General features: G+C 69.6%; 113 protein-coding genes, 1 tRNA gene and 1 pseudogene (2 of these 115 cut by a window edge). 64 read left to right on the top strand and 51 right to left on the bottom strand.

Features of this window, described 5'->3' with window-relative positions; translation table 11 throughout:
* The 4 genes from GH747_RS05505 to GH747_RS05520 form a co-directional block, all read left to right on the top strand.
* Positions 1–992, top strand: partial view of a DUF2252 domain-containing protein gene (locus GH747_RS05505; protein ID WP_149768491.1) — the 3' portion only. Its footprint begins 424 nt before the window's first position; 992 of the gene's 1,416 nt are visible here — the last part of the coding sequence; its start codon lies off the left edge, out of view; it ends in the stop codon at positions 990–992.
* 211 nt (positions 993–1,203) lie between these two features.
* Positions 1,204–1,371 carry a hypothetical protein gene (locus GH747_RS05510; RefSeq protein WP_153816615.1) on the top strand — a complete coding sequence of 56 codons (168 nt, stop codon included), beginning with the start codon at positions 1,204–1,206 and terminating at the stop codon, positions 1,369–1,371.
* Positions 1,372–1,498: 127 nt separating this feature from the next.
* Positions 1,499–2,116 carry a DUF47 domain-containing protein gene (locus tag GH747_RS05515; RefSeq protein WP_149768492.1) on the top strand — a complete coding sequence of 206 codons (618 nt, stop codon included), beginning with the start codon at positions 1,499–1,501 and terminating at the stop codon, positions 2,114–2,116.
* A gap of 20 nt (positions 2,117–2,136) precedes the next feature.
* Positions 2,137–3,129, top strand: a complete 993-nt coding sequence (locus GH747_RS05520) for an inorganic phosphate transporter (protein ID WP_149768717.1) — start codon at positions 2,137–2,139, stop codon at positions 3,127–3,129.
* Positions 3,130–3,237: 108 nt separating this feature from the next.
* On the opposite strand, the gene pstB is transcribed toward GH747_RS05520, so the two are convergent.
* The 5 genes from pstB to GH747_RS05545 all read right to left on the bottom strand — a co-directional run bounded on the left by pstB (position 3,238) and on the right by GH747_RS05545 (position 7,966).
* The gene (gene pstB / locus GH747_RS05525; RefSeq protein WP_240466104.1) at positions 3,238–4,110 is read right to left on the bottom strand and encodes a phosphate ABC transporter ATP-binding protein PstB; all 873 of its coding nucleotides are present in this window, start codon (positions 4,108–4,110) and stop codon (positions 3,238–3,240) included.
* A complete protein-coding gene (gene pstA / locus GH747_RS05530; protein WP_149768493.1) occupies positions 4,107–5,192 on the bottom strand; it encodes a phosphate ABC transporter permease PstA in 1,086 nt (361 codons plus the stop codon). The genes pstB and pstA overlap by 4 nt, the downstream gene beginning before the upstream one ends.
* Before the next feature lie 85 nt (positions 5,193–5,277).
* Positions 5,278–6,243, bottom strand: a complete 966-nt coding sequence (gene pstC, locus GH747_RS05535; protein WP_228552784.1) for a phosphate ABC transporter permease subunit PstC — start codon at positions 6,241–6,243, stop codon at positions 5,278–5,280.
* 88 nt (positions 6,244–6,331) lie between these two features.
* Complete coding sequence (gene pstS / locus GH747_RS05540) at positions 6,332–7,429, bottom strand: phosphate ABC transporter substrate-binding protein PstS (protein ID WP_149768495.1); 1,098 nt, start codon at positions 7,427–7,429, stop codon at positions 6,332–6,334.
* 150 nt (positions 7,430–7,579) lie between these two features.
* A complete protein-coding gene (locus GH747_RS05545) occupies positions 7,580–7,966 on the bottom strand; it encodes a MerR family transcriptional regulator (RefSeq protein ID WP_149768496.1) in 387 nt (128 codons plus the stop codon).
* A gap of 63 nt (positions 7,967–8,029) precedes the next feature.
* Between GH747_RS05545 and GH747_RS05550 the strand changes: the two genes are divergently transcribed.
* Positions 8,030–9,268 carry an MFS transporter gene (locus GH747_RS05550; RefSeq protein WP_149768497.1) on the top strand — a complete coding sequence of 413 codons (1,239 nt, stop codon included), beginning with the start codon at positions 8,030–8,032 and terminating at the stop codon, positions 9,266–9,268.
* On the opposite strand, the gene GH747_RS05555 is transcribed toward GH747_RS05550, so the two are convergent.
* The 6 genes from GH747_RS05555 to GH747_RS05580 all read right to left on the bottom strand — a co-directional run bounded on the left by GH747_RS05555 (position 9,177) and on the right by GH747_RS05580 (position 16,164).
* Positions 9,177–10,094 carry an NUDIX hydrolase gene (locus tag GH747_RS05555; protein WP_149768498.1) on the bottom strand — a complete coding sequence of 306 codons (918 nt, stop codon included), beginning with the start codon at positions 10,092–10,094 and terminating at the stop codon, positions 9,177–9,179. The genes GH747_RS05550 and GH747_RS05555 overlap by 92 nt on opposite strands.
* Positions 10,091–12,295 carry an RNA degradosome polyphosphate kinase gene (locus GH747_RS05560; protein WP_149768499.1) on the bottom strand — a complete coding sequence of 735 codons (2,205 nt, stop codon included), beginning with the start codon at positions 12,293–12,295 and terminating at the stop codon, positions 10,091–10,093. The genes GH747_RS05555 and GH747_RS05560 overlap by 4 nt, the downstream gene beginning before the upstream one ends.
* Before the next feature lie 45 nt (positions 12,296–12,340).
* Positions 12,341–12,988: a hypothetical protein gene (locus tag GH747_RS05565; RefSeq protein WP_149768500.1), complete on the bottom strand. Its 648-nt coding sequence runs from the start codon at positions 12,986–12,988 to the stop codon at positions 12,341–12,343.
* Positions 12,989–13,045: 57 nt separating this feature from the next.
* Positions 13,046–13,876 (bottom strand): mycothiol synthase, encoded by an 831-nt coding sequence (gene mshD / locus GH747_RS05570; protein ID WP_149768501.1) that lies wholly within the window; start codon positions 13,874–13,876, stop codon positions 13,046–13,048.
* Positions 13,873–15,327, bottom strand: a complete 1,455-nt coding sequence (locus tag GH747_RS05575; protein ID WP_149768502.1) for a carboxyl transferase domain-containing protein — start codon at positions 15,325–15,327, stop codon at positions 13,873–13,875. The genes mshD and GH747_RS05575 overlap by 4 nt, the downstream gene beginning before the upstream one ends.
* Positions 15,328–15,399: 72 nt before the next feature.
* Positions 15,400–16,164, bottom strand: a complete 765-nt coding sequence (locus GH747_RS05580; protein ID WP_149768503.1) for a winged helix-turn-helix transcriptional regulator — start codon at positions 16,162–16,164, stop codon at positions 15,400–15,402.
* 77 nt (positions 16,165–16,241) lie between these two features.
* On the opposite strand from GH747_RS05580, the gene GH747_RS05585 reads away from it, so the two are divergent.
* Both GH747_RS05585 and GH747_RS05590 read left to right on the top strand, forming a co-directional pair.
* Entirely contained in the window at positions 16,242–16,673 is a 432-nt protein-coding gene (locus GH747_RS05585) for a MoaD/ThiS family protein (RefSeq protein WP_205602771.1), read from the top strand.
* Complete coding sequence (locus tag GH747_RS05590; RefSeq protein WP_149768504.1) at positions 16,670–17,494, top strand: hypothetical protein; 825 nt, start codon at positions 16,670–16,672, stop codon at positions 17,492–17,494. The genes GH747_RS05585 and GH747_RS05590 overlap by 4 nt, the downstream gene beginning before the upstream one ends.
* A gap of 10 nt (positions 17,495–17,504) precedes the next feature.
* On the opposite strand, the gene GH747_RS05595 is transcribed toward GH747_RS05590, so the two are convergent.
* The gene (locus GH747_RS05595) at positions 17,505–18,248 is read right to left on the bottom strand and encodes a DNA alkylation repair protein (protein ID WP_149768505.1); all 744 of its coding nucleotides are present in this window, start codon (positions 18,246–18,248) and stop codon (positions 17,505–17,507) included.
* Between the two features lie 22 nt (positions 18,249–18,270).
* Here GH747_RS05595 and GH747_RS05600 point away from each other — a divergent pair, with 22 nt between their 5' ends.
* From GH747_RS05600 to GH747_RS05615, 4 genes are all read left to right on the top strand, one after another.
* Positions 18,271–18,756 (top strand): thioredoxin family protein, encoded by a 486-nt coding sequence (locus GH747_RS05600; RefSeq protein ID WP_228552785.1) that lies wholly within the window; start codon positions 18,271–18,273, stop codon positions 18,754–18,756.
* Positions 18,757–18,952: 196 nt separating this feature from the next.
* A complete protein-coding gene (locus GH747_RS05605; protein ID WP_149768506.1) occupies positions 18,953–19,438 on the top strand; it encodes a DUF4395 domain-containing protein in 486 nt (161 codons plus the stop codon).
* 65 nt (positions 19,439–19,503) lie between these two features.
* Positions 19,504–20,352: a sulfurtransferase gene (locus GH747_RS05610; protein WP_149768507.1), complete on the top strand. Its 849-nt coding sequence runs from the start codon at positions 19,504–19,506 to the stop codon at positions 20,350–20,352.
* 2 nt (positions 20,353–20,354) lie between these two features.
* A complete protein-coding gene (locus tag GH747_RS05615) occupies positions 20,355–20,660 on the top strand; it encodes a DUF1416 domain-containing protein (RefSeq protein WP_149768508.1) in 306 nt (101 codons plus the stop codon).
* A 138-nt stretch (positions 20,661–20,798) separates the two neighbouring features.
* Here the strand turns inward: GH747_RS05615 and GH747_RS05620 are convergent, their stop codons facing one another.
* Together GH747_RS05620 and dtd are read right to left on the bottom strand one after the other, a co-directional pair.
* Complete coding sequence (locus tag GH747_RS05620) at positions 20,799–21,911, bottom strand: LCP family protein (protein ID WP_149768509.1); 1,113 nt, start codon at positions 21,909–21,911, stop codon at positions 20,799–20,801.
* Positions 21,912–21,988: 77 nt separating this feature from the next.
* On the bottom strand, positions 21,989–22,453 hold the full coding sequence (gene dtd / locus GH747_RS05625) for a D-aminoacyl-tRNA deacylase (RefSeq protein ID WP_149768510.1): 465 nt from the start codon (positions 22,451–22,453) through the stop codon (positions 21,989–21,991).
* Between the two features lie 55 nt (positions 22,454–22,508).
* Here dtd and GH747_RS05630 point away from each other — a divergent pair, with 55 nt between their 5' ends.
* From GH747_RS05630 to GH747_RS05640, 3 genes are read left to right on the top strand one after another with little or no spacing between them, the layout of a single operon-like run.
* Positions 22,509–23,018 (top strand): heme-binding beta-barrel domain-containing protein, encoded by a 510-nt coding sequence (locus GH747_RS05630; protein WP_149768511.1) that lies wholly within the window; start codon positions 22,509–22,511, stop codon positions 23,016–23,018.
* Complete coding sequence (gene ygfZ, locus GH747_RS05635) at positions 23,011–24,006, top strand: CAF17-like 4Fe-4S cluster assembly/insertion protein YgfZ (protein ID WP_149768512.1); 996 nt, start codon at positions 23,011–23,013, stop codon at positions 24,004–24,006. The genes GH747_RS05630 and ygfZ overlap by 8 nt, the downstream gene beginning before the upstream one ends.
* 24 nt (positions 24,007–24,030) lie before the next feature.
* On the top strand, positions 24,031–25,344 hold the full coding sequence (locus tag GH747_RS05640) for a UDP-glucose dehydrogenase family protein (protein WP_149768513.1): 1,314 nt from the start codon (positions 24,031–24,033) through the stop codon (positions 25,342–25,344).
* Here GH747_RS05640 and GH747_RS05645 read toward each other — a convergent pair whose 3' ends face one another.
* Positions 25,345–26,757 carry a tyrosine-protein kinase domain-containing protein gene (locus GH747_RS05645; protein WP_149768514.1) on the bottom strand — a complete coding sequence of 471 codons (1,413 nt, stop codon included), beginning with the start codon at positions 26,755–26,757 and terminating at the stop codon, positions 25,345–25,347.
* Between the two features lie 173 nt (positions 26,758–26,930).
* On the opposite strand from GH747_RS05645, the gene GH747_RS05650 reads away from it, so the two are divergent.
* The 10 genes from GH747_RS05650 to GH747_RS05695 all read left to right on the top strand — a co-directional run bounded on the left by GH747_RS05650 (position 26,931) and on the right by GH747_RS05695 (position 37,786).
* Positions 26,931–28,718: a nucleoside-diphosphate sugar epimerase/dehydratase gene (locus GH747_RS05650; RefSeq protein ID WP_149768515.1), complete on the top strand. Its 1,788-nt coding sequence runs from the start codon at positions 26,931–26,933 to the stop codon at positions 28,716–28,718.
* Positions 28,715–29,893 (top strand): DegT/DnrJ/EryC1/StrS family aminotransferase, encoded by a 1,179-nt coding sequence (locus GH747_RS05655; protein ID WP_149768516.1) that lies wholly within the window; start codon positions 28,715–28,717, stop codon positions 29,891–29,893. The genes GH747_RS05650 and GH747_RS05655 overlap by 4 nt, the downstream gene beginning before the upstream one ends.
* Positions 29,890–30,483, top strand: a complete 594-nt coding sequence (locus tag GH747_RS05660; RefSeq protein WP_149768517.1) for a sugar transferase — start codon at positions 29,890–29,892, stop codon at positions 30,481–30,483. The genes GH747_RS05655 and GH747_RS05660 overlap by 4 nt, the downstream gene beginning before the upstream one ends.
* Positions 30,483–31,739, top strand: coding sequence for a glycosyltransferase family 4 protein (locus GH747_RS05665; RefSeq protein WP_149768518.1), 1,257 nt, complete (start codon positions 30,483–30,485; stop codon positions 31,737–31,739). The genes GH747_RS05660 and GH747_RS05665 overlap by 1 nt, the downstream gene beginning before the upstream one ends.
* Positions 31,736–32,356 carry a GNAT family N-acetyltransferase gene (locus tag GH747_RS05670; protein WP_149768519.1) on the top strand — a complete coding sequence of 207 codons (621 nt, stop codon included), beginning with the start codon at positions 31,736–31,738 and terminating at the stop codon, positions 32,354–32,356. The genes GH747_RS05665 and GH747_RS05670 overlap by 4 nt, the downstream gene beginning before the upstream one ends.
* Positions 32,353–33,372, top strand: coding sequence for a polysaccharide biosynthesis protein (locus tag GH747_RS05675; RefSeq protein ID WP_149768520.1), 1,020 nt, complete (start codon positions 32,353–32,355; stop codon positions 33,370–33,372). The genes GH747_RS05670 and GH747_RS05675 overlap by 4 nt, the downstream gene beginning before the upstream one ends.
* Positions 33,369–34,496, top strand: a complete 1,128-nt coding sequence (locus GH747_RS05680; RefSeq protein ID WP_149768521.1) for a polysaccharide biosynthesis C-terminal domain-containing protein — start codon at positions 33,369–33,371, stop codon at positions 34,494–34,496. Before GH747_RS05675 ends, GH747_RS05680 begins: the two co-directional genes overlap by 4 nt.
* Positions 34,493–35,584: a non-hydrolyzing UDP-N-acetylglucosamine 2-epimerase gene (wecB, locus tag GH747_RS05685; protein WP_149768522.1), complete on the top strand. Its 1,092-nt coding sequence runs from the start codon at positions 34,493–34,495 to the stop codon at positions 35,582–35,584. Before GH747_RS05680 ends, wecB begins: the two co-directional genes overlap by 4 nt.
* A gap of 206 nt (positions 35,585–35,790) precedes the next feature.
* Positions 35,791–36,528, top strand: a complete 738-nt coding sequence (locus GH747_RS05690) for a glycosyltransferase family protein (protein ID WP_149768523.1) — start codon at positions 35,791–35,793, stop codon at positions 36,526–36,528.
* Positions 36,518–37,786, top strand: a complete 1,269-nt coding sequence (locus tag GH747_RS05695; protein ID WP_149768524.1) for a hypothetical protein — start codon at positions 36,518–36,520, stop codon at positions 37,784–37,786. The genes GH747_RS05690 and GH747_RS05695 overlap by 11 nt, the downstream gene beginning before the upstream one ends.
* On the opposite strand, the gene GH747_RS05700 is transcribed toward GH747_RS05695, so the two are convergent.
* A complete protein-coding gene (locus GH747_RS05700; protein WP_149768525.1) occupies positions 37,672–38,685 on the bottom strand; it encodes a protein kinase family protein in 1,014 nt (337 codons plus the stop codon). The two genes, GH747_RS05695 and GH747_RS05700, sit on opposite strands and share 115 nt — an antisense overlap.
* 357 nt (positions 38,686–39,042) lie before the next feature.
* Between GH747_RS05700 and GH747_RS05705 the strand changes: the two genes are divergently transcribed.
* Positions 39,043–39,981: an MATE family efflux transporter gene (locus GH747_RS05705; protein WP_149768526.1), complete on the top strand. Its 939-nt coding sequence runs from the start codon at positions 39,043–39,045 to the stop codon at positions 39,979–39,981.
* A 1-nt stretch (position 39,982) separates the two neighbouring features.
* On the opposite strand, the gene GH747_RS05710 is transcribed toward GH747_RS05705, so the two are convergent.
* Positions 39,983–40,708, bottom strand: coding sequence for a methyltransferase domain-containing protein (locus GH747_RS05710; RefSeq protein ID WP_149768527.1), 726 nt, complete (start codon positions 40,706–40,708; stop codon positions 39,983–39,985).
* A 152-nt stretch (positions 40,709–40,860) separates the two neighbouring features.
* Between GH747_RS05710 and GH747_RS05715 the strand changes: the two genes are divergently transcribed.
* Genes GH747_RS05715 through GH747_RS05725 form a run of 3 tightly spaced genes read left to right on the top strand, consistent with a single transcriptional unit; the run spans position 40,861 to position 44,659 of the window.
* Positions 40,861–42,651 carry a DEAD/DEAH box helicase gene (locus GH747_RS05715; RefSeq protein WP_149768528.1) on the top strand — a complete coding sequence of 597 codons (1,791 nt, stop codon included), beginning with the start codon at positions 40,861–40,863 and terminating at the stop codon, positions 42,649–42,651.
* 2 nt (positions 42,652–42,653) lie between these two features.
* On the top strand, positions 42,654–43,805 hold the full coding sequence (gene manA / locus GH747_RS05720; protein WP_149768529.1) for a mannose-6-phosphate isomerase, class I: 1,152 nt from the start codon (positions 42,654–42,656) through the stop codon (positions 43,803–43,805).
* 50 nt (positions 43,806–43,855) lie between these two features.
* Positions 43,856–44,659, top strand: a complete 804-nt coding sequence (locus GH747_RS05725; protein ID WP_149768530.1) for a class I SAM-dependent methyltransferase — start codon at positions 43,856–43,858, stop codon at positions 44,657–44,659.
* Positions 44,660–44,729: 70 nt separating this feature from the next.
* Here GH747_RS05725 and GH747_RS05730 read toward each other — a convergent pair whose 3' ends face one another.
* From GH747_RS05730 to cysC, 5 genes are read right to left on the bottom strand one after another with little or no spacing between them, the layout of a single operon-like run.
* Positions 44,730–46,019, bottom strand: a complete 1,290-nt coding sequence (locus tag GH747_RS05730) for a sulfate adenylyltransferase subunit 1 (protein WP_228552786.1) — start codon at positions 46,017–46,019, stop codon at positions 44,730–44,732.
* Entirely contained in the window at positions 46,019–46,930 is a 912-nt protein-coding gene (gene cysD / locus GH747_RS05735; RefSeq protein ID WP_228552787.1) for a sulfate adenylyltransferase subunit CysD, read from the bottom strand. The genes GH747_RS05730 and cysD overlap by 1 nt, the downstream gene beginning before the upstream one ends.
* A 55-nt stretch (positions 46,931–46,985) precedes the next feature.
* Positions 46,986–47,645: a lysoplasmalogenase gene (locus GH747_RS05740; RefSeq protein WP_149768531.1), complete on the bottom strand. Its 660-nt coding sequence runs from the start codon at positions 47,643–47,645 to the stop codon at positions 46,986–46,988.
* Positions 47,642–48,598: a sulfite exporter TauE/SafE family protein gene (locus tag GH747_RS05745; protein WP_149768532.1), complete on the bottom strand. Its 957-nt coding sequence runs from the start codon at positions 48,596–48,598 to the stop codon at positions 47,642–47,644. Before GH747_RS05745 ends, GH747_RS05740 begins: the two co-directional genes overlap by 4 nt.
* Entirely contained in the window at positions 48,595–49,752 is a 1,158-nt protein-coding gene (gene cysC / locus GH747_RS05750) for an adenylyl-sulfate kinase (RefSeq protein ID WP_228552788.1), read from the bottom strand. Before cysC ends, GH747_RS05745 begins: the two co-directional genes overlap by 4 nt.
* A gap of 115 nt (positions 49,753–49,867) precedes the next feature.
* On the opposite strand from cysC, the gene GH747_RS05755 reads away from it, so the two are divergent.
* The 7 genes from GH747_RS05755 (at position 49,868) to GH747_RS05785 (ending at position 53,891) form a co-directional block, all read left to right on the top strand.
* Positions 49,868–50,257 (top strand): helix-turn-helix domain-containing protein, encoded by a 390-nt coding sequence (locus GH747_RS05755; protein WP_149768534.1) that lies wholly within the window; start codon positions 49,868–49,870, stop codon positions 50,255–50,257.
* Positions 50,254–50,949: a hypothetical protein gene (locus tag GH747_RS22000; RefSeq protein ID WP_194842882.1), complete on the top strand. Its 696-nt coding sequence runs from the start codon at positions 50,254–50,256 to the stop codon at positions 50,947–50,949. The genes GH747_RS05755 and GH747_RS22000 overlap by 4 nt, the downstream gene beginning before the upstream one ends.
* 74 nt (positions 50,950–51,023) lie before the next feature.
* Entirely contained in the window at positions 51,024–51,311 is a 288-nt protein-coding gene (locus GH747_RS05765; protein WP_205602772.1) for a DUF2516 family protein, read from the top strand.
* Positions 51,308–51,667 carry a YrdB family protein gene (locus GH747_RS05770; RefSeq protein WP_163695302.1) on the top strand — a complete coding sequence of 120 codons (360 nt, stop codon included), beginning with the start codon at positions 51,308–51,310 and terminating at the stop codon, positions 51,665–51,667. Before GH747_RS05765 ends, GH747_RS05770 begins: the two co-directional genes overlap by 4 nt.
* A gap of 65 nt (positions 51,668–51,732) precedes the next feature.
* Positions 51,733–52,362 (top strand): alpha-ketoglutarate-dependent dioxygenase AlkB, encoded by a 630-nt coding sequence (locus GH747_RS05775; protein WP_149768536.1) that lies wholly within the window; start codon positions 51,733–51,735, stop codon positions 52,360–52,362.
* Positions 52,363–52,617: 255 nt separating this feature from the next.
* Entirely contained in the window at positions 52,618–53,466 is an 849-nt protein-coding gene (locus GH747_RS05780; RefSeq protein ID WP_149768537.1) for a hypothetical protein, read from the top strand.
* 83 nt (positions 53,467–53,549) lie between these two features.
* Positions 53,550–53,891: a DUF2200 domain-containing protein gene (locus GH747_RS05785; RefSeq protein WP_149768538.1), complete on the top strand. Its 342-nt coding sequence runs from the start codon at positions 53,550–53,552 to the stop codon at positions 53,889–53,891.
* Between the two features lie 84 nt (positions 53,892–53,975).
* Here GH747_RS05785 and typA read toward each other — a convergent pair whose 3' ends face one another.
* Positions 53,976–55,850 carry a translational GTPase TypA gene (typA, locus tag GH747_RS05790; protein WP_149768539.1) on the bottom strand — a complete coding sequence of 625 codons (1,875 nt, stop codon included), beginning with the start codon at positions 55,848–55,850 and terminating at the stop codon, positions 53,976–53,978.
* 222 nt (positions 55,851–56,072) lie between these two features.
* On the opposite strand from typA, the gene GH747_RS05795 reads away from it, so the two are divergent.
* Positions 56,073–57,626 (top strand): DHA2 family efflux MFS transporter permease subunit, encoded by a 1,554-nt coding sequence (locus tag GH747_RS05795; protein WP_149768540.1) that lies wholly within the window; start codon positions 56,073–56,075, stop codon positions 57,624–57,626.
* A 36-nt stretch (positions 57,627–57,662) separates the two neighbouring features.
* On the opposite strand, the gene GH747_RS05800 is transcribed toward GH747_RS05795, so the two are convergent.
* Positions 57,663–58,400, bottom strand: a complete 738-nt coding sequence (locus GH747_RS05800; RefSeq protein ID WP_149768724.1) for an SDR family NAD(P)-dependent oxidoreductase — start codon at positions 58,398–58,400, stop codon at positions 57,663–57,665.
* A gap of 104 nt (positions 58,401–58,504) precedes the next feature.
* On the opposite strand from GH747_RS05800, the gene mshA reads away from it, so the two are divergent.
* Genes mshA through GH747_RS05815 form a run of 3 tightly spaced genes read left to right on the top strand, consistent with a single transcriptional unit; the run spans position 58,505 to position 61,116 of the window.
* Positions 58,505–59,791 carry a D-inositol-3-phosphate glycosyltransferase gene (mshA, locus tag GH747_RS05805; RefSeq protein WP_456085351.1) on the top strand — a complete coding sequence of 429 codons (1,287 nt, stop codon included), beginning with the start codon at positions 58,505–58,507 and terminating at the stop codon, positions 59,789–59,791.
* A 46-nt stretch (positions 59,792–59,837) separates the two neighbouring features.
* Positions 59,838–60,368 (top strand): type III secretion system chaperone family protein, encoded by a 531-nt coding sequence (locus GH747_RS05810; RefSeq protein WP_149768542.1) that lies wholly within the window; start codon positions 59,838–59,840, stop codon positions 60,366–60,368.
* Between the two features lie 31 nt (positions 60,369–60,399).
* The gene (locus GH747_RS05815; protein WP_149768543.1) at positions 60,400–61,116 is read left to right on the top strand and encodes a Clp protease N-terminal domain-containing protein; all 717 of its coding nucleotides are present in this window, start codon (positions 60,400–60,402) and stop codon (positions 61,114–61,116) included.
* A 1-nt stretch (position 61,117) separates the two neighbouring features.
* On the opposite strand, the gene GH747_RS05820 is transcribed toward GH747_RS05815, so the two are convergent.
* Positions 61,118–62,134, bottom strand: a complete 1,017-nt coding sequence (locus GH747_RS05820; protein WP_149768544.1) for an NAD-dependent epimerase/dehydratase family protein — start codon at positions 62,132–62,134, stop codon at positions 61,118–61,120.
* 79 nt (positions 62,135–62,213) lie between these two features.
* Between GH747_RS05820 and GH747_RS05825 the strand changes: the two genes are divergently transcribed.
* A complete protein-coding gene (locus GH747_RS05825) occupies positions 62,214–62,963 on the top strand; it encodes a phosphoglyceromutase (protein WP_149768545.1) in 750 nt (249 codons plus the stop codon).
* Between the two features lie 18 nt (positions 62,964–62,981).
* Positions 62,982–63,776, top strand: a complete 795-nt coding sequence (locus tag GH747_RS05830) for a sulfite exporter TauE/SafE family protein (RefSeq protein WP_205602773.1) — start codon at positions 62,982–62,984, stop codon at positions 63,774–63,776.
* A 26-nt stretch (positions 63,777–63,802) separates the two neighbouring features.
* Here the strand turns inward: GH747_RS05830 and phoU are convergent, their stop codons facing one another.
* A complete protein-coding gene (gene phoU, locus GH747_RS05835; protein WP_149768547.1) occupies positions 63,803–64,450 on the bottom strand; it encodes a phosphate signaling complex protein PhoU in 648 nt (215 codons plus the stop codon).
* Between the two features lie 132 nt (positions 64,451–64,582).
* On the opposite strand from phoU, the gene GH747_RS05840 reads away from it, so the two are divergent.
* From GH747_RS05840 to GH747_RS05850, 3 genes are all read left to right on the top strand, one after another.
* Entirely contained in the window at positions 64,583–65,782 is a 1,200-nt protein-coding gene (locus GH747_RS05840; RefSeq protein ID WP_228552789.1) for a sensor histidine kinase, read from the top strand.
* Positions 65,779–66,459, top strand: coding sequence for a response regulator transcription factor (locus tag GH747_RS05845; protein ID WP_149768549.1), 681 nt, complete (start codon positions 65,779–65,781; stop codon positions 66,457–66,459). The genes GH747_RS05840 and GH747_RS05845 overlap by 4 nt, the downstream gene beginning before the upstream one ends.
* Before the next feature lie 131 nt (positions 66,460–66,590).
* Positions 66,591–67,388, top strand: coding sequence for a deoxyribonuclease IV (locus GH747_RS05850; protein ID WP_149768550.1), 798 nt, complete (start codon positions 66,591–66,593; stop codon positions 67,386–67,388).
* Positions 67,389–67,424: 36 nt separating this feature from the next.
* Here the strand turns inward: GH747_RS05850 and GH747_RS05855 are convergent, their stop codons facing one another.
* On the bottom strand, positions 67,425–68,021 hold the full coding sequence (locus GH747_RS05855) for a hypothetical protein (protein WP_149768551.1): 597 nt from the start codon (positions 68,019–68,021) through the stop codon (positions 67,425–67,427).
* Positions 68,022–68,273: 252 nt separating this feature from the next.
* Between GH747_RS05855 and GH747_RS05860 the strand changes: the two genes are divergently transcribed.
* Both GH747_RS05860 and nirD read left to right on the top strand, forming a co-directional pair.
* Positions 68,274–68,759: a CarD family transcriptional regulator gene (locus GH747_RS05860; protein WP_149768552.1), complete on the top strand. Its 486-nt coding sequence runs from the start codon at positions 68,274–68,276 to the stop codon at positions 68,757–68,759.
* Positions 68,760–68,892: 133 nt separating this feature from the next.
* Positions 68,893–69,246: a nitrite reductase small subunit NirD gene (nirD, locus tag GH747_RS05865; RefSeq protein WP_149768553.1), complete on the top strand. Its 354-nt coding sequence runs from the start codon at positions 68,893–68,895 to the stop codon at positions 69,244–69,246.
* Here nirD and ispF read toward each other — a convergent pair.
* Genes ispF through GH747_RS05880 form a run of 3 tightly spaced genes read right to left on the bottom strand, consistent with a single transcriptional unit; the run spans position 69,230 to position 71,262 of the window.
* Positions 69,230–69,733, bottom strand: a complete 504-nt coding sequence (gene ispF, locus GH747_RS05870; RefSeq protein ID WP_149768554.1) for a 2-C-methyl-D-erythritol 2,4-cyclodiphosphate synthase — start codon at positions 69,731–69,733, stop codon at positions 69,230–69,232. The genes nirD and ispF overlap by 17 nt on opposite strands.
* Before the next feature lie 19 nt (positions 69,734–69,752).
* The gene (locus GH747_RS05875; RefSeq protein WP_149768555.1) at positions 69,753–69,971 is read right to left on the bottom strand and encodes a hypothetical protein; all 219 of its coding nucleotides are present in this window, start codon (positions 69,969–69,971) and stop codon (positions 69,753–69,755) included.
* A 49-nt stretch (positions 69,972–70,020) separates the two neighbouring features.
* Positions 70,021–71,262: a peptidase C39 family protein gene (locus GH747_RS05880; protein ID WP_149768556.1), complete on the bottom strand. Its 1,242-nt coding sequence runs from the start codon at positions 71,260–71,262 to the stop codon at positions 70,021–70,023.
* Between the two features lie 46 nt (positions 71,263–71,308).
* Here GH747_RS05880 and cysS point away from each other — a divergent pair, with 46 nt between their 5' ends.
* From cysS to GH747_RS05895, 3 genes are read left to right on the top strand one after another with little or no spacing between them, the layout of a single operon-like run.
* On the top strand, positions 71,309–72,766 hold the full coding sequence (gene cysS, locus GH747_RS05885) for a cysteine--tRNA ligase (RefSeq protein ID WP_149768557.1): 1,458 nt from the start codon (positions 71,309–71,311) through the stop codon (positions 72,764–72,766).
* A complete protein-coding gene (gene rlmB, locus GH747_RS05890) occupies positions 72,766–73,707 on the top strand; it encodes a 23S rRNA (guanosine(2251)-2'-O)-methyltransferase RlmB (protein ID WP_149768558.1) in 942 nt (313 codons plus the stop codon). Before cysS ends, rlmB begins: the two co-directional genes overlap by 1 nt.
* A 56-nt stretch (positions 73,708–73,763) precedes the next feature.
* Entirely contained in the window at positions 73,764–76,292 is a 2,529-nt protein-coding gene (locus GH747_RS05895; protein ID WP_149768559.1) for a carboxylate--amine ligase/circularly permuted type 2 ATP-grasp protein, read from the top strand.
* Between the two features lie 66 nt (positions 76,293–76,358).
* On the opposite strand, the gene GH747_RS05900 is transcribed toward GH747_RS05895, so the two are convergent.
* From GH747_RS05900 to GH747_RS05910, 3 genes are read right to left on the bottom strand one after another with little or no spacing between them, the layout of a single operon-like run.
* The gene (locus tag GH747_RS05900; protein ID WP_149768560.1) at positions 76,359–77,219 is read right to left on the bottom strand and encodes a hypothetical protein; all 861 of its coding nucleotides are present in this window, start codon (positions 77,217–77,219) and stop codon (positions 76,359–76,361) included.
* Positions 77,220–77,242: 23 nt separating this feature from the next.
* Complete coding sequence (locus GH747_RS05905) at positions 77,243–77,782, bottom strand: hypothetical protein (RefSeq protein ID WP_149768561.1); 540 nt, start codon at positions 77,780–77,782, stop codon at positions 77,243–77,245.
* A gap of 10 nt (positions 77,783–77,792) precedes the next feature.
* Positions 77,793–78,398 (bottom strand): hypothetical protein, encoded by a 606-nt coding sequence (locus GH747_RS05910; RefSeq protein WP_149768562.1) that lies wholly within the window; start codon positions 78,396–78,398, stop codon positions 77,793–77,795.
* Positions 78,399–78,466: 68 nt separating this feature from the next.
* Between GH747_RS05910 and GH747_RS05915 the strand changes: the two genes are divergently transcribed.
* The 3 genes from GH747_RS05915 (at position 78,467) to GH747_RS05925 (ending at position 80,709) form a co-directional block, all read left to right on the top strand.
* Positions 78,467–79,390, top strand: coding sequence for an ABC transporter ATP-binding protein (locus GH747_RS05915; RefSeq protein ID WP_149768563.1), 924 nt, complete (start codon positions 78,467–78,469; stop codon positions 79,388–79,390).
* A complete protein-coding gene (locus tag GH747_RS05920) occupies positions 79,387–80,187 on the top strand; it encodes an ABC transporter permease (RefSeq protein WP_149768564.1) in 801 nt (266 codons plus the stop codon). Before GH747_RS05915 ends, GH747_RS05920 begins: the two co-directional genes overlap by 4 nt.
* Positions 80,188–80,292: 105 nt before the next feature.
* Positions 80,293–80,709: a tetratricopeptide repeat protein gene (locus GH747_RS05925; RefSeq protein WP_149768565.1), complete on the top strand. Its 417-nt coding sequence runs from the start codon at positions 80,293–80,295 to the stop codon at positions 80,707–80,709.
* Positions 80,710–80,732: 23 nt separating this feature from the next.
* On the opposite strand, the gene GH747_RS05930 is transcribed toward GH747_RS05925, so the two are convergent.
* Positions 80,733–81,749 carry a 2-dehydropantoate 2-reductase gene (locus tag GH747_RS05930; protein WP_149768566.1) on the bottom strand — a complete coding sequence of 339 codons (1,017 nt, stop codon included), beginning with the start codon at positions 81,747–81,749 and terminating at the stop codon, positions 80,733–80,735.
* A 112-nt stretch (positions 81,750–81,861) separates the two neighbouring features.
* Between GH747_RS05930 and GH747_RS05935 the strand changes: the two genes are divergently transcribed.
* Together GH747_RS05935 and GH747_RS05940 are read left to right on the top strand one after the other, a co-directional pair.
* Positions 81,862–84,609: an MMPL family transporter gene (locus GH747_RS05935; RefSeq protein WP_149768567.1), complete on the top strand. Its 2,748-nt coding sequence runs from the start codon at positions 81,862–81,864 to the stop codon at positions 84,607–84,609.
* Positions 84,602–86,704 (top strand): YhgE/Pip domain-containing protein, encoded by a 2,103-nt coding sequence (locus GH747_RS05940; protein ID WP_163695303.1) that lies wholly within the window; start codon positions 84,602–84,604, stop codon positions 86,702–86,704. Before GH747_RS05935 ends, GH747_RS05940 begins: the two co-directional genes overlap by 8 nt.
* Here the strand turns inward: GH747_RS05940 and GH747_RS05945 are convergent.
* Positions 86,698–87,837, bottom strand: coding sequence for a helix-turn-helix domain-containing protein (locus GH747_RS05945; RefSeq protein ID WP_163695304.1), 1,140 nt, complete (start codon positions 87,835–87,837; stop codon positions 86,698–86,700). The two genes, GH747_RS05940 and GH747_RS05945, sit on opposite strands and share 7 nt — an antisense overlap.
* 88 nt (positions 87,838–87,925) lie before the next feature.
* Here GH747_RS05945 and GH747_RS05950 point away from each other — a divergent pair, with 88 nt between their 5' ends.
* The gene (locus GH747_RS05950) at positions 87,926–89,578 is read left to right on the top strand and encodes an FAD-binding dehydrogenase (RefSeq protein WP_149768570.1); all 1,653 of its coding nucleotides are present in this window, start codon (positions 87,926–87,928) and stop codon (positions 89,576–89,578) included.
* A gap of 40 nt (positions 89,579–89,618) precedes the next feature.
* Here the strand turns inward: GH747_RS05950 and GH747_RS05955 are convergent, their stop codons facing one another.
* From GH747_RS05955 to GH747_RS05975, 5 genes are all read right to left on the bottom strand, one after another.
* Positions 89,619–90,833, bottom strand: a complete 1,215-nt coding sequence (locus tag GH747_RS05955; protein WP_149768571.1) for a DUF4032 domain-containing protein — start codon at positions 90,831–90,833, stop codon at positions 89,619–89,621.
* A 44-nt stretch (positions 90,834–90,877) separates the two neighbouring features.
* Complete coding sequence (locus tag GH747_RS05960; RefSeq protein WP_149768572.1) at positions 90,878–92,203, bottom strand: D-arabinono-1,4-lactone oxidase; 1,326 nt, start codon at positions 92,201–92,203, stop codon at positions 90,878–90,880.
* A complete protein-coding gene (locus GH747_RS05965) occupies positions 92,200–93,396 on the bottom strand; it encodes an alanine racemase (RefSeq protein ID WP_228552790.1) in 1,197 nt (398 codons plus the stop codon). Before GH747_RS05965 ends, GH747_RS05960 begins: the two co-directional genes overlap by 4 nt.
* Before the next feature lie 158 nt (positions 93,397–93,554).
* Entirely contained in the window at positions 93,555–93,815 is a 261-nt protein-coding gene (locus GH747_RS05970; RefSeq protein WP_149768573.1) for a DUF3618 domain-containing protein, read from the bottom strand.
* Positions 93,805–94,215 carry a phage holin family protein gene (locus GH747_RS05975; protein ID WP_149768574.1) on the bottom strand — a complete coding sequence of 137 codons (411 nt, stop codon included), beginning with the start codon at positions 94,213–94,215 and terminating at the stop codon, positions 93,805–93,807. The genes GH747_RS05970 and GH747_RS05975 overlap by 11 nt, the downstream gene beginning before the upstream one ends.
* An 81-nt stretch (positions 94,216–94,296) precedes the next feature.
* Between GH747_RS05975 and GH747_RS05980 the strand changes: the two genes are divergently transcribed.
* On the top strand, positions 94,297–94,923 hold the full coding sequence (locus GH747_RS05980; protein WP_149768575.1) for a TM7S3/TM198-like domain-containing protein: 627 nt from the start codon (positions 94,297–94,299) through the stop codon (positions 94,921–94,923).
* 33 nt (positions 94,924–94,956) lie between these two features.
* Positions 94,957–95,032 (top strand) — tRNA-Thr (locus GH747_RS05985).
* A gap of 98 nt (positions 95,033–95,130) precedes the next feature.
* On the opposite strand, the gene GH747_RS05990 is transcribed toward GH747_RS05985, so the two are convergent.
* The 4 genes from GH747_RS05990 to GH747_RS06005 form a co-directional block, all read right to left on the bottom strand.
* Positions 95,131–96,273: a site-specific integrase gene (locus tag GH747_RS05990; protein WP_267236158.1), complete on the bottom strand. Its 1,143-nt coding sequence runs from the start codon at positions 96,271–96,273 to the stop codon at positions 95,131–95,133.
* A 212-nt stretch (positions 96,274–96,485) separates the two neighbouring features.
* Positions 96,486–96,704, bottom strand: a complete 219-nt coding sequence (locus GH747_RS05995; RefSeq protein ID WP_149768577.1) for a helix-turn-helix domain-containing protein — start codon at positions 96,702–96,704, stop codon at positions 96,486–96,488.
* Between the two features lie 198 nt (positions 96,705–96,902).
* Positions 96,903–97,235 (bottom strand): DUF6966 domain-containing protein, encoded by a 333-nt coding sequence (locus GH747_RS06000; protein ID WP_149768578.1) that lies wholly within the window; start codon positions 97,233–97,235, stop codon positions 96,903–96,905.
* Positions 97,236–97,304: 69 nt separating this feature from the next.
* Positions 97,305–97,637: a hypothetical protein gene (locus GH747_RS06005; protein ID WP_149768579.1), complete on the bottom strand. Its 333-nt coding sequence runs from the start codon at positions 97,635–97,637 to the stop codon at positions 97,305–97,307.
* Positions 97,638–97,817: 180 nt separating this feature from the next.
* On the opposite strand from GH747_RS06005, the gene GH747_RS06010 reads away from it, so the two are divergent.
* The 4 genes from GH747_RS06010 to GH747_RS06025 all read left to right on the top strand — a co-directional run bounded on the left by GH747_RS06010 (position 97,818) and on the right by GH747_RS06025 (position 102,886).
* On the top strand, positions 97,818–98,051 hold the full coding sequence (locus tag GH747_RS06010) for a hypothetical protein (protein ID WP_149768580.1): 234 nt from the start codon (positions 97,818–97,820) through the stop codon (positions 98,049–98,051).
* 248 nt (positions 98,052–98,299) lie between these two features.
* Positions 98,300–101,320: a hypothetical protein gene (locus GH747_RS06015; RefSeq protein ID WP_149768581.1), complete on the top strand. Its 3,021-nt coding sequence runs from the start codon at positions 98,300–98,302 to the stop codon at positions 101,318–101,320.
* Positions 101,321–101,761: 441 nt separating this feature from the next.
* Positions 101,762–101,971 (top strand): hypothetical protein, encoded by a 210-nt coding sequence (locus GH747_RS06020; protein WP_149768582.1) that lies wholly within the window; start codon positions 101,762–101,764, stop codon positions 101,969–101,971.
* A 120-nt stretch (positions 101,972–102,091) separates the two neighbouring features.
* A complete protein-coding gene (locus GH747_RS06025; protein WP_149768583.1) occupies positions 102,092–102,886 on the top strand; it encodes a hypothetical protein in 795 nt (264 codons plus the stop codon).
* A 112-nt stretch (positions 102,887–102,998) separates the two neighbouring features.
* Here GH747_RS06025 and GH747_RS22175 read toward each other — a convergent pair whose 3' ends face one another.
* From GH747_RS22175 to GH747_RS22185, 4 genes and pseudogenes are all read right to left on the bottom strand, one after another.
* Positions 102,999–103,280 (bottom strand): winged helix-turn-helix transcriptional regulator, encoded by a 282-nt coding sequence (locus GH747_RS22175; RefSeq protein ID WP_149768584.1) that lies wholly within the window; start codon positions 103,278–103,280, stop codon positions 102,999–103,001.
* On the bottom strand, positions 103,277–103,681 hold the full coding sequence (locus tag GH747_RS22180) for a VOC family protein (RefSeq protein WP_149768585.1): 405 nt from the start codon (positions 103,679–103,681) through the stop codon (positions 103,277–103,279). Before GH747_RS22180 ends, GH747_RS22175 begins: the two co-directional genes overlap by 4 nt.
* Positions 103,682–103,932: 251 nt before the next feature.
* Positions 103,933–104,499, bottom strand: coding sequence for a hypothetical protein (locus GH747_RS06040; protein WP_149768586.1), 567 nt, complete (start codon positions 104,497–104,499; stop codon positions 103,933–103,935).
* A gap of 249 nt (positions 104,500–104,748) precedes the next feature.
* Positions 104,749–105,602 (bottom strand): annotated as a pseudogene (locus GH747_RS22185) (IS3 family transposase); the annotation flags it as partial.
* Between the two features lie 157 nt (positions 105,603–105,759).
* On the opposite strand from GH747_RS22185, the gene GH747_RS06055 reads away from it, so the two are divergent.
* Positions 105,760–105,924, top strand: coding sequence for an IS3 family transposase (locus GH747_RS06055; protein WP_149768588.1), 165 nt, complete (start codon positions 105,760–105,762; stop codon positions 105,922–105,924).
* A 51-nt stretch (positions 105,925–105,975) separates the two neighbouring features.
* Here the strand turns inward: GH747_RS06055 and GH747_RS06060 are convergent, their stop codons facing one another.
* The 3 genes from GH747_RS06060 to GH747_RS06070 form a co-directional block, all read right to left on the bottom strand.
* Positions 105,976–106,503, bottom strand: coding sequence for a hypothetical protein (locus GH747_RS06060; RefSeq protein ID WP_149768589.1), 528 nt, complete (start codon positions 106,501–106,503; stop codon positions 105,976–105,978).
* Between the two features lie 215 nt (positions 106,504–106,718).
* Positions 106,719–108,242: a hypothetical protein gene (locus tag GH747_RS06065; RefSeq protein ID WP_149768590.1), complete on the bottom strand. Its 1,524-nt coding sequence runs from the start codon at positions 108,240–108,242 to the stop codon at positions 106,719–106,721.
* 453 nt (positions 108,243–108,695) lie between these two features.
* Positions 108,696–109,994: an ATP-dependent DNA helicase gene (locus GH747_RS06070; RefSeq protein WP_149768591.1), complete on the bottom strand. Its 1,299-nt coding sequence runs from the start codon at positions 109,992–109,994 to the stop codon at positions 108,696–108,698.
* On the opposite strand from GH747_RS06070, the gene GH747_RS06075 reads away from it, so the two are divergent.
* Together GH747_RS06075 and GH747_RS06080 are read left to right on the top strand one after the other, a co-directional pair.
* Positions 109,980–111,149 carry a serine hydrolase domain-containing protein gene (locus GH747_RS06075; RefSeq protein ID WP_228552791.1) on the top strand — a complete coding sequence of 390 codons (1,170 nt, stop codon included), beginning with the start codon at positions 109,980–109,982 and terminating at the stop codon, positions 111,147–111,149. The two genes, GH747_RS06070 and GH747_RS06075, sit on opposite strands and share 15 nt — an antisense overlap.
* A 187-nt stretch (positions 111,150–111,336) precedes the next feature.
* On the top strand, positions 111,337–111,550 hold the start of the coding sequence (locus tag GH747_RS06080; RefSeq protein WP_149768592.1) for an alpha/beta fold hydrolase. Its footprint extends 611 nt past the window's final position; 214 of the gene's 825 nt are visible here — the first part of the coding sequence; the start codon lies at positions 111,337–111,339; the stop codon falls past the right edge of the window.

Consider the following 111,550-nt stretch of genomic DNA (forward strand, 5'->3'; position numbering starts at 1 on the left):
CGAGCCTGGAGATCGCCGGAAGGAACAACGGGTTCGGGCGGAAGGATCGGCGCCGCATCGTGCGCGCAGCGGCGGCCGGCTATCGGACGACGATGCGAGACTTCGCGGAGAAGCCGAACCTCGAGGTCTGGTACTCCCGTTCGACGGTGCAGAAGCACATGCCCGTCATGAAGCAGATGCTGACGCCGAAGGACTTCGCGCAGGCGGAGAAGGTCGTGACGAAGGCGATGGCGCAGGACAGCTCGCGGGCGGCGTCCCGCCTCACCCGGGTCGTGGACGGGCAGCGACGGATCGTCCACGACCCGCCGCTGATCGAGCCGATGGAGATGCTGGGGTCGGCCGACGAGGCGGCTCGTGTCAGCGGCGCGATGCACGAGATGATCAACGACTACCGCCAGACCCTCAGCCTCGAGTCCCGGTACGTCCTCGAGTCCTTCCGCTACGTCCACCTGGCTCGGAAGGTGGTCGGAGTCGGCAGCGTCGGCACCCGCGCATGGATCATCCTCATGACGGGTCGCGACGACGAGGACGTGCTGCTGCTCCAGGCCAAGGAGGCGCAGGCCTCGGTCCTCGCGCCGTACGCGGAGGCCAGCCAGTTCGACAACCAGGGGCAACGGGTGGTCGAGGGACAGCGCTTGATGCAGGCCAGCGGCGACATCTTCCTGGGCTGGCACCGGGCCGAAGGCATCGACGGCCAGCTGCGCGACTACTACATCCGCCAGCTGCGCGACTGGAAGGGGTCCTGGGATCCCGCGGCGATGAGCCCGCACGCGATGGTGGTCTACGGGAGCCTCTGCGGTGCGGTCCTCGCTCGCGCCCACGCCCGGTCCGGCGACCGGATCGCGATCGCGTCCTACCTCGGGTCCAGCGACCGCGCCGACCGTGCGCTCGTCGACTTCGCCGAGGCGTACGCCGACCAGAACGAGCGGGACTGCGCTGCACTCCGCCGAGCGGTCGAGGACGGGCGTTGCGCTGCCACGACCGGTGTCTGAGCAGGAGGTACGTTTTCGATCGACCGGTCGAGATATGCAACGGATGTCGTCGTCTCAAGGTCGAATGACGGGGGATCGGCGGCATGGCTGGAGGTTTTGAGACCTGCATCCGTCGTCTTTCCGCCGATTCGTCGATCCGAGGTACGCAACCACCGCCGAACCCGTAACCTGAATATGAACTGCTGTTCGACGACGCGCGAAGGAGACCGTGGTGGCATCGCCCGAACCACTGGACGTCCGTCTCCGTGATCAGGACGTGCTCGACGAGATCGAGATGACGAGCAACCTGATGATCGCGGCGTCGGCAGCCTCGGGGCGCCTGAGCCAGCACGTTGTCGACGAGATTCTCGGAGTGCGCCCGCGCCGCAGCGTCGCGTGACCACCTCCAGATGAACGTGAGGTGGCTCACGCGCGCGCACGCGCACGCGTAGGGTGAGATGCGCGTGGTGGGGACCCAGGACCTACCATTGACCCGGCCTTACCCCACCCCTGACGGGAGTCTTGTCGTGCGGTTGAAATTCCGACCGGCTGATACATCGTTCTACGATCTCTTCACCGAACTTGCCGGCCACCTCGTGGACGGCGCGAACCTGCTTGCGAAGATGCTCGACGAGTCGTCCGACCGTGACGCGATCGCCAAGCAGCTCAGTGAGGTCGAGCACGCCGCCGACGACACGACCCACGCGATCATCAACCGCGTCAACCAGACCTTCGTGACGCCGTTCGACCGTGAGGACATCTACAAGCTCGCCAGCAGCCTCGATGACGTCATGGACTTCATCGACGAGGCCGGCGACCTGGTCGTGCTCTACGAGCTCGACGCGCTTCCGTCGCGCATGGCGTCGATGGTCGAGGTCATCCAGCGCGGCTGTGAGCTGACCGCCGAGGCCATGCCGCGGCTGCGGACCATGACCGACCTCGCCGAGTACTGGATCGAGATCAACCGTCTCGAGAACCAGGCCGACCGCGACTACCGTCGCATCCTCGCCAAGCTCTTCTCCGGCGAGTACAAGGCGCTCGAGGTCCTCAAGCTCAAGGACGTCGTCGAGTCCCTCGAGGATGCCGTCGACGCCCTCGAGTCCGTGGCCAACACGGTCGAGCAGATCGCAGTCAAGGAGTCCTGAGGGTGGATCTCACCCTGCTCATGGTGATCGGCGTCGTCGCCCTCGCCCTCGCGTTCGACTACACCAACGGCTTCCACGACGCGGCCAACGCGATCGCGACGTCGGTGTCCACCCGTGCGCTCACCCCACGGATCGCACTCGTCATGGCCGCGATCATGAACTTCATCGGCGCGTTCCTCGGGACGGAGGTCGCCGACACCGTCGGCAGCATCATCTCCGAAGGCGTCGAGGGGGAGGGCAACCACGGACTCACCGTGGTCCTGGCCGCACTCGTCGGCGCGATCGTCTGGAACCTCATCACCTGGTACTTCGGGCTCCCGTCCTCCTCGTCGCACGCCCTGATCGGCGGCCTCGTCGGGGCCGGTGTCGCCTCGGCGAGCACGGTCAACTGGACAACCGTGGTCGACAAGGTCGCGATCCCGATGGTCGTCTCACCGCTGATCGGCTTCAGCGGCGCGTTCCTGCTCATGCTGTCGATCATGTGGATCTTCAAGAACCGCAACCCGCAGCGGACGATGCGCGGCTTCCGGCTCGCGCAGACCGTGTCCGCGGCGGCGATGGCCCTCGGCCACGGCCTCCAGGACGCCCAGAAGACGATGGGTGTCATGTTCCTCGCGCTCCTCGCGGGCGGCTACGTCACCGAAGGCGACGACATCCCGGTCTGGGTCATGGTCAGCGCTGCGGCCGCGATCTCGCTCGGCACGTACTCCGGTGGTTGGCGCATCATGAGGACGCTCGGCCGACGGATCATCCACCTCGACCCGGCTCGCGGTTTCGCCTCGGAGGCGGTTGCTGCATCCGTCCTCTACGTGATGGCGATCGGGCTCCACGCTCCCGTCTCGACGACCCACACCATCACGTCGTCGATCATGGGCGCGGGCGCGACCAAGCGGTTCAGCGCGGTCCGCTGGGGTGTCGCTCGCGGCATCGTGACCGCCTGGATCGTGACGATCCCGGCCGCGGCCACCGTCGCCGCGATCACCTACTGGATCTGCGCGCTGTTCCTGCCGTAACCGCCTCGCGCCTTGCTTCCCAGCAGGCGAGATCGTACGAAGGGCGCCCACCGACCCCCGCGTCGGATGGGCGCCCTTCGTGTTTGGGGATCACCAGTGCTTCAGGGATCAGCCGAAGCGGCCGGTGATGTAGGCCTCGGTCGACGGGTTGTCCGGGTTGGAGAAGATCTTCGTGGTCGGCCCTGACTCGATGAGCTGACCCGGCTCGCCGACGCCGGCGAGGTTGAAGAACGCCGTCTCGTCGGACACGCGGGCGGCCTGCTGCATGTTGTGGGTGACGATCACGATCGTGTACTCGTCCTTGAGCTGGCCGATCAGGTCCTCGATCGCGCTCGTCGAGATCGGGTCGAGCGCCGAGCACGGCTCGTCCATGAGGAGGACCTGCGGCTCGACGGCGATCGCGCGGGCGATGCACAGGCGCTGCTGCTGACCGCCCGAGAGGCCGGCGCCGGGCCGGTTGAGCCGGTCCTTGACCTCGTCCCACAGGTTGGCGCCGCGCAGCGACCGCTCGGCGATCGTGTCGGCCTCGTCCTTCTTGAGGCGGGTGCCGTTCAGGCGTACGCCCGCGAGGACGTTGTCCTTGATCGACATCGTCGGGAACGGGTTGGGGCGCTGGAAGACCATCCCGATCTCCCGGCGCACGAGCACCGGGTCGACGCCGGGGGCGTACAGGTCACGTCCGTCGACCCGGACCGTGCCCTCGACGCGGGCGCCCGGGGCGACCTCGTGCATGCGGTTCAGCGACCGGAGGAAGGTCGACTTGCCGCAGCCCGACGGGCCGATGATCGAGGTGACCGACTGCGCCTGGATGGCGAGCGTGATGCCGCGGACGGCGTGGACGTCGCCGTAGTAGATGTCGAGGTCCTCGACATCGATGCCGATGGCCGGCCGGCGCGAGGCCGGACCGTCGGCCGCGGTCGCGGACGTGGTGCGGGCAGCCGTCGTCGGGACGGAGTCGCGGAGTACGGATCGCATGCTCATCGCTTGTCCTTGGGAGAGAAGAAGTAGGTCACGAGGCGCGCCACGAGATTGAGAACCATGACGATCAGCATCAGCACGAGTGCGGCACCCCAGGCCCGTGCGATGGAGGGCTCCGGCGGGACGCCGGGGCTCATGATGGAGCTGTAGGTGAACACCGGCAGCGTCGCCATGCGTCCGTCGAACAGGTTGAAGTTCGTCGAGTCGGTGATCCCGACGGTGATGAGGAGCGGCGCGGTCTCACCGATGACGCGGGCGACCGCCAGCGTGATGCCGGTGACCAGGCCTGCCATCGCGGTCGGCAGCACCACCTTGACGATGGTCCGCCAGCGGGGGACACCGAGCGCGTACGCCGCCTCGCGCAGCTCGTTCGGCACGAGCTGGAGCATCTCCTCCGACGAGCGGACGACGACCGGCGTCATCAGCACCGTCAACGCGACCGCACCGGCGATCCCCATCCGGACGCCGGGTCCGAAGAACACCACGAAGAGGGCGTACGCGAAGAGGCCGGCGACGATCGACGGGATGCCCGTCATGACGTCGACGAGGAAGCGGATGGTCTTCGCGAGGCGACCGTCGCCGCCGTACTCGACGAGGTAGATCGCGGTGAGCAGGCCGAGCGGCACCGACATCACGGCCGTGGCCGCGGTGATGAGGACCGTGCCCCAGATCGCGTGGTAGATGCCACCGCCCTCGCCCACGACGTTGCGCATCGAGTAGGAGAAGAACTCCGGAGTGAGGACCGGCAGACCGTTCTTGAGGACGGTCCACAGGATCGACACGAGCGGGATCATCGCCAGCGCGAAGGCGCTCGAGACGATGACGGTGATCAACCGGTCGAACGCCTTGCGTCGGCCTTCGACGGCGTACGAGAGGACCGGGAGCCCGATGACGACGACTGCCCATCCGGCCAGGATCGCCGGGACGAGGGCCAGGCCGATGCCCGCGTGAAGCGCGGACGTGAGGACGACGGCGATGACGAGGGCGGCCAGGCCCGAGCGCCGAGGCAGCTGCGGGTGGTGCCAGCTGCGCAGCTGCGCAGGAGCGTCGTCGCGCTTCGGTGCCGGGGGTGCGGTCGTGCTCATGCGATGCCTTCCTTGCCTGAGCGCTGCGGTACCTCGCTGCGGCACGCCTCGTACCTCGGCGTACCTCCGCTGCGGTTCCTCGCGCTCATGCGTTGGCTCCCGAGAACTCCTTGCGCCGGTTCACGATGGCGCGTGCGGCGAAGTTGACCGCGAACGTGATGACGAAGAGCACCAGGCCGGACGCGATGAGCGCGTTCACGGTGAGCCCGGAGGCCTCGTTAAACTGCAGCGCGATGTTGGCGGGGATGGTGCTCGGGTTCGTCGAGCTGATCAGGTTGAACGTCACGACACCGGACGCGGAGAGAACCATCGCGACGGCCATCGTCTCGCCGAGCGCGCGACCGAGGCCGAGCATCGCGCCGCCGATCATGCCCGAGCGGCCGTGGGGCAGGACGACCGTCCGGATCATCTCCCAGCGGGTCGCGCCGAGCGCGAGGGCTGCCTCTTCGAGCAGGACCGGCGTCTGGCGGAAGACCTCGCGAGCGATCGCGGTGATGATCGGCATGATCATCACGGCGAGCACGATCCCCGCCGTGAGGATCGTGCGGCCGGTCGCGGAAGCGGGGCCCGCGAAGAACGGGAGGAAGCCGAGGTGCGCCTCGAGCCACTCGTACGGACCGACGAGCTTCCCGGCGAGCACGCGCATGCCCCAGAGCCCGAAGACGACCGAGGGCACGGCGGCGAGAAGGTCGATCACGTAGCCGAGGGTGTGGCCGAGCCGGCGCGGGACGTAGTAGGTCACGAAGAGCGCGACCGCCACCGCGAGCGGCAGAGCGATCACGAGCGCCAGCGTCGCGCTCCACAGCGTGCCGAAGACGAGCGGCAGCACGAAGGCCAGGAACGTCTCGCCGCTCTTGACCTCGTCAGGCGAGGCGGTGATGCCGGGGATTCCTTCGGCGGTCAGGAAGATCGCGACCCCGGCGAGGATCGCGACGATCGCCAGAGCGGCGCCCTTCGACAGTCCCAGGAACACGCGGTCGGCGAGCCGGCGCTTCGCAGGGCCTTGCTCGGCAGCACCCCGTGGTGGGGACGGTGTGGAGGTGTCGGTCACTGAGTGGTCCTCTGGTGGTGAAGTCGGACGGGGCATACCTGCGGGCGGCACACCGATCCCCCGATTCGGGGTGCCACCCGCAGGAGCATCACTTCGCCGAGATGCCCTCGACGATGCCCGAGATGCGCTCCTCGAGAGCGCTCGTGAGCGGCGCGGAGCCAGCGCCCGAGGCGGCTGCCTGCTGGCCGTCAGAGCTGGCGACGTAGGTCATCCAGCCCTTGACGAGGTCAGCCTTGGCCTCGTCGTCGTACTGCAGGCACGCGATCTGGTACGACACCAGGACGGCCGGGTAGACGCCGGCCTCGGTCGTCTTGTGGTCGATGTCCATGACGATGTGCGTGTCGCCGCGGCCCTCGAGCGGCGCGGACGCCTCGAGGATCTTGGCGGCCGCCTCCGGGCTCGGGCCGACGAACTCGTCACCGACCTTGAGCGAGGCGACACCGAGCTCGCCGGCCTGGCTGGCGTCGGCGTAGCCGATCGTGCCCTCGCCACCCTGGACGGCTGCGACGACGCCGGACGTGCCCTGCGCGCCCTCGCCGCCCTTGATCGGCCAGGTCTCGACCTCGCCCTCGGTCCAGGACTCCGGAGCCGCTGCCGCCATGTAGGCGGTGAAGTTCTCCGTGGTGCCCGAGTCGTCCGAGCGGTGGACGGGCGTGATCTTCGAGGACGGGAGGTCGGCGTCCGGGTTGTCGGCCTTGATCGCGGCGTCGTCCCAGGTGGTGATCGTGCCGGCGAAGATCTTGCCGAGCGTGTCGGGCGAGAGGTTCAGCGCGTCCACGCCGGGGAGGTTGAAGATGACGGCGATCGGGCTGACGTAGGTGGGGACCTCGATGACGTCGCTGGCGCAACGCTCCTCGGCCTTGGCCAGCTCCTCGTCGTCGAGGTAGGCGTCGGAGCCTGCGAAGTCGGTGCCGCCGGCGATGAACTGCTCACGGCCCGCGCCGGAGCCGGCCGGGTCGTAGTTCACGGTCACGTCGGGGTTCGCGGTCTGGAAGCCCTGCTGCCACGAACCGACGGCTGCCTCCTGCGAGCTGGCGCCGGCTCCGTTGAGCGTGCCGCTCAGCGAGCTGGAAGTGGCGTTGTCGTCCGCGCCGGCCTCGTTGTCTGCGCCGCAGGCGGACAGGCCCAGGGCCACGGTCGCTGCGAGCGCCAGGGGGGCGGCAGCGCGGAGCTTGTTGCGGTTCACTGTGTTCTTCCCTCTCTGGGAAACGTCGTGTCAGATCTGTGCTTTCGACGGCGACGTTAGGCAGCAGAGGTGAAGCGGTAGGCGGACGCAGGTGAACCCGAGGTGAACGCTGCCTGACGAGTTCGGGCAGCCGCGGCGAGTCTTCCGTGGTCAGACGGGCTCTGCGGCGCCCACGAGGGCGCTGTGCTCGGTGTGTTCGAGGTAGTGGCGCACGGTGTCCCGGCTCTTCGTCAGGCAGGCGATCTTGTCGTTGAGGGTGGTCAGCTCGCCGTACAGCATCTCGGCGAACGCCGTGCTGCACGAAGGTGAACGCTCGTCGTCAGCGAGCGCCTCGATGTCGAGGACGACCCGCACGAGGCGGGTCGGGAGGCCTGAGGCGATCAGGCTGCGGACGGTGCGCACGCGCTCCACGTCTGCCTCCTCGAAGGCCCGATACCCGTTGTCCTGACGGGTCGATGCGATCAGCCCCTGCTCCTCGTAGTAGCGGAGCATCCGCGGGGCGACCCCGGTGCGGTCCGCCAGCTCTCCGACGCGCATAGAACGAGCTCCTTCTGGATTCGGCTTGACCTTGACACAGATGTCAACGTCTACGGTCCGATCATGACACGAAAGACATGGATAGCGCTGGTGACGCTCGCGGGTGCGGCGTTCGCAACGGTGACGGTCGAGCTGCTCCCCGCAGGGCTGCTCGCGATGATGGCCGACGAGCTCGGCGTCTCTGAAGGACGGATCGGACTGCTGGTGACGGCGTGGGCGCTCACCGTGGCGGCCCTGAGCCTGCCGCTCGAGCGGGCGACCCGACGCCTCCCGCGTCGGACGGTGATGGTCGTCGCGGTGCTGGTCAGCGCCGGGGCAGCGTTGCTGGCGGCCTTCGCGCCGGCGTACGGGGTGCTGGTGGTGGCGCGCGTCGTGGGCGCCGCGGGCCACGGACTGCTGTGGTCGCTCCTGGTCCCGTACGCGGCGTCGCTGGTCGACGAGCGTCACCTCGGTCGCGCGGTGTCGGTCGTCCTCGTCGGACCGACCGCCGCAGGGGTGGTGGGCGTCCCCCTCGGTACGGCGCTGGCGGGCGTCGCCGGCTGGCGCGCGGTGCTCGTGGGGGCGGGCGTCCTGCTCGGCGTCGCGGCATGGGCCCTCGTCCGCGTGCTGCCGTCAGCCGCCGCGAGCACGGCTCCGGCTGTCGCCCCCACGTCCGACGACTCCCGCCCCGTACGCGACGGCACGCTCGTCCCCGTCGTCGTCACCGCGACGCTCGGCGCCCTCGTTCTCGTCGGCCACTTCCAGCTGTTCACCTTCGTCGCGCCGATCGTCACCGACGTCGCCGGCTTCGACGCCGCTGCGCTCGGCGGGATCCTCGCGCTGTTCGGGGCGACCGGGGCGCTCGGCCTGGCGATCGCCGGTCCGCTCTCCGACCGCTACCCGCGTACGGCGCTGCCGGCGACCGCTGTCGTCTTCGCCGCGACCGCGCTGGCGCTGGTGGCGGTCGATCGCAGCGTCGTCGTGGCGCTCATCGTCATCGGCGTCTGGGGCGTGATGATCGGACTCTTCCCGCCGGTCTTCCAGGCGACGATCATGCGGATCGCCTCCGAACGCAGCCGTGGCACGGCGGGCGCCGTCGTCGTGACGGCGCTGAACATCGGGATCGCTGCCGGAGCCGCATCGGGCGCGTGGCTCCTCCAGGAGGTGGGCGTGGGATGGCTCGCGCCGGTCGCGGCCGTGCAGATCGGGCTCGCCGCTCTCGGTCTGACGATCAGTGCGGTGCGTGGTGCTCGACCGCGTGGACCTCGCCCCGCCGATGGTGCACGACCACCAGCCCGGCCGGAGCCAGCGGATCGGCGCTGACCGACTCGGCGTCGACGCCGGCCGCGGCGAGCATCCGCGGGATGACGGTTCGGTGCCCGCACACCGCCACGGGCTGCTTGCGGGCGAGATCCTCCGCCATCGCCTCGGCGATGGGACGGTTCTTCACCGGACCGCCGTCTCGCGGCTCGTCGAGGCGGTGGTCGACGGTGATCGACCGGTTGGCGGCATCGGCATACGGAGCGACGGTCTGGACGCACCGCAGTGCGCCGCTGGAGTGGACGTGGCGCACGGCATAGGCGGCGAGAAGGGACCTCAGCCGGTGCGCGTCCCGCTTCCCCTCGGCCGTCAGAGGTCGTGCCAGGGCGTCCTTGCGCCAGTGGGACCGCGACCGGGCGGACGCGTGCCGGACGACGATCAGGGTCCTCGAGCGGTGGCTCCCGGCCTCCATCCGCTCGAGGAAGGCGTCGAGCACCATCCGGTCGGTGTCGTACGAGACGTGCTTGGCAGCCTTCTGCAACGGGACCCAGGCGACCGCGTCGATCTCGCGGTTCGGGACGTACGCGTCGGCGTTGCCGCCGATCGGCCGCCCTGCCCAGTAGGCGACGTTCTTGAGCCGGCCCTTGGCGAACTCGTACTCCAGCTCGATCAGCGGGACCCCGAGGCGGGCCAGGACACCGGTCTCTTCCTCGACCTCGCGTACGGCGGCGGCGGGCCGTGTCTCTCCACGCTCGACGGTGCCCTTCGGGACCGTCCAGTCGTCGTGGCGAGGGCGGTGCACGAGAAGCACCTCGAGCTCGCGCTTCGTGCCGGGGTGCGCGGGGCGCCACACGAGGGCGCCGGCCGACATCCGGGCGGGGGCGCTCACACGATCCCGCTGAAGGCTGCCCGGTCCTTCGCCTCGGCCCGCGCGCGTGCACGTCTCGCCCTCGTCAGGGCGATGGTCGTGTGCTGGAGGTCCACCAGCGGAGCGTCGTCGGTCGTCTGCCGCGTCCACGTGCCGTCGGCGCCGAGGTTCCAGGCGTCGGTCGTCGGGTCCGTGGCGAGGTCGAGCATTGCCCCGATCTGGACGATGTGCTCGCGCCGGTCGAGCCGGACGAGCACCTCGACGCGGCGATCGAGGTTGCGGTGCATGAGGTCAGCAGAGCCGATCCACACCTGCGGCTCGCCCCCGTCGGCGAACCAGAACACGCGACTGTGCTCGAGGTACCGGCCGAGGACGCTGCGTACGACGATGTTGTCGCTCATCCCCGGCACGCCCGGGCGGAGCGCGCAGATGCCGCGGACGACCAACTGCACCGGCACCCCGGCCTGCGAGGCGCGGTACAGCGCATCGATGACCTCCTCGTCGACGATCGAGTTGACCTTGATGCGGATGCCGGCCGGGCGGCCCGCGCGTTGGTGCTCGATCTCACGCTCGATCTGCTCGACGATCCCTGGACGGAGTCCGGCCGGGGCGACCATGAGCTGCCGGTACGACTCGCGGCGGGAGTAGCCGGACAGGTTGTTGAAGAGGTCCGTGAGGTCGTCGGCGATCTCCGTGTTGGTCGTGAGCAGCCCGTAGTCCTCGTACAGGCGGGCGGTCTTGGGGTTGTAGTTGCCGGTGCCGATGTGCGCGTAGCGCCGCAGCCCGTCGGGCTCGTCGCGGACCACGAGGCACAGCTTGCAGTGGGTCTTGAGGCCGAGCAGGCCGTACACCACGTGGCAGCCCGCCCGCTCCAGCTTGCGGGCCCAGCGGATGTTGGCCTGCTCGTCGAAGCGCGCCTTGATCTCGACGAGGACGAGCACCTGCTTGCCGGCGCGGGCGGCGTCGATGAGCGAGTCGATGATCGGCGAGTCCCCGGACGTCCGGTAGAGCGTCTGCTTGATCGCGAGCACCTGCGGGTCGGCGGCAGCCTGCTCGACGAACCGCTGGACGCTGGTCGCGAAGGAGTCGTACGGGTGGTGCAGCAGGACGTCGCGGTCGCGCAGCGCCGAGAACATGTCGACGGGGCTGGCCGACTCCACCTCGGCGAGATCGGGGTGGGTCGTCGGCACGAACGGCTCGTACTGGAGCTCGGGGCGGTCCAGGTCGGCGATCTGGTGGAGGCTGGCGAGATCGAGCGGAGCCGGGAGCGCGAACACCTCGTGGCGGGTGATGTCGAGCTCGGTGACGAGCAGCTCCAGCACGTGGTCGTCCATCGTGTCCTCGACCTCGAGCCGCACGGGCGGGCCGAACTTGCGTCGCAGCAGCTCCTGCTCGAGCGCCTTGAGGAGGTTCTCGGCGTCGTCCTCCTCGACCTCGAGGTCCTCGTTGCGGGTGACGCGGAACGTGTGGTGGGCCTCGATGTCCATGCCCGGGAACAACGCGTCCAGGTGTGCGGCGATGACCTCCTCCAGCGGGACGAACCGCTGCGGGCCGACCGGGACCCAGCGGTCGAAGATCGGCGGCACCTTGACGCGGGCGAAGTGGGACTTGCCGGTGACCGGGTTCCGCATGACGACCGCGAGGTTGAGCGAGAGGCCGGAGATGTAGGGGAACGGGTGCGCAGGGTCGACCGCGAGCGGCGTGAGGACCGGGAACACGCGCGTACGGAAGACCTCCGAGGCGTCCGCCCGCTCGTCGTCCTCGAGGTCGTCCCAGTGGAGCAGCGCGATGCCGTGCTCGTCGAGGGCGCCCTTGAGGCTGTCGGTGAGCAGCGCGCCCTGTCGGCGCATCAGCTGGTGGCTGGTCTGGAGGCTCTCTCCCCAGACCTCCCGCGGCTGCATGCCGCTCGCGCGCCGTGATGCCAGGCCGGTGGCGATGCGGCGCTTGAGGCCGGCGATGCGGACCATGAAGAACTCGTCGAGGTTGCCGGAGAAGATCGCCGCGAAGCGGACCCGCTCGAGCAGCGGCACCGTCGGGTCCTCGGCCAGCTCGAGCACGCGCTGGTTGAACGCGAGCCACGACAGCTCGCGATCGCTGAACCGGCCCTCTGGCAGGTCGGGCTCGTGATCGACGAAGGGCGGGTCCACGTCGAACGAGTCCGGCGACTGGGGCTGGTCCTCGGTCACGGTGCCCCCGACGCCTGCGGGAAAGTCATCGGCCATTCCCGAATCGTGCCACGCAAAGGTGACCAGCAGGTGACGCGCCGCTCAGCGGCTGAAGCCCACCCACAGGCGGTGGTGCTCGCCGACCGGGATCTCGGCGGCCTGGACGAATCCGGCCTCCTCGAGGATCGCCACCCGCTCGGGTTCGAAGGCGACGGCGGCAGCAGTCCCGTCGCGCTCCTCCAGCGCCCGGACGGCACAGGCGACGAGCAGCCTGTCGCGCACGGGGCGCGGGAGGCGCGGGTCGGCGGCGAGCCCGGTCAGGAGCGCGTCCGGTTGGAGCGCCTCGAGGTGGTCGCCGATCTGCGGGGTCGCGGCGGCGAGCACCGAACGGACCTCCGCTCCCGGGTCGAGCGCGGCCTGGACCGTCGACGGGTCGAGCTCACGGGCGACGACCCCGCTGAGGTCGTCCACCTGCGTGATTGCGGTGGTCGGCACCCAGATCGACGCCGCGCGTACGACGCCGCCGAGGTCGGCGACCCACATCTCACCGTGCTGGAGCACGACGTGACTGAGCGCCAGCCGGGTGACCGAGGCGGCGACCACCGGGTCGGCGGGCCCGTCGATCGTCCCGTCCCCGTCGAGGTCGAGCCGCGGCGCCGAGGACTCGAGGAGTCGCGTGACGTGGGTGACGTCGGCGATCCCGCCCCGACGGACGGCGTACGTGGTGTCGAGCTCGAGCTGGGTGGTCATGACATCAACACTGACAACCCTGTCCAAGTCCGCAGCCGATCCACGTGCGGCGCCGGTTCAGACGGCGTACAGGACGTCGCGCGCGGCCTCGCTGAAGCCGAGCCCTCGGTACGTCGCCAGTGCGGGGGTGTTGTCGCCCTCGACGTAGAGGTCGATCCGGCGGACTCCGGAGGAGGTCAGGTGGTGCAGACCGCGCAGCGTCAGGGCCTTCCCGAGGCCCCGTCCCTGCTCGGACGGGTCCACGCCGACGACGTACACCTCGCCGACCTCGCCGCCGTCAGCCGTGGGCGGGTCGATCTTCGTCCAGTGGAAGCCGACGACCTCGCCTGCCCGCTCGGCCACGAACAGGCCCTGGGGATCGAACCAGGACTGGCCCATCCGGGCGCGGAGGTCGGCGTCGTCCATCGCGCCCTGCTCGGGGTGCGACGCGAAGGCGCGGGCGTTCACGGCGACCAGTCCCGCTGCGTCGGCGTCCTGCCAGGTCCGGATCGTGACGCCCTCGACGTCGCGCTCTGCGGGCAGGGGCGTGGTGGCGTCGCGCTCCAGCACGAGGAGTGTGCGGACGGGTTCGAGTCCGGCGGTGCGGGCGAGCGACCGGGCCGCTGGCAGGTCGCCGTGGGCCCAGAACTGTCGCTCGCCGCGGCGGAGCAGCTCCTCGAGGAGGGCTCGGCCGGTGCCGTTGCGTCGGCGCGCAGGGTCGACGTACAGCTCGACGGGGGAGTCTCCGGCGGCGTACGCGGCTCCGACGACGTCGTCGCCGTCCCGCACGACCTCGTCGACGCGGGCCACCTCGCCCGCAGCGATCGCGATCCGGCTGGCCTCGTTGAGCGGTGAGACACCGTCTGCGGAGGCGACCCGCTCGGCGAGCGCGATGCGTGGATCGGTCATGAGCGTCCTCCGCTGGCGGTGCCGGCGGACCTCAGCCCGCGGACCTGGATCGCGACCTCGGCGGCGACGGCGGCCGCGAGGGCGCCGGGGTCCGCCTCGTCGCCGTCGAGCTCGGGGACGAGGACGTGGACCTTGCCGGCGGCGTACAGGTCGGCCGCGCCGACGCGCTGCGCCCGTGCCATCTCCGCAGCGTGGTCCGCGTTGCCGTGCACGATCGCCGACGCCCCCTCCGGTGGGAGAGGGGACAGCCAGGCGTTCTGCGTCGCGACGACGACGTCCGCCGGGAAGAGCGCGAGCGCCCCGCCCCCGCAACCCTCGCCGAGGAGGACGGAGACGGTCGGCACGGTCATCGTGGCCATCGACGCGATGCAACGCGCGATCTCGCCGGCGATCGCGCCCTCTTCGGCGGACTGCGACAGCTCCGCGCCGGGCGTGTCGATGATCGAGACGAGCGGGAGGCCGAGCTCGTTGGCCAGCCGCATCCCGCGTCGTGCCTCGCGCAGTGCGCCCGGCCCCATCGGTGCGCGGGCCTGTGCTCTGCGGTCCTGGCCGACCACGACGCACGGCTCCCCGTCGAGGCGGGTCAGCGCCACGATCATCGCGCTGTCGCGCTCGCCCTCATCGGTCCCCTGGAGTCGGATCGTGTCCGCGCCCCCGACGCGGAGCACGTCGCGGACGCCCACACGGTGCGGCGCCCGGGTGCGCTCGATCGACGCCCAGGTGTCGAGCTCCGCAGCGGTGACCGGCTCGCGGTGCTGGAGCGACGACGGCTTCGGCGGATCGACGAGGATGCCGAGCGTCCGGTCGACGAGGGCGGGCAGGTCCTCGGCGGAGACGACCGCGTCGAGGATCCCGTGGTGCGCGAGGTTCTCGGCGGTCTGCACACCGTCGGGGAACGGCCGGTGATTGAGCACCTCGTACACCTTGGGGCCGAGGAAACCGACGAGCGCGTCGGGCTCGGCGACGGTCACGTGACCCAGCGAGCCCCACGAGGCGAAGACTCCGCCGGTCGTCGGGTGTCCGAGGTGGACGAGGTAGGGGAGGCCTGCCGCCTTGTGGTCCATGATCGCCCGGGAGATGTCGATCATCCGAAGGAACGCGGGTGTGCCCTCCTGCATCCGGGTGCCACCGGACGCGGTCGTCGCGAGCACCGGGATGCCCTCGGAGGTGGCGCGACGGACGGCGGACACGATGCGCAGTGCGGCGTCCTCGCCGATGGACCCGGCCAGGAAGCGGAACTCGCTGGCGACGACGGCGACCGGCCGGCCGCGCACCGTTGCGCGCCCTGTGATGACCGACTCGTCGCAGCCCGAGCGCTCGGCGGCCCGGACGAGCTCACGCTGGTACGACTCCGGCCACCGCCCGATGTCGATCGGCGAGTCCCACGACGTGAACGAGTCGGCGTCGAGGACGAGCTCGACGAGGTCCGACGCCGTACGGCGTGCACTCATGGGCGGGTCCTCTCGGCCGGTTGCGCTCGGTCTCCCGATCCAAGCACAGCCCGCGGAGCGGTGCGATGACGGTCAGCGGGGGACGCGGACCCCGACGCCCGCGCGAGCGTGCTCCGAGTCGTCGCTCGTGCTGTCGTTCGCGCCTGTGTCGCGGCGGTCACGCGACTGCGCGACGAACCGGTAGCCGACGTTGCGGACGGTCCCGATCAAGGTCTCGTTGTCCGGGCCGAGCTTCGCGCGGAGGCGGCGCACGTGGACGTCGACCGTCCGGGTGCCGCCGAAGTAGTCGTAGCCCCAGACCTCCTGCAGCAGCTGCTGGCGGGTGAAGACGCGGCCCGGGTGCTGCGCGAGGAACTTGAGGAGCTCGAACTCCTTGAATGTGAGGTCGAGCGAGCGGCCGTCGAGACGTGCCGTGTAGGTGACGTCGTCGACGGTGAGACCGCCCGACTTGATCACGTGGGCGTCCGGGTCGTTGCCGGACTCGGCCGACACGCGACCGATCGCGAGACGCAGGCGCGCCTCGACCTCGGCGGGGCCGGCCGCGGTGAGGATGACGTCGTCCATGCCCCAGTCGGCAGCGACCACGGCAAGACCGCCCTCGGTCACGATCAGCACGAGCGGAGAGTCGACACCGGTGGTCCTGAGGAGGCGGGTGAGGCCGCGCGCCTGGGCCAGATCGGTGCGGCCGTCGATCAGGACGGCGTCGCAGGACGGCGCATCGAGGAGCGCACTGGCCTCGGGCGGGAGGATCTTCACGTGGTGCGGGAGGAGGGCGAGCGCAGGTAGTACTTCGATGGACGACTGCGTGCTCGGTGTCAGCAGGAGCAAGGTGGACATCGCGTAACCCTTCTGCAGGTACAAAGAAAGCCCAGGGCTGTGCCCTGGGCTCCGTTGCTTGCTCCACAATAGTCCACGTGACGGAAGCATCAACTTCGGGTAACCGCGACGCGGACGGCAGTGCTGCCGTCACGGTCCGGTACTGGGCGGCCGCACGCGCCGCCGCAGGTCGTGACGTGGATCACGTCGCGCCAGGCACGGTCGCCGACATCCTCGATGCGGTGACCGCGTTGCATGCCGGCAACGACCGGTTCATGCGCGTGCTCGAGATCTGCTCGATCCTGGTCGGCGAGGAGCCTCTCGGGGGCACCGATCCGGCGTCGGTCGCGGTGCCGGCGGGTGGGCAGCTGGAGCTGTTGCCGCCCTTCGCCGGAGGCGATGGTCGGCTGAGCGCCGGAGGCGCCGGCGGCGGCGGTCGGCTGAGCGCCGGAAACAGCATCGCCGTACGCGCTGCCGCACGCGGCGTGGTCCTGTCCGACGGGGGACGCGGGCGACGAGACCGTCGGTGAGCCGCATCCGCGAGGAGGCGCGCTCGCCCCTCGGGCTGACGTCCATCGCGCCCTCCGTGATGACGTGCCTGGTGGCGGGGCTGCTGGTCCTCGCAGCACTCGCCGGACCGTTCGCGGTGGCTGCGGCCGTGCTCGTGGCGCAGCTGACGCTCGCCGCCGTGCCTTCCCCGACGGGGATCAGCCGTACGCCGGTGCGGGCGCCGAAAGCGGCCCCCATCGCGGTCGCAGGGATCGTGGCCTCGCTCGTCACGCTGGCGCCCGCTCTCGTCGTGGGGGCAGACGGCACCCGCGCCACCGCGTCGGCCGACGTCGCCAGCGGGTCGCTGGTCGGTGTCGGCCTGGCACTGCCGGTGCTCGTCCTCACGGCGCTGTTCGGCCAGTTGCGACGACCAGCACCGCGGCCGGACGTGGTGCTGGCGCTCGGCGAGGTCGTGGTCACCGGCACGATCGCGCTCCTGGCCACCGGATGGGTCGCGGCCGCGATCTCGCCGGTCGGCCGTCCCGCGGTGATCGTTGCAGCTGTCGTGACGGCCGTGGTGGTGCTCGCGGACCGCGCCGAGCGCATCCGTCCGCTCGCGCTGGTCTGGGCGCTCGCGCTCGGCGCACTGACCGGCATCGTCCTCGCCGCGCTCGAGGACGCCAACTCGGTAGTCGGTGGGGTCGCGGCGGTCGCGATCGGTGGTGCGGCCGCGCTCGGCGGTGCGGTCGGCCGACGCTGGCGTCCGCTCCCGCCGAACCGGTGGGCCGTCGAGGCGGTCGCGCCGATCGCCTTCGCCGGGCCGGTCGTGTTCATCGCCTCGCTGCTCTGGGCCGGGCTCTGACGAGGGCCGGTCAGCGGGCCCTGTACGCGGCGGCGATCAACGGGTCGCCGCCGGCGGGATCCATCCGGCGTACGGCCTCGCGTACCGCGAGCACGGGCACCCGCCCGGGACGGTCGGCGATCCACGCCGCGACGATCTCCGGCCGCTTCTTCGCGGTCTCGCGGAGCACCCAGCCGATCGCCTTGCGGACGAAGAACTCGCGCTCGTCCAGCATCGCGTCGGCGTAGCGTCCGAAGCGCGCCCAGTCGCCGCGCCCCCTGCGCAAGGGCGGCATCAGTGCGAGCAGCGCGGCGCGCCGTACCCAGAAGTCGTCGTCGACGGCCCAACGATCCAGGGTGTCTCCGCAGCGCACGCCGTCGGCACCGTCGTCGCTGACGACGGCGGCGACCTCGGTGGCGAGCGGGTCGACGAGCGCCCAGGTGCCGGCGGTACGCACCAGCTCCTCGACGAGAGCGAGGTCGTCGCAACCGAGGCCGCCGGCGCCGTCGGCGAGCACCACCACCGCGGCGAGCAGGTGCTCGTGGACCGGCGAGGCCCAGAGCGTCCTGGCCACGGCCAGCCTGGTCGTACGGTCGGTGGCCGCGCTGCCCGCCAGCGCGGCGCGAGTGATGCTGCGCGTCGCCGGAACCCCGACGCCGAGGTGCGTACGGCTGCTCTTGAGATAGCGCGCCTCGGCCGCGGCGCGCTCGGGGCGTGCATGCTCGGCGAGCGCCCGGGTGATCGCAGCCGCCACGGAGACGGCATCGTCCGTCATGGCCGCACCGTACCCTTGAGGTGTGCCCCTCGGTGTCTCCGTCCTCCTCGTCGTGCTCGTGCTGACCGCTGCGTTCGCCGCTGTCCGCAAGCGCAACGACGGGCGCGTACGCACCGTGGCGGCGGCACCGGTCCCGGCGGAGGCTGCCGAGCGAGACACCTCCTCGCGTGGTGCTGGACACGTGCTGACCCCGGAGGACATCGGTGCCGAGCTCGGATCCGGGGCGACGCTCGTGCAGGTGTCGAGCGCGTTCTGCGCCCCGTGCCGGTCGGCGCGCGTGCTCCTCACGCAGGTGGCGCAGCGGCGCGACGACGTCGCGTACGTCGACGTGGACGCGGAGTCGCACCTCGAGCTGGTGCGCAGGCTGGACGTCATGCGGACGCCCACGATCCTCGTGCTCGACCGCGCTGGCGCGGTCGTCGGGCGCGCGTCCGGCGTCCCGCGCATGCCCGAGATCGAGGCAGTTCTCGACAGCGTGACCTCAACGCCTGTCTCAGATGTCGGATAGATGTCTCGCGATACGAGACGCGAACGTGACCGTCCGGGAAACGCCCCCTACTCTGGCGTCATGCCCCGCACGACACACCTGACCAAGCGACGCGCAGTGGACCACTGCCGCGTCCGCTCGGCACTGTGTCGAATGCGCTGAACGAACCCATCTCCCCGCCGCCGTCGCGCGGCACCGTTCTGCGCCTGGAGTCTCGATGTCCGCCCAACACCTGCCTGAAGCGCGCCCTGCCGCCCGTGCCGACCGACCAGCCGGTCAGGTCGATCCGCGCGGCCAGCGCTTCGCCGCCGCCCTGACGTCCGCCGTCCTGGCGGTCGTGCTCGTCACGATCGGCACGCCGTTCGCGACGGTCCTCATCGCGGTCCAGCTGGCGATCTTCGCGGTCGGGGTCACGCTCGGCCCGGCACGCACCCCGTACGCACGGCTGTTCGCCCGTGTCGTGCGACCGCGCATCGGGGCGCCCAGCGAGACCGAGGACGCTCGCCCGCCGCGCTTCGCCCAGGCGGTCGGAGGAGTCTTCGCGCTGGTCGGACTGCTGGCCCTGCTTGCCGGCGCCGTGCCGCTCGCCGCGGTCGCCGTGGGCTTCGCGCTCGCTGCCGCCCTGCTCAACGCAGTCACGGGGTTCTGCCTCGGCTGCGAGATGTACCTGGTCGTCCGACGCGTCGCACCACAGCGCGCCTGACACCGCTCCCTGCACAGATCACCCATCCCTACCCGCAGCCTGACAACAACCGTGGAGGTAAACCCATGAGCCGCGACACTGCGCTCGTCACCGCCGACTGGGTCGAGGAGCACCTGTCCGACGCGGGCGTCGTGCTCGTCGAGGTCGACGAGGACACGACGGCCTACGACAAGGGCCACATCGCCGGAGCCATCAAGCTCGACTGGAAGAACGACCTGCAGGACCCGGTCCGCCGCGACTTCGTCAACAAGGCGCAGTTCGAGGCGCTCCTGTCCGAGCGCGGCGTGAGCAACGACGACACCGTCGTGCTCTACGGCGGCAACAACAACTGGTTCGCCGCCTACGCCTACTGGTACTTCAAGCTCTACGGCCACACTGACGTCAAGCTGCTCGACGGCGGCCGCAAGAAGTGGGAGCTCGACAGCCGCGAGCTCGTCGAGGAGATCCCGACCCGCGCGACGACGTCGTACACGGCGTCGGAGCAGGACACCTCGATCCGCGCCTTCCGCGACGAGGTCGTCGAGGCCATCGGCGTCCAGAACCTCATCGACGTCCGCAGCCCCGACGAGTTCGCCGGCCGCCTCCTGGCACCAGCCCACCTCCCGCAGGAGCAGGCGCAGCGTGGGGGCCACATCCCGACCGCCGGCAACGTCCCGTGGAGCAAGGCGGCCAACGACGACGGCACCTTCCGCAGCAACGAGGAGCTCGAGGCGCTGTACGCCGAGGCCGGCCTCGACCGCAGCAAGGACACCATCGCGTACTGCCGCATCGGCGAGCGCTCCTCGCACACCTGGTTCGTGCTGGCCGAGCTCCTCGAGGTGAGCAACGTCAAGAACTACGACGGCTCCTGGACCGAGTACGGCTCGCTCATCGGCGTGCCGGTCGCGCTCGGTGACGAGCCCGGGGAGGCCTGAGCATGTGCGGCGCGACCCGTGGCGGACCGAGCCTCGACGGTGTCGATCTGGAGAAGGAGACCGTCATCCAGGGCATCGTGACCAAGGAGGGCGAGCCGGTCGGCAACGCGTACGTGCGGCTGCTCGACGCGACCGGTGAGTTCACCGCCGAGGTCCCGACGTCGGCGACGGGCCAGTTCCGGTTCTTCGCGGCCCCCGGTGACTGGACGCTGCGCACGCTCGCGCCGCGTGCCGCGACCGTCGACCGGGTCGTCAGCGCTCAGCGTGGCTCCGCGGTCGACGTCGAGGTGGCCCTCGCAGCCGTCTGACGATGCTCTCCCCGCTGGTTGAGCGAGCGTAGCGAGTCGAAACTCGAAGCCCCCGTCCGGTTATCCGGGCGGGGGCTTCGTCGTACGGGTGGTTTCGACTCGCTTCGCTCGCTCAACCAGCGGGGGGCGGGGGGAGGTTCAGTCGACCTCGGTCTCCGCGCCCAGCTTCTCCGCGTCGGGGTTGAGGCGGAGGTACTTCTTGACCTTGTCGTTGCGGACCATCCGCCACAGGTCTTCGCTCTTCGCCTCATCGATGATGACGATGCTCTGCCCGTTGGGAGCCTTGCCGTAGCGGGGCTCGGCCATGGGGACGGTCATGAAGTCGACGTTGTCGACGCTGACGCCCCGGATGTTCCAGGCGAGGTCGGTGATCGTGCTGGTCGTGAACTTGTCGTCGACGGTGAGGTTCTGGGCGACCGAGGAGACCGTCTTCTGGAGCGAGAGCGGGTTGCTGAGGTTGCTGCCGCTCATCATCTCCTTGAGCAGCAGGCGGATGAAGTTCTGCTGGCGCTGGATGCGCCCGAAGTCACCGTCGGTGAGGCCGTAGCGGGTCCGGACGTACTGGAGGGCGCGCTTGCCCTTGAGGTTGTGCCAGCCCTCCTCCCAGGTGACCTTCTGGGAGGAGTCGTAGAACGTCTCGGGGATGAAGACCTTCACGCCTCCGACCGCAGCGGTCATGTCCTTAAAGCCGTCCCAGTCCATGATCACCATGTGGTCCATGCGGAGGTCGGTGAGGTGCTCGACCGTCGAGATTGCTCCGTTCGGGCCGTAGTTGGCGAACGCAGCGTTGATCTTGTCCTCGCCGCGGACCTCGCCCTGCTCGTCGTAGATCGGGACGTAGGAGTCGCGCGGGATCGAGATCACGGAGACTTGCTTACGGTTGGCCGAGATGTGGGCGACCATGATCGTGTCGCTCCGGTGGATCCTGCCCTCTTTCCAGAGGCCATCCTCGTTGAGGTCGGACTTGATCGACGACGTGTTGTTGTTGCCGTCTGCCTCGGCGTCGGCGCCGAGGACCAGGATGTTGAGGGCCTCGCCCGGTGCGGGGTCGGGACGGTTCTCGTCCTTGAGCACCGCGGTCTGGAACTTGTCGACGTCCTTGAGGCTGTTCATCAGGCCCCAGGCGTAGGCGCCGCCGCCGATGAGGACGATGGAGAGCACGGATGCGATGGACACACTGACCCAGTGGCGGCGCATCCAGCCGCGCGGCTTCTCGGCGCGTCGCTTGCCGGCGCCGTCGTAGTCGCTCATTGCTCTCCCTGTCCAACATGGCGGCAGCCCGGACACCTGGCCGGGGCTGCATCCCGCCTATTCTGCCTCATGGTTGGTCATCGGCCCAGGCGACGTACGTCTCCTCGTCGCAGCTCGGCACTGTCGAGGACCAGCGTCACCGGCCCGTCGTTGACCAGCTCGACCGCCATGTCGGCCCCGAACACTCCACGTTCGACGTGCGCTCCGAGTTCCCGTAGCGCAGCGCAGAACTCCTCGTACAGGGGTTCTGAGACCGGGCCGGGCGCTGCGTCGCCCCACGAGGGGCGACGGCCCTTGCGGACGTCGGCGTACAGCGTGAACTGGCTGATCACCAGCAGCGGCGCGCCGAGGTCGGAGGCGGAGCATTCGTCACGAAGAATCCGGAGACCCCAGATCTTGGCGGCCATGGCAGCGGCGTCGTCGGCGCTGTCCGCATGCGTGACGCCGAGGAGGACGAGGAGCCCAGGCTGCTCGATCGCACCGACGACCTCGTCGTCGACGCGGACCGATGCGGAGTTCACCCTCTGGACCACGGCACGCATCCGCACATTCTGACGTGTCGGGTCCTGGCGTCAAACCCCCACCTAGACTGGAGGCATGCCGTTCGAGATCCCCGAAGACCTCCATCCTGACATCCTCGGATTCGCGTGGCTGCTGGGCCAGTGGCACGGCAACGGTCGCGGCGACTATCCGACGATCGAGCCGTTCAGCTTCGAGCAGGACGTCGCCTTCGCCCACGACGGTCGCCCGTTCCTCCACTACTTCAGCCGGACGTGGATCACCGACGAGTCCGGCGAGCGTGTCCGTCCCGGCGCCCTCGAGACCGGGTTCCTTCGCCCGGGCGGCCCGATCGACAAGGCCAAGGGCCCGGTGGAGCTGATGCTCACCCACCCGACGGGGTTCGTCGAGGTCTACTTCGGCGAGATCGACGGCCCGCGACTGACGCTGCAGACCGACGCTGTCGTGCGCACGCCGACCGCCAAGGAGTACACCGCCGGTCAGCGGATGTACGGCCTGGTCGACGGCGACCTGATGTACGCCTACGACATGGCGGCGCAGGGGCAGTCGATGCAGTCGCACCTGTGGGGGCAGCTGAAGCGTGTCTGATCTCGAGCTCGACCAGCAGGCGGCCGTGCGCCGCAGTCCTCTCCTCGACCTTCCCGGCGCCGTCGAGGGTGAGGGTCCCGACCGTGGCGTCGCGGCCCATTACGGTGCGATCGGCCCGGAGCAGCGTTCTCTGGAGGCCGGCACCGCGTTCGTCGACCTCTCGCATCGCGACGTCGTCACGATCACGGGCGCCGACCGCCTCGGATGGCTCCACTCGCTGACGACGCAGGCGCTCGAGTCGCTGGCTCCCGGCACGCCGACGCAAGCCTTGGTGCTGTCACCGCAGGGGCGCGTCGAGCACGCGTTCCACGGCGTCGACGACGGCGAGACGTTCTGGGCGCACACCGAGCCTGGCCGCGGCGCCGCACTGGCGACGTACCTGGACCGGATGCGATTCATGATGCGCGTCGAGGTCGTCGACGCGTCCGACACGTACGCGGTTCTCGGTCTGACCGGGCTGGCGACCACGATCGTGCCCCGCGCCGACCTCGCCGCGGCACCGGCGACGTACGGCACTCCTGTCGGCACCTGGGCATGGGAAGCGCTGCGGATCGCGGCGGGTGTCCCGCGGTTCGGGCTGGACACGGACGACAAGGCGATCCCCAACGAATACGGCTGGCAGTACGACGCCTCGACCGGCACCTCGGACCTGATGCAGGCGGTCCACCTGGCCAAGGGCTGCTACCGCGGTCAGGAGACCGTCGCACGCATCCACAACCTCGGGCGTCCTCCGCGGCGCGCGGTGCTGCTGCACCTCGACGGGTCAGTCGAGCATCTGCCGGTGCACGGAGCCGAGGTAACCCTCGACGGCCGGACGATCGGGTTCGTCGGATCGACCGCCCGCCACCACGAGCTGGGCCCCATCGCACTCGCTGTCGTCAAGCGCAACGTGCCTGTCGACGCCACGCTCCTTGCCGACGGAGTCGCCGCCGCACAGGAGGTCCTCGTCGACCCCGAGGTCGGGCTGCACGTCCGTCCGGCGCTCTGACGCCGGATTGCTAAGGTCGCCCGCATGCAGATCTCGGTCATCGGCTGTTCCTACCTGGGCGCCGTCACGTCGTCCTGCCTGGCCGCTCTCGGCCACGACGTGGTCGGAGTCGATATCAACGAGCGGATCGTCGCCGAGCTCTCGGCTGGTCGGGCGCCTTTTTTCGAGCCGGGGCTGCAGGAGATCCTGAGCGAGCAGGGCTCCACCGGACGGCTCCGCTACACGACCGACCCGTCGGCCGTCGCTGGCAGCGCCGTCCACTTCGTCTGTGTAGGCACGCCTCAGCGAGCCGGTGAGAACGCCGCTGACCTCCGGCAGGTGGACAGCGCGGTCGAGGGTCTGCTGCCGCACCTCCGCCCGGGCGACGTCGTCGTCGGCAAGTCGACGGTCCCCGTCGGTACGGCGGCCCGGCTCGCCGCGCGCATCGCCGAGGTCGAGCCGGAGGCGACGCTCGTCTGGAACCCGGAGTTCCTCCGCGAGGGCTTCGCCGTCGAGGACACGTTGCACCCGGACCGGATCGTTTACGGCGTCCCCGACGGGCCCGCTGGAGAGCGTGCGCGGGCGATCCTCGACGAGGTGTACGCGGCGCCGCTCTCCGACGGCACGCCGCTCGTCGTGACCGACTACCCGACGGCCGAGCTCGTCAAGGTCGCCGCGAACTCGTTCCTTGCCACCAAGATCTCCTTCATCAACGCGATGGCCGAGCTGTGCGAGGTCGCCGGGGGCGACGTGACCGCGCTCGCTGACGCGATCGGCCACGACGACCGGATCGGGCGCAAGTTCCTCAACGCCGGCCTCGGGTTCGGCGGCGGCTGCCTCCCGAAGGACATCCGCGCATTCATGGCACGCGCAGGAGAGTTGGGTGCCGACGAGGCACTGACCTTCCTCCGTGAGGTCGACACGATCAACCTGCGCCGCCGTGACCGTGTTGTCGAGATGGCGAGGCAGATCCTGGGCGGGGCGGTCGCGGACCGTCGGATCGCCGTTCTCGGTGCCGCATTCAAGCCCAACAGCGACGACGTGCGCGACTCGCCGGCGCTGGACGTCGCTGCGCGTCTTGATCAGCACGGCGCCGACGTCCGGGTCACCGACCCTCACGCGATCCCCAACGCACGTGCCATCCATCCCCACCTGACGTATGTGACGTCGGTCGACGAGGCCGTCGACGGCTCCGACCTGGTGCTCCTGGTCACCGAGTGGCGCGAGTACGCGACGCTCGACCCAGCTGCGCTGGCGCAGAAGGTCCGCGGTGCGGCGATCATCGACGCCCGCAACGTCCTCGACCCGGTCGCCTGGCGGGGCGCGGGGTGGACCTATCGAGGTCTCGGCCGACCGTAGTCAGCCGCGGTGCTTCACGGGATCGACCCCGTCGCGCGGATGCGGGGTGCCCGGCGGCTCGGCGTGCCCGTAGCCGTAGCCGTAGCCCGACCAGGTGCCTTCCTGCGACCGCGTCGACGCCATCGTGAGCACAGTGCCGAGCAGGCGCGCGCCGACGTTGGCCAGACGCTCCACAGAGTGGCCGACCTGGTCACGAGTCGCCTTCTTCGCGCCGACTACGAGGATCGCGCCGTCGCACTGTGAGGCCAGCACGGCAGCATCCGTGATCGGGAGCAGCGGCGGTGCGTCGATGAGCACGATGTCGTACGTCGCTCGGAGCTCGCGCAAGCTCTCGACCATGGCCTGGCTCTGGAGGAGCTCAGCGGGGTTCGGGGGGATAGGGCCGCTGGTGAGCACGTCGAGGAACGTGTTGGTGGTCTGCTGGACGGCCTCCGTGAGAGTCCTGCGGCCGATCATCACGGAGGTGAGTCCGACTCCGTGCTGCAGGCCCATGTAGTCGGCGATGCGCGGTCGCCGGAGGTCGCCTTCGACCAGCACGACGCGGTGCTGAGCGATAGCGAGGGTGAGGGCGAGGTTGATCGCGGTCGTCGTCTTGCCCTCCTCCGGGATCGAGCTCGTCACCACGATGACCTTGCGGCTCGCGTCCACGTCGACGAACTGCAGGTTCGTCCGGAGCACGCGGAACGCCTCGGTCCGGGGCGCGAGCAGGCCGATCTGGGTCACGAGCGGACTCTTGGCGGCGGTGGAGTCGTACGGGATGGCGCCCAGCGCCGGAGCGTCGGTCAGCGCCTCCAGGTCGTCGCTCGTGCGGACCGACGTGTCCAGGGTCTCGCGGAGGAGTGCGGCGCCGACGCCGACGAGCAGCCCGAGGAGGAGCGCCAGGCCGAGAGTGCGGGGGATGTCGGGAGTGGTGGGTGACTCGGGGAGGGTGGCGCTGTCGACGACGGTCGCCTTGATCGGAGGACCGTCGTCGCTGCCCGACGTCTCCAGCTCGCCGACGTACGCGGTGAACTCCTCGGCGGTCGCCGCGGCGATCGCCTGTGCCTGCTCGGGGTCAGGGTCTCTGGCCTGCACCTCGAGGATGACGGTCTCGGGGACGACGGTGGCGCTGATCTTCTCGGAGATCTCGCTCGGGGACTCGTCGAGGTCCAGACGGTCGACCACCCGTTTCGCGACGGCTTCGCCGGTGAGGAGGGTCGCATACGAGGCGACGCGCTGCTGCGAGAACAGCCCACCCTGGTAGGCGTCGGTGCCGTCCGCCTGCGGCGTCGAGACGAACAAGCGGGTCGTCGAGGTGTACTCGGGGGTGGCACGCACCAGGAGCACGCCCGCGACCGCGAGCGCGACGACGACACAGCCGGTGATCAACAACCACCGCCTGCGCAGGACCTGCAGGAGCTCGCGGACTCCCAACCGTCCCCCTCGGCTCGTCGGTGCTTCCTCACAGTAGGGCAGGTCGGCGAAGACGGCGACCGACGCGATTACGACATGCCGATGTCTTGTTACGCCGCTAATGTCCGATAAGGCAATCGTGGGGATGTGGTCGCGTGGCGGGAATTCGCCGTGCTCTGCGGAGGCACCGGTCGGTGGTCCTCGTCGGATACGACGGGATCGCCTGGTTGGTCGCGACCTTCTGCGTCGTCGTCGCTCGATTCGACGGCGACCTCTCGCGGGTCAACATCGTCGGGACTGTGCTCCTGGCGGGCGTTCTCGCCGTGAGCTATCTCGCGTTCGGCACCGTGTTCCGGCTTCACAGCGGGCGCGCAGTGACGGGCAGCATCGAGGAGGTCGTCCTCGTCACGGCGATCGGCCTCAGCGCGGGCCTCGTCGGCTTCTCCCTCAACTTCCTCAGCGTCCCGCTATGGACTCCACGAGCCGTTCCCATCGGGGCGACGGTCGGCGCCGTGGCGATCATCGCCTGGGGGCGCGTGGCGTGGCGGCGCTGGAAGGAGAGTGGGGAGCGGTACGACCACAGCGCCGCCTCACCGGTCCTCGTCGTCGGTGCAGGCGAGGGTGCGCGACAGCTCGTCCACGCGATCCACCGCGACGAGTCCGCCCGGTGGTGGCCGGTCGCATTGATCGACGACGACCCGCTCAAGCGGCACCTGCGGATCGAAGGAGTGCCGGTGGTCGGCGGGCGAGCAGCGATCGCCGACACGATCCGCGAGCGTGGAATCGAGGCGGTCATCGTCGCGATCCCCTCCGCGGGCCGCGACCTCGTCCGCGACGTCGCCGACATCGCGGACAGTCTTGGCGTGACGGTCAAGGTCCTGCCACCGGTGACGGAGATCCTCGACGCTCGCGTCGGCGTCGAGGACGTCCGCGACCTGGCGATGAGCGACCTGCTCGGCCGCGCGCAGGTGCAGACCGACCTCCGAGCGATGTCGAGGTGTCTCACCGGCCGCCGCGTCCTGGTGACGGGCGCGGGTGGATCGATCGGCAGCGAGCTGTGCAGGCAGGTTCATCGTCTCGGCCCGTCGCAGCTCGTCATGCTCGACCGGGACGAGTCCGCACTGCACACGACTCAGATGACGGTGTACGGCCGGGCGCCGATGGACACCGACGACGTCGTCCTCGCCGACATCCGCGACGCGGAGACCATCGAGGCCGTGTTCCGGTCGTGCCAGCCGGACGTGGTCTTCCACGCGGCGGCGCTGAAGCACCTGCCAGTCCTCGAGCGGTACCCGGGTGAGGCGGTCAAGACGAACATCTGGGGTACGAGGAACGTGCTCGACGCCGCGCGTTTCGCGGAGGTCGACCGGTTCGTCAACATCTCGACCGACAAGGCCGCGAACCCGATCAGTGTCCTCGGCTACTCGAAGCGCGTCGCGGAGGGGCTCACTGCTGCGTGCGACCTCGAGGGCGGGGGCACCTTCTTGAGTGTCCGGTTCGGAAACGTGCTCGGCAGTCGAGGGTCGGTGATCACGGCCTTCGTGCGGCAGCTCTCCGAAGGTCGACCGGTGACCGTCACCCACCCGGAGGCGACGCGCTACTTCATGACGATCGAGGAGGCCGTGGGCCTCGTCGTCCAGGCGACGGCCATCGGCAGGGGAGGCGAGGTTCTCGTGCTCGACATGGGTGAACCGGTCAACATCCACGCGGTCGCACGCCGGCTCGTCGCGATGTCGCAGTCCGATTCCCCCATCGAGTTCATCGGCCTGCGCCCGGGCGAGAAGGTGCACGAGGAGCTGTTCGGCGAAGGCGAGGTCGACCATCGCCCGGCGCATCCCGCCATCTCGCACGTGCCGGTCGCCCCGCTGCCGTTCTCGGCCGTGCAGGCGCTCGATCCGTGGGCTGCTCCGCCGGCAGTCATGCGCGGGTTGGAGCGTCTCGTCAGGCAACTGCGTCCCACCCTGGTCGAGGAGGTGGGATGACGCCGCCGACCCGGATGCTTGCGACCCCGGTCCCGTTCGCGCGACCCGACATCACCGAGCGCGAGATCGAGGCTGTCGTCCGCACGTTACGAGGCGGGTGGGTCACCACGGGCCCTGCCGTTGCTGAGTTCGAGGAGGAGTTCGCCGCGTTTGTCGGCGGCGAGGTGTACTCGGTCGCCGTCAGTTCCGCCACTGCCGGGCTTCACCTAGCGCTAGAGGCGTGCGGAATCGGTCCCGGAGACGAGGTGATCGTCCCGACGTGGACCTTCACTGCGACCGCCGAGGTCGTGCGGTATCTCGGTGCCGTGCCGGTGCTCGTGGACGTGGACCCCCTCACGCTCAATCTGGATCTCGCTGCGGTGGAGGGCGCGCTGAGCCCGCGGACGCGTGCGGTCGTGGTCGTCCACTTCGGTGGCCTGGCAGCGGATACCGCGGGGGTCGCGGATCTGGTCCGCGGACGGGGTATCCGAGTGGTGGAGGACGCCGCACACGCGCTGCCGACGCACGGACACGGTGAGCTCGTGGGGGCGGCGAGGCACTCCGACGCGGCCGTCTTCAGCTTCTACGCCACGAAGCCGGTGACCGCTGGCGAGGGCGGAATGCTGACTACGCGAGATCCGGCCATCGCGGAACGGGCGCGCGTCATGCGGCTCCACGGCATCGACCGCGACGCCTTCGACCGGTACCGGACCGACGTAGCCGGCTGGGAGTACGACGTGGTCGCACCGGGCTTCAAGTACAACCTGCCGGACCCGGCCGCCGCCATCGGGCGCGTACAGCTTGCCCGGGCCCACGCGATGCGCGACCGGCGCCAGCGTGTCGCCGACTGGTACCTCCGCGAGTGGGCCGACCTTCCGCTGGAGCTGCCGGCCCCAGCGGAGGTCGGTGACCTCCACGCATGGCACCTCTTCCCAGTCCGGCTGAACGAGACCGCTGCCGTCGACCGCGACGGTTTCATCGATGCCCTGGCGGCACGCGGCGTCGGAACGAGTGTGCACTTCATCCCGCTGCACCGGCTGACCTACTGGCGCACGTCCCTCGGTCTTGCCGTCGCGCAGTTTCCCGTCGCAGAGGACGCATTCTCAAGGGTCGTGAGCGTGCCGCTGTACAGCGCGATGTCGGACGTCGAGGTGGAGCGCGTCGATTCGGTCGTACGCGAGGTGATGACGTCGTGAGGCGCCTCGTCGAAGCGGTGATGGCCCTGGCGTTGCTCGCCGCCCTCGCGCCGCTGCTAATCCTGATTGGCGTTATCGTGCGCATCGAGTCGGGGCGGCCGGTGATCTTCCGCCAGGTGCGCGTAGGACGCGATGGTCGCGAGTTCGAGATCCTCAAGTTCCGCACCATGCGACCAGAAGGCGGGACTGCGGAGGGGGCCGTCACGGTCGCCGGCGATCCGCGGATCACCGTGGTCGGCGGCGTCCTCCGGCGGACCAAGCTCGACGAGTTGCCGCAGTTGGTCAACGTGCTCCGCGGCGACATGGCGTTCGTCGGCCCGCGTCCGGAGCTGCCCCGCTATGTCGCGCTGTGGCCAGACGAGCTCCGGTGGGAGATCCTCTCCGTCGCGCCCGGCATCACCGATCCCGCGTCGATCGCATTCCGCGACGAGCCGGCGCTCCTCGCGCAGCAGCGCGAGCCGGAGCGCTACTACCGTGAGATCGTCCTCCCGCAGAAGGCCACCATGTACGCCGAGTACGTCCGGGGGCGCTGTCTGCGCACCGACCTCCGCATCGTCGCCCGCACGGTCGAGGCGTTGGTGGCCGGCTGATGCGGATCGGCATCCTCTCGCAGTGGTTCGATCCCGAGCCCGGACCTGCACGGCTGCCTGGTGCGCTGGCCCACTCATTGGCGGAGCGCGGGCACGAGGTGCGGGTCCTGACCGGGTTCCCGAACTATCCGGACGGCGTCGTCCAGGACGGGTACCCGATCGCGTGGCGGCGGGACGAGATCGACCGCGACCTCGTGATCCGGCGCGTGGCGCTGTATCCGAGCCATGACGCGTCGGCCGTGCGTCGGACGGCGAACTACGCATCGTTCGGGGTGTCAGCCGCGGTCGTCGGAGCGTCGGTTTTCAAGGGACTCGACGCCGTGTGGGTCTCCAACTCGCCCGTCACCGTCGGCCTCCCCGCGTGGCGGATCGCCCGCGCGATGCGCCTACCGGTCCTTCTGCACGTCCTCGATCTCTGGCCGGACAACATCGTGTCGTCCGAGGTCGTGACGTCCCGGCGGGCGACGGCGCTGCTCCTGTCGTCCGTGCACCGCTGGAACCGGTGGATGTACCGCACGGCGTCGCACGTCTCGGCGATCTCACCTGGGATCGCGCGGATCCTCGAGAGCCGCGGGGTATCCGCTGGGAAGCTGTCGTACGTGCCGCTGTGGGCCGACGAGCAGACCTTTCGCCCGTCGAGCGACGATGGCTTCCGCGCCACGATGGCTACGCCGCCGGACCGCGTCACCGTGCTGTACGCCGGCACGCTGGGTCGCGCCCAGGCGATCGACAGGCTCGTGGATGCGTGCAATCGCTATCCAAGGCACGAGCCGAGCATCGACGTGTGGATCGCGGGGAGCGGCGTCGAGGAGGAGGAACTGCGCAGGCGCGCCGAGCAGTCGCGGGCGCCCAACGTACGGGTGCGGTTCCTGGGGCGCGTGCCGACCGCCGAGATGCGCTCCGTGATGTCTGCCGCGGACATCCACTTCATCGGTCTGCGGGACGACGCGAACAGCACGGTCACGCTGCCGAGCAAGCTCCAGGCAACGATGGCCTCGGCGAAGCCGATCCTGCTCTCGGTCGCAGGAGATGCCCGCGCGATCGTGGACGAGGCGGGAGCCGGGTTCACCGCCGAGCCTGGCTCGTCGGACGCGCTGACCAGGGCGCTGGTCCAGGCGGCGCGCTCTGGACGGCCCCGCCTTTGCGAGATGGGGCACGCCAGCCGGACGGCGTACGACCGCGACTTCTCGCTCGCGGCGGGGACGACGCGCATCGAGCGCATCCTCGACGGGCTGACTTCAGGGGCGCCGGCATGACTGTCGTGACGGCCCGCCCCGCAGTGGTGGAGGATCTGTCGGCGATCGTCTCGGTGCACCGCGGTGCCTTCCCTGACTTCTTCCTGACGTCCCTGGGTTCCGGCTTCCTCCGCACGTTCTACCGCGGTCTGGTCGACGTGGACTCCGGCGTGCTGCTCGTCGCCGTCGGCGGAGGCGGAAGGATCTTGGGGTTCGTCGGTGGCTCGGAGGATCGGCGAGCCTTCTACCATACGCTGATCCGTCGACGCGGCTGGCGGTTCGCGATCGCCGCCCTGCCGGCGGTCGTACGGCATCCCTCGATGCTGCGACGCGTGGTGCGTGGTCGGCGGCGGGCGAGCGAGCACGAACCGATCCCCGGATCACTCATGTCGTTGGCCGTCGCGCCGGACTCCCGCTCCCTCGGGGTCGGCGAACGCCTCGTGTCGGCCTTCGAGCGCGAGCTTCGGCTGCGCGGCTGCTCGGCGTACGCCCTGACGACGGACGCGTCCGACAACGAAGCGGTGAATGCGTTCTACTCCCGCCTCGGGCTCGTCCGCTCGCGCGTGCTGGTCACGCCGGAAGGCCGCAGACTCAACGAGTACGCACGTATCTGGTCGGACGAGGAGGCAGCTCGATGAGCTTCCGCTACCTGGTCACCGGGGGCACCGGGTCCTTCGGGTCGACGATGGTGCGCCATCTCCTCTCTGGCGGAGCCGCCGAGGTCCGTGTGCTGAGCCGCGACGAGGCGAAGCAGGACGATCTGCGCCGCGCGATCGGCGATGATCGGCTGCGCTGCTTTTTGGGGGACGTCCGTGACCCGGCTAGTGTCCGCGAGGCGGTCGACGGCGTGGATCACGTCTTTCATGCCGCCGCGCTCAAGCAGGTCCCGAGCTGCGAGTTCTTCCCCATGCAGGCCGTCCGCACGAACGTGGAGGGAAGCAGCAACGTCGTCGAGGCCGCGAGTGCTGCCCGCGTGTCCTCAGTCGTGTGTTTGAGCACGGACAAGGCTGTCTACCCGATCAACGCGATGGGGATGTCAAAGGCGCTCATGGAGAGGGTGGCGCAGGCGTACGCACGGAGCCGCCCGAGCTCGCAGACAACGGTGAGCGTCACGCGGTACGGGAACGTCATGTACTCGCGCGGCTCGGTGATCCCGGTGTTCGTCGCGCAAGCGCTGGCCGGGGAGCCCATGACTGTCACCGACCCGACGATGACGCGGTTCCTCATGTCGCTCGAGGACTCGGTCGACCTCGTCGGCTATGCCTTCGACCATGCACGCCCAGGGGATCTCTTCGTGCGGAAGGCGCCTTCGTGCACCATCGAGGTGCTGGCCCGTGCCGTCGCGTCGGTGCTCGGCGACGACGACCCGCGGATCAAAGTGCTCGGGGCGCGCCACGGCGAGAAGCTTTACGAGTCGCTTCTCGGTCGCGAGGAGCGGGCGCGGGCCCAGGACCTCGGCGCCTATTACCGGGTCCCGCTCGACGCGCGCGGCCTCGAGTACGAGCTGTTCGCCGACACCGGTGGGGGCTCCGACCTCGCGCTTGACGAGGACGACTACAACTCGCACAACACGACCCGTCTGGGCGTCGAGGAGGTCAAGGAGCTGCTGCTCTTGCTGCCCGAGATCCGCGCCGCACGAGAGGGAGCACGGTGAAAGTCGTCGTCACGGGTGCCAGCGGCTTTCTCGGGTGGCACCTTCGTTGCCGCTTGCGGGCGCTCGGCGGGTACGAGGTCGTGCCGGTCGCTCGCGCGACCTTCGGGGACCTCGACGAGGCGGTCCGAGGCGCCGATGCGGTGGTCCACGTCGCAGGTGTCAACCGGGCTGAGAGCGACCGCGAGATCACGGAAGGAAACATCGACCTTGCGCGTCGGGTGCGAGGCGCCGTCGTCCGCGCTGGGCAGGCTCCGAGAATCGTGTTTGCCAACAGCGTGCAGGCCGGCAACGGCACTCCGTACGGCGAGGCGAAGGCGACGGCGTCGCAGGTGCTTCGCGACACTGCCGCGGCGGCGGGGTCGCCGTACGTCGACGTCGTACTCCCGAACCTCTTCGGTGAGCACGGCCGGCCGCACTACAACTCCTTCGTCGCCTCGTTCATCCAGCAGGTGGTCGCCGGTGACGCCCCGACGGTGCTCGACCGTGACGTCGAGCTGCTCCACGCACAGGACGCGGCGGCAGCGCTCGTCGCCGCGCTGACTGGGCCGGCGCGGACGGAGCATCCGCCCGGAACCACCGTCGCAGTCACCGAGGTCCTTGCACGGCTGCAGGCGTACGACGCGTCGTACGCCTGCGGTGACTTGCCGGCGCTCGACACCCGATTCACGCGACAGCTCTTCAACACCTACCGTGCGGTCGCATTCGAGCGTCGCGGACCGTTTGCTCTCGACGTCCGTGCCGACGATCGCGGACCTCTGGTCGAGACCGTTCGCGCACACGGGGGTGGCGGGCAGTCCTTCGTCTCCACGACCGCGCCTGGAGCACGGCGCGGCGAGCACTTCCATCTCGAGAAGCTCGAACGATTCGTCGTCGTCCGCGGTCGTGGGCGCATCCGTCTCCGGCGGCTCTTCTCTGACGAGGTCGTGACTTACGACGTGACGGGCGACCACCCTGTGGCCGTCGACATGCCGACAATGTGGGCGCACGACCTGACGAACGTCGGGGTGGACGACCTCGTGACAGCGTTCTGGTCCGACACCGTCTTCGACCCCCGTGACCCCGACACCTTCGCGGAGCCGGTCGACGTCGAAGTCGTGGGCACGACGGTGGGGAGCCGCTCGTGAAGGTCGTGACGATCGTGGGCACGCGTCCGGAGATCATCCGTCTCTCGTGCACGGTCAGCCTGCTCGACGACACTGTGGACCACGTGCTCGTCCACACCGGTCAGAACTATGACCACGGACTCAGTCAGGTGTTCTTCGACGAGCTCGGCCTCAGGCCGCCGGACCACCATCTAGGCGTCGACACTTCGTCGCTCGGCCACGTCCTCGGCGAGACATTGATCGGCACCGAGCGCGTGCTGGCGGCCGAGCAGCCCGACGCCGTGCTGGTGCTCGGCGACACCAACAGCGCGATCGCTGCGGTGATGGCGCGGCGGATGCGGGTGCCGGTCTACCACATGGAAGCGGGCAACAGGAGCTTCGACGACCGCGTGCCCGAAGAGACCAATCGTCATTTGGTCGACCACGTCGCCGACTACAACCTCGTCTACACCGAGCACGCCCGCCGTAATCTCCTCGCCGAGGGGATCCATCCGAGTCGGATCATGCTCACTGGTTCGCCGATGCGCGAGGTCCTCAACCGCTACCGCGCCGAGATCGACGCGTCCGACGTACTTGCGCGCCTCGGGCTCGACCGCGACGGCTACTTCATGGTCAGCGCGCACCGCGAAGAGAATGTGGACCCACCCCAACGGCTCGGCGGGCTGCTCGACTGTCTCGACGCAGTCGCTCGCGAGTGGGGCCTGCCGGTGCTGGTGTCCACCCATCCTCGTACCCGAGCCCGGCTGACCGAGTCAGGTCGCGTGTCCGACGAGCGTGTCCGCTTCGTCGAGCCCTTCGGCTTTCTCGACTACAACAGCCTGCAGCTCGGCGCGGCCTGCGTGCTCTCAGACTCCGGAACGGTCTCGGAGGAGTCGGCGATGCTCGGGTTCCCAGCCATCACGCTTCGTGAGGCGATCGAGCGGCCGGAGGCGATCGACGCCGGGACGATCGTCTTGACGGGGCTCGACCCGCAGCGGGTGGTCGAAGCCGTCGCGCTCGTCCGCAACGACCCGCAGAAGGCGACGGTCACATTGCCGGCCGAGTACGAGATCGCGGACACGTCGCGGCGCGTGGTCAGGTTCTTGCTGTCGACGGTGGGGCAGTTGTGATGGGCATCCGACCGAGGCGACTGTCCCACGGCGGAAGAGTTGTCGAGGACTCGCTGATAGCTGCCGGATTCTGTACGACGTCTCCTCGCGTGTCGCTCATCGAGACCACGTTGCCGCTTCCCCGGAGGCGAGTGCTGGTCCAGAACGCATGGAACGTGGTCGACGAGGACGAGCTCGGGCGGTTACTCGCTCCCTACCCTTCTCGCATGCGCAGACGGATGCGTGTCAGGCGTGCAGTCGCCCAGGCGAATGTTGCGATGGCTGACGAGGCGTGGTGCCTCACCGACGCAGCGGCCGAGCTCGTTCGCGCAGGGTCGCGGGCAGCGACGGTCCGTGTGAGCCCGGTCGCTGGTCCGTGGGACCTGATGCGGCACGAGCGGGTACCGGGCGGCGTGCCGCGATCCGATCAGGTGATCGTGCCGGGGACGATCACCTGGTATAAGCGGCCGGACGATGCGCTGCGCTGGATCTCCGAGAACCACGATCGTCTCGGTACCAGGCAAGTGCTCTTCGCCGGGGAGGACGACGGCTCGGGGTGCTGGCCGTACGTCTATGATCTCGCTGGCCAGATGGGCCTGACGGTGCGACGCCAGACTCTGGATCGGCCGCAACTCTACGCCGCGATGAGGCGAAGTGCGGCGGTTGTTGTGCCGAGCGCCCTCGAGACGCTGGGCTTCGCCCTCAGCGAAGCGCTGTGCCATGCGTCTACCGTGGTCGCCTCGCCCTTGGCCTCCCATCGCGAGGTCGCGAATCGCCTCGGTCGATTCCCCGAATGGCTGGGGGAAGGGTCGTCGGAGCACCGCACATCGGAGCCCGCGCAAGTGAGTGATCGTCTCATCGGCGTGCAAGCGGCTTGGGTTGCGCTCGGTAGGTCTCTCGGCCTCCCTCGGCGAGCGGGCGATGCACGGACGTCGACATCGGCAGGAGTTCTCCGTGGCGGATGATCGCCGGATAGGCAACGTTGTGACTCCTGTCGCCGCCGGTACCGCCGCGGCGGCGGGCGCGCTGGCCGCGCTCCGTTCCGATCGAGCCCTCGAAGTTGTCGGCGCAGTGCTCGTCGCCCTCCTGGTGTGGATGGCGCCGACGCGGATCGGCGTCGTGGTCGTCGTGGTCGCCTCCGTGGCGGCAGGCTTCCAGGTCCCGGGAGCACATCTCGCGCCCCTCCTCGCATGGGCCCTCGCCGTGCTCCTGTTCGCGCGACACGGAATGCTGTACCGCCCGAAGGTGAGGATGTTCCTTGCATTCGTCGCCCTGGGGGTGATCGCACACGCGTCCACGCTCCCGGTCACTGTGCCGCGGGGGCGAGAAGCGGTGGTCGTCTCGGTCGTCGCCCTGCTGCTCGCGGCCGTAGCCGTCCTCGCGGTGTCGGTTGCGGCGTCGCCGCCCGAGATCGTGGATGGCGTGCTCTGTGCAGGAGGGTTGGTCCTGGCGGCCTCGCTCGCACTAGGTGTGATCGTCCCTGAGGTCGCCGTCGAGATGGGTCGCCTCCGCGGTCCTTTCGTCAATGCGAACTCGCTGGGTCTCCTGTCCGCCGTACTTGTCGCGGGTGGGTTGACACGGCGTCACCGAATCGGTGTCCTTGTCGCCTCGATGGCAGCGGCCACGCTCGTCTGGAGCGGTAGCCGTGCATCCGTGACCGCCGCTCTCGCGGCGCTCCTGTGGATCGTCGCGCTCGCGGTGGTCAGAAGGCGCGCCTGGTGGATCGCCTGCGCCGCGTCGATCGTTGTCGCGGCGTCGACAGCGATTGTGACGGGACTAGCCGTACCCGACATCCCGTTGTTCAGATCGACCAATTCGCGCCTGGCCGGTATCGAGTACGCCGTCGGCAGCGTGCGTTTGGAATGGGTTGGAGGAGCGGGATTTGAGAGCTCCCCAGTCGAGATCGCCAGCACGCCCTTCCGCTGGTTGCATGACGGCGGGCTCATCGCACTTGTCTGCGTTCTTGCTGCCTATGCTCTGATGCTTGCCGTCGCCGTCGGCCGGCCCGGCCCGGCGGGTGCACTTCTGGTGGTCGGATTTGTGACATCGCTCTTCGAAGGTTGGCTGTTCTCGGGTGGAGGCACGATGTTCATCGCGTTCTGGTTGCTCTACCTCGGTCTGATCTCTGGCCCGGAGTCTCCCGCGCGCCAGCGACGTGTCGGCGTCGATGGCCAGGCACTCACCGTTCGAAGTGACGTCTGGTTGCCGCACGACGCCAGGTAGGCGACGTTGATCAGCGCCGACGCGTCGACGGTCGGTTTGCGGAGATTGCCGTCGTGAAAGAACCACCGGTCGACTTCTGCCGGCCCGTCTTCGCTCGCGTACTCCCAGTCGAAGATCCAGGTGTGTGATCCGTGCGACAGCATGTTGTGCGGCGCGAGGTCGCCGTGGACGAGGCCGACGGCGACACCGTCGGCCAACGCGCGATCGACTGCCCGGCGGAAGCTGTGGCCGTGGCTGTGGGTGACACGCATGAAGCCCTCCCACCAGCTGAGGTTGTCGACGTCGGAACGAGCGACGAACCGGACGGGGCCGCGATACGCCGTCACGGCGGCATCGGGATAGGCCGTCCGCTGCCGGCGAGAAGAGGCCTCAACCGGCAGCGGCTCGAGGAGAAGGAGTGCGCTGTCCTTGTCGAGCAGATTGAGTCCGAGGCGCCGCGGGACGTGGAATTCCGGGGGGATGCGAGATGCCGCGAGCTCGGCCATCGCGGTTTCGTGCGCGAACGCTGCGCACGCTTCAGCACCGCGCCGGATCTTCCCGAAGGCGGTCGGTCTTTCGTCCCCGTCCAGGGCTATGAGGTAGAGCCTGCCCCGGCGATCCGGTGCGGGCCAGAAGAATGCCGTCCGGTCCAGCCGTGAACCGACTGGGGAGAGCAGTTCCGCGACACGGTGCCCTGAATCGCCCGGGAAGTCCGGCAGATCGTGAGTCGCCACCTTCTCGAACGGTGCTAGCCATGGGGGGAGCGCTGCGATGCCGCGAAGGAACGAACGAACGAGCCTCCGACGGATCGTCGGCGTGAGATACGAGGCGACGGTTGCACGGCGCGTGGCGATGTCGACGTCTGCCGGTAGCGCGCAGATCGGTCTTTGTCCCAGTCGCACCACCTGGAACTGCGCCACGTTCGGGCCCCCATTTGATTGAACGAACGATCGCCCGCTTGATGGTAGCCTCGCCGGGTGAGTCGGGCCTCCCGAACGAACCTCGTCGGTCCGCTGGTCGGGCGGCTCACCACGGCGGCAGTCGACCAATCCTTTGCCAGTCTGCGCAACTCGTTCCTGTTGCTCGCGGTCGCTGCATCCGCCGGCGTCGAGGTGTTCGGGGCCTTCGCCGTTGCATACACAGCCGTCTCCTTCGTCCTCGCAGTCGCACGCGCATACGTCGGGATCCCGCTCACGATCGATCTACCCTTGGTAGGACAGGCCGGTTCGACGTCCTCCCTCACGGGTCACGCGATGTCACTGTCCCTAGCGGCGAGCGTGCCTGTGCTTGCGGTGCTTGCCCTCGCCGGTGCGATCGACTCCCAGCACGCCGGCATGCTGGTCGCGTTGGGACTCGTCGCGCCTGTCGTCCTCCTGCAGGACACCATCCGGTACGTCGCGTCCGCGACGGGTCGACCCACCGCCGCCCTCGTCGCCGACGCTTGCTGGTTAGCCGCAGCGGTCGGTGTCCTCGCCCTCGGCGTCGCCGGGACGCAGTCGCCCGACGTGCTCGTCGCCCTGTGGGGCGCCGGGGGAGCCATCGCTCTCGTGGTCGGTTGGTGGGGAGTCGGGAGGCCGGTCCTGAGGATCGATGGCCTGCGCCGCGTTGTCGCTGAGGACCGTCGCCGCACACGGCTCGGAGCCGAGGGAGCCATCAGCGCATCGACGAGCCTGCTGACGGTAAACGGGATCGCGATCTTCGCGGGCGCCAGCGTGGTCGGGGAGGTCCGGGCGGCGACGACCCTTTTCGGACTCATGAGCGTCATGCTGGTGTTCCTCAGCTTCGGGCTGGGGCCCGAAATGGCGAAGATGCGGGTTGCGAGCCGTGTGACCGTGGCAGCCGCTGCGGCGGCGACCACGGCCGCCGTGGTGATCGTCTGGGGCCTCCTCGTCCTGTCCGACCCGTTCGGCGTCAGTAGTAGCCTCCTCGGTGCTTCGTGGGATGGTGCTAGGCCGCTGATTCCCTACCTGATCGCCGAAGGTGTCGGCCTCTGCCTCTGGGTCTCCTTCGGGACGATGCTCCGCGTGTCGGGGCGCACGTCCATCACGTTGCGCATCAGTGCTACCTACGCCGTGTGCTCTGTCGTATCGATCCTCGGCGTCGCGGCCGCGCTCGGGTCGTCGATTGCAATCGTGCGGACGATGTCGATCCTCGGCGTCGCGGTCGGGTGCGCGACAGTTGTGGCGGCGCGGCGCGCGCACCTCCCGCCGCAGTAAGTCACGCCAAACGAGCGACGTACATCTGGTTGCTCCCGAGGCGGGCGAGCTTCGATGTCGCGAACCAGTCCTCGGACCGCTCGACCAGCCCGTGCGGCGCTGCGGCCGCGATACGGCCACCCCACAACCCGCAGCCTTCCACGCGTTCTGTGATGAGGCCAGCCTGCCGGCACATCTCCCTGATGGTGCGATCGCGGAGGAGAGTGACGGGCTCCTCGGTAGCGCGGAGGTGGTGGAGCGGGTAGAGGACCGCCCGGTGGCTCATGACGTTGCCGTGGTTGTTGAAGACCAGGATCGAGCGATCGTCGCGAAGGCGGCGCCTCAGAGCGGTGAGGGCGGCGGTCGCGAGCTCGCGGCGAGCGTTGAGGACGAAGCGGAACGCCGTGACGACGTCGTACTGCCGTTCGATGGCGGTGCCCGGCAATGTGATGTCGCGGATCGAGATCTCCGCTGTGGGGACGCGTGCCCGTGCGTGCGTAGCCATAGCGGCGGACGTGTCGATGCCGTAGGCCCGCCGTGCTCTCGGTGCGATGAGCTCAAGGACTCGACCGGTCCCTGTTGCGAAGTCGAGGTAGTCGCGCGGATGGTCCTGGCCGCTCCGTGCGAGGACGTCGAGCAGTTGGCGCCGCTCGACATCCCATAGCAGGGACGAGTAGGTTCCCGGCCCGTAGTGGTCGACGTATCGCGCTACTGCTTCGTCCGTGGCGAAGTGGTTGACGTACCTCATCAGTCCTCGCCGTCCCAGTGCGCTCGGCGTCTCATGCCATCAGCATCGCGGCGGCGCGCCCCTGACGCACCTCGGCGCTCTGCCTGCCGCGCTCAATATCACACCGTTACGATTCGTGGTCCACAGGGCCTGCCACTTAGACTTGACCAGTTATGACTGATTCCGCGCCGAATGACGCGCACCCTACTTTTGCTGACCTCCTCTCCGACGAGCGACTGGTCCGCGCCCTTGCTGACGTCGGCTACGAATCGCCGTCCCCCATCCAGGCCGAGGCGATCCCCCCGCTCCTCGATGGCCACGACATCATCGGCATGGCGCAGACCGGCACCGGCAAGACCGCCGCCTTCGCGCTCCCGATTCTCTCTGGCATCGACGTGACGCGCCCGGAGACTCAGGCCCTCGTCCTCGCCCCTACCCGTGAGCTCGCGCTGCAGGTCGCCGAGGCGTTCGCCTCGTACGCGAAGCACCTGCCGGGCCTCAACGTGGTCCCCGTCTACGGTGGCGCCGGCTACACCGAGCAGCTTGCGGGTCTCCGCAAGGGTGCGCACGTGGTCGTCGGCACCCCGGGGCGTGTGATCGACCACCTCGAGCGCGGCCGGCTCGACCTCACGACCATCTCGAACCTCGTCCTCGACGAGGCTGACGAGATGCTCAAGATGGGGTTCGCGGACGACGTCGAGCGCATCCTGCGTGACACCCCGTCGACGAAGCAGGTCGCGCTGTTCTCGGCGACGATGCCGTCGACCATCCGCCGCCTGGCCAACCAGTACCTCACCGACCCCGTCGAGGTGAAGGTCCAGTCCCAGACGGTCACCGCCAAGAACGTCCGCCAGCGTTGGCTGCTGGTCCCGCACTTCCGCAAGCTCGACGCCCTCAGCCGCTTCCTCGAGGTCGAGCCCCACGAAGGCGTCATCGTCTTCGTCCGGACGAAGTCGGCCACCGAGGAGCTCGCCGAGCAGCTCCGCGTGCTCGGTCACACCGCCCAGGCGATCAACGGCGACCTCGTGCAGGCCCAACGTGAGCGCGCCGTCAACGCGCTCAAGAACGGCTCTCTCGACATCCTCGTCGCGACCGATGTCGCCGCGCGTGGCCTCGACGTCGACCGCGTCAGCCACGTCGTGAACTACGACATCCCGCATGACCCCGAGGCGTACGTCCACCGGATCGGCCGCACGGGCCGCGCAGGCCGCAGCGGTGACGCGATCCTGTTCGTCACGCCGCGCGAGCGCCGGCTCCTGAGCGTCATCGAGCGCACGACCGGGCAGCCGGTCACACCGATGGACATCCCGACCGCCGAGCAGGTCAACGCGCGCCGGGTGGAGCTGTTCGAGGAGGCGATCACGGACGCGCTCGCGAGCCGTGACGTCCACCTGTTCCGCGGCATGGTCGGCAAGTACGCGGAGGCGACCGGCGTCGATCCGCTCGACGTCGCGGCCGCCCTGGCCGTACGCGCGCACGACGGCCGGACGTTCCTTCTCGACGCCAAGGACGACATCCAGCTCTCCGAGCGCGACCGTCGTGACCGTGAACGCGGTGAGCGCGGTGACCGTCCCGAGCGGCCCCAGCGTCCCACCCCCGACGGCATGGCCGTCTACCGCCTCGCGGTCGGCAAGCGTCAGCGCGCCACCCCGAAGTCGATCATGGGCGCCCTTGCGAACGAGGGCGGCCTCGGCCGCTCCGACTTCGGCAACATCTCGATCCGGTTCGACCACTCGCTGGTCGAGCTGCCGGATCCGCTGCCGAACGGCGCCGAGAACGCGCTCAGCCGGACCCGGATCGGGGGCGAGCTGATCCACCTCGAGCGTGACCGCGGTCCGCGCGGCAGCGGGGGCAGTGGTGGACGCTCCGGTTCGAGCGGTCCTCGTCGCGGCGGCGGTCGTCCGTGGGACAACGCGGGCAAGGGCCCGGTACGGTCGGCCAGGGCACCGCGACGCAAGGGGTAGGCATGGACGAGCTCGGGACGGTCGTACAGCACTACGACTGGGGCTCGACCACAGTTCTTCCGGCGATGCTCGGAGCACCGGCCGACGGGAGACCGTGGGCGGAGCTGTGGATGGGCACGCACCCCCTCGGTGAGTCGACCGTCGGTCTCGCCGACGGGTCGACCGTCCCGCTCAGTGAGGTCGTGGGGGAGCGCCTCCCGTACCTGCTCAAGATCCTGGCGATCGCCAAGCCGCTGTCGCTCCAGGTGCACCCCGAGGCCGTCATGGCTGAGCGTGGCTTCGTGCGCGAGAACGAGCGGGGTGTCTCGCTCGACGCCGCGCACCGCGTGTTCAAAGACCCGAACCACAAGCCGGAGATGGTCTACGCACTGACGCCGTTCGAGGGCCTGATCGCGTTCCGGCCGACGGCTGAGGTGTGGCACGTTCTCGAGGGTCTCGATTCGCCGCTGGCGCATCGGCTGAACGACGAGCTGCGCGCCGACCCGGGGTTCCCCGGTCTCGTGCGCATGGTCGGCAGGTTGTTGTCCCCGTGGATGGGGCCGACGCGAGAGGAGCTCGACGGATTTGTCGCAGACTGCCGCGACAAGTACGAGTCCGGGGCTGACCGGCGACGGGCGTACGAGACGGTCTGCGAGCTCGCCCAGCACCACGGCAGTGATCCGGGCCTCGTCGTCGCTGCTCTCCTCAACCGGATCCGTCTCGACCCCGGCCAGGCCGCGTTCGTCGAGGTTGGCGTGCTGCACGCCTATCTGAGCGGGACGTGCGTCGAGGTGATGGCCGGGTCGGACAACGTCCTCCGCGCCGGCCTGACCTCCAAGCACGTCGAGCCTCAGGCTCTTGTGGACTGCGTCCGGATGGGCATGGCAGAGGCTCACGTCGTCACCCCGAAGGACGAAGGCGGCGTTCAGGTGTTCGCGCCTGGGGTGGAGGAGTTCGCGCTCGCCGCGGCGACAGTCGCCGACGGAGCTGAGGCGACACTGCCGGGTTCGGGGCCTCGGATCGTCCTCTGCGTCGACGGGACAGTCACCGTGTCCGCCGACCGAGGCTCCGTCGTCCTCACCCCAGGACGCTCGGCGTTCGTCGAGCACGACGACGGCATGGTCTCCGTGAAGGGCGCGGGCAAGGTCGTACAGGCCTACACACCAGCTTCGTAGGCAGATTGCATCCGCTCCGCGTTGAGCGGTTGCAAGCAACTCTGGTTAGTGTGACGGCCAGAGCCCGCAGCCTTCGGCTTGGAGTCGCGATGGCATCCAGCACTTCCGTGGTCCTTGAGAGTCTCGTCGACCTCTACCCTCACGCCCTGCGCCCGCGCCTGGCGGCGGACGTTCGCCGTCAGCGCTTCCAGGTCGACATGGTTCGTGCGCTTGCGCCGGGTGGCCGTCTGGTCGACATCGGGGGCGGCGTCGCCAGCTTCGCGGCGGCCTGTGCCGCGCTCGGGATGGACGCGACTGTCGTCGACGATTTCAGCGACCCGATCAACGCGCAGCACGGCGCCGACGCACTCAAGGCGCACCAGAGGTACGGTGTGTCGATCGTGGACCGCGATGTCATCGATGGCGGACTCGGGATGGCTCCCGGCTCCGTCGACGTCATCACGACCTTCGATTCGATGGAGCACTGGCACCACTCGCCCAAACGGCTGTTCGCGGAGGTTATGGCGGTGTTGCGGCCAGGGGGCTGGTTTCTCCTGGGGGTGCCGAACGCGGTCAATATCCGCAAGCGGCTGACGGTTCCGTTCGGCAAGGGAAAGTGGTCCCAGATGGTCGATTGGTACGAGCAGCCGGTGTTCCGCGGACACGTCCGCGAGCCGGACGTCGAAGACCTTCACTACATCGCGGACGACATGGCTCTCGAGAACCCCTCGGTCTTCGGCCGCAACTGGTTGGGCTACCGCAGCAAGAACGCCGTCGTGCGACGGCTAACTCCGCTCATCGACGGCGCGCTGCAGCACGCGCCCGGCCTCTGCTCGGACATCTACCTCCTCGGACAGAGGCCACACCGGGCGTAGATGGGTGCCCGTACGAAGGCCCGGTCGGGAGTCCCCGGCCGGGCCTTCGTCGTACAGCGGTGGCTGCGCGTCAGCCGTTGATCATGCCCGCACCGACGGTGATGCCGGTGGCCTCGTCGATCAGGACGAACGACCCGGTCGTACGGTTCTTCTCGTACGGGTCGGTGAACAGCGGCGCTGTCGTGCGGAGCTTGACTCGCCCGATCTCGTTGAGGCCGAGCTCGCCGGTCTCCTGGTCGCGGTGCAGCGTGTTGATGTCCAGGCGGTACTGGATGTCCTTGACCAGGGCACGCGCGTTGCGGGTGGTGTGCTTGATCGCGAGCTTCTGGCGTGGGCGCAGCGGCTCGTTGGTCATCCAGCAGATCATCGCGTCGATGTCCTGCGTCGGGGTGGGCGCGTTCTGCGGTCGGCAGATCATGTCGCCCCGCGACACGTCGAGGTCGTCGGCGAGCCGGACCGTCACCGACATGGGCGGGAACGCTTCGGACACGGACTCGTCGAACAGGTCGATGGCCGCGATCGTCGTCTGGAACCCGCTCGGCAGGACCTGGACGGTGTCACCCGGCTTGAGGACGCCACCGGCGACCTGGCCGGCGTAGCCGCGGTAGTCGTGGAACTCGTCCGACTTCGGGCGCACGACGTACTGCACCGGGAAGCGCGTGTCGACGAGGTCGCGGTCCGAGGAGACGTGCACGTTCTCCAGGTGGTGGAGCAGGGAGGTGCCCTGGTACCACGGCATGTTCGTGCTGCGCTCGACCACGTTGTCGCCCTGGAGCGCCGAGATCGGGATGATCGTCAGGTCCGGGATGGTGAGCTTGGCAGCGAACGTGTCGAACTCGTCGCGGATCTTCTCGTAGATGGCCTGGTCGTAGTCGACGAGGTCCATCTTGTTGACCGCGAGCACCAGGTGAGGGACCCGCAGCAGCGAGAGGATCACGGCATGACGGCGGCTCTGCTCGGTGAGGCCCGTGCGGGCGTCGACGAGCACGAGACCCAGGTCCGCGGTCGAGGCGCCGGTGACCATGTTGCGCGTGTACTGAACGTGGCCCGGGGTGTCCGCAATGATGAACTTGCGGCGCGGCGTCGCGAAGTAGCGGTAGGCCACGTCGATCGTGATGCCCTGCTCACGCTCGGACCGGAGCCCGTCGGTGAGAAGTGCCAGGTCGGTGTAGTCGTAGCCCTTGTCCGCCGACGTGCGCTCGACGGCCTCGAGCTGGTCCTCGAAGATCGCCTTCGAGTCGAGCAGGAGGCGGCCGATCAGCGTGGACTTGCCGTCGTCGACGGAGCCCGCGGTCGCGAAGCGCAGGAGGTCCATGCGCGGCGTCTGCGTGTCGGTGGTCTCGGTGGCGGTCGCGGCCATCAGAAGTAGCCTTCCTTCTTGCGGTCTTCCATGGCCGCCTCGCTGAACCTGTCGTCACCGCGGGTCGCGCCGCGCTCGGTGACGCGCGCGATCGCGATCTCGTCGATGATCTCGCCCGTGGTGGCCGCGGCGGAGTCGACGCAGCCGGTCAGGGTCATGTCACCGACGGTGCGGAAGCGTACGAGGCGCTCCTCGACCGTCTCGCCCGACTTCAGCGTGAGGTGGTCGCCGGCGGACAGCAGCATGCCGTCGCGCTCGACGATCTCGCGCTTGTGGGCGAAGTAGATCGAGGGGATCTCGATCTTCTCGCGGTGGATGTAGTGCCAGATGTCGAGCTCGGTCCAGTTGGACAGCGGGAAGATCCGCATGTGCTCGCCACCGGAGATGCGGCCGTTGTAGAGGCTCCACAGCTCGGGTCGCTGCATCTTGGGGTCCCACTGGCCGAACTCGTCACGGTGGGAGTAGACACGCTCCTTGGCGCGAGCCTTCTCCTCGTCACGGCGCCCGCCGCCGAAGGCAGCGGTGAAGCCGTGCTCCTCGATCGCGTTGAGCAGCGTGCCGATCTGGAGGCGGTTGCGGCTCGTCTTGCCGTCGTCGACGACGATGCCGTCGGCGATCGCCTGGTCGACGGACGCGACGATCATCCGAAGTCCGAGCCGTTCGACCCAGTTGTCCCGGGTCTGGAGGACCTCGGGGAAGTCGAAACCGGTGTCGACCTGCATCACAGGGAACGGGACGCGCGCCGGGTAGAAGGCCTTCTCGGCGAGCCGGAGCATCACGATCGAGTCCTTGCCGCCGGAGAACAGCAGCACCGGCTTCTCGAACTCGGCGGCCACCTCGCGGAAGATGTGGATGGACTCGGCCTCCAGCTGGTCGAGCTGGCTGAGCCGGTAGTCGTGCATGGGGGTCACCAGGGGTTCTCCCGTCGTTCCTGGGTTGTGCGGGTCTTTGGCGCGAACGTTCATCCTATCGAGCCTTCTCAACGGCAGAAAACGGCGCCGTATCGTGGATGGCCTCCGAGCGGTTGCGTCGGACGATTCCGAGGGCGAGCAGGAGCTCTGCCACGAGGTAGGTCACCATCACCCAGACGTCGCCGGGCTCCGGACGGGCGACGTCCGCGATATCCATGGCGATCAGGGTGTCGGACAGCAGGAAGAGCGCGCCGCCGATGCCCGCCATGATGCTGACGCCGAACGCCGTGATCGCGGTGGCCGTCAGCAGGAGGGAGTAGGCCAAGATCGGGACCTGGAGCTCCGGGGCCTCCTCGCCGAGCGGCCCCCAGAGCACGGCGATCGTGCCGGCCCAGGCGACGAACCCGGCGACCACAGCCCACCAGCGGCGCCGCAGACCCTCGAGGGCACCGTGACGGACGAACCACGTCACGAAGCACACGTGCGCGGCGCCGAAGCCTGCCATCCCGAGGATGAAGAGTCCGTCGATCTCGAGCGCGACGTCGCCGACCCACGAGAAGAAGAGCGCGGCAACCAGCAGCCTGGGCCCGCCTTGGCGGACGACCCACAGCGCCAGCGCTGGCATCAGCAGCGCCTTGGTGATCGACGCGGCGAGGCCGGCATCGAGGCCGACCAGCGCGATGTGGACAACGCTCAGGGCGACGAAGAGGATCATGCGCGGTCCTCGCTGGCTCGTCGGGCGCGTTCGATGTCAACCTTCTCGGCGAACAGGTCGACGCCTTCGGGGACGCCGATCCGGGACCGAATCAGCGCCCACGCGATCGGGCCGAGGATCACCATGCCGGCGGCGATGATCCCGACCGCGACCGGCGGGACGCCGAGCAGCGTGAGGCCGGTGAGGCTGAGGACGACGACGATGCCGCGTCGGACGATGCCCTGCGGGACCCGGTTGGCGATCCGGGCGCCGAGGTAGGTGCCGGGGGTCCCGCCGAGGATCAGCGGGATCAGGATCTCGAAGTCGACGCCGGTCACCATGACGTGGGTGATCGCGGCGGACAGCACGAGCGGGACGGCCTGGACGAGGTCGGTGCCGACGAGGCGGACGGCGGTGAGCGTTGGGTAGAGCAGGAGCAGCGACACCATGATCAGCGAGCCGGATCCGACGGAGGTCACCCCGACGAGGAGGCCGCCGATCGCGCCGACGAGGACGGTGGCCACCGGGCGGATGTGGGGGTCGTCGGTCGACGGCGGGTTGCCGAGACGGGTCGCCCGGACGTTGAGGTAGGACCGCAGCGTGTACGTCGCGGCGGTCAGCAGGAGCGCCACGCCGATCGCGGTCTTCACGAAGGCGGTCTGGTCCTCGTCGGCGCCCATCGCCTCGATGATGAAGGCGCCGGCGGCTGCCGTCGGTACGGACCCGACCATCAACCAGCCGGCGAGACGCCAGTTGGGGGAGCCTTCGCGAGCGTGCACGGCTGCACCGACCGACTTGTTGACGGAGGCCGCCACGAGGTCGTTGGCGACCGCCGCCGTGGGATTGATGCCGAGGAAGATCAGCGCCGGCGTCATGAGGGCGCCGCCTCCCATGCCGGTGAGGCCGACGACGATCCCCACGCCGAAGCTCACGGCGAGGATCGACAGCGCGCCGTAGGTGACGAGATCGGTCATGCCTCGCTCCAGAGTCCGGCGTCGACCAACGCGCGTACGACCTCGGCGAGGACGTCGGCGACGGTGCGGCCCGTGGTGTCCACGGAGACGAGCGCATCGCTCGGCACCTCGTACGGCGAGGAGATGCCGGTGAACTCGGGGATCACGCCGGCGCGTGCCTTCGCGTACAGGCCCTTGCGGTCACGCCGCTCGCATTCCTCGAGCGGCGTGGCGACGTGGACGAGGGCGAACGAGGCGCCGGCCTCCTCGACCATCGCGCGCACCTGCTCGCGCGTCGAGGCGAACGGGGCGATCGGCGAGCAGATCGCGACGCCGCGGTGGCGCCCGATCTCCGCGGCGACCCAGCCGATGCGGGCGATGTTGGTCTCGCGGTCCTCCTTGGAGAACCCCAGGCCCTTGCTGAGGTGGTGGCGTACGACGTCGCCGTCGAGGCTGGTGACGGTACGGCGGCCGTCCTCGAGCACGAGGTCGTACAGCGCGCGGGCGATGGTCGACTTGCCCGAGCCGGAGAGGCCGGTGAAGAAGACGACGAGGCCGCGCTCGTCGAGCGGAGGCTGGTCGGCGGCCACGATCGCGGCGACCGCGTCCGTGAGCGTTCCCGTACCGGGGACTGCCAGGATCTCGTCGGCGTAGGCGGTGAGGACGGCGGCCGTCAGGTCCGCGTCGTCGGCCGGGTCAGCGCGGCGTGCGAGGGCGACGGCGACGACGTCGCGGTCGGGCATCGCTGCGCGCGCCGCACGGATCAGGGCAGGCACCGAGAGCGTACGGCGAGGGTCGGGGCCGGTGCGCGCGAGCAGCACGGCCCGTCGGCCGGTGCGGTCCTCGGCGTCCGCGATCGCGGCCACGTCGTCGACGGAGAGGGGCTGCTCGACGAGCACGGCGAGCGCGTCGGGATGAGCGGCGCGGACCTCGGCCGGTGCGAGGTGCAGGCGGCGGAAGGGCCCGTACGCCGGGGCGTCGAGCGCGTCGACCTTGCCGGTCTCCGGGTCGTACGCAGCAAGCGGGAGGCCCTCGGGGTCGAGGAGTTCGACGGGGGCGGTGAGATCGCTCGGCACGGCGACGTCGAGGCGGCGGTCGCCGGGCCAGGCGCCCAGCAGTGAGAGCTCGAGGTCCGCGAGCTCGCGTGCGTCGGGGGTCCACTGGGCTCGGTTCACGAACGCGATTGTGTCACGCGAGATTGAAAACATTTCGGGGCATGGGAACGTCTGATGCTCCCAGCTTGCATTTGCTTGCAGTTGCAAGCACTATGGAGGTGTGGCACGAATCAGCATGGGAAAGACCGTGGGTGACCTCGGTGGCTACCTCAGGGACCAGCGTCGCCAGGCGCAGCTCTCTCTGCGTCAGCTCGCCGACCTGACCGGTGTCTCCAACCCCTACCTGAGCCAGATCGAGCGCGGACTCCGACGACCGTCCGCAGAGGTCCTCCAGCAGATCGCGAAGGCGCTGCGGATCTCTGCCGAGTCCGTGTACGTCCAGGCGGGCCTGCTCGATCCCGACGACTCGGTCACCGGCGGCGGCGTCGAAGCCGCCATCGCAGCCGACCCCCGCCTCGAGGACCCGCAACGGCGCGCCCTGCTCGAGATCTACCGCTCTTTCGTCGGTGAGGCGCCCCCGGCGCCGACCGACGCCGAACACCTAGAGAAGGAGGCTTCATCATGAGCATCCAGGACAGCATCACCAAGACCATCACCGGACTCCCCGCCACGGCCACGGCGCTCGTGGGCCAGGCGCAGGCCACCGCGACCGCGCTCGTCGGCCAGCTCGCCGAGCTCGACCTCGACGACCTCCAGAAGAAGGTCGAGGCCGACGCGAAGGCGCTCCCCGGCCAGGCCACCGCGCTGTACGCCGATGTCGTCAATCGCGTGAAGGGCATCGACGTCGACGACCTCTTCGACGGCCTCGAGGAGAAGATCGAGGGCAAGCTCGAGGACATCGCCGAGGACGTCAAGGAGCTCGTCGTCATGCTGGCCGCGGTCGCGCGGAACGCCGCGACCGATGTGGCGGCGTCGTCGCCCCTGGCGAAGAAGGCCCCGGCCAAGAAGGCGCCGGTGAAGAAGGCGTCTGCCGACGCTGCGCCGACCGCTCCGACCGCTCCGACCGCTCCGGCGGCCAAGAAGGCCCCGGCGAAGAAGGCCCCGGCCAAGAAGACCACCGCCAAGAAGGCTGCGCCGGCCGCGAAGAAGGCCCCGGTCAAGAAGACGACCGCCAAGAAGGCTGCGCCTGCTGCTCCGGCGGCGAAGAAGGCGACCGCCAAGAAGGCTGCTCCGGCAGCGAAGAAGGCCCCGGCCAAGAAGGCGGCGACCGAGACGGCTCCCGTCGATAAGCCTGCGCCGTCCTCCGACGCCAGCTGACTCCCGCGGGCTCGGTCGACGAGCATGCATCGACGAGCACCGTCAGGACCTGTCTCTCGGGATAGGCTCTGACGGTGTTCGTTCTCTTTACCGTGCAGTCGCTCGTCGAGGCACTGATCACGCTGCTGATGGTGGGCGCGAAGGCGTTCGCGATGATCGACGCCGTCTCGCGCACCCCGCAGGCCTTCGTGGCCGCCGACAAGCAGACGAAGCCGTTCTGGCTCATCGTGCTCGGGCTGTCCCTGGTGGCGAACCTTCTCATCTGGTACCCGCTCAGCATCCTCAACCTCGCAGGCATCGTCGCGGCGCTCGTCTACCTCGCGGACGCGCGGCCGGCGCTGCAGCAGGTCAGCGGGCGGTGACCGCGCAGCGACCTTCGCCGGAGTCCCCGCCGCAGCACGTCGGGCCTCTCGATCTCCTCGCGTTCACCTGCGAGCTCGCCGCCCTGGTCCTGCTCGCGCTCGCCGGGTGGTCCCTGGGGGACGGCTGGTGGCGCGGGTTGGTGCTTGCTGCCGCGCTGGTCGGCGTGGCCGTCTGGTTCTGGGGTCGCTGGCTCGCCCCGACCTCGCCCCGCCGTGTCGCGATGCCGCGGCGGCTCGTGGTGAAGGCCGGCTTCTACGTGGCCGTCGCCGTCGTCGGTGCTCTCGCCGGCTACGCGGTGTGGGCGGCCGTGCTCGTCGTCGTGGCAGTGACCACGTCCGCGGTGCGCCGCGACTGACCGCGGTCGACACGCCGTACGCAACTCGTCGAACGTCTGTTCGATCGCTGGCGTAGGGTCGGACCATGTCCGTGACATTCCAGGGGTCGCTGTTCGACTCCTCCGACGAGCCCGCGCTCGGTCCGCTGGCCGGCCACGTCGTTCGCCACGAGCTGTCGGCCGGGGCCTGGATCGACGTCCGGCCGCGGTGGATCGACGGCGCCGACGACCTCTTCGCCCACCTGCACGACACCGTCGCGTGGCGTGCGGACGAGCGCGAGATGTACGAGCGGGTGGTGGCCGTTCCGCGTCTGCTCGCGTGGTTCGGGGAGCGCGCTGCGTGGCCGCACGCGGTCCTCGACGAGGCTCGGGAGCGGCTCGGCGACCACTACGAGCCTGAGCTCGGGGAGCGGTTCGTGACGGCAGGGCTGTGCCTCTACCGCGACGGACGTGACTCGGTCGCCTGGCACGGTGACCGCATCGGGCGGGGCCGCTCCGAGAACACGATGGTGGCCATCGTGTCGCTGGGCTCGCCGCGCCGGCTCGCCCTGCGTCCGCGTGGCGGCGGGGCGTCCCTGTCGTTCACGCTCGGCTCCGGCGACCTGCTCGTGATGGGCGGCACCTGCCAGCGCACGTGGGAGCACGCGATCCCCAAGACCGCGAAGCCCGTCGGCCCGAGGATTAGCGTGCAGCTGCGCCCTCGCGGCGTCCTGTAGGCGTCCCCGCGCGTTGGTGCCCTAGTGGTCACGTCAGCGTTCCGGGTGACCACGGACGGACCAACGCGTACGCCCGTTGGCGTGGGGAAGGTTGTCCCCCGCCAAGGGATATCCACAAGGCCGTACGGGTGACCTCCGCGATGGTCGTCGGTCGGGTGGGATGGGCGCATGCCGGCGCCGCGACCGATCCCGCAAGAACTCAGCTGCGGCCCTTTCACCGCCGCCCAGGCTGACTCGCTCGGAGTCTCCGCGACGATGCTTAGCGGCAGGCGCTTCATCCGCCTGTTCCCGAGGGTCTGGGTCACTGCCGCGCACGAGATGTCGGAGCGGGACCGGGTGAGCGCCGCCCGGCTGTCCCTGCCGGAGGGCGCGCAGCCGAGTCACAGCACGCGGTTGCGTCTCCTCGGGTACGACGACCTAGCGGAGCTGCCGTACCACTTCGTGATCGACCGCGACCAGAAGATCGTCAGCGACCACATCCGGCTCCATCGGACGATCCTGATGCCGTCGACCGACGCAGACGGTGTGACGCCGGCAGCAGCGTTCGTCCAGAGCTGCGAGACGATGCGCCTGATCGACCTGATCAAGATCGGCGACTGGCTCCTGCACGAGGGTCACGCCTCCCTCGACGAGATCGGGCAGATCCTCGTGGAGCAGTCCTGGCGCCCGGGTGCCTCGCAGTGCGAGATCGTCCTCCCGCTGCTCGACGCGCGCTCCCGCTCGCCGAAGGAGAGCGAGGTGCGCGCGATCCTGAGCGTCGTCGGTCTGCCGCTCCCGGACGTCAACGTCGACCTCGTGGTGAAGGGCCGGTGGCTGGGCTGCGTCGACCTGCTCTATCTCACCTGGTTGTACGTCGTCGAGTACGAGGGACGGCAGCACGCGTTCGACACCGCCCAGTTCAACGGCGACATCGGACGCTACGGCCGCTTCCGGCGCAACGACGTCACCTACCTGCAGGTGACCCAGGAGAAGCTTGCGCGCCCGCGTGCTCTGGTGCGTGAGGTGCACGCCGATCTGGTCGCGCTCGGGTACGAAGGGCCACCGCCCGTGTTCGGACGCGACTATCGCGCCTTGTTCCGCAAGATCCGCTCCCGTCGCCCGTAGCGTCGGTGCGCCTGTGGTCACCGGCCCGCCATGGGTGACCACGCTGGGACCGACGCGTGGGCGGGTCGCTTACGCTCAGGAGCATGAGCCGGATCTTCACCACCAGCGTCGCGTCGGTCTATCCCCACTACGTCAACAAGGTGGAGCGCAAGGGCCGTACGAAGGCCGAGCTCGACCAGGTCATCGAGTGGCTGACCGGCTTCGACGACACCGCGCTGAAGGGGCACCTCGAGGCAGAGACGTCGTTCGAGGACTTCTTCGCCGACGCCCGGCTCAACCCGCACGCGTCGCTGATCAAGGGCGTGGTGTGCGGGGTGCGCGTCGAGGAGGTCGAGGACCCGCTGATGCAGAAGATCCGCTACCTGGACAAGCTCGTCGACGAGCTGGCGAAGGGGAAGGCGATGGAGAAGGTCCTGCGGGCGTAGGCACGCTCTCCAGCGCACGTCGGTGCCTGAGTGGTCACCCGCGACCGGCGGGTGACCACTCAGCGACCAACGTGGAGGGCGGCGTCAGCCCCGGGGACCGCGACGCTTCGAACGCGCGCGCTCGCCGGCGTCCAGGATCACCTTGCGGATCCGGACGTTGGACGGCGTGACCTCGACGCACTCGTCCTCACGGCAGAACTCCAGGCTCTGCTCGAGCGACAGCTTCCTCGGCGGGATGAGCTTCTCGAAGTTGTCGGAGGTGGCGGACCGGATGTTGGTCTGCTTCTTCTCCTTGGTGATGTTGACGTCCATGTCGTCGTCGCGGCTGTTCTCGCCGACGATCATGCCCTCGTACACCTCGGTGGTCGGCTCGACGAACATCACGCCGCGCTCCTGCAGGCTCGTCATCGCGTAGGCCGACGCCGCGCCGGCGCGGTCCGCGACCAGCGAACCGCTCGGACGCGTGGAGATCTCGCCCAGCCACGGCTCGTACCCGTCGAACACGTGGTGCGCGATGCCGGTGCCCCGGGTGTCGGTGAGGAACTCCGTACGGAAGCCGATCAGGCCGCGCGCGGGGACCAGGAACTCCATCCGGACCCAGCCGGTGCCGTGGTTCGTCATCTGCTCCATGCGGCCCTTGCGGACGGCGAGGAGCTGGGTGACCGTCCCGAGGTACTCCTCGGGGCAGTCGATCGTGAGACGCTCGACGGGCTCGTGGACCTTGCCGTCGACGATGCGGGTGACGACCTCGGGCTTGCCGACGGTGAGCTCGAACCCCTCGCGGCGCATCTGCTCCACGAGGATCGCGAGCGCCAGCTCGCCACGGCCCTGGACCTCCCACGCGTCCGGTCGCTCGGTCGGGAGCACCTTGATCGAGACGTTGCCGACCAGCTCGCGTTCGAGGCGGTCCTTGACCAGGCGCGCGGTGACCTTGGTGCCCTTCTCGCGCCCGGCGAGCGGCGAGGTGTTGGTGCCGATCGTCATCGAGATCGCGGGCTCGTCGACCTGGATCAGGGGGAGCGGGAGCGGGTTCTCGGGGTCGGCCAGCGTCTCGCCGATCATGATCTCCGGGATGCCGGCGACGGCGACGATGTCGCCGGGGCCTGCAGTCTCGGCCGGGACGCGCTCGAGTGCCTCCGTCTTGAGCAGCTCGGTGATCTTGACGCGCTCGACCGAGCCGTCGCGCTTGCAGTACGCCACCTGAGCGCCCTTGCGCAGCGTGCCCTCGTGGACGCGGATCAGCGCGAGACGGCCGAGGAACGGCGACGCGTCGAGGTTGGTGACGTGCGCCTGGAGCGGTGCGTCCTCGGTGTACGTCGGTGCGGGAACGGTGTCGAGGATCGTCTGGAACAGCGGCAGCAGGTCCTCGCTGTCCGGCAGGCCGCCGTCGGCAGGCTGCTCCAGCGACGCGCGACCGGCCTTCGCCGAGGCGTAGACGACCGGGAAGTCCAGCGCCTCGGTGTCGGTGGAGTCGTCGAGAAGGTCCATGAACAGCTCGTACGTCTCCTCGACGACCTCGCTGATGCGCGCGTCGGGACGGTCGACCTTGTTGACGACGAGGACGACCGGCATCTTCGCGTGCAGTGCCTTGCGGAGCACGAACCGCGTCTGCGGCAGCGGGCCCTCGGAGGCGTCGACCAGGAGCACGACGCCGTCGACCATGGAGAGGCCGCGCTCGACCTCGCCGCCGAAGTCGGCGTGGCCGGGGGTGTCGATGATGTTGATCGTGACGCCGCCGTCGGGTGCGCCGGGGCCGGCGTACTGGACGGCGGTGTTCTTCGCGAGGATCGTGATGCCCTTCTCGCGCTCGAGGTCGCCGGAGTCCATGGCGCGCTCGGCGAGCTGGTGGTGCTCGTCGTAGCTGCCCTGCTGCTGCAGCATCGCGTCGACGAGGGTGGTCTTGCCGTGGTCGACGTGCGCGACGATCGCGACGTTGCGGAGGTCGGAGCGAATGGGCATGCGCGTGCGGCGGTCCTTGCGTGGGAGAGGCGCCGGACGGTACGCACGGCGCAGAGCGTCCTCCATCCTACCGGTCAGGACGCGATGGGCCCGTTCGTGCGGCGCATGTGACGTGGGTCTCGCGTTCGCTGACGGCATATTGCGGTGACATCTGTCGGTGGATGGGGTCATGGTGGACGGTGGGCACCAGGGGGGTGCCGAGCAGGCAGGAAGGCTGGCCTCATGGCCGACACACAGCAGACTTCTCAGCACCCGGAGTACCCGGACGAGATCGACGCCGCCGTACTCAAGATCGCCGGCGTGGTCATCCTCGGCGTGATCATGTCGATCCTCGACATCACGGTCGTCAACGTCGCGCTCCCGACGTTCCAGGAGGAGTTCGGCTCGGCGGCGGACCCGCTCGCGTACTCCCACGTGGCGTGGACCGTCACTGCCTACACGCTGGCACTCGCGACCGTCATCCCGTTGACCGGATGGGCAGCGGACCGCTTCGGCACCAAACGGCTCTTCATCGTGGCGATCGCCCTGTTCACCGCCGGGTCGGTGCTGTGCGCGACCGCGGAGAGCATCAACACGCTGATCGCCTACCGGGTCCTGCAGGGTCTCGGCGGCGGCATGATCATGCCGCTCGGCATGACGATCATGACCCGCGCGGCAGGCCCGAAGCGGATGGGCCGCCTGATGGCGGTGATGGGGATCCCGATGCTGCTCGGCCCGATCATGGGCCCGATCATCGGTGGCTGGCTGATCGAGGACGCCAGCTGGCACTGGATCTTCCTGATCAACCTGCCGATCGGCATCGCGACGATCGTCTACGCGTGGCTCGCGCTCCCCGGCGACCGTCCGGAGCCTTCGGAGTCGTTCGACTTCCTCGGGATGCTGCTGCTGTCCCCGGGCCTGGCGCTGTTCCTCTTCGGTGTCTCCTCGATCCCCGAGAAGGGGACGCTCGCCGATCCGCGGGTGTGGGTCTCGATGCTCGTCGGCGGGGTGCTGATGCTCGCCTTCGTCTGGCACTCGTTCCGCCCCGAGCACCCGTTGCTCGACCTGCGACTGTTCCGCAACCGTGACATCGCCCTCGCGGTGATCATCATGTTCCTGTTCGTGTCAGCGTTCTTCGGCAGCCTGCTGCTCGTCCCGACCTACTTCCAGCAGGTCCGCGGCGAGTCGACGCTCGATGCCGGCCTCCTGATGGCAGCGCAGGGCATCGGTGCCATGGTCACGATGCCGATCGCCGGCAGGTTGGTGGACCACGTCCCGATCGGCCGCATCGTCCCGTTCGGAATTCTCGGCATCGTGGTCGGCATGCTGCCGCTGACGCAGCTCACCGCGACGACCAGCTACTGGACGATCGAGATCGCGCTGTTCGTGATGGGCCTCGGGATGGGCGCGACGATGATGCCGATGTTCACGTCGGCGCTGCGGTCGCTGCGGCCGCACGAGATCGCGCGCGGCACCACGCTGATCAACATCAACCAGCAGATCGCGTCGTCGGTCGGCGTCGCCGTGATGTCGGTGCTGCTGACGAACTGGCTGCCGGCGGAGAGGCTCTGGTACGCGGTGGTCGGGAGCTGGCAGCAGCGGGAGATCATCCCGCAGATCGGCGGACAGGACGTCGTGGACGGGTTGCTCGCCGATGCGGCACAGGCGTTCGCGAACACGTTCTGGGTGGCGCTCGTGCTCATGCTCCTCACGCTCATCCCGGTGGCGATGCTGCCGCGGCGCCAGGAGGAGGTGCCCGAGGACACGGAGGTCGCAGCCCCGCCGCCCATGCACTGAGCGGCTACTCGGCCCGTGCGGGCCTCGCCGCCGGCGTCAGTCGCGGGCGACCTTCCACGGTGCGGCCTGCGCGATCGGCTTGACCACCATGAGGTCGATGTTGACGTGCTGCGGGCGGGTGACCATCCAGCTGATCGCGTCCGCGATGTCGTCAGCGGTGAGCGGTTCTGCCACTCCGCTGTACACGGCCTCGGCCCGCGTCTGGTCGCCACCGAACCGGACGAGCGAGAACTCGTCGGTCTGCACCATCCCCGGTGCGATCTCGGTGACCCGGACGGGCTCGCCGTTGAGCTCGAGGCGCAGGGTCTCGGTGATCATCGCGACGCCGTGCTTGGCGGCGGTGTAGCCGGCACCACCCTCGTACGCGAGGTGACCTGCGATGGAGCCTACGTTGAGGACCGTGCCGGCCCCGCTCGCCCGCAGTGCGGGGAGGAGGGCCTTCGTGACGCGCAGGGTGCCGATGACGTTGGAGTCGTACATCTGCTGCCAGGCCGCCGGGTCGGTCTGCTCGATCGGCTCCTGACCGACGGCGCCGCCGGCGTTGTTGACGAGGACCGCGACCTCGGGACCGGCCGCGGCGGCGAGCCCGTCGACGGAGGTCTGGTCGGTCACGTCGCACACGACGGCGGTGCCGCCGATCTCCGCAGCAATGGCCTCGACGCGGTCCGCGCGGCGGGCGGCGCAGACCACGTGGAAGCCATCGGCCGCGAGGCGGCGCGCGGTGGCGGCGCCGATGCCGCTGCTGGCTCCGGTCACCACGGCCGTACGCCGGATGTTGTCAGTGGGCTCGTGCATGCTGTCGATGCTGTCACGACGCCTGCTGCGCACCCGTAGGTGGTCCCGGTCACGTTCTGGAGCGCCTGCCTAGGATGGACGCCGTGATCTCCCCCGACGTGCGCCGCATCGCCATGCTCTCCGCGCACACGTCCCCGCTCGAGCAGCCCGGCAACGGGGATGCCGGCGGGATGAACGTGTACGTGCTTGAGCTTGCGCGACGTCTTGCTGCGCGCTCGGTCGAGGTCGAGATCTTCACGCGCGCCACCTCCTCGGAGCAGCCCTCGATCGTGGAGGCGCTGCCCGGGGTCCTCGTCCGCCACGTGCCCGCCGGGCCGTTCGAGGGCCTCGGCAAGGAGGATCTCCCGGCGCAGATGTGCACGTTCGTCCGTGACGTGCTCCGTGCGGAGGCCGCGCGTCCCGTCGGATGGTTCGATGCGGTCCACTCGCACTACTGGCTCTCCGGCCAGGTCGGGCAGGTAGCCGCGGACCGGTGGGGCGTGCCGCTGGTCCACTCCATGCACACGATGGCGAAGGTCAAGAACGCGAACCTCGCCGCGGGCGACGCCGCCGAGCCGGCCGGTCGCGTCGCTGGCGAGCAGGAGCTGGTCGAGGTCGCCGACAGGCTCATCGCCAACACCGCCGACGAGGCCGCCCAGCTGGTCGGCCTCTACGGCGCCGATCCTGATCGTGTCGACGTGGTCCACCCCGGTGTGGACCTCGACCGCTTTCGTCCGAGCGACCAGTGCGCTGCCCGAGCAGCGCTCGGCCTTCCGCTCGACGCCGACGTCATCCTGTTCGCCGGTCGCATCCAGCCGCTCAAGGCTCCGGACGTGGTTCTCGAGGCTGCGGCGCAGCTGATGGCGGGCGCCCGTCGCGACCGTACGGTGGTGGCCGTGGTCGGTGGCCCGTCGGGCAGTGGTCTCGACCGCCCGACCGCGCTGGTCGAGCTCGCCGCCTCCCTGGGCATCTCGGACCGGGTCCGGTTCGTCCCGCCGGTGGCGCAGGACCGCCTCGCGCTCTGGTACGCCGCCGCGTCGATCGTGTGCGTCCCGTCCTACAACGAGTCGTTCGGGCTGGTCGCCCTCGAGGCGCAGGCCTGCGGTACGCCGGTGGTGGCGGCGAAGGTGGGCGGCCTCGCCACGGCGGTCCACGACGGCGTGACGGGGATGCTCGTCGACGGGCACGACCCTGCCGACTACGCCGCGGCGTTCGCGCAGGTCCTCGACCAGCCCGGCCTGCACGCGTCGATGCGCACCGCCGCGGTGTGCCACGCCGGGCGCTTCGGGTGGGACGCGACCGCCGAGCGTACGCTCGCCGTGTACGAGAGAGCGGTCGCCGAGGAGGCGATCGCCGCGGTGCGCTCGCTCCCGACCGCAGTCGGGCAGTAGCCCAGAGGCCCGACCGCGGTCGGGCAGTAGCCCAGAGGAGGTCGTCGTGGCACGTGCACTTGTCGACGAGGGCGGGGAGCCGTGGTCGGCCGCTGCTGCCATCCGGAGCGCGCTCTCTGCCGCCGAGCTCGAGCACGTCGAGTTCCGGCCGGGCGTCTTCGAGGTGACGATCCCCGGGACGCGCAAGCTGCAGACGACGTGCCGTCTCGAGGTCGGTGACCACGCGCTGGGGATCCACGCCTTCGTCGCGCGGCGCCCCGACGAGAACCACGAGGCCGTCTATCGCTGGCTCCTCGAGCGCAACCTGCGGATGTACGCGGTGTCGTTCGCGGTCGACAGCGCGGGCGACATCTATCTCGACGGCCGGATGCCGCTGCACGCGGTCACTGAGGACGAGGTCGACCGCATCTTGGGGTCGGTGCTGACGTATGCGGACGACTCGTTCAACACGATCCTCGAGCTCGGGTTCGCGACCTCCATCCGCAAGGAGTGGGAGTGGCGGATCTCGCGCGGGGAGTCGACCCGCAACCTCGAGGCGTTCCGTCATCTCCTGAACAAGGAGTCAACTCAAGGTTGACGGGTCGTCATCGTCAACCTAAGGTTGACGCATGACCGAGACCCCGCGTACGCAGCTCCCCCTCCGACTCGACGACCTCATCGACGCCGTCAAGAAGGGGTACGACGACCCGCTCGACCAGCTCGCGAGCGCAGTCGTCGCGTCCGAGGCTCTGGGGGAGATGGCCGACAGTCTCATCGGCCACTTCGTCGACCAGGCCCGCCGAACCGGAGCCTCGTGGTCCCAGATCGGCCAGAGCATGGGCGTCACCAAGCAGGCCGCGCAGAAGCGATTCGTCGCGAAGCCGCGCGAGCCCGAGCAGTCCGCCCCCGACCCGGCCGGCGGGTTCAGCCAGTTCACCGCCGAGGCGCGGCAGGTGGTCGTCGGTTCCCAGGAGGAGGCGCACGCAGCCGGCCACGACCACATCCGCCCTGCCCACCTCGCTCTCGGCCTGCTCCGCCAGTCCGACGCGACGGCGACGCAGGTGCTCACCGCGCAGGCTGACGCCGACGCGCTCCGGAACGCACTCGTGGCGACGCTGCCAGAACCGGTCGCCGTGGTGCCTGCGCTGATCCCGTTCGACGACGGCGCACGCCGCGCGCTCGAGGCGACCTTCGCCCACGCCCAGCGGCTCGACGCCGCCCAGGTCGGGACCGAGCACGTTCTCCTGGCCCTCCTCGACGACGCCGCCGTCGCCGACGCCCTCGCGACCGCCGGGGCGGATCCGGCGGCGGTCGACGCGCTCCTTCGGACGAGCGCGGCGCGCTGACTCAGCCTCGGACGCGGGCGAGGATCCGGCCCTCCGTCTCGGCGTCGATCCCGAGCGGTCCGCGCTCCGGGTGGGGTGGAGCGCCCGCGCCCTCGTCCTCCAGCCACGACCACGTGTCGGAGACGGTCTCCTCCAGGGGACGGCACCGAAGGCCCGCTGCTCGAGCGGCCGACGTGTCGCCCTCGTGGAGGCCGGCGAGGTCGCCGGTCGGCGGAACCCAGATCGGCAGGTCGCTCCATCCCGTCACGCCCTCTGCGGCGAGCACCTCGGGCGACGCCCACACCAGCCTGGCGTCAGCACCGGTCGCGCTGATGCACGCCGCGAGCAGAGCGCCGATCGTCGTGTGCCCGGGTGCGCTCACCGCGTCGTACGTGCCGCCTCCGGCACCACCTCGTACGGCGAGCTCGGCCCGGTCGAGCATCCATCCGGCGAGGTCGCGGCCGTCGACGTACTGCAGCGGGCGCCCCGGCGGACCCGGCGCGATCACGTCGCCGCCGCCGGCGACGCGGCGCAGCCACCAGGGAAGGCGGCCGACGACCTCGTACGGGCCGATCACGAGTCCGGCGCGGGCGACGAGGGCACGTTCGTCGTACGCGTCGAGGACGGCGATCTCGGCGCCGCGCTTGGCCGCCGCGTAGTCGTCGGCCGAACGGCTGTCCGGATCGCCGTCGACCACCGGGGCGCTCTCGTCCGCACCAGGACGGATCGGCCAGGTGTACACCGAGCGACTCGACACGTAACCGTAGTGCGCGACCCGGTCGCTCAGCAGGCGTGCCGAGTCACGGACCACCGCAGGTTCCTCGGACCAGGTGTCGAGCACCGCGTCCCAGGTGTCGCCGCCGAGGACCTGGGTGAGCGCGGGGTGGTCACGTCGGTCGGCGAACCGCCCGTCGACGCCGGAGGCCGGCGTGCCGCTGGTCCCGCGCGTCACGGTGGTCACGTCGTGACCGCGAGCGAGGGCGATCTCGACGGCCGCGCGGCCGACGTGGTGGGTTCCGCCGAGGACGAGGAGGCGCATGTCCTCACCCTCCTGGCGCCGCGTCTCGCCCACAAGGCCTTCTGCTCGGGGCGGAACCGGCGTGGTTAGGCTGAGCGGCATGAGCACGTACAACCTCGTCCTCCTCCGCCACGGCGAGAGCGACTGGAACCAGAAGAACCTCTTCACCGGATGGGTCGACGTCGACCTCACCGCGAAGGGCGAGGCCGAGGCCGCTGCCGCCGCGCCGCTGCTCGCCGACGCCGGACTGCTCCCGGACGTCGTGCACACCTCGCTCCTGCGCCGCGCCATCCGTACGGCGCAGATCGCGCTCGACGGCATCGACCGCCACTGGATCCCGGTCCGCCGCTCCTGGCGGCTCAATGAGCGCCACTACGGTGCGCTCCAGGGCAAGGACAAGAAGGCCACCCTCGAGGAGTACGGCGAGGAGCAGTTCATGCAGTGGCGACGCTCGTACGACGTGCCGCCGCCGCCGCTGGACGCCGACTCCGAGTTCAGCCAGTTCAACGACGTCCGGTACGCCGACCTCCCGCCGGAGGTGCGCCCCCGTACGGAGGCACTGGCGAACGTGCTCGACCGCTTCCTCCCGTACTGGTACGACGCGATCGTCCCCGACCTGCGTGTCGGCCGTACGGTCCTCGTCGCTGCGCACGGCAACTCGCTGCGCGCCCTCGTGAAGCACCTCGACGGCATGTCCGAGGAGGCTGTCGTCGGGCTCAACATCCCCACCGGCATGCCGCTGCACTACGAGCTCGACGACGCGCTGCGCCCCGTGACGCCGGGCGGGCGCTACCTCGATCCAGAGGCTGCGCGCGCTGCCGCGGAGGCCGTCGCGAACCAGGGGCGCTGACACCTGAGCCCGGTGGAGATGGCGCTCGTCCTCCTCGCGGGGGTCGGCGCCGGCGTCATCAACACGATCGTCGGGTCGGGCACGCTGATCACGTTCCCCACGCTGGTCGCGTTCGGCGTGCCACCCGTCACGGCGACGATGAGCAACGCCGTGGGGCTCGTGCCGGGCAACATCAGCGGGTCGTTCGGCTACCGGCGCGAGCTGGCCGGCCAGGGGTTCCTGGTGAAGCGGCTGCTCCCGGCGTCGCTGCTCGGCTCCCTGGTCGGTGCGTACCTCCTGCTCCACCTGCCGGAGGACGCCTTCATCGCCGTCGTGCCGGTCCTGCTGGTGCTCGCGCTGATCCTGGTCGTGGTGCAGCCGCCGCTCCAGAAGTGGCTCAACGCGCGCCGCGAGGCGAGCGGGGCCGCGGCCGTCACCCTCGACACGATGAGCGCCCCGCGGAGCGCGGCGCTGCTCGCGACGGTGTTCCTCTGCGGGATCTACGGCGGCTACTTCGCCGCTGCGCAGGGGATCCTGCTCATGGGCATCCTCGGGCTGCTCGTCCCGCTGGCGCTCCAGCGGATGAACGCGCTCAAGAACGTCCTCGTCCTGGGCGTCAACGTGGTCTCCGCGACGACGTACGTCGTGGTCGCCACCTGGGGCGGTGGCGCCCATGAGCTGGACTGGACCGCCGTCGGCCTGGTCGCGGTCGGCTCGCTGATCGGCGGGGCCGTCGGCGCGGGCATCGGTCGCCGACTGCCGCCGCTGCTCCTGCGGGCCTGCATCCTCGTCCTGGGCCTGATCGCGCTGTACACCATCCTCGGGATGCGCTGAGCCCGGACCGCCGCCCTGGCGGGGCGTCAGACGTGCGGGACCTCGCCGGTGACCTGGTAGAACACCCGCCGTGCGATCGAGACCGCGTGGTCGCCCGTGCGCTCGTAGTAGCGCGCGAGGAGGGCGACGTCGACCGCGGCCTCGACGCCGCCGGTCCAGCTGTCGCCGAGCAGCCGGTGGAACATCGTGCGGTAGAGGCCGTCCATCTCGTCGTCGGCCGACAGCAGCGCGGCGGCCGCGTCGAGGTCATGGGTGCCGAGCACGATGGCGACGGACTCGAGCATCCCGCCGGCGACGCGCGCCATCTCTGCGACCGTCGGCCGGGCCGCATCCGGGACAGCCGGGTCAGGCATGCGCATGCGGGCGAGCTTGGCGATGTGGACGGCGAGGTCGCCGATCCGCTCGAGGTCGCCGGCGATCCGGAGCCCGGCGACCACGCGCCGAAGGTCCGTCGCCACGGGCTGCTGGGTCGCGATCAGCGAGATCGCGTCACTCTCGCACGACTCCCGCGCGGCGTCGATCACGGCATCGCCGCTGATCACCATCTCCGCCGCACCGAGGTCTCCGTCGAGCAGCGCGGCGGACGCGCGCGCGAGCGAGAACCGCACCGCCGTCGTCATCGCCACGAGGTCGGCGTCGAGGGCATCAAGCTGGTCATCGTAGAACTCGCGCATGCTAGGACCCTAGAGAGCCTGGGTGAATGCCGCCCGACCTGCGGTGAACGGGTGGTGAACTCTGGGGGAATGGGCGCTTGTCCGTCGCCGGAGAATTCGGGCGGCGCGTCGCGGCGTGCGTACGATCGAGGTGTGGATCCGAACATCGCGTTCGCGTTCGGCATCGCGCTCGGCCTGCTCATCGGGGCGTGCGTGGTGTGGGCGTGGCGCTACAGCGAGCGTCAGCAGGAGGACATTCCTGCGCGCCCAGACCCCGAAGTGCCGCCCGGCGCCGAAGCCGTCCTCGCGGTGCTGCGCTCGTCCGCCGTCATCGTCGACGCAGCCGATCGCGTCGTGAAGGCCTCCGCGCCGGCACACGTGATGGGCCTCCTCCAGGACACGCGCCTGGAGCACCCCACGCTGCGCGACCTGGTGCACCAGGTACGCCGTGACGGTCAGGTGCGCGAGCAGGAGATCGGCCTCGGGTTCGGTCGGGGTGGCCAGCGCCACGTCCTCGTGCGGGTCGCCCCGCTGACCTCGCGCCTCGTGCTCGTCCTCGTGGAGGACCGCACCTCCGAGCGCCGGGTCGAGATGATCCGCCGCGACTTCGTGGCCAACGTGAGCCACGAGCTCAAGACCCCGGTGGGTGCCTTGAACCTCCTTGCCGAGGCTGTGGGCGAGGCACGCGACGACCCCGAGGCGGTCGTACGCTTCAGCGGCCGGATGAAGCGCGAGGGTGCGCGACTCACCCGCCTGGTCCAGCAGATCATCGAGCTCTCCAGGCTCCAGGCCGACTCGCTGGTCGACGAGCCTCAGGAGGTCGACGTCGCGGGGCTCATCGCGACCGCCGCAGAGCGCAACGCGGTGGACGCCGAGGTGCGCGGGATCGAGGTGACGACGCGCTCCGACGACCAGATGTACGTCCTCGGCGACTCCGAGCAGCTCTTGCAGGCCGTCAACAACCTCGTCGAGAACGCCATCGCGTACTCCGAGGTCGGCACCAGCGTCACCGTCGACGCGGCGCGCGTCGACGACATGGTCCGCATCGCCGTCCGCGATCAGGGCATCGGCATCGCCCAGGCAGAGATCGACCGCATCTTCGAGCGCTTCTACCGGGTCGACCCGGCCCGTGCACGCAGCACCGGCGGCACCGGGCTCGGCCTGTCGATCGTCAAGCACGTCGCCGCGAGCCACGCCGGGTCGGTCGAGGTCTGGAGCGAGCCCGGCCAGGGATCGTCGTTCACCCTGGTCCTGCCGGCCGCCGCGCGGACCCACGACCCCGACGACTTCGAGACTCTCCAACCCGCCCCGCCGACGGTCCCATCCGTCCACGCCCAGGAGGCCCGATCGTGACCCGTGTACTCGTCGTCGAGGACGAGGAGAGCTACATCGACGCGCTCTCCTACGTGCTGCGCAAGGAGGGGTTCGAGGTGGCGATCGCCACCGACGGGCACGCCGCGCTCGAGGAGTTCGACCGCAGCGGCGCCGACATCGTCCTGCTCGACCTCATGCTGCCCGGGATCAGCGGGACCGAGGTGTGCCGCAAGCTCCGGTCGTCGTCCTCGGTGCCGGTCATCATGGTCAGCGCCAAGGACTCCGAGGTCGACAAGGTCGTGGGCCTGGAGCTCGGGGCCGACGACTACGTCACCAAGCCGTACAGCCCGCGCGAGCTGGTCGCCCGCATCCGGGCGGTTCTGCGCCGCGGCGCCGACAACGCGGTCGCCGACGACTCCGCGCTCGAGGTCGGACGCGTCCGGATGGACGTCGACCGCCACGTCGTCACGGTCGCAGGCGACGAGGTACGCCTCCCGCTGAAGGAGTTCGAGCTGCTGGAGCTCTTCCTCCGCAACGTCGGCCGGGTCCTCACCCGCGGGCAGCTCATCGACCGTGTCTGGGGCTCGGACTACGTCGGTGACACCAAGACGCTGGACGTCCACGTGAAGCGTCTGCGCGCCAAGATCGAGCAGGACCCCGCACGTCCGACCACGCTCGTGACGGTCCGCGGGCTCGGATACAAGTACGACGCGTAGGTCTCGATCGCTTCGCGCCTCGACCGGCGGGGATCCGTGCGCCTCGACCAGCGGAGTCCGCGTGTCTCGACCAGCGGGGATCCGTGCGCCTCGACCAGCGGGCCCTAGGCTGGCGGGATGAGGCTGATCGCATGAAGACCCGGATCGGGACCCACGTCGACCAGGAGAAGCCCTTCGACGACGTCGAGCGTGTCGGGGCGGACGTCGCCCAGCTCTTCCTGGGCAACCCGCAGAGCTGGAAGTGGCCGAAGTACGAGTACGCCGGTGGTGCGGACGGGCTCCGTGACGACGCCGCGGCCCGGGACCTGCCGCTCTACGTGCACGCCCCGTACCTCCTCAACGTGGCGAGTCTGAACAACCGGGTCCGCATCCCGAGCCGCAAGCTCGTCCAGAACGCGGTCGACGGTGCGCACGCGATCGGCGCGCAGGGGGTGATCCTCCACGGCGGCTACGTCGACTCGGAGGACGACCTCGACAAGGGCTTCGACAACTGGCGCAAGGCGGTCGAGGCCATCGACGCCAAGGTCCCGGTCCTCCTCGAGAACACCGCAGGAGGCGACTTCTCGATGGCGCGACGGTTCGAGCGGATCGAGCGGACCTGGGAGGCCATCCAGGCAGGGGGCGGAGGCGACGCGTGGGGCTTCTGCCTCGACACCTGTCACGCCTGGGCGGGCGGCATCGAGCTGGAAGGGATCGTCGACCGGATCACGGCCGTGACCGGCCGCATCGACCTCGTGCACTGCAACAACAGCCGGGACGCCTTCGGCTCCGGCGCGGACCGGCACGCTCACCTCACCGAGGGGACCATCCCGCCGGCGCAGCTGGTCGAGATCGTCGCAGCGGCCGGCGCACCGGTGATCATCGAGACGCACGCCGACGACAAGACCGGCGACGACATCGCGTGGCTGCGGGACCAGCTGGGCCAGTAGTCCCCAGGGTGACGGCCCGCGAAACGCGCGGTCGAGTCAGTTCGACGAGGGCTCTGCGGTGGTGTCGCCCTCGTCCGAGTGGGTCTCCGCGTCACCCTCAGCGGCCTCGTCCTCGGCCGTGACGTCGCCGGTCGTCTCCTCGCTGCCTGCGGGCTTCGCGACGGCGTCGTACATCGGGGTGCGCGTGACGATCGGCAGCGGGAACTGGACCTGCCCGGCGTTGGCGAAGGTGAACGTCGCGGTCACGAACTGGCCAGCGAAGAGCTCTTCGCCGCTGATGACCACCGACGGCTTGAGGCCGAGCGTGTAGAGCCGGCGGATCGGGAGCGCGACAGCGTCGTCGAAAGTGACCTCCACCGGCGTGCCTGCGCGGGTCATGACCTCGACGCCGACGAGGCGGTCGGTCTGGAGCGCCTGGTTGACGAGGCCGGCGGACAGTGTCGCCGAGCCGTCCTCGTTCTTCACGAAGAGTGCGTTGAGGATGTCGACGTCGCCGGAGCGGTCGTTGCTGCCGATCCCCGCCTGGTAGATCGCGCTGGTCTGTGCGTTGAAGCCGGTGCCGCAGCCCGTGACGAGGACGGCGATGGCGCCGACGATGACAGCGACGAGAGCACGGCGGGAGCGAGAGAGCACAGCCCGACCCTTTCTTCTGAGATCACCTGGTCACCCGGACGCACGCGAAGCGATCGGCTTCGGCATGCGGGTGACGCCCAACAGCGTATCTGCGGACTGCGTGGAGCGTGCGACGAGGTCGTCCTTGCGCCCGCGGGTGCCACTCAGATCGGACTTTGTCAAGTCACGATTTGGCCCCTGACCTGCATAAACGATAAAGGACACTCTTGTGGGCCGTGTTATCCTAGTCACCTAAGAAAGGGCAATGGACATATGACTTTCACTGTTGGCGAAACGGTTGTCTACCCCAATCACGGTGCGGCGGTCATCGAGGACATCGAAGTCCGGACGATCAAGGGTGAGGAACGCCAGTACCTCGTCCTCCGCATCGTCGCCCAGAACGACCTGGTCGTACGCGTGCCGGCGTGCAACCTCGATCTGGTCGGTGTGCGTGACGTGGTGGACAAGGACGGGCTGGACCGGGTCTTCGGGGTGCTGCGGGCCGAGCACACGGAGGAGCCGACCAACTGGTCGCGACGCTACAAGGCAAACCTCGAGAAGCTGCACTCGGGTGACGTGATGAAGGTGGCGGAGGTCGTCCGCGATCTCTGGCGCCGCGAGCGTGACCGCGGTCTGTCCGCGGGCGAGAAGCGGATGCTGGCCAAGGCACGCCAGATCCTGGTGTCCGAGCTCGCGCTCGCCGAGAACACCAACGAGGACAAGGCTGAGACGCTGCTCGACGAGGTGTTGGCGTCCTGACCCCCTCGTAGTCCCAGGACTATCGACGCCGCCCCCGGTCTCCACCGGGGGCGGCGTCGTCGTACGCGGTTTTGTTTTCCCCTCTGTTTCGTGCCGTAACCGCACCGAAACGCGTGCTGCTTACGGTCGCGGCATGGCGACGTCGAGCGGGGTGGCGACCTGGGTCAAGGTGTGCGACGCGGGTGAGCTCGTCGTGGGCATCGGGGTCTCCGCCCTGGTCCGGGGCAAGCAGGTTGCGCTGTTCAAGACCGGCGAGCGAGAGCTGCACGCGGTCGGCAACCGAGATCCGTACTCCGGCACTCAGACGATGGCCCGCGGACTCGTCGTCCAGCGGGACGGTCAGACCCTGCTCGCGACGCCGACCGGGCGTGAGCTGTTCGACTTCGCGACCGGCCAGTGCGTCGACGACCCGATGACGAGGATCGCGACCTACCCGGTGCGCGTCGTCAACGGCTTCGTCGAGGTCCGCATCACCGTCCGGGGCTGACCGGCAGCGGCAGCACCAGCGCCGTCGCGATCGCCGCCGCACCTTCTCCGCGGCCCGTGAGGCCCAGGCCGTCGGTCGTCGTCCCCGAGACCGTCACCGGTGCCCGGACCGCGTCCGTGAGGACGCGCTCGGCCTCCTCGCGGCGGGTGCCGATCTTCGGACGGTTGCCGATCAGCTGGACGGCCACGTTGCCGATCTCGAATCCCGCCTCCCGCACACGGCGAGCGGTCTCGACCAGGAACGCGACGCCCGACGCGCCCGACCACTGGGGGTCCGCGGTGCCGTAGTTGCTGCCGAGGTCGCCCAGTCCGGCGGCCGAGAGGAGGGCGTCGCAGGCCGCGTGCGCGACGACGTCGGCGTCGGAGTGCCCGGCGAGGCCCGCAGGCTCGTCGGGCCACAGCAGCCCCGCGCACCACATCGGTCGTCCGGGGTCGTACGCGTGGACGTCGGTGCCGGTGCCGACGCGGGGGATCGGAGAGGGGGCCATGCCCTCATCATCGCGTGGGTCAGTCGCCCGCGAGCACCTCGGCGGCCGACACGGTGCGGTGGCGGTCCTGGATGACGTCGGCCAGCCGGCGGATCTCGTCCTCGCCGAGCTCGACGCCGACCTCGTCGGCGCCGCGCCGCAGCTCGTCCTCGACGGTGCCTTCCGTGGCGCCGTCCTGCCAGGAGCTCACCCGGTCGACGATGGTCTGGATGGCGGTGATCCTGTCCTGTTCGTTCATGCCGTCCCGTTACCCAGCAAGGCCCGCGGCATGCCCGGTGGCCGCCACGTCACCAATGGTGGCCCGGCAGGACGGGAAGCGACCTGCCGGTCCGGATGACGTACGCCGTGCCGCCGCTCCCCGTGCGCCAGGCCCGCTCGAACTGGGCTCGGGAGTACACCCGGCGGACGGTGCTGGGCCTCGGGGCAGCCGGATCGTTGACGATCACGTTGCCCGCGGCGGTGAAGCCGCGGATCACCAGGAGGTGGCCCGCTGTCGACCGGATCGGCGCTCCGGAGAGCCCGCCTGGTCCGAAGCGGACCGAGGCGACCAGCGGGATCCCTGCCTTCACGAACGCCTCGGCTTCTCGGAGGGAGGCCAGACGTGTCACGAAGGCGTCGGCGCCGCGGCTGCCGGCGTACGCGGTGTTGAAGCCCCAGTTGCCGGTGCCGCCGTAGCGGGTGTCGTACGTCCGGCGGGCCCCGTGGACGACGTAGCGCTGCTTGATGCCCTTGCGGACCCACGCGTACTGGCCCTTGGTCGGACCTTTGCCGAGGCTGCGCAGGACCATCGTCGTCGACGTGGGCGAGCACCAGGCGGCCCCGCCGCCGTCGTAGCGGGGGTACTGACGTCGGTGCAGCATCTGCGAGTAGCGGGGCACCGCCAGCTCGACGGTGCGCGTCATCGTCGTCGCCGACGTGGGGCGCGACGTCCTGGCGGCGACCGAGGCGACCGCGCCGACGGACAACAGCCGTGGCTTGGTGGTCGTCCCCTTCGGCCGCAGCAGCGTCACCCGGACCTGCCAGGCTGCGATCCGGCGGGAGCCGTTCGCGCGGACCGTGTCCGTCACGACCCGTGCGACGTCGTCGGCCTGCGTGGCGCCGGACGACCGGCGGACCACCGTCTCCTTCTCGGCCCAGCGCGCGAGTGTGTCCCAGCTGCCGGTCCGCCCGCCGGTGTCACGGACCCGGACGGACACGACCACGACCGACCTGCCCGGGGTACGGGCGTTCCAGGACGGGACGACCTCGTCCGCGCCGAACCCGGTCGCAGCCCACGGTGACGTCCAGCGCGCCTTCTCGTACGACCGACCGGCGATCGTCGTGCGTCCCGCGGCGCGGCCGAACCGTACGGCGCCGGCCGAGACCGTCGTCCCGGCGGAGGTGCCGGCCGCGAGCTGGGCCGTGCTGGTCCAGCGCTGCGAGGCGATGCGGGTGGTGGCGGCCTCCGCCGGCGCAGCGAACGCGCCGACGAGCGCCCCCGAGACGACGAGGGCGAGGACCACGCGGGTTCGAGCCGGGAGGTCGCGCATTGATCGATGCTAAGTCGGATCGGCCAGAGCCACTACCCTGGTCAGCGTGACCCTGCGCCTCTACGACTCCGCGACGACGCGGACAGAGCCCTTCGTGCCCCTCGTCGACGGACGAGTAGGCATCTACCACTGTGGGCTGACCGTGCAGGGTCCGCCGCACCTGGGTCACATCCGCAAGGAGGTCGTCTTCGACGTCCTGCGGCGGTGGCTGACCCAGCAGGGCTACGAGGTGACGCTCGTCGCCAATGTCACCGACATCGAGGACAAGATCCTCGCGAAGGGTGCCGAGGAGGGCCGCCCGTGGTGGTCGGTCGCCTACGCGAACGAGCGCGCGCTCCACGCCGCGTACGACGTGCTGGGCTGCCTGCCACCGACGTACGAGCCGCGCGCCACCGGGCACGTGCCCGAGATCCTCGAGCTCGTCGCGACGCTGATCGACCGCGGGCACGCCTACGCGGCGCCCGACGGCTCCGGGGACGTCTACTTCGACGTCCGCTCGTGGGCCGACTACGGCGAGCTGTCGAACCAGAAGGTCGACGACATGCGGGACGCCGAGGACGCTGATCCGCGTGGCAAGCGCGACCCGCGCGACTTCGCGCTGTGGAAGGGCCACAAGGAGGGGGAGCCGGAGACGGCGTCGTGGCCCTCGCCCTGGGGGCGCGGCCGACCCGGCTGGCACATCGAGTGCTCGGCGATGGCCACCAAGTACCTCGGCACGGAGTTCGACATCCACGGCGGTGGCATCGACCTGCGGTTCCCGCACCACGAGAACGAGCTCGCCCAGGCGCGTGCGGCCGGGATGCCGTTCGCCCGCTCCTGGATGCACAACCAGCTGGTGCGCATCGGCGGCGAGAAGATGAGCAAGTCCGTCGGCAACTCGCTTCTCGTCAGCGAGGTCGTCCGGCGGTTCCGGCCGATCGACGTGCGCTACTACCTGGTCGCGGCGCACTACCGCTCGGTGATCGACTACACGGAGGAGTCGCTCGCGGAGGCGGCGACGACGTACCAGCGCATCGAGGGTTTCGTCCGCCGCGCGACCGAGGCGACCGGCGCAGCCACCGACCTCGTCGAGCTCGGTGGTGGGGTGACGCCGGGGTTCGCCGCAGCCATGGACGACGACCTGGCCGTGCCGACCGCGCTGGCGCAGATCCAGGAGCTCGTCCGCGAGGGCAACAAGCAGCTCGCCGCTGGTGAGAGCGAGCGTTTTGCCCTGGTCAGCACACTTGCTTCTGTACGGCGCATGCTGGACGTTCTCGGGCTCGACCCGTACGCCGCCCAGTGGGCCGAGACCTCCGAGGGGTCCGGCGCCGAACGGAAGGCGCTCGGGACCTTGATCGACGCGCTGCTCGAGCAGCGCACGGCAGCAAGGGCCGAGAAGGACTTCGCCACCGCGGACCGCGTCCGCGACCAGCTGAAGGCAGCTGGGGTCGAGGTCGAGGACACCCCTGCAGGACCGCGATGGTCGGTCGGCGGGGACGACGTGAACAAGGGACGAGAGACCTGATGGCCGGGAACAGCCAGCGCCGCGGCGCGATCAACAAGAGCAAGAAGGGCGCGTCGGTCGGGACCGGCGGCCACCGGCGCCGTGGGCTCGAGGGCAAGGGACCGACGCCGAAGGCCGAGGAGCGCCCGAACCACAAGAAGTACAAGATGGCGAAGGCAGCTGAGAAGCGCCGCCCGTCCGCGCCCCGCAAGCGCGGTGACGAGGGCGAGTGGGCGGCCGGTCGCAACTCCGTGCTCGAGGTGCTGCGCGCGGACGTGCCGGTCTCCACGCTCTACATCGCGGAGGGCATCGACCGGGACGACCGCGTCCGCGAGATCCTGTCGATCGCCGTCGACCGCCGCCTGTCGGTCCTCGATGCGACCAAGCAGGAGCTCGACCGGTTTACCGACAGCGCGGTGCACCAGGGCGTCGCGGCCAAGCTGCCGCCGTACGAGTACGCCCACCCGGACGACCTGCTGGTCGCCGCACAGGACGCCGGTCAGGTGCCGCTGATCGTGGTCGTCGACAGCATCACCGATCCGCGCAACCTCGGGGCGATCATCCGCAGCGCATCCGGCTTCGGTGCCCACGGCGTCGTCATCCCGGAGCGCCGCGCGGCCGGCATGACCGCGTCGGCGTGGAAGACGTCGGCCGGTGCTGCCGCGCGCGTGCCGGTGGCGCGTGCCACGAACCTCACGCGCCAGCTCAAGGCGTACGCCGACGAGGGCCTGATGGTCGTCGGGCTCGCCGCCGACGGTGAGGTGTCGCTGCCGGACCTCGACCTCGCTGACGGTCCGCTCGTGCTCGTCGTCGGCAGCGAGGGCAAGGGGCTGTCGCGACTCGTCGCAGAGACCTGCGACCAGCTGGTGTCGATCCCGATGGCGTCGTCGCTGGAGTCGCTCAATGCCGGGGTCGCAGCGGGCATCGCGCTGTACGCGATCGACCAGAAACGGCAGGCGTAGCCCGCCCGGTCCTCTCGCGATCGGTTCGAGGCGGCCCGGACGCCTAGGTTGGCCAGATGACAGCTGAGCTGACCCTGGGTGCCGAAGAAGAGCTCCACCTCGTCGACCTCGAGCGCCGGACGCTGTCCGCGTCGGCGCCGCAGCTGCTGTCGCGGCTGCCGAGCGAGAGCTTCTCGGCCGAGCTCCAGCGCTCCACGGTGGAGACGAACACCGAGGTGGTGACGTCGCTGTCCGGCCTGCGCGACGAGATCCTGCGGCTGCGGCGGCAGCTCATCGACGTCGCCGGCGCCGAGGGGCTGGGCGTCGCAGCGGTCGGCACCGCCGCGCGCTCGGCGTACGGGGACGACTTCGAGCTCACCGCGACCGGTCGTTTCGGCCGCATGCACGACCAGTACAGGCTGCTGGTGGACGAGCAGCTCATCTGCGGCACGCAGGTCCACGTCGGGGTCTCCGACCGGGACCTCGCCGTCGAGATCGCGCAGCGCGTCACACGTGACCTCCCGATCCTGCTGGCGCTGTCGGCGAGCTCGCCGTACTGGAACGAGGAGGACACCGGCTACGCGAGCATGCGGACGATGATCTGGCAGCGCTGGCCCAGCACGGGGAGCCTGCCCGTGCTCGCATCGGCCGACGCGTACGACGAGCTGGTCGCCGACCTCGTGCGCACCGGCGTGATCGCCGACGCGAAGATGGCGTACTTCGACGTCCGCCCGTCGTCCCACGCGCCCACCCTCGAGCTGCGGGTCTGCGACGCCTGCCCGGTCGTCGACGACGCCGTGCTGGTCGCCGGGATCTTCCGAGCGCTGGTGCGCGAGGCCGAGCAGGAGATCGAGCGCGGGGCGCCGTTCGCCCCGATGTCCGGTCCGCTGCACCGCGCGGCGACCTGGCAGGCAGCACGCAACGGCCTGGCGGGGAAGCTGCTCACTCCGGTCGTCCATCCCGAGCCGGTTCCCGCCGCCGACGCCGTGCGGGCGCTCATCGCTCGTCTGCGACCCCAGCTCGAGGATCTCGGGGACTTCCGGGAGGTTGCCGAGCTCGCGGAGGACACCCTCGCGCGGGGCAGCTCCGCCGATCGGCAGCGGGCTGCCTTCGCCGAACGGGGTCGGCTCGACGACGTGATGGACCTCGTCGTCGAGGAGACCCACGGCCCGCCCGGGGGCAAGCCGCCCCACGTCCCGGCGCTCCGTACGTACCCTGCTCGGGCCGGCGACGAGGCGATCGGACTGGGGGCACGACCCCGAGCCGCCTACGAGGACGTCATCGCACGACTGCGGGAGCTCGACCCGGCTGAGCTGGCCGACGCCGAGGCGCGACGGGACGCCTGGGCCGAGCGCGAGGGGCTCATCGTGACGGTCAAGGGCGACACGGGACGGTTCGACGTCGACCTCGTGCCCCGGGTCGTCAACGCGCACGAGTGGGCGGAGCTCAGCGCCGGCCTGGAGCAGCGAGCCAGAGCGCTCGAGTGCTTCCTCCAGGACGTGTACGGCCCGGCGCAGGTGGTCAAGGACGGCATCGTCACTGAGTCCGACCTGGTCACGTGCCCCGGCTGGAGCGACGACGGGAAGCGGCTCCCCCACGACGTGGTGCGGGCACCGGTCATGGGCTTCGACCTCGTCCGCGACGAGCGCGGCGAGTGGCGGGTACTGGAGGACAACCTCCGCAACCCGAGCGGCCTCGCGTTCGCCGTCGCCGCACGCGAGATGCTCGACGAGGTCCTCCCCGACCTGCCGCGACCTGCCGGGCTCGTCGATCCGCGAGCCTCGTTGCCCGTGCTGGGCGAGACCCTGCGACGTTGTGCCGGCGAGGACGGCACCGGAGCGCTGGCCCTGCTGTCGAGCGGGCCGTCGAGCATCTCGTGGTACGAGCACCGGCGGCTCGCGGACGCCGCCGGGCTGGACCTCGTGGTCGCGGCGGACCTGGTCGTCGAGGACGGGCGGGTGCGGCTCGTCGCGGACGGCCGCCCGCTCGACGCCCTCTACGTCCGGCTCGACGAGACGCTGGTCGAGCTGCGGACCGACGACGGGCATCCTCTCGGCAAGGAGATCCTCGACGTGGCCGCCGCCGGCGGGGTGCTCCTTGCCAACGCCCCGGGCAACGGGGTCGCCGACGACAAGGCGACCTACCGCGTGGTGCCCGAGCTGATCGCGTACTACCTGGATGAGCGCCCGCTCCTCGACTCCGTCCCGACCTACCGCACCGACGACGAGACCGAGCGTCGCATCGTCCTCGACCGGATCGACGAGCTCGTGACGAAGCCGGTCGGCGGGCACGGTGGGCACGGTGTCCTCGTCGGGCCACTGGCGTCGACCGCCGAGATCGCCGACCGCCGTCGAGCGATCCGGGAGGACACCGGTGGCTGGGTCGCTCAGGAGACGGTCTCGCTCAGCTCGCACCCCACCTTCGACGGGACGACGTTGCAGCCGCGGCGCGTGGACCTGCGGATCTTCGTGCACGTCACCGGCACGGGACCGGACCAGGTCCGTGCACTCCCGGTCGGTCTGACCCGGGTTGCCGGGCCGGGCAGCCTCATCGTCAACAGCACGCAGGGCGGCGGCGGGAAGGACACCTGGATCGTCGCGGACTGACGGCGACGACTCGCATCCACGACGTGCAGTTCCGACCGTCGTCAGGTCGGACCTGCACGTCTTGCGTCAGGCGCGGCGGATTTGCGAAGCGGCCGTGCCGAGGAGGACAGCCGCGAGCAGCGGAAAGACCAGATAGCCAAGCGTGATCCCGTAGCCGCCCAGCCCGGGGAACACCCCGAACACCCCATCGGTCCGGGTGACGGCCGCAACGGTGAGATCACCCGCTTTCGTCACCACGACCACCCACGCAGCCAGGAGTGCGGCTGCGGCGGTGAGGGGGCCGGCGACCGAGATGCGCGCGGAAGCCGCCACGAGGAGTATCAGGACTGCGGCAACGACCGCCCAGCCGAGGCTGGCATCGAGCAGAGCGAGCTCTCTGCCGAGGGCTGACCCCCACGAGATCTCCTCGTGGCGGTTGGCCAGGCATCGATCGAGTGCCAGCATCGTGCCCCCGGCGAGGAACGGCGCCGCGAGTGCCGTCAGCAGCGATGCCCCGGTCGTTCTGCTCCGGGGCCATCCGCCTGGCGCGACGGCGGCCGCGCTCCCGAGAAGCACGGCAACGATCACGGGGCCTGAAGCAAAGCCGACATCAAGGAGGTGGCCGAAGGCGTCGTCCCACAGAAGTGGCTCGAGGGAATCGCCGACGCGGCCCACCGAGTCCGGGAAGAGGGCTAAGGCCGTCCAGGTCGCAGCCACGCCAGCAGCGGCCGAGAGCGGAGCCGTGGGCGACCAGCGCGCGGACCAGGCGACTGCCCCCAGGAGTGCGGCCGTGGCCCAGACGATCATGCTGGAACGAGGATCGATGACCGCCCGGCGCTCCACGATGTCGGGTCCGTCGAGGATGTCGCGAAGATGGAGGAGGCTCGCCGCGTCGACGAGTGGCAGGGTCATCAGACCGACGAGGCCTGCGAGCACCGCCAGCGTCACGACTCGGTACGACCGGGTGTCACTCAACGTCCCTCCTCCCGCCGCGCCGCACGGCGCGCGGCCTCACCAACGAGGCATCCGACCGCGGCCGTGACGCCGAGGACGACGAGCAGGCCTGGTCTCCCGTGGACGGTGTCCACCACAGCCTGGCAGAGGACAAGCAGGCCGATCACTACGGAGGCGCCGGTCCAAAGGAGCCTCCGTCGCGACGGAGGAGGGGCGTCCGAGCCGTCGGCGCTGACCTCCCGTGCCAGGCTCACCTCCCGCTCTACCGACTCGTGTCGGACGCGGAGCTGGAGCATTCGGGCCGCATTCCACGACTCGCCCAGCTGGCCGTGCTCCGCGATCACTCGAGCGCTGTGGCCGTCGCCGAGGTTGAGGGTGACGGGCGCACAGGTCGAACCACCGGACGTCGCCTGTACGACGTACGTCCCTGGCGCGAGTGTGACCCGGACCCGCTCGCCCGGACGCAGGCGCGCTACGGCGACGTCGTCGAGCCGCATGGTCTTACGTAGCAGGAACCCCGCGTCGCCCGGGCTGCGCGCCAGGAGCAGCGTCGCCATCGGTCCTGCTCTACCGTCGGCGCCGGCCGGCAGACGCGATCGCCGTGCCGAGGAGGAGCGCGGCGACGGTCGGGAAGAGGACGATCCCGTAGAACGGCACGTTCACGAGCGCGTAGTTGTAGACCACGTCCCAGTCACGGATCTCCATGCCCGCGCGGACGATGTCGTTGCGGAAGGCGACGACGGCGACGGCGGGAAGGGCGCCGTACAGGACGGCCGCGATCGCCGGCCCGACCGGTGACAACCGCCCGGCCGCGGCGACCAGGAGGAGCAGCAGAGCGCCGATGGCGATCACCGCGAAGGGCCAGAGCGCACGGTCGTTCGCGTCACGGAACTGGTTGAGCTCCAACCAGTAGCGCCCGAACGCCCAGTCGAAGCCGAGGTACGCCAGCGGCGGCAGGACGAGTCCCGCGAACAGGCTGACGACGTGGCGTGCGGCGCCTCCGGACGACGACTCGTCGACCTTCGGGATCCCGTACGGCGGGGTGGAGTCGGAAGGGTACGGACGCTGCTCCGGCGGGCCCGCGTGCTGCGGTGGAGGCGTCGTGGCGTACGTGCTGGTGGGGGAGTCGTACGAGGTGCTGCGTGGCTCGGGGGTGTCGCCGGGATGCGTCATGACCGGTGAGCGTAGTGGCCTCAGGGGGCGCGGCGCTGACGGCGGCGGGTCCGATAGCGTGGGGAGGGATGATCTCTGTCGACCACCTGACCAAGACCTTCGGCACCGTGCGGGCCGTCGACGACCTCAGCTTCACGGTTCGTCCCGGCGTCGTCACCGGTTTCCTCGGCCCCAACGGCGCCGGCAAGACCACCACCTTGCGCATGCTCCTCGGCCTCGTCGCGCCGACGTCGGGCAGCGCCACGATCGACGGACGCGCGTACGCCGACATCGCGCAGCCCGGCCGGGTCGTCGGTGCGGCGCTCGAGGCCGCGAGCTTCCATCCGGGCCGGACGGCGCTCGACCACCTGCGCGTGTTCGCGCCGCAGGTCGGGGTGACCGATCAGCGGTGTCGCGAGATCCTCGACATGGTCGGACTGTCCGAGGCTGCGAAGCGACGCGTCGGCGGGTTCTCGCTCGGCATGCGTCAGCGGCTCGCGCTGGCGACGACGCTGCTGGGCGATCCGCAGGTGCTCGTGCTCGACGAGCCGGCGAACGGCCTCGATCCCGGCGGCATCCGGTGGCTGCGCGAGCTGCTCCGCTACTTCGCCGGCCAGGGTCGTACGGTCCTCGTCTCCAGCCATGTGCTGTCGGAGGTCCAGCAGACCGTCGACGACGTCGTCATCATCGCGGGCGGACGGCTCGTGCACGCCTCCCCGCTGGCCGACCTCGCCGCGATGGCCACCCGCCACGTCGAGGTGGCGTCACCCGACGAAAGCGCCCTGAGGGCGGCGCTCGACGGACGCGGATGGGCGTACGCGCCTTCCCGCGACGGCGTGCGCGGGTTCGAGGTCGAGGGGGTGACGGCGGCCGAGGTCGGTGCGGCTGCGTTCGCCGCCGGTGTCGAGCTGCACGCGCTGACTCAGCAGGTCGTCGAGCTCGAGGACGTGTTCCTGTCGCTCACCGGGCAGGCCGCCGGCGGCGCCGTCGAGACGACGGAGGTGGCCGCATGAAGGCCGCGCTGACCTCGGAGCTGCGCAAGTGGACCTCCACTCGACTGTGGTGGGTCCTTCTTCTCGTGATGGCCGCCTACATGGCGTTCCTCGCCGTGGTGATGGCGTTCTCGGTCACGATCGAGCCCGGCGATGCGGGCGCGGGCGCCACGATCCTCCACGGCACGGACGCGGCGCTGACCGTCTACACCCTCGGCAACGCGCTCGGCTACGTCTTCCCGCTGCTCGCGGGTGCGATCGCGATGACATCGGAGTTCCGCTACCAGACGATCACGCCTGCGCTGCTCGCCGATCCGCGGCGCAGCGTCTTCCTCGGGGCCAAGCTGCTGTCGGCCACGGTGATCGGCCTGGCGTTCGGGCTCGTCGGCACGCTGTCGAGCGTCGCCGCCGGTGCGCCGATCCTGAGCTGGCGCGGCGACGGCGCCTACCTCGGCAGCAGCGACGTCCTCGTGCCGGTCGCGCTGTCGGTGGTCGCTCTGGCGATCTGGGCGTTCGTCGGGGTCGGTGTCGGCACACTCATCACGAACCAGGTGGCGGCGATCGTCGTCGTGCTCGCGTTCACGCAGTTCGTCGAGCCGATCGTCCGCCTCGGGCTGAGTGCGGTCGACGCGCTCGAAGGCGTGGCGAAGTTCCTTCCGGGCGCGGCGTCGGAGGCGCTCGTCGGTGCCAGCACGTACGCGTCGCTGGGCATGTCGGACCTGCTCGGCCGGGTGCCGGGTGCGCTGGTCTTCCTCGCGTACGGCCTGGTGCTCGCGCTGATCGGCCGGTTCACGACACTCCGACGCGACATCACCTGACGGACCCGCGGGAGCGGCCACCAGCGGCGTACCGTCGGGGAATGGGGAGGGGCGGCCCGCCGTTGAGTGCGGTGAACCCCCGACGCCCCCGAGGAGGTGCGCCAGATGACCGAGGACTTCCGTCCCCTGATCCTGAAGCCGATCTTCAACGACGCGATGATCGCCGAGATGTCGCTGTACGACCGGTTCCGTCGCGCTGAGGAGATGCTCGCGCAGCGGCACCCGGGGGACGCGATCAAGATGCTCAAGGGCGTCGTCGAGCAGGAGCCGAACAACGCGGCGGCCTGGGAGCTGTTGGGACGCGCCTACTTCGCCGCTGCGCTGCTGCGCCCGGCCGAGGACGCGTTCCGCCGGCTCATCGAGCTCGAGCCGACCAGCGGGTGGGCCCACGTCGCCCTGGGGCTGGCGCTGGACAGGCAGTCGCGCCACCGCGAGGGCGCTGTCTACCACCGGATGGCGTCGGCGCTCACTCCCGACCAGGACAGGCGTCCCCGCCTCGTCCCGGCGGACGAGCCGCGCTGACGGCGAGCAACGCAGTCGGACGCCTAGCGTCCTGATGCCGTACGGAGGTCCGCGAGCAGGTCGTCACCCGACCAGGCTCGCGGACCTCCTGCTTCTGCGGCACGGATCAGCGCAACGAGCCGTGCGTTGACCGGCGCCGTGCGGCCGAGCGACTGCGCGAGGCGTACGACCTCGCCGTTGATCCAGTCGATCTCCGTGGTGCGCCCGGCCTCGAGGTCCTCCCACATGGACGATCGCGCGACGGGATCGATCGCGAGCGTCTTGCCGGCCACCGCCGCGTACACGCGGTCGGGCATCACCAGCAGGCGCGGGATGAGACCAGGCGGTAGCGGTGTCACACGGGCGATGCTGGCGTCCGCCGCCCGGAACGTCTCGTATGCCTCGCGCTGGGCGAGCGCGAGACAGCGCCGGTACGCGCGCTGGGACAGCTCTGCTTTGAGCGGGATGCCGGCGAGCGCGTTGATCGCGTTGTTGAGGTTGAGCAGGAGCTTCGCGCGGAGGACGGCACCCATGTCGTCGCGCCGCTTCAGCGGAAGGCCCGCCGCGGCGAAGGCTGACTCGTACGGCGCCAGGTGCGCGTCGTCCTGCACCTCGATCGCGCCCTCGGAGCCCTGGTGGAACGCGCCCCCGCCGAGATTGACGACGTTGAACGGGACCATGCCCGCGAGCACCGTCCGTCCGGGGAGTGCGGCGCCGAGCACGTCGGCGTTGCTGAGCCCGTTCTGGAGACTGACGACGACCGCGTCGTCGCGCAGCACCGGCGCAAGCGTCGCGGCGACCTGCTCGGTTGCTGCAGACTTCACCGTGACGAGGACGAGGTCGGCGTCGTGGACCGCGCCAGGACCGTCGCGGTCCACGACGAACGGCGCGTCCGCGCGTACGTCGGCGCCGAGGTAGTCGGTCAGGCGAAGACCGCCGTCGCCGATCGTCGCCCGCACCCGCTCTCGCCCCACGAGGACGACGTCCGCTCCCGCGGCGGCGAGCCGCCCGCCGACGTAGCAGCCGATGCTGCCGGCTCCGTACACGCAGATTCGAGGCACCGCCGCACGATAGCCCAGCGGCCGTCGCCGAGGGGCGGTCGTCTGAAAGTCGGGGCCTCAGCCGGAGGCCTCAAGGGATCATCGAGGCACGTGGACACCTGGGGGAGGTGCCGTGTCGCTGTTCCTGTATCGCCTCGGCGGGCTGATCGCTGCCCGACGTGGCACCGTCGTCGCCGCGTGGTTCCTCGTGATCGTGACCGTGATGGGCACGTCGGCCGCGCTGGGAGACCAGTACGACGACGCGTTCTCCGTCCCGGGCACGCAGTCGCAGGAGGGGCAGGACTTGCTCGCCGACAGGTTCGGGCAGACCGGGACGAGCGGGCAGCTCCTCGTGACGGCGACCGCCGGCAAGATCACCGACTCCGCGCCGTCCACAGACGTCGCGGAGATCGTCGAGGCCGTCGGCAAGGTGCCCGGCGTCGCCGTCAGCAATCCGCTCACTGCCACCGACCCGGTGGTGTCGCAGGACCAGACCGCGACCCTCGCGTCGATCCGCTTCGACGACAAGGTCCCGTCGGAGTCCACCCTCGGTGCGGTCGAACGCGCCGCAGAGCCTCCGTCGTCCGCCGTCACGACCTCGGTCGGCGGCGACGCGTACAAGCCCGATGCCGAGCCGAGCCGCGTGCCGGAGCTGATCGGCCTGTTCATCTCCTTCGTGATCCTCGCGGTCACGTTCGGCTCGCTGCTCGCGGCCGGGATGCCGGTGGTCACGTCGTTGTTCGGCGTCCTGGTGACGCTGAGCACCGTCGTCATCGCGTCGTGGCTCACGACCGTGTCGAGCACGGCGCCCACGCTCGCGGAGATGCTCGGGCTCGCCGTCGGCATCGACTACGCGCTGTTCATCCTGTCGCGCCATCGGCGGCACCTCGCCGAGGGACTCGACCCTCCTGAGGCGATGCGGCGCGCGATGGCGACCGCCGGCAGTGCCGTGGTCTTCGCCGGCGCGACGGTGATCATCGCCCTGACCGGCCTGGCCGTCGCCCGGATCCCGGTGCTCACCGTGATGGGGGTCGCCGCCGCGCTGGCGGTCGCGGTCGCGGTGACCCTCGCCCTCACCCTGCTCCCCGCGATCGCGCTGCTGTTCGGTGAGCGGCTCCGCCCGCGTCAGAAGCGGTCGCGCCGGAGGCAGGCGACGCGGCAGGAGTCGGCAGGGACTCCGTTCTCGGCCCGTTGGGTCGCGGCGACCACGCGCTTCCCTGCGGTGACGATCCTGGTCGTGCTCGTGCTGCTGATCCTCGCCGCACGGCCCGCGAGCGAGCTGGAGCTCGCCCTCCCCGACAACAGCACCGCGCCGCCCTCGTCGGCGGCGCGCGAGACGTACGACGACATCACCGCGACCTTCGGCGAGGGCTACAACGCCCCGTTGTCGGTCACCGCCGACGTCATCACGAGCTCCGATCCCACCGACACCGTGAACGACCTGGCAGCTGCCATCGCGAAGGTGCCGGACGTCGTCGACATCACGCTCGCCACCCCGAACGAGGGGGGTGACACCGCGCTCATCCAGGTCATCCCGTCGGCGGGGCAGACCGCGCCGTCGACGAAGGCGCTGGTGGAGACGCTCCGCGCGATGTCGCCGGGGTGGGAGAAGCAGCTCGGCGTCGGCGACATCATGGTCACGGGTCAGACCGCGATCAACATCGACGTCTCCGACCGGCTCGCAGCCGCGCTGCTGCCGTTCGCGGTGATCGTCATCGGACTCTCGCTGCTGCTGCTGATGGTCGTGTTCCGGTCGATCGCCGTGCCGCTCAAGGCAACGGTCGGCTACCTCCTGTCGGTCGGTGCTGCGCTGGGCGCGGTGGTCGTCGTCTTCCAGTGGGGGTGGCTCGGCGGTCTCGGGGAGGAGACCGGGCCGGTCGTCAGCTTCATGCCGATCTTCGTGATGGGCGTCCTGTTCGGACTGGCGATGGACTACGAGATGTTCCTCGTCAGCGCGATGCGGGAGGAGTACGTCCGTGCGGGCGACCCGCAGCGGGCCGTGCGCGTCGGCTTCGTCTCCTCGGCACGTGTCGTCACCGCGGCCGCGCTGATCATGGGGACGGTCTTCATCGCGTTCATCCCGGGCGGGTCGTCGACGATCAAGCCGATCGCGCTCGGCCTGGCCGTCGGCGTGTTCGTCGATGCGTTCGTGGTGCGGATGACGCTGGTCCCGGCGGTGATGGTGCTGCTCGGACGGCGTGCCTGGTGGCTCCCGGCGGTGTTGGACCGCTCCATCCCGGACGTCGACGTCGAGGGTGCCGTCCTGCACCGCAAGATCGCGTTCCAGGAGTGGGAGTCCGAGCACGGCGAGGTCGCCGTGCTCGCCCGGGACCTGGTCGTGCGCGAGGGTGACGTGCCCGTCGAGATCACCGCCCGACCCGGGGAGGTCCACCGGCTCGCGCTGCCGGCGAGCAACGACGCCGAGGCGCTCGCGTACGTCCTCACCGGGCGCAGCGTGGCGCACAGCGGGATCCTCGTCGTCGACGGCCTCCTCCTGCCCGAGCAGCGGGAGGCTGTGAGCCGGTCCTCGACCGGCGTACGGGTGGGTGCGGGCCGCACGGACGTCCACGTCGACGAGCTGCTGCGGGACCGCGCGCGGGTGGTCACCGCCTCGCGGCGCGGACGACGCGAGTTCGTCGCCCGCGCGACGGACGCGGTCGGTGCGCTCGGGGGCGACGGCAGCGGCGTTGACGGCGCAGGCGTCGATGCTGCGACGGCGGTCGCAGCAGGTGCGCGCCTCGTCGTGCTTCACGCCCGCAACGGTGACGCCGCCTCGACCGCGCAGGCAGACGTCGACGCGCTCGCCGCAGCGCTCGCCGAGCAGGGCGCGACCGTCATCGTCACCGTTCCTCAGGAGACCGGGAGGCTGTCCGATGGCTAGCACCGCAACTGGCACCGCAGCAGGCAACGACGGCGTACGCCGTGGCTGGCGCCGAGCCCTGATCGTCGGGGTCCTGCTCCCGCTGGTCTCGGCGGCGGTCGTGATCTGGTCGGTCGCCGACCGCGAGGAGAAGCTGGACACGGTCCCCGTGGCGGTCGTCAACAACGACAAGATCATCAGCGACCCGCAGCCGATGGCGGCGGGACGCGCGCTGACGGCGTCACTGACCGACTCGACCACCACGGACCCGAACCTCGATTGGACCCTCACCGACGCCGACGACGCTGCGGACGGGCTGCGAGACGGCGACTACTACGCCGTCCTGACGATCCCCGAGGACTTCTCGAGCGCGATCCTCTCGTCGGGGACCTCGAGCCCGACGCAGGGTCAGCTGACGCTCGAGAGCAACGCCGCAGCGAGCACCACCGTCCCGTACCTGAGCGCACAGATCGCCGGCGCCGCCGCGATGTCGCTCAGCAACCAGACGACGCAGGGCTATCTGAAGAACGTCTACGCGGGGTTCAACCAGATCGCGTCGTCGAACCAGAAGGCAGCCTCCAGCGCGGCGCAGCTCGCCGACGGTACGGCGGAGCTGGCCACGGGTGCGGCGTCCCTCGACGACGGTGTGGACAGCCTCGCCAGCGGGCTGGATGAGCTCGCGACGGGTGCGGACGAGCTGAGCCAGGCGACGGACGCGCTCGTCGTAGGCGCGGACGGGCTCGCCACGGGCGCCGGCGGAGTGGCGACCGGCGCACGCGAGCTCGACGAAGGCACGTCGGCGCTGGCGCGCAGCAGCGGGAGACTGAGCAGCGCGAGCACGAGACTGTCGACCGCCTCCGGAACGGTCGCGAGGGGCGCCTCCGGCCTCGCGAAGGGCGACGCGCGCCTGGCTGCGCGTGCGAAGACGCTCGCCCGGGACCTGCGGACGCTCCGGCGCGACTGCCGGGCCGCGGGAGGCTCGGTGGAGCTCTGCCTGCGCCTCGGCCGGGTCAGGGACAGCGCGATCGCGCTCGCGGCGGGTACTGCGATCTCCGAGCGCGCGGCGGAGCGCCTCGCCGGGGCCACCGCCGACACGGCGCGCGGTGCGAAGGGACTGGCGCGCGGCAACGCGGGACTGGCAGGGGGTGCTCGCTCGCTCGATGCAGCCGCCGGGACGCTGACGGACGGTGCGCGCGAGGTCGCGACCGGCGCCACGTCCCTCGCTGACGGCACTGACGAGGTCGCGGTCGCCGCTGGGTCTCTGGCCGACGGGACTGACGAGGTCGCGACGGACGCAGCCCCTCTCGTCGAGGGGGCAGCGACGCTGTCCAGCAGCGCCGAGCAGGTCGACTCGGGCGCCCAGTCCTTGAGCAGCGGCCTGGCCAAGGGGGCTGCAGAGTCTCCGACCTACTCGACCGCGCAGCAGGACGCCCTCGCGACTGTCGTGAGCCAGCCCGTCGTGCTGGGGAGCTCGGTCGAGCACACCGAGCACGGCAACGGTTGGCTGCTCGCCGCGGTGCTGGGTGCGGTGCTGTGGCTGTCCGCGCTGGTGGCGTCGATGGGGGTGCAACGGGAGCGGATCCGCAGCCTGGCGATGATGCCGGTCTCGTCGCGCCGCATCGCGTGGTCCTTCGCGCTGCCGGTGCTCGGGCTGGCGGCGCTGCAGGCCGTGGCGGTGATGGCCGCGGTTCTGCTCTTCTACCCGAGCGTCGACGCACTCGTCCCGCTGACGCTGCTGAACCTGCTGGCGGCCGTGACGTTCTCGCTCGTCGCCGTCGCGCTGCGGCTCGCCTTCGGGGGCGCGGGCGTGGCGGCGTACGTGGTGCTCCTGCTCGTACAGCTCGCCGCGCTCGCCATCGTCGTACCGCTCGAGACGGCACCCGGCCTGCTCCGCACCCTCAACGGGCTGATGCCCCTGAGCGCGTTCACCAACGGCGCCACGCAGCTGGTCGCCGGAGGTGCCGTCACGTCGATGGTCGGCGTCGTCGCGGTGCTCGTCCTGTGGGCGTTGGTCGCCGTCGCCGTCGCGGTGTCAGCCGTGAAGCGCCGACGCCGGCTCCCGTTGACGGCCCGGACGAGCGAGCCCTCGCCCGAGCCGGAGGCCGCGGCTCACTGACCGCCGCGCGTGCCCAGCGCCGTACGGGCGACATCGACCACGAGGCGATCCCACGAGTCGTCGAGGTCGCGTCCCGTCAGGTCGCGGACGCGGCGCAGGCGGTGCCGGACCGACTGCGGGTGCAGGGAGAGCGCAGCGGCGGCCTCGGTCGCGCGACCGTGGTCGAGGTAGGCGGCGAGCCCGTCGAGCAGGTGCGCCTGCGCAGGCTCGAGCAGCGGACCGAGCGCTGCGGCGGGAAGGTCCGATCCCGCCTCAGGATCGGTGCCGGCCAGCAGCGCGACCAGGAGCACGTCCGCGAGCCCGAGCGGACCACTACGCGCGTACGCCCGGGCCGGGGCGTGGTCGTACGCTCCGGTCGCGAGCCGGTAGGCCCTCGGGAGCTGGGCGACGGTGAGGTCGTCGAGCACGACCCGCCCACCCGTCGAAGGCGGGAGCAAGCCCTCCGTGAGGTGTGCGGTGTGCGAGGCGCTCGCGTGGGTGAGGTGGAAGGGCCGAGGATGAGACGGGGACTCGGTCCGGGGCACGGGCGTCGGTGTTGCGGACGGTGCCGTGAGGGTGAGGACGAGGCGGCTCGGGATCGTGATGCCGAGCCGGGTCGATCGGTCGGCGAGGGCGGCGCGAGAGGTCTGGCGCCCGGCGAGCAGGTCGGCGGCCAGTGTCGCGAGCACACGGTCGCGGTCCTCACGCAGGTGCGCGGAGGCCTCCTCGTAGCCGGCGAACAACGCCTCCGAGAGCTCGTCCACGCCGACGAGCATCGTCCGGTTCAGTGCGGCGACGTCGGTGACGTCGAGCGTCCCGGCCCCGAGCTCGACGATCAGGTCGGCGGACTCGACCGCAGCGATCCGGTACGCGCGAAGGATCGCCGGGAGCGGCCTGCCGTCCGTCGCGCGCGCGGCACCGATCCCGCGGAAACGGCGCAGGTCCGATGCGGTCATCGACGACTCGTCGACCCACATCTCGACCGTGCGCTGCAGCGCCCAGGACGCGATCGCGGCGATCTCGTCGCGCTGGGTCGGGCTGACGTGCGCGTACGCCGGGATCTCCCGGAGCACGACACCGATCACGCGTGCGGTCACCTGGTCGGCGTCGCGCGCCACCGCTCGCTGCACGGCCAGCCGCTGTCTCGTACCCATGGCGCCATTGTCACTCACTGACAATGAGCATGCGCACTGGACGCGGTGATCGTTGTCACGACGCGAGCGCGCCGCGACGATGGCACGCATGGATGCAGATGTGATCGTCGTCGGAGCGGGGCTCGCCGGCCTCGCGGCCACCGCAGAGCTCGTCGACGCCGGGAAGAGGGTCGTCCTCGTCGACCAGGAGTCCGAGGCGAACCTCGGCGGGCAGGCGTTCTGGTCGTTCGGCGGCCTGTTCTTCGTCGACTCGCCCGAGCAGCGACGCATGGGCATCAAGGACTCGTACGACCTCGCCCTCCAGGACTGGATGGGCAACGCCGGCTTCGACCGGCCCGAGGACGAGTGGCCCCGCAAGTGGGCGGAGGCGTACGTCGACTTCGCCGCCGGCGAGAAGCGTGCGTGGCTGCGCGAGCAGGGGCTGAAGCTCTTCCCGATCGTCGGGTGGGCCGAGCGTGGCGGGTACGGCGCGATCGGCCCGGGCAACTCGGTCCCGCGCTTCCACATCACCTGGGGGACGGGCCCCGGCATCGTCGAGGTGTTCGAGCGACGGGTGCGCGAGGGTGTGGCCAAGGGTCTGGTGACGTTCCGGTTCCGGCACCGTGTCGACGGGCTGACCGTGACCGACGGTGCTGTGACCGGCGTGACCGGCGCTGTGCTGGCGCCCGACGCGTCACCGCGCGGTGTCGCCTCGAACCGCACGGTCGACGGCGACTTCGCACTCTCCGCGCAGGCGGTGATCGTCACCTCCGGCGGCATCGGCGGCAACCACGACCTCGTGCGCAAGACCTGGCCCGAGGACCGGCTCGGCACGCCGCCGAAGGACATGCTGACCGGCGTCCCCGCGTACGTGGACGGACGCATGCAGCAGATCGCGATCGACTCCGGCGCGCACATGATCAACCCGGACCGCGGCTGGCACTACGTCGAGGGCATCCAGAACTGGGACCCGATCTGGCCCGGGCACGGCATCCGCATCCTGCCGGGGCCGTCGTCGCTGTGGTTCGACGCGCGCGGCAACCGGCTCCCCGGGCCGCTGTACCCGGGGTTCGACACCCTCGGCACGCTCGAGCACCTGCGCACCACCGGCCACGACCACAGCTGGTTCGTGCTGACGCAGAAGATCATCGAGAAGGAGTTCGCGCTGTCGGGCTCGGAGCAGAACCCCGACCTGACCGGCCGGGACTGGAAGCAGGTTCTCGGTCGCGTGAAGCCGGGTGCGCCGGCGCCGGTGGAGGCGTTCAAGCAGCGTGGTGAGGACTTCGTCGTCGCCGACACGCTCGAGGAGCTCGTCGCCGGGATGAACAAGCTCACCCCCGAGGCGCCGCTCGACCTGGAGGCGCTGCGGACGCAGATCGAGGCACGGGACCGCGAGATCGACAACCCGTTCTCGAAGGACATGCAGGTCGTCGCGCTGCGCGGCGCGAGGTCGTACCGGGGTGACAAGCTCATCCGTACGGCGTCGCCGCACCGTTTCCTCGACCCCAAGGCCGGTCCGCTCATCGCGGTGCGTCTGCGGGTGATCACGCGCAAGACGCTCGGCGGGCTCGAGACGAACCTCGACGCGGCGGTCATGCGCGAGGACGGCTCGGTGTTCGACGGGCTGTACGCCGCGGGCGAGGTCGCCGGGTTCGGTGGCGGCGGCGTGCACGGCTACCGCGCGCTCGAGGGCACGTTCCTCGGCGGCTGCATCTTCTCCGGCCGCACCGCCGGTCGCGCAGCAGCTCAGGCGGTCGGCTGATCGACCGGGCCGCCGTCCCGTCCCCTCCCCTTCACTGGGCTCAAGGGGTTCCCGCGGCGGCCCGCAGGGTCGCGACCTGGTGGGGGAGCTGCGTACGCAGGTAGTCCTCGGCCGACGCGAAGAGGTCGACCTCGTGCCCCGCGTTCTGCGACAGGTGCCAGCGATGCACGAGCACGTCGTGGAAGAACTGCGCCGGCTCGACGATGTCCCGGTCGGCAGGCGGGATCATCGCGGCGAGCCGTTCCCAGACCTCGGTGAGCCACCGGTGCGCGACGACCATCGAGTTCTCGTTCTGCAGCTCGTGGGCGCTGGCGAACGCGTCGAGGTCGTTGAGGAGCCGCCGCGCCTGCGCCTCTTCGAGGTCCAGGCCGGTGAGCCCCTGCAGCCGTCGCGCGTGGTGGTCGGGCTCGACGATGCGCGGCTGGATGCGGACGCTGTCGCCGTCGAAGTCGGTCACGATGTCGAGCTCGCCGACGTCGAAACCGAGGTCGTTGAGCTGCTCGATCCGCTGCTCGATGCGCCACATCTCGGCGGTCGAGAACTCCTCGACGCCGGTGAGCGCGTCCCACAGCGCGTCGTACCGCTCGATCACGTGGTCGACCAGCTCCAGCGGCTCGATCGTGGGAGCGAGCAGCTCTGCGGCCTGCAGGTCGAGGAGCTCCCCGAACACGTTCGTACGGACGAGGTCGAGGTCCTCGCCGCGTTGTCCCGGCGACAGCGTCTCGTGCAGGGCGCCGGTCTCGGCATCGACGAGGTACGCGGCGAACTCGTCGGCGCTGCGACGGAACAGTGTGTTGGACAGCGAGCAGTCGCCCCAGAAGAAGCCGTTGATGTGGAGCCGTACGAGGAGCACGACCATCGCGTCGACGACGGCCTCGAGGGTGTTGTCGGACAGCGGGTGCTCGAACAGCGACCGGTACGGCAGCGAGCGCGGCAGGTGGCGCGTGACGATCGCCGAGGGGAGCTCGGCGCCGGCGCGGGTCGTACGACCGGTGACGTACGCGACGGGCTCGACCGCCGGGAGGTCGAGGCGCCGCAGGTCGCGCAGCAGCGTGTACTCGCGGCGCGCGTAGTGCTCGGTGGTCTCCTTGACCACCACGACGACACCGTCGATCCGCACGAACCGCACGACGTGCCGGTGGATGCCTCGCGGGAGTGAGACGTCGAGCTCGTCCGGCCACTCCTCGAGCGGCAGGTGCCACGGGAGCGTGACGAGTCCGCTGCGCGGGCGCGCGGAGACCAGCGTGATCGGCATGCGCCCAGCCTCGCACCTCCCGGACCTCCCGGCCGAGGATGCGGCTACTCGCCGAGGACGCGGTCCAGGTAGGCGTTGCGGAACGTACGGTGCGGGTCGAGACGGTCGCATACGGCGCGGAAGTCGTCGAAGCGCGCGTACCGCGTCCGGAGGGCGTCTGCGTCGAGCGTGTGGAGCTTGCCCCAGTGGGGGCGGCCCTCGTGCTCGCCGAAGATCGCCTCGATGCCCTCGAAGTAGCGGCGGTAGTCCATCTGGTGGAACTGGTGGACGGCGACGTACGCGTTCTCGCGGTCGTGCCCCGTGGACAGCCAGATGTCGTCCGGTGCCGCGAACCGCACCTCGATCGGAAACGACACCGTCTCGTCGGAGGCGTTGATCCACGCGTCGATCCCGCGCATCACGGTCGGCAGTGCGGCGCGCGGGATCGCGTACTCCATCTCCCGGAACCGGACGCGACGCGGCGAGATGAAGACCTCGTACGACCAGTCGGTGTACTCGCGGGCCGACAGTGCGCGGCCCGAGATCGCGTTGAGCCGCGGGACCCAGCCGCGCTGGTGCTTGGCGATCCGGTTGACGACCTCGAACAGGCCGTTCGACAGCACCTCGTCGTCGAGCAGGAATCGCGCCTTCGACAGCGGCTTGCGCTCCGTGCCGTCGGAGACGCGGTTGTTGCGCTTGACCAGGGCACGGTCGGTGTGCGGGAACCAGTAGAACTCGAAGTGGTCGTTGTCGTCGACGAGGGAGTCGAGCTGCTCGATGACGTCGGGGAGCAGCATCGGCTCCTCGCGGGCGTGCAGCAGGAACGACGGGACGCACGCGAACGTCAGCGACGTGACGATGCCGAGCGCACCGAGCCCGACCCGTGCGGCGCCGAACAGGTCGGCGTCGTCGGGAGTGACGGTGAGGACCGTGCCGTCGCCGGTAACGATCTCGAGGCCGACGATCGCGCCGGCGATGCCGGTGAGGCGGGCGCCGGTGCCGTGCGTGCCCGTCGACGTCGCGCCGGACATCGACTGCGGGTCGACGTCACCCATGTTGGGCAGCGCGAGCCCGAGCGCGTGCAGCGCGGGGTTGAGGTCGCGCAGGCGCATGCCGGCGCCGACCGTGACGTGGCCGGTCTCGCGGTCGACGTGCTGGATGCCCGTGATGTGGTCCATGCGGATCATCACGCCGTCGGTGGCCGCGATCGAGGTGAAGGAGTGCCCGGCGCCGACGGCCTTGACGTGCTGGCCGTTCGCAGCGGCGGAGCGTACGACGTCAGCCACCTCGGCGGTCGACCGCGGGTGGGCGATCGCAACCGGGTCGGCGCTCGCGCAACGGCCCCAGTTGGTCCACTGGCCCGTGGCGACGTGGGACGTGGTCGTGGTCATCCGAAGTTCTTCCCTTCGCCGCGGTACGTCGGAAGCGTCTCGACAGTCGCCACGCCGCCGGGCGACTCCTCGGTGTGGACGAGGTGGACGGCGTCGAACCGCTCGCACATCTCTCCCGCCTTGGCGTGCCGCATGAAGACACGGTCGCCGATGCGCAGCGCCCGCGCGACCCGTCCGCGTACGGGGGTCTGGACCTCGCCCGCACCCTCGGTGCCGATGAGCGACAGTCCCTGCGGCCAGACGGGAGTCGCGAGGCGGCTCTTGCCTGCGGCGCCTGAGGCGGCGTACCCGCCGGAGAAGAGGGTGGCGATCTCCGGCGTCGGCTTGCGGACGACCGACAGCGCGTAGAACGCGGCAGGGGTCGACTCGAACGCGTCGTAGCCGTCGAACAGCGTCGGCATGAAGAGACCCGACCCGGCGGTGAGCTCGGTGATGTTGGGGTCCTCGCGCATGACCTCGAGGCTTCCCGTGCCGCCGGCGTTGACGAGTCGGAGGTCGGTGACCTGCCGTGTGGCCTCGACGATGCGGGCACGTCGTTCGACGATGTCGGCGAGCGACCGCGTCTTCACCAGGCGGATCGCCGGCGAGCTGTCAGGCATCCCCGCGATCTGCGCGTCGTAGAACATCAGGCCGACGAGCTCGAACCCCGGTCGGGCCGCGACCTCGCGGGCGAGCGCGATCGCGTCGTCCGGGCTGTGCACGGGGGAGCGGCGTACGCCGAGGTGCACACCGCGCACCGGGCGCAGGGAGGAGTCGACGTCGATGCAGATCCGGATCGGCGGGTGGTCGGTGCCGACGATGGAGTCGATGTAGGCGAGGTGCGCGAGCGAGTCGACCATCAGGGTGATCGAGGCTGCGCGGTGGTCCTTGGCGACGAGGTCGCGGAGTGCGGCACGCGACGCTGTCGGGTAGGCGAGCAGCAGGTCCGTGTGGCCCTGGTCGGCGAGCCAGACGGACTCAGCGAGGCTATACGTCATCGCGCCCTGGAACTCGTCACGCGCCAGCGTGCGCTCGAGGATCTCGCGAACCCGCACGGACTTGGAGGCGACGCGGATCGGCACTCCGCCGGCACGGCGTGCGAGCTCGTCGGCGTTGTGCGCGAGCGCGGCCCCGTCCACCACCGCGTACGGGGTGTCGAGGTCGCGTGTCAGGCGCTCCAGGCGCTCCATGTTGGGCAGTTGTCCAATAGCCACAATCCCCAGTATGGGACAGAAATGTGGTTTTGGACACCCGACTAAGAAGAATCGGTTGAGCGAGCGTGCGCCGGGGTCCGCTGGTTGAGCGAGCGCGCCGGGTCCGCTGGTTGCGAGGGAGGTCCCCGCTGGTTGAGCGAGCCTGCGAGTCGAAACCGCTAGTCGTGCACGCGGCTCCAGACCATCGCCGCGACGAGCGCCGCGACTCCGGCGACGAGGACGGCCGCCAGCTGCGGCTTGTCCTTCGCGTTCTGCTTCGCGTACTCGACCCGCTTCTTCGCCTCGCCCTTCACCTCGTCCAGCCGCTGCCGCGCCTGCTTCTTGACGTCGAGGCGGTCCGACAGCTCCTCGACGGTGCGGCCGAGCTCCTCACGGGCTTCCTCGATGTCACGCTGGATCTCGCTGGGATCAGTGCTCATGGCTGCGTGCCTCCTTCACCTCGGCGATATCCGCCTTGACGTTCTCGACCGTGTGCTCCGGCACCGGCGGGACGGCTTTCTGCACCTGCTTCTTGCCGGCGACTGCCAGCACGGCGGCGATGGCGAACAGCACGACGGCGACGATCAGTGCAGCGAGCCACGTGTCCATCACCAGGGCGAGGGCCGCGATGATGGCAGCGAACAGCGCGCCGAGGCCGTACAGGGCGAGCAGGCCTGCTCCGCCGAGCTCGCCGACGCCGATGCCGGCCCGCTTGCCCTTCTGTGTGAGCTCGGCCTGCGCGAGCCGGAGCTCGTCGCGGACCAAGCGGGACGTCTGCGTCGACATGTCTCGCACGAGGTCGGCGATCGACTCGTCGGACCGCGATTGGGGTTGTGTCATCGTGCGCTCCCTCTGTCGGGTACGCCGCACTGGTGCCCGTCCTCACACCGACCATGCGTGCGGGCGCATAGGCTCGTCGCCATGGACAGTGGGATGAGTGACGGTGTGCTCGGTGTTCTCTTGCTCCTGGTCGGGGTGGTCCTGCTGTTCTGGGGCGGCGCCGCGCTGCGGGTGCTGATCGCGCTGTTCGGCGCGTGGGTCGGGTTCTTCCTCGGTGCCGAGCTCGTCCAGGCGCAGGTCGGGGGTCCGCTGTTCGGGACGTTCTGGGGTTGGGTCGCTGCCGTCGTGGGCGCGATCGTGGTCGGCCTCATCGCGTACCTCTGGTACTGGTTCGGCGTCGTGATCGGCGTCGCGGCCATGGGGTACGTCGTCGGTGTCGTGACCGCCGGCCTGTTCGGCGCTGACACCGGATGGGTCCCGACGACGGTTGGCCTCGTCTTCGCTGCCCTGCTCACCATCCTGGCGGTCGTCACCCACTTCCCAGCGCTGCTGCTGGTCCTCGCCAGCGCGTACGCGGGCGCCGGCCTGGTCGTCACCGCCGTCATGCTCTTCACCGGTGAGGTCGACGGACGGCAGCTCGAGCGCGCGTGGACCATCGCCGACCCGACCTGGCTCTGGTACGGCGCCACGATCGTCCTCTTCGTCATCGGCCTGCTCGTCCAGCTCGGGAGCACCTCGCGGCGTCAGCAGTCACCCGTCGGCGGCTAGGATGGGCGCGGCTCCGCGTCGTACGGGGGCTATGCCGGTGTAGCTCAGTTGGTAGAGCGCCTCACTTGTAATGAGGATGTCGCGGGTTCGACTCCTGTCACCGGCTCCATGTATCGCCGCAGGTCAGCGATGGTCTTCGGGCCGCCGCTGCTTGCTGAACGGCCGGAGATTCCGGCTCGATTAGCCAAACCGTTAGCCAAAGTCATCTCAGCGTCCTCCAGTCAGGTGTTCGATCAGGGTGGCCGCTTCGTCCAGCAGTCGAGCATCGACGTGGGTGTAGGTGTCGAGCGTGAGGCTGATCTGCGAGTGGCCGAGAAGCTCCATCACCACGCGCGCCGGAACCCCTCGTTCGAGCATCAGGCTGGCGGTGGTGTGCCGCAGGTCGTGGAGCCGGACCTTGCGGAGGCCGCTCTTCGCGAGGATCGCCTGGAATGAGCGGTAGTCGTTGCTGCGCTCGATCGGTGTGCCGATATGAGTCGTGAAGACGAGGTTCAGTGCGTTGCCCTGCCAGAGGTCCAGCGCCTTCGCACGCTCGACCTCCTGCTTCTCGCGGCGCTGCGTCAGGGCGTCGACGACACCCAATGGCATGGGGAGCGTTCGAAGCGACCGTTTCGTCTTCGGCGCAACCAGCCGGGCCAAGCCGTCGATCTTCTGAAGCGCACCACTGACGGTGAGTCGCTTCGTGTCGAGATCGATGTCGTCCCAACGAAGGCCGAGCGCTTCCCCCTGACGGAGCCCGAGGAGAAGGCCGATCAACCAGCGCGCCTCCAACCGATCGCCCTCAACGGCGCGGCGGAACCGCTCGGCCTCTTCTCGAGTGAGGGGATGGATCTGCGCGCGCGTCATCGCCGGCGGATCGACCATCTGAGCGGGGTTGGTCGATATCAGACCCCAACGGACCGCGATCGTGAGGCTCCGCCGGATCATCGCGTGCAGTCGGCGGATGCTCGCGGGCGAGAGGTCAGATCGCTTCTCCTGATACAGGGCCGACAGGTGGTGAGGGCGCAGCACGTCGAGCCGCATTCGTCCCAGCGTCGGGATGACGTGAAGTCGGGCTTCCTGCTCGTAGCGCCGAAGCGTCGTGGGGCGCACGGTCGTCGCGGCGACCTCGGCGAGGTAGCGCTCCATCCACTGCGCGACCGTTGGTGTGCGCTCAGTGCTGACCCGGCCGTCGTGCGCTTGGCGCGCGAGGTCGCGGAGCTCGGCGACGACCTGTTTGCGCGTGTCGTGGGTGACGACCTTGCGGCGGCGGGTGCCGTCGACCCACCCGACGTCGATCGCGCCGCGCCAACGGCCGTCGGTCAGTCGGTAGATCGATCCGTCGCCGCGTCCGCGCCGCTTTTCAGGCACTCTCGCTCACCCAGCTCGCGTCATCCCACCGAGTCAGGACGATCGGCAGCGTGACCGTGGCGCCGTCGGCGTGACCGCCGAGCGTCGGGAGCGTTGGCGCGGCGAACACAGCCGTCTCTAAGATGTCGCGGCAGTGCCGACGACAGAGTCGCTGCGATACGCCGGCAAGGTCGACGATCTGCACGAGCGGTGCCCGGAAGCAACCTTCGCGGTCACAGACCGGCGGCGGCGTGCGGGGCATCGTCAGCGTCCAGGTGAACGGGGGCGGCGTTGTCGTCGATGAACTTCTCGAGCGCCGCCAACGGGATGCGCCGAAGTGCTCCAATCTGGACGTAGCCGAGCTTGCCGGCGCTCATCAGCTCGTATAGCTTCGTGCGTCCGATGCCGAGCTGTTCGGCCGCTTCGACCGGCCGCAGCAGGAGTGAAGTCATGACGTCCTCCGTCCGTCGAGGTTCACTCCAGGATCGAATGCCAGGCGTGTTCTTCGGAAGACGACTCTTGTTGACGGGGGTGGGCGCAACGCCTGTTCACGAGCCGCCGGTCGGCCTCTAGCCCCAAGGCCGGTCGCAGGGCGAGTCGATTGCGGCGGTTAGACGATGACGGTGGGCGCGTCATGGCGGTACGAACGATCACGCGTCGCGATCGAGCGCCTTCAGCAATGCCGTCGCATCCGCCCAGATCTGCGACCTCAACTCCTCGAGCAGATCATTGTCCCGACTCTCGGTCGCCCTGCCACCCTGGGCGTCGGGTGGATGCAGGTACACGTCGTTGAAACTGCCCATCCCGCCGTATGCCTGCAGCAGGCGGGTCAGACCATGCGCGTCATGGGCCTCGATCTCGCGGCGAACACTGTCCATCCAATCCGACCAGTGACGCTCGCCGTACCTCATGAGCAGCTTGCAGGTGGACTTCAGGTCGACCATGAGCCGGTCGTACCGCTCGTCTGCCTCGCGCTCCTGCACATCCCGACCGTAGTGGGTGCGGCAGCTCATCGGCACGAGCGCGCGGACCGCGGCAGGGGAGTGCGTTCGTCAGACGACGGGATCGACGAATTCAACGTGGAAGTACCCCACCTCGCGGCGGCCCTCGGTGAGAACGATGACGTCACCATCTGTCACCCGGTGCGGCGGCACGTTGTCCGCGACCAGCCATGCTGCGTCGGCGGGCGAGCGCCAAGCCTTCCGGTCCTGCACCCTAAGGACGATGGACGCCAATCCGGTGGTTGCGTTTGCCGGAGGCACGAATCCCGTAGCCGCATAGTCCTGGTCAGGAGGTGTCGGCGGTGGCCCCGTGTCGCGGCCGCCCTGCTCGCGGGTAAGCCACACCACATTCCCGTGGAAGGGCAACGGGCTGTCGATGCGCACGTAGGCGACTCTGCCCTAATGCGAGTCCCCGTCGCGCGCTCATCGGCAGATCATGCGTCTCCGCGCGCATGGACCGCGATGGTTCGAGGTGGCGCTTCGCGGCGGTTAGACACACTCATTTGCGCCACGGATCGCGGGATCACCGGGCGTCACCTGGCCGGTCGCAGTGTTCTGCCCCGCGTGACCGCGCGCCGATTTGCTCGGACGCCCACTTGGGCGCTCATCATCACCGAAGCCGCTATGGGTCTGGCCCTGATCATCTTCGCGGCGTTGGATGCAGCCGACATTGATGGGGCCAGCGACGGACTGCTCGCCGTCGGAATGGGAACGGTAGGCGGGCTTGCAGTCGGTCTGGCGGCTGGCATGAGCAGACACCTGTTGTCGACACGTGCTGGCGTCGACAAGACCGCCTGACAACCGCTCAGCGGACTGAGCGTGCGTTTCGATGTTCACCGATACTCGGCGTAAAGACGCACTGTATTGGCATCGGCGTGCGCTCTGGTGCTCGCGCCGAGTTGTCGGTTGCAGAGCTTCGGACTGATGAGGGTGACATGTCCGGGGTGTTGTCTATCTGGGACGTCCGACCGAAGGTTGGTACCCACGCTTACTGGGTGGTGTGAAACAGGGTTACGATCTGCCGACTCACTTCCCCGGAGACTCCCATGACGCGCACGCTCATCGCCAGGCTGTTGCTCGGCGTCCTTCTCGTCCTCGCCCCAGTCGGCCTCGCCTCGCCGCCCGCACAGGCGGCAGCACCGACGGGTGCCCTCGCGGGCACCGTCGTCTCACCGGCGGGTCCCCTCACGGATACCGTCTGGGTGTCGATCTACGCGTGGGAAGAGGAGACCTCGACCTGGCGCCACGACGGCCTGTACCGGTCCACCAATCCGACGTTCACGGTCTCCGGCCTTGCGCCGGGGTCGTACAAGATCCGCGTGGGTCCGACCGCTGAGCGGACCGGCCTGTTGTCGACGTTCCATCCGAACGCGCTCACCGTTGAGGACGGCGAGACAGTCGACGTCGTCGCCGGAGAGACGACGCAGCTGGGCACCACGACGTTACGGGTCGGGGGGACGATCTCCGGGACAGTCACGCTGCCCGACGGCGTCAGCGCAGACGCACGGGTGTTCGCCTCCGCGTCGCGGCGAAACGCCGACGGCGAGACCGAGCCGGCGGGATCCGCCGAGATTGACAGGTCGACCGGTCGCTACACGATTGTCGGCCTCACCGACGGCCACTACATCGTCCAGTTCGGGTCGAACGAGTACCCAATCAGTCACCAGTACTACGACCGCGTCTACACCAAGGAAATGGCAAGGCCCATCGCCGTGACCGACGCCGAGGCCGTGGACGGGATCGACGGGGCGCTCGTCTTCTACACCTCGATCAGCGGCACAGTGACCGACCACTACGGCGACCCCGCAGCAGCCAACGTTGTTCTCTACCGTTGGGAGCCATCGCTCGAGCGATGGCGCATCCACTCACGAGTCAAGTCGAAATCCGACACCGGACGGTACAGCCTGAGCACGCAATGGGTCCAGGAGGGCGAGTACCGGATCGGGTTCGAACCCGCCGACACCACCCTTGCCGGGGAGTTCAACGGGGACGCCGCAACGTTCGGTGAAGCGAACCCGATCGTCGTCGCGGGCCCCGAACGCATCACAGGGATCGACGCCAGGCTCGAGCCCGGGCTCCAGGTCGCAGGGACAGTGCGCGGCCCAGACGGTGCGCCCGCCCGCGCCTCGGTGCGCGCACTCGTGCTGGATCCGACCACCGCCACCTGGAAGCCAGACAGGACCTCGGAGACCAGTGCGGTCGACGGTCGCTACCGCGTCCGCGGACTGCGCCGCGGCCAGTACAAGGTTGAGTTCGTCCCGCAAGACGAGGGCCTTCGAACGGAGTACCTCGACGACAGGTTCTCCGTTGCCGACGCCGACGAGCTCGATCTTGAGGCGTCGCTGTCGGACGTCGACGCCGACCTCGACGTCGACCGGACTGAGGGCACGATCCGTGGAACCGTCACCGGAAGCGTCGGGCGCGAATTCGTCGGGGTCGTGAAGGCGTTCGCACCGACCGACGAGGCATCGTCCCCGTCGGCGACGACGCGCCTCACCCGCGACGGCACCTACGCCCTGCGGGGCCTCGCGCCCGGCACCTACCGGGTCCAGTTCGACGCCGACCCGTCGTCCGGACTGGTCGACGAGTTCTACGACGACGTCTCGACATTGGTGGCCGCAGCACCGGTCGACGTCGCCGCCGACCAAGACACGGGTGCCGTCGACGGTGTGCTCGCCGCAGATACGACGAGCGGCGTGCGCGGCACGATCACCAGCACGGGCGGCTTCCCGGTATCCGCCGGCGTGATCGCCTACCTACGGACAAGCTCGTACTCGCAACAGGCAGTCGGTTCGGCGAGAACCGATCCGGCGACAGGTGAGTACGTCCTGTGGGGGCTGCCTGCGGGAACCTACGAGTTCGACGTCCACCCCGACGACCAGCGACTATACGGCCGCTCGTACGGCGCCCCCCACGAGTCCTCCGACGGAGTCGAGGTCGAGCTCGCTGCCGAGTCGCAGCTGACCGGGATCGATGTCACCGTCGACTGCGGTGGCGGCCGACCGTGCGTCGGCACGCCAGAGCTGTCGGGAACCACCCGCGTCGGCGAGACGCTCTCGGTCGATCCTGGATCGTGGCTGCCGTCGACCACACAGCTCCGGTACACCTGGTCGTACGGAACGGGCTCGCCCCTTCCGGGTGCGTCCGGCCCTTCGTACACGCTGCGTCCGCAGGACGTCGGAAAGCGGATCTGGGTCCGCGTCACCGGGACGTACGACGGCAAGGAAGCCTCGACCAACGCCATCACACGAACGACTATCGAGGCCGCAACCCTGCCCGCCGGCCACGTCAACCTCACCGGAGACACGATCGTCGGCGGAACGCTCAAGGCCGTGCCGACCGGCTGGTCACCGGACGACGTCACCTTCAGCTACGTCTGGTCTCGCGACGGCGTGACCGTCGACGGGGTCGGCGGGGCGACGTACCCGCTGAAGGCGGCAGACTTCGGTGCGACGATCTCGGTGCAGGTACACGCGGTCGCGCTCGGCTATGTCGCCCGGTCCGCGACGTCGCCGGCGTCGGCGCCCGTGCGGGCCGGCGTCGTGCGCGCCGGGACGGTGGCAATGACGGGGAAGGCTCGGTACGGCGAGGTGCTCGCCGCACGCACCGGTGCCGGGTGGACGACAGGGACCACTGTCACCTACCAGTGGCTTCGCGATGGCGCGCCGATTCCCGGCGCGACGCGTGCGGCGTACCGTCTGGGTGCTGCAGACGTCGGACGACACGTCGCCGTCCGTGCAACAGGGGTGATGGCCGGGCATCGTGGCGCGAGCGCGACATCGGCTTCGACCGTAAAGGTCATCTCGGCGTCGACCCTCGCTGCCCGTGCTGTCGGGGCGAAGCGCCGCGTCATCATCTCCGTCCGTGTGCGCGCGGCAGGCACCGTGGCCACGGGCACGGTACGCGTACGCATCGATGGTCGGCAGAAGGTCGTGCGGTTGACGAATGGTGCCGCGACGGTGAGGTTTCGGCAGGTTCGGCCCGGCCGGCGGACGGTGCGGATCGTCTACGCCGGTGACGGCGTCGCCACACCAGCTACCGCCAAGCGGAGGGTGCGGATCCGGTGACGACCGAGCTGCTCCCGACGCGGGTGGCCGCTGGAGGGACGCCAACGGTGGACGACGAGGCGCAGCGTGTCGAGCGTCGTCTTGCGGACGACTCCCACCGACCGAGTGCCCCGACCGTTTGACGCAACTCCGCTACTGGCACCGCTTGGACGTGCCACATCCTGGCCTTGTGACAGCCCGCCGGTTGAGCACGATGTGCGTTCCCGAACAGCTGCTTCAGCGTTCCCGATCGATCCGGCCCCGCCGGAACTAAAGGTCCGTGTCGGCGACGCTCGGCCCACACGCGCGCTGGCGGTGGATCCCCGGATCCACGGCCGGGAACGACGTGCGGGCGCTGTCGGTCGCCCCGCCGCGTCATATGCGGCGGTTGAGGTAGGCAAGCCACAGGCCTTACGTGGCGATAGGCGTCGGGGTTGGTCCGTGGAATGAAATCCTCGTCCTATGGACGAGGATCCGCCGGAAGCGCCTGAGATCGACGACGACACCGTGCGCGGCCTGGTCGACTGGCTTGAGGCTACGGCGCGCTGGTTGTCGGAGGAACATGTCGTAGCTCAGACCTACGGCCACGAGATTTCGGGCGAATCGCTCGAGAATCTGCGTCTGTACGAAGACGCTGCATTGTTGTTTCGCGAGACGTACGACCTGCCCTGACCAACCACGTTCGTCTGCTGCCGAATCGGGCAGACGCGGCGCATTGACGCAAGCCGCGATAGCGGGGCCTCTCGTTGCACCACCGCGCGGACGCCACATTCGCTGGTGCATGATCTGCCCATGGCGGTGCTCAACTATGTCTGGTTCTGGCCAAACGGTGGTCCGGTCGGGCGGCCTTGGGGCGACGGCGGGGACGTAACGGAAGACGCGTTCGCGCGCACGTCGCGTCGAGTCACCGAGCGATACAGCGAAGCGCTGGGCAGCTTCGACATCCAGGCTCGGCGTTCGGCAGTTCAGATGTTCGTCAGTCCCGCGGACACGGCCTCGTCCGTTGTCGTCGATGTCCACCTCACCCCTGTTGGTGACGAGACCGTGCGCGCGCACGTCCCGACGCAGGTCGCCACGTTCTCCTCGCAGGATCGGGCGCGTGTCGTGCTGGAGGTCGTCGATGCGTCCATGCGCGCTATCGGCGCCGCACGTGGGTGGCCCCTGCAGGCCCTGGAGCAGGCAAAGCAACACGTCCTGGACCACCACATGGGCTTCGAGATGACCGGTGCATGGAAGATGGACCGGGCTCGGCGACTACGAGCTCGTCCTGTCGCTCGAGTCGCCGATGATGGGTGGAGCGAACTCTGTTTCGAGGTCGCGCCCGCACGCGCGGAGGGTTCGCTGGGATTCACGCAGGCGCTGAAGTCTCCGTCGAACTCACTTCCCAAATTCAAGCGCGGCGCAGCGACCGAGTTCCGGTGGGCAAGCGAATCGACTATCGAGCGCCCCGATGACTGGCAGCCGCGCTACGGGAAGGCGTGGGGACCGGTCGAGGTATTCGAGACCAGCAACCTGCACGCGTGGCCGATCAAACTCGACCCCGTTCCGGCCCACTCGCCCCTGCCGGTCGAGCTGCGGTCGCGTTAGTCCGCCGGCGAGCGGCTTCGGCGGAGGCGCCCGGCAGGCGACGGAATGACGTACTCATTGCGGCAGATCCCGGGGTTCCGGCCGCACTCCGTCTAGCTGGGTCGTCACTGGTCTAGCGTTGTCCACGGCCCCAGTCTCCGAGCGTGCGGATCGCCTCACGGAGGTCGAGCCCGCGCTCGGTGAGCGAGTAGGCCCGGGTGTTGTGTCGCAGGGGTATGCGCGTCAGGACGCCGGCCGCTTCGAGCTCACGCAGGCGGGTGGCGAGAATGTTTGTCGGCACTCCTAATTCGCGTTGAAGGTCGCCGTACCGTTGCGGCCCGTCGAGCAGCCTTTCAACGATGAGCAGTGCCCACCGTGCGCCGACGATCTCCAGGGCCGCGGCGAGGTCGCTCACGCGGTCGGGTCGGTGTCCGGCTTCATCCAGAACGGCGAGTAGTGGTAGCCGTCGGGGTCGTCGAACTGGCGCTGGTACATGAAGGGGTAGTCGTCGGTCTCGCCGATCCGGCCGCCAGCAGCACCGGCGCGCTCGACGAGCTCGTCGACCGCCTCCCGGCTTCCGAGGTCGAACGAGACGGTGACCTTCGAAGGGGTGCCAGGTCCGCCGATGAGCTCCTCGACGCCGCCGACACTGGCGTACATCTCGTGGCTGCCGAGCATGACGTACTGCTCGGGCGCGATCGCGAAGCACGACACATTGTGGTCGGACATCTCTGTGTTCAAGGTCCAGCCGAGGGCCGTGTAGAAGACGGTCGCGCGCTCGACGCTGTCGACTGGACAGGTGATGAAGAGGCTCATATATGGGATACTTGCAAAATACAAGTAGGCCGTCAAGGCGCTTGCGCACGGGGCGGCACGTCCCGCGGTCGATGCGGGGACGATCCGTCTCGGCAGCGCAATGCTGCCACTCGGGTCGCGCCCCCGGACGAATGAGCTGCAGACCCTCGCTGGTGGGCGTTCCGGCGAGGGCCAGTCGGGGTCGGACGTGTCCGCAACGCGGCGCAAAGACGCACCCGTAAAGACTGCACAACCGCGGCGTTGGACCGCATCTACGATCCGCTCGTTTCATGCGATTGAGTCAGAGTCGTGAGGCGATGCTCAGAGTCGTCGGCGGGCGTGCCCGCATCGAGCCCGTTCTCGTCCAGCGCGTTGAAGATATGAAGGCCCGGCCCAGTCGTCCCGAACCAGAGACCACCGGCAAGCCAAACGCGAGACGGCAGACCCGGCCGGTCCAGGCGCTCCGTCTGGAACAAGTGCTCGGTCACCGCCACTGCGTGAACGGACATGCCGACGTTGGACTCCAAAGCCGGGTGCGCTGCTCGACGCCACTCCAACAGCCACTCGACCCATGCACGCGGGCGAACCCTCGTGTCGATGGAGTCCCACGTGACCGAGAGGTCATCGAACTTCTGCCAGCACACCTCAAGCTGCCCCCTGCCATCGAACGACAGCACGACCGGCAGGTCGGCGAACCACTCGTCGTGCTCCAAGTTCCAGACCACCCACGCGTCCGTGATGGTCCTGCCGACAAGGTCCCGAAGCGCCGGGGACTGCTTTTGAACCTGCTCCGATGCCGGTAGCCAATCCGGCTGCCATCCCGACACATCGACGCTCATGCGCCCATCGTCTCAGCGCAGCGATGTGCGCACTATCCAGCTTCACTGGCGAGTCGACCGAACCCGTTATGAGCGCCTGGCCACAGTTTCACATTTGGCGCGCCTGAACGTCTGGGCAGAGTTGACGATAGGAACCACAGTCTGACGGGACTGCTGCACGATCAGGTGACAGGTTGGGTTAGGCAGCCAGTACGGCTGGTGTGGTCTTGATGGTCTCGTACTCGACGGGCGTGAGGCGGCCCAGGGTCGGGCCACGGCGTTGTCGAGCGCGGCCACCGCCAGCCGCGACTTCATCCTCGAGTCGATCGAGTAGCCCACGATCCGGTTGGAGTAGACGTCCTTGACCGCGCACAGGTAGAGCTTGCCCTCACCGGTCCAGTGCTCGGTGATGTCGGACAACCAGACCTCGTTCGGGCCGGTCGCGGTGAACTCGTGCCGCACCCGCCCCTTCGCGTCGCTGACGGCGAGCAGGTCGTCGTGCACTGGCGGCCCCGGCCGGCCTGCCTTGCCGCGCTTGGGTTTGCCGAACACGCTCCACCACCCGTTGGTCGAGCAGATCCGCCACGCGGTCCGCTCGGCCATCACCTGACCGGCGTCACGGGCCTCGTCGAGCAGATACCGGTAGCCGAACTCCGGATCATCGCGGTGGGCGTCGAACAGCGCGTTCGCCCGATACGCCTCGGCGAGGTCGGCGTCGGTCACCGGCGTCTTGCGCCACCGGTAGTAGGGCTGGCGGGCCAGCTTCAGCACCCGGCACGTCACCGCGACGGGGATCCCGTCGGCGGCCAGCTCGCGGACGAGCGGGTACATCATTTTCCCGGCAGATTCGCCTGCGACAGATACGCCGCCGCCCGCCGCAGCACTTCGTTCTCCTGCTCCAGCAGCCGGATCCGCTTCTTCGCCTCCCGCAGCTCGGCGTTCTCCGCAGACGTCGTCCCGGGCTTAATCCCGTCCTCGACATCGGCGGCCTTCAGCCAGTTCGTCAGACACGACTCGCTGATCCCGAAGTCGGCCGCGATCTGCTTCAGATGCACGCCCTCCTCGCGGTTACGGGCAACCCGCACGACATCGTCGCGGAACTCCTTGGGATACGGCTTGGGCACAGTGCACATCCTTCCAGCAGCACCTCTCGGCACCACAGATCAGATGTCACCTACCCGTGCAGCAGTCCCAAGCCCTCGACCGGGACCGTCGGGGACAGCTTCGACCTCAACGGGCTCTACAAGACCGAGCTGACCCGCCGACGAGGGGCCATCGCGCATGATCGCGCAGGTCGGACTCGCCGCGCTGGAATACGTGTGGTGGTGGAACAACCAGCGCCTCCACCGCGAGCTCAACATGATGACCCCGCTCGAGGTGGAGGCGGCGTACTACGCTGCCCAAGAATCAAGCCAGCCAGCACTCGCTGGCCAAGGGAACGCATAGAACGAAACCCAGTGCGATTCACTCCACGCTTGTAACCCAACTACGACTTGTCTACTCCGTCCAGGAGGTGAGGTCCTGCACCTGACGCTTGAGCTCAGATGACTCACCATCGATCGCCTGCAGCTGAGCGAGAGCCTGCAGTGTGGCCTGGCGGCCTGCCTCGTCGATGTGTCCGGTTAACCGCAGCAGCGTGAAGCCAGCGGACTGTACCGCTACCGCGTCATCGAGCTCGTTGGTCGCGAGGAACTCGGCTGGGTCGTCTTCAAGGACGTCAGCGACCGTGGAGTCCGGGCTCAGCTCACCACGGCGTTCGTCCCAAATCGCCAGCATGTCCCAACCCTCGTCGGATCCGAACGGAGTGAGGTCGTTGGAGACTTCCTCATAGATGGGGTCGGTGAAGTGGGCAGCAAACGCCGGTGCGGGCTTCGGCAGTCCTGAATCATCGGTCGTCGTGGTTCCTTCGCTCGCGGCGTCGGGGTCGGTCGCAATCTCGGGGGAGTCGCCGCATCCGGAGGTGGTGGCCAGCGTGAGTACCATCGCGGCGATCGCTGCCCACCGCATCCCGCGGCTTCTTTTCATTGACTATCCTTTGCTCGGCTTCGAGGCAGTAGTCCCGCATGGTGACGCGGTCTTGCGGCTTCAGTGGCGTGGGCCCAGCCCTCGCCGTCGTGTGAACGCAGTGTCGCCTCAGCGACCGTGGTGGTAGAAGTTTCAGGGTTGGGATCTCCGTTCGCATGCGACGCCGGGCGATGGTCTGCGGCGACGCGTTTGCCGTCCGGGAATCGGTGGCGAGGTCAGCGGCGAGGTACTCGGAACCGCCAGTTGGCGCTCTCTGCGACCGCGTCGGCGTGGACGACGATCCTGCACCATTGCGTCTTGGACTTGCTGCGCACGGAGTAGATCAGCGTGCTGCGGTACGACTTCCTCTGGATCGCCTTCCAGGTGCCGTTGCTTCGGCGGACGTACAGGGTCGCCTTCCCGTTCGGCGGGGCCGTGCAGATGACGAGGGTCCGCTTCGGGCCTGCGTGCCGTTCGCAGCCGATGTGGCGTTTGAGCTTCTGGACGGCGATGGTGTTCGACGTCGACGGGGCGAGATAGCTGGACGCTGGCGTGTACGCCCGGTAGTCGCCTGGCCCGACTGGGGCGGAGCTGAACGTTGCGGTGGGGTTGTGGGCCGCGACGCGGGTCGTGGCCACGGTCCGCCAGGTGCTGGTGCCGCGGGGCCGGAACTGAAGCTGGACGGGGGTGCCGACGGGGACGGCCACACCGGTTGTGAACTCGACGGTCGCTTCGAACACGCTGTTGGTGCCGAAACGGGTCGACGGCCACCCGCGCAGGGTCGTGCGGGTCGGGTCGGCCGGCGACGGCACGGTGAAAGTCGCTTCGGCTGGGGTGTAGCGGGAGTTGCCGGCATAGCGGATGGTGACGGTCTTGGTGCCTGTGCCGATGTCGAGCGGCGCCTGCGACTCCCACGGGCCCATCTCGATGGTGCGGGTCCGGCCGTCGACGGTGACGTCGAGCGCGTACGGCCATCCCAGCCCGGAGTAGCCGATGTTGACGGTGCCAACCATGAGCTCGGCGACGATCGTGAGCTTCCCCTGGGCGGCACGTCCGCTGGGATTGCGGAACTTGGTGACCGATCGACGGTCGGCAGCGACGAAGGTGCGGCTGCTGGTTCCTGGGGCGTAGTTCTCGTCGCCGGCGTAGTGGAAGGTGAACGTGTCGCCGAGCTTCGCGGGGGTGTCGAGACGCCACGCGCCGTAGTCGTTGAGCTCGGGTGTGGCGACGACGACGCCGTTGCGGCGGACTTCGACATGCCCGGTCGGTGTTGTTTCAGGGATGTCTGCGTACCAGCCCAGCGTGGTGCTGGTGCTGTAGATGCCTGTGGTCGGGTCGAAGTTGTCCCAGGACGGGTTCATCCACGGAGCCTCGGGCGCGTAGTCGTCGGTCTCACTGTCCTCAGCTGGGAGGTAGGAGTCGTTTCCGACAAAGACGGCACGGATCGTGTGCCGTCCTGTTCCGACGTGGAGTTTCTGCATGAACCCTCGAGCGCCGGTGCGGGAGGTGACCTCTCCGCTCCACTTCACCTGGTCGTCGACATAGAGCTCGACGGTGCCGGCGGTCTCCGCGTAGTAGTCGCCCGGGTGGATGAAACCGGAGACCTTCGCCCACGCGCCGTGGGTGAGGACGGTGATCGAGAATTGCTGGAGCGTGGCCCGCTGCGGGGGCTCGTCGGCTGCTGTGGCGGCCGGCGGCGTCGCCAGGAACAGGACGACGGCGGCCGCGAGCATGCCGAGCCGCGAGATCAGGTGATTCACGCAGGACACTCTGACGGATGAGGCCCGTCGCAGGACCAAAGGGGCGGATTCGATGCGAAACCGTAGCCTCCAGCGCGGTCCATGCCTGCAGGCAGTTCAACGTCGACCTACAGCTCCCCAGGCATGGTGGACTCGACGGAGCAGGAGCCGCTCTGGCTAGGTGACGTTCCCGGTCCTCACCGCTGCCGGGCACGCTGGGGAGGTCCATGGCCCGGCTGAGGGGTACTCGAATCGCCGCAAGCCGAGACCCGACGTCCGATTACGACGCGCGGTGACAACTTCGCCACGAGCGGGAGGCTCCGGCGAAGTACGACCGGCAATTTGCTTCGACGCCGTTGAGGATGTGTCGCACGCCCCCGTGGCGGCCGCCTGGGAAGGCCTCACCGTGCCCGTTCAATCACTACCTACGCCACCTCGGGTAAGTCGCCCGAACTTTAGCACCTTGGATACCAGTCATGGCGAGGCTGATTGTGGAGTCCATCGGATCGTTGGGTGCTGGTAGAGCCCGCGGCGCCGGTCGGTCGGTCGCGATGACGTTGGAGAGCCGAACCGTTGTCGGCGATGGACCTGGGTGGCCGATTGTTCAGCGATGCTGCGGCTGATGGCGTGAGCGATGATGACGCGGGGGTCGTCCCGAACTGCTGGGGGACGTTCGGCGTCGATGCTGAGCTCGTGATTGGTGGGGACGTAGATGTGAGTCCGTGCGCGTGCGCGGGTCATGGCGACGTAAAGAGATTCACGGGTAGCGGTGTCGTCGACGAGGACGTGGGCCGTGTCGACGGTGATGCCCTGTGCGCGGTGCGCGGTGACGGCGTAGCCGAGTTGGACGTGGTCGGAGACGTATCCGGCGGGAAGCTCGACGGTTTCGCCGGAGCGTGTGACGGTGAGCGTTCCGCCGACGGTTGTCGTGGTGACGGTCCAGTGATCGCCGTTCCTGACGAAGCCGCCGCGGGTCGTTCGAATCGCGCGATCGTTTCGCCGGGTGATGACGATGTCTCCTTCGCTGGCATGGGTTCCGTCATGCAGGTGCACTTGATCGGTTCCGTCGACTGCCCCGGTATGGATCCGCGCCGTGCGTGCGGTCGTGTTGAGCGCGCGGGCGTCCGCCTCGGTGCTGGTGATGATGACGCTTGCGAGCCCGCCCGTGGTGTCGTGGTCCCAGGCCTTGTAGGCGAGTTCGAGTAGGTGGGGTCCGCTGCCGGTGGTGATGCGGCCGTTGTCTTCGTAGTAGTGGAGGCCGTTGGAATCGCCGTGGCGGATCTTGAGGGTGGCGGCCGCTTCGTCGGGGTCGTGGAAGCGGTGGAGGGTGTCGAGTTCGGGTCCACCGATGTCGTCGACGAGGAGGCGGAAGGCACCGCCGGTTTCGACGGCGGACAGTTGGTAGGGGTCACCGAGGAGACGGACGACCGCGCCTGACGTGTTGGCGTGCTGGGTGAGCCAGTCGAGGCGTGCGGTGCCGGCAAGGCTGGCCTCGTCGACGAGCACGAGGTCACCCGGGCGCAGCCGTGCCCAATCGTCGTCGGCCGTCGATTCGGTGGTGAGGTGTTGGAACTTGTGGAGGTTCTCGGCACGGCAGCCGAGCTCGTCGGCAAGGACTTGCGCGGCAGTCGCCGACGGAGCGAGCGGGATGGCCCAAGCCGTTGACCAAAGGCACTCGGAGGCTCTCCGGGGAGGCCAAGGGTCGGGCCCGGGGCGTTCCCCGATCTGACCGGGCGAGCCGTCCCCGAAGATCGGTAGATGACGACTCCTCATGTGCACACCCGACGCCGTCGCGTAGGGGCGGCGCTCGCTGTCACCGCCGCAATCGCCCTCACCACCGCGATGGCCACGAGCGCGGGGGCGTCCACGGACGATCGCGCCGACCCTTCGTCCAGCGCGATGCAAGCCCGGGTCGACGACGTACGAGATGCCGGTGCCGTGGGTGTCCTTGCACAGGTGCGCCACGGACGGGCCGTGTGGAAGAGCACGAGCGGTGTGTCCGCGATCGGCGGACATCGCCCCGTGTCGCCGCAGAGCCGATATCGCGCGGGCAGCATCACCAAGACGTTCTTGTCGACTGTCGTCCTTCAGCTGGTCGCAGAGGGCCGGATCGGGTTGGACGACCCGGTCGAGGACTGGCTGCCGGGAACCATCCCAGGCGGGGACGAGATCGCCGTGCGGCACCTGCTCGGTCACACCAGCGGCCTCGCTGACTACCGGCGAACGCTCTCGCTTCCGCCGAGTCAACAGTTCATCGCCAATCGCTGGCGGACATGGACGGCCGCCGAGCTCGTGCAGCGTGCCGCGGCACTCCCTCGGGACTTCGATCCGCCCGGCTCACGCTTCGCGTACTCCAACACCAACTACACCCTGCTCGGCATGATCGTCGAGGCGGCGACGGGGCGTTCGTACGGTCACGAGATCACCGAGCGTCTGATCCGCCCCCTCCACCTGACACGGACCTCGATGCCCGGGACCAACCCGAGCATCCTCGGCCCGAGTCTTCGCGGGTATGCGCCGCTCCAGCCCGATCCCACATCCGATCGTCTGGTGCTGGTCGACTTCACCGCGGTGAACCCATCGTTGTTCGGCGCCGGTGGTGAGCTGATCTCCACCAACGCGGATCTCGAGCGCTTCTTCTCCGCGCTGCTGGGCGGGCGCCTCCTCACGCCCGAGCTCCTCGACGCCATGCTGACACCGAGCGTGACCGGCGGGCGCTACGGGCTGGGTCTCACCTGGCGCGAAACCGCGTGCGGCGTGCGGGTCTACGGCCATGACGGGGATGTGGTGTCGTACCAGGCGTACTCGTTCACCACGCTGGACCAGCAGCATCGGGCCACGATCGCCCTCACGCCGGACTTCAGCGGCGATCCGGACGACGCCGTCGATGCGTTCTTCGACGAAGCGTTCTGCGGTTCGCCGTCCTAGCGCCGCATCCCCAGTGGGACGCGAACCTCGAGCTTCGCAACCTGATGTCGCATCGGCGGCTGCGCACTCCGCGTGGATGCCTGAAGTACGACGTGCGGGTGCGAGTGCCGCGTTTCTCGCGAGAATTGAAGGGTCACGCCTCGTGGGCGTGGCGTCCACCCGCACTTCGAGCCCTCCCAGGAGAACCATGCCCACGCTGACCACCACCGATGGTGTCGAGATCTTCTACAAAGACTGGGGCAGCGGTCAGCCGATCGTCTTCAGCCACGGCTGGCCCCTGTCGTCCGACGACTGGGATTCCCAGATGATGTTCTTCCTCGACCAGGGCTTCCGCGTGGTCGCCCACGACCGCCGCGGGCACGGCCGGTCGGAGCAGGTGGCGACGGGCCACGACATGGACC

The sequence above is a fragment of the Mumia xiangluensis genome, from assembly GCF_010994095.1.
GTDB classification, from domain to species: domain Bacteria; phylum Actinomycetota; class Actinomycetes; order Propionibacteriales; family Nocardioidaceae; genus Mumia; species Mumia xiangluensis.

Excerpts from the sequence above, each read along its gene's own strand:
- GH747_RS05620 (WP_149768509.1), bottom strand. The coding sequence starts at position 21,911 with ATGAGCGACTACGACGGCGCCGGCAAGCGACGCGCCGAGAAGCCGCGC.
- GH747_RS05875 (WP_149768555.1), bottom strand. The coding sequence starts at position 69,971 with ATGAACGAACAGGACAGGATCACCGCCATCCAGACCATCGTCGACCGG.
- GH747_RS05995 (WP_149768577.1), bottom strand. The coding sequence starts at position 96,704 with ATGACTTCACTCCTGCTGCGGCCGGTCGAAGCGGCCGAACAGCTCGGC.
- GH747_RS05675 (WP_149768520.1), top strand. The coding sequence starts at position 32,353 with ATGAGCTTCCGCTACCTGGTCACCGGGGGCACCGGGTCCTTCGGGTCG.
- GH747_RS05880 (WP_149768556.1), bottom strand. The coding sequence starts at position 71,262 with ATGCGCGACCTCCCGGCTCGAACCCGCGTGGTCCTCGCCCTCGTCGTC.
- pstA (WP_149768493.1), bottom strand. The coding sequence starts at position 5,192 with ATGAGCACGACCGCACCCCCGGCACCGAAGCGCGACGACGCTCCTGCG.
- GH747_RS05820 (WP_149768544.1), bottom strand. The coding sequence starts at position 62,134 with ATGCGCCTCCTCGTCCTCGGCGGAACCCACCACGTCGGCCGCGCGGCC.
- dtd (WP_149768510.1), bottom strand. The coding sequence starts at position 22,453 with ATGCGTGCCGTGGTCCAGAGGGTGAACTCCGCATCGGTCCGCGTCGAC.
- GH747_RS05910 (WP_149768562.1), bottom strand. The coding sequence starts at position 78,398 with ATGACGCATCCCGGCGACACCCCCGAGCCACGCAGCACCTCGTACGAC.
- GH747_RS05925 (WP_149768565.1), top strand. The coding sequence starts at position 80,293 with ATGACCGAGGACTTCCGTCCCCTGATCCTGAAGCCGATCTTCAACGAC.
- GH747_RS05785 (WP_149768538.1), top strand. The coding sequence starts at position 53,550 with ATGAGCCGGATCTTCACCACCAGCGTCGCGTCGGTCTATCCCCACTAC.
- GH747_RS05825 (WP_149768545.1), top strand. The coding sequence starts at position 62,214 with ATGAGCACGTACAACCTCGTCCTCCTCCGCCACGGCGAGAGCGACTGG.
- GH747_RS05780 (WP_149768537.1), top strand. The coding sequence starts at position 52,618 with ATGCTTAGCGGCAGGCGCTTCATCCGCCTGTTCCCGAGGGTCTGGGTC.
- typA (WP_149768539.1), bottom strand. The coding sequence starts at position 55,850 with ATGCCCATTCGCTCCGACCTCCGCAACGTCGCGATCGTCGCGCACGTC.
- GH747_RS22000 (WP_194842882.1), top strand. The coding sequence starts at position 50,254 with ATGAGCATCCAGGACAGCATCACCAAGACCATCACCGGACTCCCCGCC.
- GH747_RS05655 (WP_149768516.1), top strand. The coding sequence starts at position 28,715 with ATGACGCCGCCGACCCGGATGCTTGCGACCCCGGTCCCGTTCGCGCGA.
- GH747_RS05565 (WP_149768500.1), bottom strand. The coding sequence starts at position 12,988 with ATGACCACCCAGCTCGAGCTCGACACCACGTACGCCGTCCGTCGGGGC.
- mshD (WP_149768501.1), bottom strand. The coding sequence starts at position 13,876 with ATGACCGATCCACGCATCGCGCTCGCCGAGCGGGTCGCCTCCGCAGAC.
- phoU (WP_149768547.1), bottom strand. The coding sequence starts at position 64,450 with ATGCGCGAGTTCTACGATGACCAGCTTGATGCCCTCGACGCCGACCTC.
- GH747_RS05950 (WP_149768570.1), top strand. The coding sequence starts at position 87,926 with ATGGATGCAGATGTGATCGTCGTCGGAGCGGGGCTCGCCGGCCTCGCG.
- GH747_RS05850 (WP_149768550.1), top strand. The coding sequence starts at position 66,591 with ATGAAGACCCGGATCGGGACCCACGTCGACCAGGAGAAGCCCTTCGAC.
- GH747_RS05665 (WP_149768518.1), top strand. The coding sequence starts at position 30,483 with ATGCGGATCGGCATCCTCTCGCAGTGGTTCGATCCCGAGCCCGGACCT.
- GH747_RS05550 (WP_149768497.1), top strand. The coding sequence starts at position 8,030 with ATGACACGAAAGACATGGATAGCGCTGGTGACGCTCGCGGGTGCGGCG.
- GH747_RS05545 (WP_149768496.1), bottom strand. The coding sequence starts at position 7,966 with ATGCGCGTCGGAGAGCTGGCGGACCGCACCGGGGTCGCCCCGCGGATG.
- GH747_RS06020 (WP_149768582.1), top strand. The coding sequence starts at position 101,762 with ATGGACGAGGATCCGCCGGAAGCGCCTGAGATCGACGACGACACCGTG.
- GH747_RS05640 (WP_149768513.1), top strand. The coding sequence starts at position 24,031 with ATGCAGATCTCGGTCATCGGCTGTTCCTACCTGGGCGCCGTCACGTCG.
- GH747_RS05605 (WP_149768506.1), top strand. The coding sequence starts at position 18,953 with ATGTCCGCCCAACACCTGCCTGAAGCGCGCCCTGCCGCCCGTGCCGAC.
- nirD (WP_149768553.1), top strand. The coding sequence starts at position 68,893 with ATGGCGACGTCGAGCGGGGTGGCGACCTGGGTCAAGGTGTGCGACGCG.
- GH747_RS05920 (WP_149768564.1), top strand. The coding sequence starts at position 79,387 with ATGAAGGCCGCGCTGACCTCGGAGCTGCGCAAGTGGACCTCCACTCGA.
- GH747_RS05775 (WP_149768536.1), top strand. The coding sequence starts at position 51,733 with ATGTCCGTGACATTCCAGGGGTCGCTGTTCGACTCCTCCGACGAGCCC.
- GH747_RS05860 (WP_149768552.1), top strand. The coding sequence starts at position 68,274 with ATGACTTTCACTGTTGGCGAAACGGTTGTCTACCCCAATCACGGTGCG.
- manA (WP_149768529.1), top strand. The coding sequence starts at position 42,654 with ATGGACGAGCTCGGGACGGTCGTACAGCACTACGACTGGGGCTCGACC.
- GH747_RS06060 (WP_149768589.1), bottom strand. The coding sequence starts at position 106,503 with ATGAAAAGAAGCCGCGGGATGCGGTGGGCAGCGATCGCCGCGATGGTA.
- GH747_RS06015 (WP_149768581.1), top strand. The coding sequence starts at position 98,300 with ATGACGCGCACGCTCATCGCCAGGCTGTTGCTCGGCGTCCTTCTCGTC.
- GH747_RS06025 (WP_149768583.1), top strand. The coding sequence starts at position 102,092 with ATGGCGGTGCTCAACTATGTCTGGTTCTGGCCAAACGGTGGTCCGGTC.
- GH747_RS06040 (WP_149768586.1), bottom strand. The coding sequence starts at position 104,499 with ATGAGCGTCGATGTGTCGGGATGGCAGCCGGATTGGCTACCGGCATCG.
- GH747_RS05905 (WP_149768561.1), bottom strand. The coding sequence starts at position 77,782 with ATGGCGACGCTGCTCCTGGCGCGCAGCCCGGGCGACGCGGGGTTCCTG.
- rlmB (WP_149768558.1), top strand. The coding sequence starts at position 72,766 with ATGGCCGGGAACAGCCAGCGCCGCGGCGCGATCAACAAGAGCAAGAAG.
- GH747_RS05815 (WP_149768543.1), top strand. The coding sequence starts at position 60,400 with ATGACCGAGACCCCGCGTACGCAGCTCCCCCTCCGACTCGACGACCTC.
- GH747_RS05830 (WP_205602773.1), top strand. The coding sequence starts at position 62,982 with ATGGCGCTCGTCCTCCTCGCGGGGGTCGGCGCCGGCGTCATCAACACG.
- GH747_RS05755 (WP_149768534.1), top strand. The coding sequence starts at position 49,868 with ATGGGAAAGACCGTGGGTGACCTCGGTGGCTACCTCAGGGACCAGCGT.
- GH747_RS06075 (WP_228552791.1), top strand. The coding sequence starts at position 109,980 with ATGACGACTCCTCATGTGCACACCCGACGCCGTCGCGTAGGGGCGGCG.
- GH747_RS05580 (WP_149768503.1), bottom strand. The coding sequence starts at position 16,164 with ATGTCCACCTTGCTCCTGCTGACACCGAGCACGCAGTCGTCCATCGAA.
- GH747_RS05560 (WP_149768499.1), bottom strand. The coding sequence starts at position 12,295 with ATGGCCGATGACTTTCCCGCAGGCGTCGGGGGCACCGTGACCGAGGAC.
- GH747_RS05940 (WP_163695303.1), top strand. The coding sequence starts at position 84,602 with ATGGCTAGCACCGCAACTGGCACCGCAGCAGGCAACGACGGCGTACGC.
- GH747_RS05575 (WP_149768502.1), bottom strand. The coding sequence starts at position 15,327 with ATGAGTGCACGCCGTACGGCGTCGGACCTCGTCGAGCTCGTCCTCGAC.
- GH747_RS05975 (WP_149768574.1), bottom strand. The coding sequence starts at position 94,215 with ATGACACAACCCCAATCGCGGTCCGACGAGTCGATCGCCGACCTCGTG.
- GH747_RS05595 (WP_149768505.1), bottom strand. The coding sequence starts at position 18,248 with ATGACGGACGATGCCGTCTCCGTGGCGGCTGCGATCACCCGGGCGCTC.
- GH747_RS05670 (WP_149768519.1), top strand. The coding sequence starts at position 31,736 with ATGACTGTCGTGACGGCCCGCCCCGCAGTGGTGGAGGATCTGTCGGCG.
- GH747_RS05945 (WP_163695304.1), bottom strand. The coding sequence starts at position 87,837 with ATGGGTACGAGACAGCGGCTGGCCGTGCAGCGAGCGGTGGCGCGCGAC.
- GH747_RS05710 (WP_149768527.1), bottom strand. The coding sequence starts at position 40,708 with ATGAGGTACGTCAACCACTTCGCCACGGACGAAGCAGTAGCGCGATAC.
- GH747_RS05970 (WP_149768573.1), bottom strand. The coding sequence starts at position 93,815 with ATGAGCACTGATCCCAGCGAGATCCAGCGTGACATCGAGGAAGCCCGT.
- GH747_RS05960 (WP_149768572.1), bottom strand. The coding sequence starts at position 92,203 with ATGACCACGACCACGTCCCACGTCGCCACGGGCCAGTGGACCAACTGG.
- GH747_RS05630 (WP_149768511.1), top strand. The coding sequence starts at position 22,509 with ATGCCGTTCGAGATCCCCGAAGACCTCCATCCTGACATCCTCGGATTC.
- GH747_RS05610 (WP_149768507.1), top strand. The coding sequence starts at position 19,504 with ATGAGCCGCGACACTGCGCTCGTCACCGCCGACTGGGTCGAGGAGCAC.
- GH747_RS05740 (WP_149768531.1), bottom strand. The coding sequence starts at position 47,645 with ATGATCCTCTTCGTCGCCCTGAGCGTTGTCCACATCGCGCTGGTCGGC.
- GH747_RS05915 (WP_149768563.1), top strand. The coding sequence starts at position 78,467 with ATGATCTCTGTCGACCACCTGACCAAGACCTTCGGCACCGTGCGGGCC.
- ispF (WP_149768554.1), bottom strand. The coding sequence starts at position 69,733 with ATGGCCCCCTCTCCGATCCCCCGCGTCGGCACCGGCACCGACGTCCAC.
- pstB (WP_240466104.1), bottom strand. The coding sequence starts at position 4,110 with ATGAGCATGCGATCCGTACTCCGCGACTCCGTCCCGACGACGGCTGCC.
- GH747_RS06055 (WP_149768588.1), top strand. The coding sequence starts at position 105,760 with ATGATCGCGCAGGTCGGACTCGCCGCGCTGGAATACGTGTGGTGGTGG.
- GH747_RS05520 (WP_149768717.1), top strand. The coding sequence starts at position 2,137 with ATGGTGATCGGCGTCGTCGCCCTCGCCCTCGCGTTCGACTACACCAAC.
- GH747_RS06070 (WP_149768591.1), bottom strand. The coding sequence starts at position 109,994 with ATGAGGAGTCGTCATCTACCGATCTTCGGGGACGGCTCGCCCGGTCAG.
- GH747_RS05980 (WP_149768575.1), top strand. The coding sequence starts at position 94,297 with ATGGACAGTGGGATGAGTGACGGTGTGCTCGGTGTTCTCTTGCTCCTG.
- GH747_RS05745 (WP_149768532.1), bottom strand. The coding sequence starts at position 48,598 with ATGACCGATCTCGTCACCTACGGCGCGCTGTCGATCCTCGCCGTGAGC.
- GH747_RS05615 (WP_149768508.1), top strand. The coding sequence starts at position 20,355 with ATGTGCGGCGCGACCCGTGGCGGACCGAGCCTCGACGGTGTCGATCTG.
- GH747_RS05730 (WP_228552786.1), bottom strand. The coding sequence starts at position 46,019 with ATGGCCGCGACCGCCACCGAGACCACCGACACGCAGACGCCGCGCATG.
- GH747_RS05895 (WP_149768559.1), top strand. The coding sequence starts at position 73,764 with ATGACAGCTGAGCTGACCCTGGGTGCCGAAGAAGAGCTCCACCTCGTC.
- GH747_RS05690 (WP_149768523.1), top strand. The coding sequence starts at position 35,791 with ATGCGCAGACGGATGCGTGTCAGGCGTGCAGTCGCCCAGGCGAATGTT.
- GH747_RS05955 (WP_149768571.1), bottom strand. The coding sequence starts at position 90,833 with ATGCCGATCACGCTGGTCTCCGCGCGCCCGCGCAGCGGACTCGTCACG.
- GH747_RS05795 (WP_149768540.1), top strand. The coding sequence starts at position 56,073 with ATGGCCGACACACAGCAGACTTCTCAGCACCCGGAGTACCCGGACGAG.
- GH747_RS22180 (WP_149768585.1), bottom strand. The coding sequence starts at position 103,681 with ATGAGCCTCTTCATCACCTGTCCAGTCGACAGCGTCGAGCGCGCGACC.
- GH747_RS05715 (WP_149768528.1), top strand. The coding sequence starts at position 40,861 with ATGACTGATTCCGCGCCGAATGACGCGCACCCTACTTTTGCTGACCTC.